Below are 96,477 nucleotides of genomic sequence, written 5' to 3' on the forward strand. Positions count from 1 at the left end.
GGACGCCGATGCCGACGGCAACGCCCGCGAGGATGGGCATGAGCATCGCCGTCGTCGCCGTATTCGAGGTGATCTCCGTCAGGAAGATCGTCATCACGACTACAGCGAACAGGATGGCGATCATCGGCACACCCGAGAGTAGCTCGAGTCGCTCGCCGATCCAGGCCGCGAGCCCGGTGTCGCCGAAGCCGCTGGCGATCGCGAGGCCACCGCCGAACAGGAGGATGACACCCCAGGGAATATCGACGGCGTTCGTCCAGTCGAGCAGGAAGGTGCGGTCGCCCTCTGCCGTCGTCGTCGGCAGCGTAAAGAGGACCATCGCACCGCCGATGGCGACGATCGTGTCGGCGTCCGCGGGCGGTGCGACGCCGACCAGCGGCTCGATCAAACTGCTGCCGATCCAGGCGACGGCCATCCCGGCGAAGACGACGGCGACCCACTTCTCCTGGCTGTCCATCGGCCCGAGCCGCTCGAGTTCGCGATCGATCGTGTCCGCACCGGCCGGCAGTTCGTCGAACTGAGGCGACACGGCGCGCGTGACGTAGCTGTAGACGGCGACGAGGCCGACAATCGAGATGGGAACGCCGTAGAGCATCCACTCGGCGAACGAGACCGACTGCCCGAAGAGCGCGTCGGCCTGCCCTGCAAAGAGGACGTTCGGCGGGGTTCCGATGAGCGTCGCGATGCCGCCGACGGACGCGCCGTAGGCGATACACAGCATCAACGCGATGCCGAACGAAAAGTTCCCCTCGCTCGTGTCAACCTCGAGGCCGGTCTCCTCGACCAGATCCGCGGTCTGGTAGATGACCGCCAGCGCGATGGGGACCATCATCATCACCGTCGCGCTGTTGGAGACCCACATCGAGAGAAACGCCGTCGCGAGCATGAAGCCGAGAATGAGCCGCGAGGGTTCGGTGCCGACGGCCTTGATCGTCCGCAGCGCAATGCGACGGTGCAGTCCCCACCGCTGCATCGCCATCGCGAGGAAGAAGCCGCCCATGAAGAGGAAGATCAGCGGGTGGCCGTAGGACGGGGTCGTGTCCGCGACGGGAAGTGCGCCGGTCAGCGGAAATAGCACGATCGGCAGCAGCGACGTCGCGGGGATCGGGATCGCTTCGGACATCCACCAGACGGCGATCCACGCGGTGGCGGCGGCGACGGCCTTTCCGGCGGCCGACAGGCCGCTCGGCGTCGGCGAGAGGAAAATCAGTGCGAACAGCAGCGGCCCGAGGACGAACCCGATCTGCTGTCGGCGTCGGTACGTCCCGCCGACGTCGAACGGCGAACCGTCGTCGCCGCGGCTGCCGCCGCCGGACCCACCGTTTCCGTCGCCGCCGGTGTCGTTTCCGTCTCCAGTTCGATTCGCCCCACTCGTCTCCGCCCCGTGACCGCCATCAGGGAACAGCCGCCGTGCGAGGCGTCGCTCTTCGGGCTCGAGATCGTCCATGTCCGCCATCATGGCCGGCGCGTCGAGTGTGAGATACGCCTTCGTTCGAGCGTTGGCGATCCATAGATACCGCCACAGTCGTCCCGTTATCGACCGCGCGGGCCGGTCGCGTTCGGCCACCATGTTCGTGCCCTCCCACGAGCAGGCGTATAAATAGTGGTCGCGTACACTGGTCAGGCGTGCCGGTTTGCACAATGCACAAACGGGTACCTGACCAACTCGTGGTATGCCGCTCTTACAGTTCGAGACGACGCTGTCGCTGTCGGACGCGGAGAAGACCGCGCTCGCCGATCGCATAACGGACCTATACACGACCGAGATGGCGACGACGGCAGGCCACGTCGCCGTGGTAATCCGCAAACGCGAGACAGCGGACCTCCACCTCGGACGCGCCGTCGACGGACCGCTGCTCTTTCTCGATGCCGAGATCCGACGCGGCCGCTCGTTCGAGCGAAAACGGGCCTTCGCCCTCGAGACCATGGACTACGTCGGAGAGACGTTCGACGTCCCCGACGAGAACATGAAGATCGTCTTCACCGAACACCCCGGCGAGGCGATGATGGGCGTCGACCGCGTCGGTGGCGAGTGGGGCGAGAACGGCGACAAAGAATAGACTGATCGAGTGTGCCGCCGACACCTCGCTCGAGCCGCCCTGTGTCGCTGTAACCACTATCTGTGACGGGCTCGTAGAAACCTCGTATGTACCGCGTGTTGCTGCCCGTCGACGAGAACGAATCGCAAGCACGGGCGCAGGCGACTGCCGTCCGCGACCTCCCGAACGCGGAAACGGACGTCTCGGTCGACGTCCTTCACGTCAGCCAGGAGTCGACTGGCCCGGCCGCCGAGTGGGCGGCTGGCGGGTTTGCCGAGGAGTACGCCAACGAGATGGCACGCGTAGCCGACGACAAGGCACTCCCCGCGTCGGTCGAGGCGGCGGTCGGCGTCCTCGAGTCGGCCGGTATCGCGTGGACGGTTCGTGCGGCGACGGGCGATCCCGCGGAGACGATCCGCGCTGCGGCCGACGAATATGACAGCGACGCCATCGTCATCGGCGTTCGCGACCGGTCGCCAGTCGGCAAGGCGCTGTTCGGAAGCGTCACCCAGTCGGTGATCCTCGAGAGCGACCGGCCGGTGACCGTCGTATCAGCAGCTGACGAATCGTAGGGCCGTTCGGAAAGCGGTGGCGACGACGATCAGCGGAGGCAGGCGGCGACGACCGCGAGCATGTCCTCGCCCCGGACTTCGTCTGCGAACAGCGGCACACGACGGACGTCGGTCCCGCGGAAGAGATCTTGTGCCTCGGCGAGTGCGGATTGCTGGACGTCCCAGCGTCGCTGACAGAACTCGCAGTCATCGAGGTTCGGCTGGAGGAACTCGCCCTCGACGTCGTCGGTGACGTTCGACAGCGGCTCCATCACGCGATTGACGACGACGGTGCCGACGGGGATCTCGAACTCCTGAAGCTGCTTGCGCAGTCGCTTCGATTCGAAGACGCTCATCTCCTCGGGAATCATGACGATCCGGAAGTCCGTCCGTGCGGGGTCTTGCAGCGCGGCCCGCAGCCGTTCGATGCGTTCGCGCAGCACTTCCAGATCCTCGAGTTCGTTTTCGGCTTCCGGCTGCTGTTGCCCGCCGAACATCCCTTTGACGCCCTCTAACATACCGCCGATGCGCTGGCGGAACTTCATGAGTCGGCCCATCATCGTGTCCATGATCTCGGGCAACTGCAGCAGGCGGAGGGTGTGGCCAGTCGGGGCCGTGTCGACGACGACGCGCTCGAAGCGCTCGTCGTCCATGTACTCGAGTAAGAGTTGCATCGCCGCGGCCTCGTCGGCACCGGGCATCGCGCCGCCGAAGAGGGCATCCATCGGCGACTCGCCGCCGAGCATGTCGCCGAGCCCGCCCAGCGGGCCGCCATCGGCTCCCTCGCCACCGGGGAACGGCGAGGCTCCGCCTGCGCTCTCGTCGCCGGGGAACGGTGATTCCTCGTCCGCTCCTGTGCCCGCACCGCCGAAGGGAGTCTCGCCACGTTCCATTGCAGCCTCGGGATCGATCTCGGCCGCATAGAGTGGGATGTCGTCCCGAATGCGGCCAGGTTCGGCTGGAATGTCGGTATCGAACGTGTCAGAAAGCGAGTGTGCGGGGTCGGTCGAAACCACAAGCGTCGGCGTCCCGGCGCGGGCGCTGTCGAGAGCGGTCGCGGCTGCCATCGTCGTCTTCCCGACGCCGCCTTTCCCGCCGTAGAGGACGTAGTCGGGGCCGTCGATCGGCTCGTCGGACGGCTCGACGTCGATGGTGTCGCGCTCCTCGTCGGCGTCGACGGAGTCCGTCGGCGTGACCTCGATGGTGTTTCCGCCATCGTCACTGTCCATCGTCGTTTCCTCGTCTTCCTCGACCGGTTCGACGTCGATGCCGCTCATACCCTGTCTTTCCCAGTCCCGACACGAGTATTCGTCGGTCCCGAGCGTCCTGCCGCGTCGTTCTCAGTCGAAATACGCCGCCAGCCGCTCGGCTGCTTCCTCGACGCGCGGCGTGACGAGCGCGAATCGAAGCCACTCGCGTCGCGAATCGCCGAATGCCTCGCCGGGCATTCCGGCGACGCCGGCCTCGTCGATCAGCCGCTCGACGTTTGCGAGCGTGCCCGGATAGCCCTCGAAGCGCGCCATCACGTAGAACGACCCGCTCGGTGTGGTATATTCTGCGCCGGCTGCCTCGAGCGCGTCGGTAAACGTTTCAACCCGCTTGCGGAGACGCTTCCGGTTGCGCTCGTAGTAGTCGGGGCCGGTCTCGCGAAGCGCCTGCAAGACGGCGTACTGGCCCGGTCGGGTGGTCGCGACGTTGACCAGCATGTGGCGGCTCCTGGCGTCCGAAACGAGTTCCGGCGGGAAGATCGCATAGCCGACCCGGAACCCGGTGATCGCCATCGACTTCGAGAACGCGTTAGTGACGATCCGGTGAGCCGAGTCGGTCTCGAGTGCGCTCGCGAACTCCCCGGAGAGGTCGTAGTGGTCGTACACCTCGTCGCTGATCAGGATCGCGTCGTGCTCTTCGGCGATGGCGACGAGTTCGCGCATCGTTTCGGCGGGATAGACAGCGCCCGTCGGGTTGTTCGGCGTGTTCACGACGATCGCAGCCGTCTCGTCGCTCGCGGCAGCGCGGACGGCTGTGGGATCCAGTTGTCCCTCATCGTCAGTCGCGACGAATCGCTGGGCCCCGCCGAGCATCGTCGTCTTCCCCGGATAGTACGGATAGACGGGATCGGTCAGCAGGATCTCGTTTCCACGATTGCGCTCGAGCGCTCGCGCCATCGAGAGATAGTTCGCCTCGCCCGCGCCGTTGGTGACGACGACCTGTTCGGCGTCGACGCCACGGCGCGCGGCGATCTCTGCGCGCAACTCGCGCAGTCCCGCGCTGGGTGCGTACTGGAACCGGTCTGGCTCGAGGTCGGCATACTCTCGCAGTCCCTCCCGAAGGGCTTCGGGCGGCTCCCAGTCGGGGTTCCCGCTGACCATGTCGATGACGTCGCGGTCCGCCGCGTCCGCATACTCCATCACGTGGAAGAAAAGCGGCGTCTCGTAGTCCATATCGGATACTCGGAAGCCACGCCCCGTGTTCTTTCCGTTTCGGGGTCGGACGGTGTGTCGTCAGTATCACGAGCGAGGCGGCCACGGTCGCGACCCGCGCTTTCACAACGCTGTCGCCCGTCGACTCGAGCATGACCGACGATATCGACCGCGAACTCCCGAGACAAGTCGGCGACGCGCTTCGCGACCGCGAGGAGACGCTGGCCGTCGCCGAGTCCTGTACCGGCGGGTTGATCGGTGCTGCAATCACTGCCGTCCCGGGTGCCAGCGACTACTTCGATGCCGGGCTGACGACCTACGCCTACGACGCCAAGCGCCGCCATCTCGGCGTGAGCCGCGAAGCACTGGACGAACACGGTGCCGTCTCCGAGCCGGTCGCCCGTGAGATGGCACAGGGAGTCCGCGACGTCACGGACGTCACGTGGGGAATCGCAACGACCGGCATCGCCGGCCCGACCGGTGGAACCGACGACAACCCGGTCGGCACCGTCTACATCGGAATCTCCTATGCAGCCCCGTGGGGCAGCGAAGCGTCGTATACGAGCGTCTCCCGGTACGTCTTCGACGGCGACCGCGCTGCCGTCCGCGCACAGACCGTCGATCAGGCACTCGTGGATCTGCTTGCCGAACTCGAGGCACAGTAATCGGTCCGCGTCGGCGACTCTCTCGAGAGAAAAACTATTCCCCACGTGACTCCCCAGATAGCGGTAGATGAACAAGAAGGGTCACGTGCTAAACGCCGTGCTGTTGAGCATCGGGCTGGGGTATCTGTTCGTGCCGGTGGGGGACGTAGAGACGTTCAAGACGATCATAATGATCGGCGTCCCGATTACGCTGGGAGCACTCTTTCCGGACGTCGACACCGCATTTGGTAAACACCGAAAAACGCTGCACAATCTGCCGGTCTTGCTCGGATTCGTCGCCTTTCCGTACGTCTTCGGTAACCTCGAGTACGTCTGGATCGGCGTGTTGACTCACTACGTGCTCGACGTGGCGGGGAGCAAGCGCGGGATCGCGCTGTTTTATCCGCTCTCGACCCAAGAGTATGGGCTCCCGACTGGTGTCACAGTCAGCAGCAAACGCGCGGACTTCGTGACCGCGGTCGTCACCGTCGGCGAACTGGCGCTGGCCACCATGGTCGTGTTCGAACTCCCACAGTTGGTATTCGAACTTGGACGACAGCTCGTCGGGCTGTAACTCGCTTGTGAATTCGATTTCGTCTCTCTCAGTTTTCGTGACTCGAAAGCGGGCCGTCGATCGGACGGTCAACTCGAGTGAGACACCTGCGACGACCTTCGGTTAGAAAACGCGTCCAGTAGTTGATTACTGCCGGTTCGGCGTCCATTCCTCGCAGGCGTCCATGTCGTCCATGGCCGTCTCGTGGCGGGCACAGTAGGGAACCATCCCCTCGGAGGACCGGACGTATTCGAAGTCCGCACAGTTCCCACAGTAGCGGTCCGTGGGTTCGGCCGGTTGGTCGGGTGTCGATTCGACGATTTCGGCGTCACGGCCGTCGCCGGCATCCATTGGCGACGAAATATCGGAGACAGCGGAGCCACCGTCGCTGGTGGCTGTGCCGACGCTGGGGCGGCGTTGAGATTCGGGATCGGTAGCCGACTGCTGTGACGTCGTCGCACTCGAGCGCTCGTCGTACGACAGCGTCGCGGACGTATCGTCTGCGTTGGTCTGTGTCTCGACGTCTCCGTCGGGCGTGCCGCCGAGGAATCCGATCCCACCGAGGCTGCCCGAGGCGTCCTCGTCGTCGTCGGCCTCGATGACCGTCTTGTTGTGGCGGGTAACGTTCATCTGGAGGGTGCCGCCAGGATCGTTGCGTCGCTTGAACGTCGCGACGGCGCTGAACAGACTCCACACGGACGTCAGGAGGCCGAGCAAGTAGACGACCGACACCTCGAGCGTGAGTTGCTGATTGTGGCCGCGCCAGTGTGTAGGATACGCATACCAGAAGAGTGCAACGCCGAGCAGACAGAGGCTCACACTGATCGCGGCGGCGGCCTGGACGCGACGGTTGGCCGGCAGGACGACGAAGACGCCGACGAGCGCGATCGGGATACTCAGTCCGGCGAGCGCGCCACCGACACGGACGGTCGCGAACTGGGCAGCGATATCGCCAGAGAGTTCGACCGCATACCCGCTGAAGAGGTCGGTCGTCGCCACGAGCACAGCTACGACAGCCAGGATCGCACCGAGTATCACGAGCGCCGTGCCAGCGTACAGCCGGCGGCTCGTCACCCCCGGTGCGGTCCCGTCGTAGACCTCCGTCAGGCTTGTCATACGGGGCCGTTCGGTGCCCCGCCACAAAACGATACGTCAGACACACCTCGGTTGCCGGAGAGGTTCCGACGGTTCTGGACCGCTGGCACGACTCATGGAAGCGAAAGTTTGAATCACCGCGCTCGCAAACCGACGCCCATGAGTGACGATGACGAGGACGCGGAGCCGGCTGTCTCACTCGGGACGCACACGCCCGTCGAGGGTGCGCCGCTCGCCCGCGTGAGTTCGCGACTGACCTGGCCCAAAGAGAAAAGCGAAGTCGACCGACTCGAGGGCGAGACCGTGATCCGGACCCCTGACGGCCCCCGTGAACTGTCCGACGTGCTTGCAGACATCGACGAGACGTACTTCCAGCGCCATCAGGAGTTCGAGGTTCATGTCCGGGACGTGATCGGGACTGGCCCGATTCCGACTGCTGACGAGTAACCTGTGTCGTCCGAGCCGGATCGACGCGGCGTCCGCTGGTTCCGGGACCGGCTCCGACTGTCCTGGGTCCAGAAGACACTCGTCGTCGGTGCCGTGCTCTCGCTGCTGTGGATGTCCCTGGTCCCCAGCGAGTTGAATCGCCGGCTCGTCGTCGACAGCGTACTCCTGATCGGCGGGCCACTCGCGCTCGGCTTGGCACACGGGAACCGAATCGGCTGGCACGTCGACCGCATCGCGGTGCGAAACACCGTCCTGCTCGCGCTGTTCGTCCTCCCGTTTTATGTCGTCGGCTCGACGCTACCGACGATCCGCGCGTACTATCCGATCTGGACGACGTCGACTGCGCCCGCAGCGTTCGGCCTCCACGCGATAAAGCTGCTGCTGCTCGCGCTTGCTGCCGAAACCTATTATCGCGGGCTCCTCTGTGTCGGCGTCAAGAAGATCGGCATCGCCGCAGTGTTCATCAGCCCCGTGGTCTACATGCTTCACCATACGTCGAAGCCACCGATCGAGTTCCTGCTGTCGGGCCCGACCGACATCCTGTTCGGTGCCGTCGACTACGCGTCCGACTCCATTCTCCCGTCGGTCGTCGCCCACGGCGGCGGCCTCGTCTTGCTCGACTGGCTCGTTCTCCACGACCCAATGTTCGATCCGCTGCTCGTGATGCAATTGCTCGAGTGGCTGCCGGTCCCGCTGTAGCCGTTCTGTGTCCGCGTTTGCCCTCCCGCTGGCTGTCGCCCCGTCTTATCGATTACAGAGAGTGTATTTATAGTCAACACTTATGGCGCTCTCGAGAGAGGCAGGCGTATGGACGCTCGGTCCTCGGTGTTTGCCCTCCTGATCTGCGTCCTCGGCGTGCTTGCCACACTGATCGTCCTGCCGCTCGTCGAGTACGTGCTGGCTGCCTGTCTGCTCGCGGTCGCTCTCCGGCCGGCCTACGAGCAACTGGTGCCACGCATCGGCGCACGAACCGCCGGCATCACACTCACCGCCCTCGCCGTCGCTGGCGTCGTCGTCCCACTGGTGGTCGTTTCGCTGGTCATCCTCGAGACCGTCACGTCGGCGCTCGAGTCCGTCGCTGCCGCTCACATCGTCACCGCCGGACGGACGTTCGCACAAACGACACTTGGATTGGACACAGCGTCGATCGCGCTCATCGAGTCGACGCTCTCGAGCGAACTCGCGGCGACGATCGGAACGGCGACTGACGTCTCCATCTCCCAGACCGTCGGTCTCGTGGCCACCGTCGCCGATATCGTCGCCGGAACGCTCGTGTTCGTCTTCGTCCTCTACTCTCTGCTCGTCGACGGCCCTGCGGTCCTCGACTGGGTCCGGCAGGTCGTCCCGCTCGAGCGACGACTCGTCGACGAACTGTTCGCGGAGGTCCATGTCGTCGTCTGGGCGGTGCTCCGCAGTCACCTGCTGGTCGCAGTGTTGCAGGGGATACTCGGCGGACTGGGGCTGGTCATGCTCGGCGTCCCGTTTGCGGCCGTGTTGGCGGTCGCACTGTCACTCGTGTCGGTGCTCCCGACGGTTGGGATCTGGCTCGTCTGGGGCCCAGTGACCGTTGCCCACGCGTTCTCGAGCAGTCTCCTCGAGAGTGTAATCCTGGTGGGGTATGGGACCGCCGTACTCGCCGTCGTCGACACGTATCTCCGGGCGCTTCTCGTCGATCGAGGGTCCGGATTGCATCCAGCAATCGCGCTGGTGGGTGTCGTCGGCGGCGGCGTGCTCTTTGGGATCGTCGGCCTGTTCGTCGGCCCGGTCGTGCTCGCAGCGTTCAAAGCCAGCGTGACGGTTCTCGATCGCCTCGAGCGCTCACCGTCGGCGGACGTGGATGCCGCAGATGCTGATTCTGACTCCGACCTCGAACGAGAGGCGTCGTTCACGGAGCTCGACCAGTAACTCGGTCGGCGTGTCGGCCCACTCGGCCGACTCATTCCAGGTTCGAGAAGGCGTTCAGGTTCGACTGCAATCCGGCCGCGAGTTCGGATTTGCGCTGCAGGCGCGCATCGGAGACTGGAAGTTGCGTCGCGACTTCCGCGACCGCCTCGTGGAACGTCTCTGCTTCACCGTATTCCCCATCGAAGGCGTTGCGAACGCTCTCGCGGACCTGCCAGACGCCGACGGGTGCCCAGTAGTCGTCCGACACTTCGCGCAAGACGAGACACTTCGCCTGCCGGCCGATCGACTCGAGATACTCCAAGACCCCCAGCCGGGCGGCGTAGTAGGCACCGGCAGTCTCCTCGACGTAGCTCGAGCGCCCCTCGTAGCCCTCGCTGGCGCTCTGGAGCCAGACGTCGTCGTTCGGGTTCGGATTCCAGATGCTGCCCGGCGCTTTCATCTCGACGAGTTCGAACTCCCAGCTACCGGGTGCGAGCACGGCCCAGTAGCGGTTGCCCATGTATTCGTTGGCCCAGACCTGGACCTCGTCAACGCTGGGCGCGTTTCGGATGCGTCCACGCAGGTACTTCCCGACGGTGTCGTCGACGGCCGTGATCGACCACCGCGTCGGGACGAGTCGGCGCTGTTCGGTCTGGCCGAGTGCGCCCGCCGAGAGGATCGAGTTGATGTCGTAGACGTCGAAGCCGCGCCGATAGAGATAGGTCATCGCCCCCTCGGCTTGCCAGTCGTCGTCCTCGAGGGTCTTCTTGACCGGTCGGGGCACGGAGGGATTTTCTCGCAACTCGGCGTTGCGCGCGGTGGCACGCGGCCCACGCGGCGTCGCCACGTCCGTACCGGCATCGAGGCCGAGGTCGGGGGTATCGTCTAATCCGATCTCTAAGTCGACCGGCCGGTCGGCGATAGCGATCTCACGCTGGACGCCGACGAAGCCGTCCCACGTGTCATGGACGGAGGGTGTCAGCCGGCTCGCAATGGACGGCGAGTCGACGTTTGCGCGCTTGCTCGAGTTCAACAGGCCAGTTCGGCGCTGGAGCACGTCGTCGATCGCATACCCCTGCTGGTACCAGTTGCCGTCGGTGACGTACTCCGTGGCGGCCCCTTCGTCACCGACCGGCGAGAGCACGCCGACGGGAATGTCGGGGTAGTTCGACCGCCCGACGAAGATCGAGGGTGCGGTCGAGCCGACGAGCGTATCGCCGCTTGTGGCGTCGTCGAACCGGCGTTCGAAGTCCTCTAGGTGATCGGTGATCGCGTAGGACTTCTCCTTGGCGAGTCGGCGACGCTCTGCCTCCTCGTCGGGCTCTAACTCCTCGATGTAGTCGTCGAGGCGCATTCACTCGCCGTAGGACGGCCACGACTTTGAATGTTGATACTGCCGGGCTGTACGTCGATACCCAAGTAAGATGTCAGAGGCAGAGATCCGGTCGGGCGTCGAGCAACCGGATCTCACATCAATATTTCGACTGGGGTATAAAGTAACCGTCACCGTCTTTTCTCCCTCTGAAAATCCGATCGACACTCACTGTTTTCCGAGCGTGACGAGCGTCTCCGTCTCGATCGCTCGAGCAGCCATCGAAAGACAACGGTTAAAAACGGCGGGCGGGAAGGGAAGTGTATGAGTACGACCGACGACCGAGAGACACGTGCCTGTGTCTCTTGCGGGCTCAACATCGCGGGCACGAACGCTGCCGCGTTCAAGTGTCCCGACTGCGGCCAGCAGATTTACCGCTGTGCCAAATGTCGCAAGCAGAGCAACCTCTATGAGTGTCCTGACTGCGGTTTCACCGGCCCGTAACTACCATGGGAAAAGTCGCTGCCAAAATCAAGGTCATGCCGGACAGTCCCGAAATCGACCTCGACGCGCTCCAGGAGCGCCTCGAGAGCACCCTCCCCGAGGGTGCGAAGATCAACGGCGTCGAACGTGAGGAAGTCGCGTTCGGCCTCGTTGCGCTCTACCCGACCGTGATCGTCCCCGACAGCGCGGGCGGCACGGAGACCGTCGAAGAGAACTTCAGCGAAGTCGACGGCGTCGAAAGCGTCGGCGTCGAGAACGTCGGCCGTATCTAACCGGCGACTGCCGTCCGTTTTTAGCCGTTCCGGCCCGGGCCCTCGCGGCCAGCGGCCGACGGTATCACTCCGCCAGTAGTGGTTGCTGTCGCTACTGGATGGTACCGTCACCAGAACGTGAGTCGGGACGACGAACGGACAATGAGCGCTTACTGGCTCTGTTCCTGATCGCCGCGGTTCGCACCGAGGTTGGCCTGCGAGACGATTTCTGCGCCGATCGGCGAGAGGTCGACGGTCACGTCGTCGGTAACGGCCTTGCTGATTTCGTCTAAGTTCCCCGCGAGGACGGTCAAGACGTCGTCGGGGTTGGTGTAGACGAGCATGTTTCCGTCCTGGCCTTCCGCGACGAGTTGCGTGTCGTTTAAGACGATCTGGTCGTTCTGAATCGTCGCCGAGACGACCGGCAGCTCCGCCGGTTTCCCCGGTTCGTCGTCCCTGACCTTGCGGATGTGGACCGCATCGAGGTCGAGGACGTCCTTGTACTCCTTGATCTGTTCGGCACAGTTGACCATGTCGTTGAGAAGCGCCGTGCGACGCTCGTTGCCGTGATCGCCATCGAGACAGTGCTGACAGACGCGGAGTTCGAGTCGCATTATCCCGTTTTGGTCGTCGACACCGATGAGAATTCCGCTTCAGTTCCGCCCTCGTCCGTGGCTGTGGCTCCACGCTGGGGGGGGGCCTGCACCGCGGTTCAACCGCTCACTCGCGTCACTGCTCGCAAATCTCACGGATCCTGTCGCTTCCCTGTGGGACGTAGCCCCCGTGATAGCACAGCGTGTGGTCGATCTCGAGGCCAGCCAACTTCTCGACGGACTCGATCGCACGGTCCATGTCGGGCGTAAACTGCGGTTTCGGGCCGGCAAGGGGTTCAGCTCCGTCCGCGATGAGTGTGTCACCCGCGACGAGCAGGTTCCCGTCGGGGAAGTACAGCGAGATATGTCCCGGCGCGTGGCCGGGTGTCGCGATGACTTCCATGGGGCCGGCGACCGTTGGAATCCGAACCCCGTCGGCCAGTTCGATATCGACGGCGACGGGTGGATAGCGATCGCCATCGCCCTTGATCGGGTCGCGCTCACCGGTGACGTACGGCGCTTCTTTGTGGTGGGTCGCAACGACTGCATCGACGCGGTCTTTCAGTTCTGCCAGTCCACCGGCGTGGTCCCCGTCGTGGTGGGTGAGGGCCACCAGCCAGATATCCTCGAGATCGTAGCCCAGACTTTGCAGGTGGGTCTCGAGGCCGTCGACGGTCCCCTGTGGACCGACGTCACAGAGGACGAGCCCGCGGTCGGTTTCGACGAGTGTGGGCGTGATGGTCAGTTCTCGCTCGCCGTACGTGACCGTGATCGGCAGCGCGTGAACGCCAGCGTCGTCTTCGGCGTGCATACGACGAGCATTCGCTGCCAGCACGATAGATGTAGGTGTCCTGGGTTCCCCAGCGCTCGAGGGGCTGATCCGCGTTTCATTTATCGACTATCGTGAACGAATTGCGACCGTCGCGATACCACCGCTGTCACTGGCTGTGACCGATCAGGCGTTATCGCCGACCTCGAGATCGTACGGACTTCGTGTTACGTAGAGGAACTCGAGTAAAAATAGCGAGACGAAGATGCCGACGATCCAGAGCAGGATCTCGATGTCGGTACGATAGAGGTGATAGAGGACGATCGGGATCGCGACGGTCGTCCCGACGAGGCCGACTGCGGGAACAAGGGGGTTCGATCCGGTCTCGTCAGCGAGTCGGAGGTTCGTGTAGTTCGTGACCGCGAACGACGCCAGGAACGCGACCGAGCCGAATTCGGTGATCTGTTTGAGGGATCCGAGGGCAGCAAACGCCGCCGTCAGCCCGCCCATGATGAGCAGCGCGTAGACGGGGATTCCTTCCCGGTTTCGAAACGAGAAGACGCGTGGGAGCGCCCCCTCGGTCGCGATTTTGTGGACGAGTCGGGACGTACCGAACAGGGTGGCGTTGATCCCCGAGGACGTACTCTTCATCGCAGAGAGAATCACGAGGACGAATCCGGCGCTACCGAGTACGGGGATGTTCGAAACGGCTTCGGCAAGTGCGACTTCCTCGTGAGCGACGAGCTGTGCGGGAGTCAGGTGAAGCGTTACCATAAACGAGACCGAGACATAGATCAGGATCGCGATGGCGATCGAGAGATACATTCCGATCGGTAACACCTGCTCGACGTTCTCGATCTCCTCGTAGTCGTAGACGAGCAATTGAAACCCCTCGTAGGAGACGAAGATGATCGCGAACCCGGTGATCGGACTCACGACACCCCTGTTGAAGAAATCGATCGTCACAGCGCTGCCATCGGCGAAGACGACCCCGAGCGTCGCAAGCGACAGCAGGACCACGATCTTGATGTAGACCGCGATGTCCTCGAAGAGCCCCGTTTCGTGGACGCCGCGCAGGTTGAGCCCGACGAAGGCGGCGACGATCAGGACCGAGATGATCGGCCGCAAGAGCTGTGGAAGGTCGAACCCGGCGATCGCCCGCGCAGCAGTGAGGGTGTACGCACCGAACGCGAACGCGTACATCGCCATCACGCCGACGTAGCCGACGACGAGCACCCAGCCGACGTACGCGGTGAGGTTCGGGCTATCGACGGTGTGCTCGACGAACGAGAAGACCCCACCATGCTCGCCGAAGTGCAGCGTGAGTTTGAGATAGGAGTAGGCGGTCACCAGCGTAATCGCTCCGGCGATGAGATACGACAGCGGGACGGCGTTCCCGGCTTGCCGCATCGCGACACCGAGGACGGCGTAGATCCCGCCCGAGACCATTCCGCCGACACCCATCGCGACGACTTCTGGGAGCCTGAGTTTTCCCTCGCGGCTGCGTGAGAGCAACGAGCGAACCGACGTCATCCTCTCCGTCTTACTTCCCTATCCGACGAAAGCGATTGTAAAGCCAGGCGAGAAGATACGCGCCGACGAACCCATCGACGAACGCCCAGACAGCGCCCATCGTGATTCCACGGGGTGTCGAGTCGTACCCGATATACACGTCAGACAGCATATCACGCCATTTGTCCCCCCATCCCAGCCGCGCCGTCAGCCCGAGGACAACGACGCCACCGGCCCAGAGAACTCCCACTGCACTTCCGAGCGCCGTTTCGTCGATTCGAGCAGTACTCGATCCGCTCATACCTGCACGATTTGGCTCACCGTCACTTAATTCGTTGCCCCCGCTCCCACCGTGTGATCGACCACGCCGCCAAGCGCTGTGATCGACTATCGAACGCGCTGGACCATCCCGTACACTCCACGACGCGAGGGCTACACTCGAGCAACCCGAATACGTGTGTTTTATAACCATCACCGGACAAAGCGGTCGTACGACTATGCCGAAATCTAATGGCCCTCGTCAGGGAACCCGGCGAAAGCTCGCAAACGATCCTCGAGACCGTGGCACGTCACCGCCACAGCGTGCGATTCAGGAGTACGAGGAGGGTGAGAAAGTTCACCTGAAGATCGACCCAAGCGTCTCGGACGGTCGCTTCCACCCGCGCTTCGACGGTCTGACCGGCGAAGTCGTCGGGAAACAGGGAAGCGTCTTCAAAGTCGAGATCAACGACGGCGGCAAGGACAAGACGCTGCTCGTCGCCGCGGCTCACATGCGCGCACAGAACCAGGAAAAGAGCCGGATCTGAACAGGGATGACGATCTTCAAAGAGATCGTCGACGAGGAGTTCCTGACGGTCTCGGAGACGAAGGAGCTGCTCGCCGACATCGAAGCCGAACGCGCGATGGACGAGGATCGCGAGCTGCGCTACGAACTCGCGCGAGCGATCGAACACGCTAATCGGTTCGCCGTTCTCGAGCCCGATGAGGCCCAGGCGCTCGTCGAGGACCTCCAGGACCTCGAGAAGGTCGACGAACCGACGGCCTACAAGATCGCCAACCTCCTGCCACAGGACCGGGACGAACTCCGGTCGGTGTACGCACAGCAGCGCTACTCGCTGTCGGGGGACGAACTCGACGACATTCTCAACGTCGTCGCACAGTACGTCTAGTACGGATCGCTGTCCCGCGTTCTCGGCTTATCGCACAGCTCGTGGTCGGCTGTTGAGTGACTGACAGTGGCTACTGTCTCCGAAGCAGTTCGGTTTCCGACAGGTGGTTGTCGCCTCCGTGCCGCCTCTTGAAAGCGAGCCGACTCTTTAAGTACGCCCTCGCCGTAGCAGACGACAATGAGCGAAGCCGATGGCGACGAGACGGACGTTCGGCGCGCGGTCGTGTTGGATTACCTCGCACACGGGCTGTCTGACGACGGTCGACCGCAGTACGCGAAGTCACCGGCAGGGTACGCTGTCGGCATCGAGGACTTCCAGCTCTATCAGGTCGCGTTCGACGAAGAGGAACGGCTCACGATCGGCAGCGAGGTTGTCGTTGAGCCGCCCGCCGAGCGCGAGGTCGTCACCGAGGCCCACCGCGTCGAGTACGACGACCTCTCCTCGGGAGCCCAGTCGGAACTCGAGTACGTCGTCGCCGATCTCGTCGAGGAACACGAGGAGCGCTTCGTCGACTTCTACAACGACGCCCAGCCGATCACGCTGCGGCTCCACCAGCTGAACCTGCTGCCGGGGATCGGGAAGAAACTCCGCAACAGCATCCTCGATGAGCGAAAGCGCAAGCCCTTCGAGAGCTTCGAGGAACTGTCCGACCGGGTCTCCGGCCTGCACGACCCCGATCAGATCCTCGTCGATCGGATTCTCGAGGAACTGCGCGACGACGACCTCAAGTACCAGACGTTCGTGGGCCGACGGGAACAGGAACAGAACCAGTAACCGACAGGCGTCGGTTTCTCGCGGCCAAGACAGTGCGTTTACACCGATGCCAGCCGAAGCGCTGGCAATGAGAGATCCAGATGGACTGATCGCCCGGGCGGGTATCCGGGGCGATCCGGATCGCGACCAGCACTTTCTCGTCGACGATCGCGTCCTCGACCGACTGCCGACCTACCTTACGGAGATCGACGCCGACACGAGCCACCTCCTCGAGATCGGCGGCGGAACGGGCGTACTGACCGACCGGTTGCTCGCGGTCGGTGACGAGGTAACTGTCGTCGAACGCGACCCCGATCTCGCTGCGTTCCTGCGCGAGGAGTTCGCCGACGAGATCGCAGCCGGCAACTTGACCGTCATCGAGGGCGACGCTCTCGAGATCGACCTGCCCGACTTTACGGCGTCGGTGTCGAACCTGCCCTACGGCGTCTCGAGCGAGATCGCCTTCCGGCTCTTTCCCGAAGGGAAGCCGCTCGTATTGATGTTCCAACAGGAGTTCGCCGAGCGGATGGTCGCCGAGTCAGGCACGAGCGAGTACGGCCGGCTCTCGGTCTCGAGCCAGCATTATGCGGATATCGAACTCGTTGAGTCGATCCCGAAGGAGGCGTTTTCGCCGCCGCCGGCGGTCCAGAGTGCGGTGATTCGCGCCGTCCCGCGTGAGCCCGACTACGAGGTCGACGACGAGGAGTTTTTCCTGCGGTTCGTCAAGGCGCTGTTCACCCAACGCCGGAAGACGATCCGGAACGCGATCCGGAACACGGCACACATCTCCGGGCTCGCAGAACCGGAGGCAGTCGTTGACGCGGCCGACGAGGATGTCCTACAAAAGCGAGCCGGCGCGATGGCCCCGGCCGAGTTCGCCGCGCTGGCCCAGCTCGCATGGGAGGTCGGTGAGCCAGACGACCACTGACCGAGTGAGGGCTCGAGTCGAAGGCCCAACCAACGGATACTCAAAGCTGCGCGGACGACAGGTCGGAGAGACGAACGTATGGCCGGACTACTGACGGGGCTCGACTGGCTGTCGGGGGCGGTGCCGACCACCGAGTTGAAACTCGTGGTGTCGCTTCTGGCGGCCGGACTCGTCCTTGCCGTGTTGCTCTCTTACCGACGACTTCACGAGCGACTTACCGAGCGGACGAAGCCGCTGTACGCCGACATCGTGTCGATGGTCCTGCTCGCTGGCACCTGTCTGCTGAGTCTCGCCGTCGTGGTCGGCGTCTGGGACCAGACCGCGGCCGTCCAGCGACAGTATACAAACCTCGAACTCGGCGAGGACATCCTCGTGAAGGCGGTCTTCTCGTTTATTCTGCTGGTCGGCACGGTCATCCTCACGCGGTTCGTGCGTCGCGTGCTTCGGGAGATCCTGGGATCGGCCGCGGCCGTAACCGACCACCAGCGCGAGATCACCCACCGCATCACGCAGGTCATCATCTGGTCGGTCTCGCTGGTCGTCGTACTGGGGATCTGGGTCGAGGACCTCGGAAGCCTCCTCGTCGGGGCCGGATTTCTCGGGATCGTTATCGGTATGGCTGCCCGCCAGACCCTCGGAACCGTGCTCGCGGGCTTCGTCCTGATGTTCGCCCGGCCGTTCGAGATCGGCGACTGGATCGAAGTCGAAGACAACGAGGGAATCGTCACCGACATCTCGATCGTCAATACCCGCATCCGCTCGTTCGACGGCGAGTACATCATGATCCCCAACGACGTCATCTCGACGAGTATGGTGACCAACCGCTCGAGGCGGGGCCGCCTCCGCATCGAGGTTGAGGTCGGCGTCGACTACGAGGCCGACGTCGAACGGGCTGCTGACCTCGCGGAAGCGGCGATCGACGAGGTCGACGACGTGCTGGCGGCACCGTCCCCGCAAGTCGTCGGTAAGTCCTTCGGCGACTCCGCCGTCGTGCTCGGGGTACGATTCTGGATCGACAAACCGAGTGCCAGACGCTACTGGAACGCCCGGACCGCCGCGATCAACGCGATCAAGGACGCGTTCGAAGCCGAAGGCATCAAGATCCCGTACCCACAGCGTGAACTTACCGGCCGGACCGAAGCTGGTGGCTTTCGGGTTGCCGACGAGCGTGAGACGGTGCCAGCCGAGGAACCCAGTGATCACCGCATGACGACAACACCGGAGGAACGATAGCATGGGACTCGAGGATCGACGTGATCAGGAACCGGACGTCTACCAGCCTGCCGAGGACTCGCAGCTACTTGCTGACACAGCCACGGAACGTCTTACGGGGGACGAACTCGTGCTCGAGGTCGGCACTGGCTCGGGCTACGTCGCGGGTCGGATCGCCGACGAAACGGCGGCACGCGTAATCGCATCGGATCTGAACCCGCATGCGGTCCGTCAGGCTCGGGCTGAGAACGTCGAAACGGTGCGAGCGGATCTGGTCGCCCCGTTTCGGGACGGGGTCTTCGACGCGGTGGCGTTCAACCCGCCGTATCTGCCGACCGATCCCGAAAACGAGTGGGACGACTGGATGGAACACGCGCTGTCGGGCGGCGAAGACGGTCGAGCCGTTATCGACCCGTTCCTCGAGACAGTTGGTCGCGTGCTCGCGCCCGATGGCGTCGTCTATCTACTCGTGAGTAGTCTCACCGGCGTCGACGCGGTTGTCGAGCGCGCCGGCGAAGAAGGATTTAGCGCTGTTGCCGTCGCCGACGAGTCATTTCCCTTCGAGACGCTGACCGTCCTCGAATTGCACCGCTGAGGAGCCGACATGACGAACACGGAGTTTCCATACTGGGGTGTCAGAGAAGGCTTCCTCCGATGTTGATTGCCCCCATATCTAGTGAATCAAGCTGGTGAGTCTCGTCCCAACTGAACCGATTGACACACGACGCAGGGCCGGCGTGCGATCGGGTGTGTAGTAACGTCAGTGGCTACTCTCGGTCTGTGAACTGAACGCCAGACTGTCTACAACCCCACTCTGTGCGAGCGTAGACCACACCACTGTCGGAGAACTGTGGATACATCGAAAGTTTTCGCCCATTGTGGCACACCGGACACTATTACCCAGTATCTCCCCGAATAGTGGTTAAATATCTATGATTGCACTATATTACGTGATGTTGAAACTGTTGCTAATACATTTTGAAAACAAATGCGGAATACTTAACCGTATGGTTGAACTTTGAGTTAGTGTAATGGCAAACGGTACGGTTGATTTCTTCAACGACACAGGCGGCTACGGTTTCATTTCGACGGACGACGCGGACGATGACGTGTTCTTCCACATGGAAGACGTTGGCGGTCCGGACCTCGAAGAAGGCACAGACATTGACTTCGATATCGAACAGGCCCCCAAGGGTCCTCGCGCGACGAACGTCGTCCGCAACTAAGTCTGACTTCATTGTCGCCTCGGCGACCGTGAACGACGATTTCGTTTTCAGACGTGTGCGACTGAGTTAGTCTCCTCTGAGACCTGTCCGTCACCTGTACTGATCGACTGACGGCTCTCTCCCGGGAAATGTGAGAACAGTTCGTACGCCATCAGTTATTGCCACCCTTGCGTGCAGATGGCAAAACCAGCGTCTCTCCGGCTGTGACGAGTGTTCACACTATTCTCGACTCGAGCTATCGATCGCGTCGAAACCTGCAAAAATTACTGTAATGCATTACACTGGATGGAAAATATTAAGCGTCGGTATACCCTAGCCGAGTGTACGATGACTGAGTACGTTTCGACCACGCCGGGGCTGTATCCGCTTCCGGACTGGGCGAAAGACGACCTTTCGCATCTCAAAGGCCATCAGAAACACGACCTCATCAGCGGCGACGAGGGCGAGGAGATCACCGCGGTCTACGAGGAGGCCCGCGACGAAGTGATCGGCGTCCAGCAAGACGCCAGCCTCGACCGCATCGTCGAAGGCCAACTGCGCTGGGACGACATGCTCGCCCACCCGCTTGCGGTCAACGACGCCGTCGAGACGCGCGGGATCGTCCGCTACTACGACAACAACAACTTCTATCGCGAGCCCGTCGTCACCGACGACCTCGCGGCCACCGGTGACGTCGCCTCGGAACTCGAGGCGGCTGCCGATCTGACCGACGGCGACGCCCTTCAGGCCGTCCTCCCCGGCCCGTACTCGCTTGCTGACCTCGCGACCGACGACCACTACGGCGACGAGGCCGACTTCCTCGCTGCGATCGCTGACTTCCTCGCCGACGAGGCCGACGCCTTCCCCGCTGTCGAGACACTGTTCCTGCTCGAGCCCTCGCTGGTCGAGAACGCACCCGACGACGGCCAAGACGAACGCGCGAGCGAGGCGATCGATCAGGTCGCAAGTGCCGTCGACGCCGACGTCGTCGTCCACCCCTACTGGGGCGCACTCGAGGAGAAGGTCTACGCCCACTTGCTCGACGCCGACATCGATGCCGTCGGCTTCGACTTCGTCTCGAATCAGGACGACAACCTCTACAACATCCAGGAGTACGGCGCAACCGACGATATCGCGCTCGGTCTCGCTGACGGCCAGAACACCCTCGTCGAAGACCCCGAAGCGATCCGTGACCGCGTCGAGTGGGTCGAGGGACAGCTTCCGACGGCCGAGTTCGAGACGGTCTATCTAACGACGAACACCGAGACGTTCTATCTGCCCTACGCAAAGTACGTCGAAAAACTCGAGGTCCTTGCGGAAGCCGCGGACCTCGCGGAGGTGACCCCAGCATGAGCGACAACAAAGACCAGTTCCGACCCGAGGATCACGAGAACGACCACTTCCTGCTGACGAGCGTCGTCGGCTCCTACCCCAAACCCAAGTGGCTCAACCGCGCGAAAGAGCTCTACGAGGACGATGAGGCCGACTTCGACGAGGACAACTGGCAGGAAGCGAAAGACGACGCTGCCCGCGTCATCACGAACGAACACGAGCGCGCCGGCCTCGATACCGTCGTCGACGGCGAGATGCGGCGCAACGAGATGGTCGAGTTCTTCGCCCACCGGATCGATGGCTACGAGTTCAACGGTCCCGTCAAAGTGTGGGGACACAACTACTTCGACAAGCCCTCCGTCGTCAGCGAAGTCGAGTACGACGAAAGCTGGCTCGTCGACGAGTATAAGTTCACCGCCAGCGCCACCGACCGCCCCGTGAAGGTCCCGATCACTGGACCATACACGCTCGCGAGTTGGGCGTTCAACGAAGCCTACGAGGACGACGCGGAACTCGCCTACGCCCTCGCCGACCTCGTCAACGAGGAAATCGAGAAGCTCGTCGACGCCGGTGCCCGCTACATCCAGATCGACGAGCCCGCGCTTGCGACCACGCCCGACGACCACGCCATCGTCGGCGAAGCACTCGAGCGCATCGTCGCCGACATTCCCGAGGAGGTCCGCATCGGCCTCCACGTCTGTTACGGCGACTACTCCCGGATCTACCCCGAAATCCTCGAGTTCCCCGTCGACGAGTTCGACTTAGAACTCGCCAACGGCGACTACGAACAGCTCGACGTCTTCAAAGACCCCGAATTCACTGCCGATCTCGCGCTTGGCGTCGTTGACGTTCACGTCGCCGAGGTCGAATCGGTCGAGCAGATCGAGGAGAACATCAAGAAGGGCCTCGAGGTCGTCCCGCCGGAACAGCTGGTCGTCTCGCCAGACTGTGGCCTAAAGCTGCTGCCTCGTGAGGTCGCCTACGGCAAGATGGAGAACATGGTGCAGGCAGCCCGGAACGTCGAGGCAGACCTCGACGCGGGCAATATCGACATCGAGCGCGAGACGCCGACGCCGGCCGACGACTGAGACGGCCTGCTACCGAGTTATCGGTGCAACCGCAGCACGGTCGCGGTTGCACCGGTACTGACGTACAGTAGTCCGTATGACCGCGGTCGATCGACGCGCGACTGTTCCGTTCGTTTTCCGTTCTGTTCTGTGCTAACTTCCGTATCGCAGCCGGGTTCGCAGCATCCGATGTGCCGATCTACTGTGGGTAACTATCACACACAAATTATACCAGCAGACAGTGTCGAATCGAGAGACATGACCACGACACGAGTGTTACCTGGTATCCCGTTTGTCCGATAACGTATACATAGCGCAAGCCCCTAGCAGTGATCGATGGACCAGTCCTCCACGATCCGACGCGAACTGCGCGACGACGTCGCAGAGCACCGCGACCCTGACTACGAGATCGACCCGCTGTTCGTCAACCGGTGGTCGCCACGCGCGATGACCGGCGAACCACTCGACGAAGCCGAGTATCTCCCGCTGTTCGAGGCCGCCCGCTGGGCACCCTCCGCGTTCAACAACCAGCACTGGCGGTTCATCTACGCGAGCCGTGAAGACGACGAGTGGGACACCTTCGTCGACCTCCTCTCCGAAGGGAATCGCGCGTGGGCAAGTGACGCTGCCGTGCTCGCGGTCATCGTCTCGAAGACCACCTTCGATCACAACGGCGAACCGGCCCCGGTCCACTCCTTCGACACCGGTTCAGCCTGGCAGAACCTCGCGCTCGAGGGCGCGCGCCGTGGCCTGGCCATCCACGGGATGGCCGGGTTCGATTACGAGCGCGCAGCCGCGGAACTCGAGGTTCCCGAGGAGTTCGCCGTCGAAGCGATGGTCGCGATCGGTGAACGCGCATCGCCCGAAACGCTCCCCGACGACCTCCAAGCGCGCGAACAGCCGAGCGACCGCAAGCCACTCGAAGAGATCGTCCACCGCGGCGGCTTCGCGACCGACGCGGAGTAACCACCCCGGCTGCCGCACCACAAAGCGCTAATTACCAGGCCGGTGAACGCCCGCCCATGCCTCTCGAGGTCGGCGTGCTCGGCTATGGGTTCATGGGCAAAGCACACGCGAACGCGATGGCACGGCTGCCGATGTTTTTCCCGGACGCACCCGCGATCGATCGTAGCGTCCTGATCGGCCGCCACGAATCGGCGCTGGCCGACGCTGCCGACCGGCTTGGCTTTGATTCGATCGCGACCGACTGGCGTGACGTCGTCGGCGATGTCGACGTCTTCTACAACCTCGGGCCGAATCACGTCCACCGCGAGCCGTCGGTCACCGCCCTTGAAGCAGGAACACCCGTCTTCTGCGAGAAGCCGCTCGCGCCGACGCTCGAAGACGCCGAAGCGATGGCCGACGCAGCGCGCGAGGCCGGCGACGACGTGCCAGCCGGCTGTGCGTTCAACTATCGGTTCGTCCCTGCGATCCAGTATGCAAAGCGATTGCTCGAGGCGGGCGACCTCGGCGAGATCCACCACGTCCGCGGGCGCTATCTGCAAGACTGGCTGGTCGATCCAGAGGCCCCGTGGTCGTGGCGCAACGACGCAGAACTGGCCGGGTCGGGCGCATTGGGGGACCTCGGCGCGCACACGGTCGACCTCCTACGGTTTCTCGTCGGCAGCGAGGACCTCGCGGGCGACATCGAACGCGTGAGTGGCCACTTACAGACGTTCGTCGACGAACGACCGGTGGAGGGGACCGGAACCGACGAGACCAGACCCGTTACCGTCGACGACGCCTACTCGGCGCAACTCGAGTTCGAAAACGGTGCACTGGGGACCATCGAAGCCTCGCGCTTCGCGACGGGACACAAGAACGATCACACGATCGAAATTCATGGTTCCGAGGGGAGTCTGCGGTTTTCCCTCGAGCGGCTGAACGAACTCGAGGTGCTCCGCGACGGTGACCGCGGCTACGAGACGATTCTCGTGACCGACGAAGACGACCCCTATATCGACCACTGGTGGCCGCCGGGCCACGTCATCGGCTGGGAGCATCTCTTCGTCCACGAGAACGACGAGTTCTTGTGTGCTGTCGCCGATGGAAGTGAGTACGAACCCAGCTTCGCGGACGGCCTCGCCGCCCAACGGGTCCTCGACGCGATCGCGGCAAGTGACGACCGCGGCGAGTGGATCACGCTCGAGTGACCGGGCGCGCCGAGGGCAGTCGCCGATTCCCGCCGGGACCGAACGACTCGGTCAACCTAAGTATGGGCCGTTCTAACTCCTGCGTGAACGCCCGTGTCGTACGACAATCATACGCCCGACTCGAGAGTTCGGTCGCTGATCGATCGGTTCAGTTACCCGCACCTGTTGACCGCAACGCTCACGCTGGTTGCGGCGACGATCCTGCTGGGTGTTGCGGCGAAAGCAACGGGCTCCGGCCTGGCCTGTCAGGCGAACTGGCCCCAGTGTGATGCCGGCCCGTACAACCTGTTTCCGGCGAACCTGCCGAGTTTCTACGAGTGGTTCCACCGCTTCGTCGCGATGTTTGCCGGCTTCGCCATCATCGGCTCGGCGCTTGCAGCCTGGCGACTCCCCGACATCGACCGTCGCGTCACCGGGCTGGTCGTCCTCGGGATGGTGTTGACGCCGGTCCAGGTCGCACTCGGCCGCGAAACCGTCACGCAGTACACGATGGACATCCTGTCGCTGCACTTCTGGACGGCTGTCACCATCTTCACGCTGTTCCTCGTCGCGACAGTCCTCGTGTGGGCATCGCGACTGACGGCGACCCACGTCACCGGCGCGCTCGCGCTTGGAATCGTCGCGCTGCCAGCCCACGTGGTCCTCAGTCCCGCCGTCGATGCCGGTATCGAGGTATACTCCCCGACGATGCAACTGGTCCAGTACGCCGTGACGCTGACGCTGCTTGGCGCAGCGATCGTTGCTGCGATGGTCGGCCGACGACGGTTCTCCGGTCGGCCGGTCGTGCCACTCCTCACGGCGCCGCCGCTCGTGGTCTTGGTCCTCTTTTTCGGCCGGCAGGCGCTCAACCCCGCACTCGAGATGCCCTATCTCGTCACCGCAACCGCACTCCTCGTGACGTTCGTCGCCGGGATGGCCGTCACCCGACGACAAGGGTAATCGAGAGGCCGGCGAGGGCGGCTGCGATCCCCAGTCCAAACAATCCGTAGTTGGCGACCGGGTTGTCGGCCGTCGTCATCTCGAGGGAGTATCGGCGACGTGAAACCGGCCAGAACGGTCGAATCCCCATCGGCGTGAGCGCGTCCGCGAGGAGATGGGAACCGATCGAAACCACGCCGACGAGAAACGCGAACGCATCGATGCCGATGTCGACGAGTGTGGAGGATGCGTCGATGGAGACGGCAGCGAGTGTGGCGAGGCCGGCTCCGACGGCCAACGCAAACAAGATCGTGTGGGTCGGCCCACGGTGGTCGATCAGCGGGAGCCGATGATCGTAATCGGGCAGCGTCGACAGCGCCACACAGACGAGACCGCCGACGAGGGCGATCTCGCCGTACCCCATCAGGGCGACGATGGTCCCAAGCGGCGCATACACCGTGAGTGCACCACCGTAATGGCCCGTCTGATACATCTGCGACAGAAAACGAACGAACAAAATATAAACCCACCGCCGTCTGCGTCGCCAGTCACGCTCGTCGGCCACTCTCTGTCGATCGTCGCTCAATACGGGCTGATCCGACCGCTGTCGTTTTGTCTACCCGCCACCTTCATCCGGTGTGCAAAACGTGACCGACAGGACGAGCAACCCGTTCGGACTCGAGCCACCCTTTGACCGCTCCGATCCCGACGATCGACCAGCGGTCTTCGGCTACGGTGACGCCAACGCCGATTTTCACGTGATCGGTGACTATCCCGGCGTCCACGGCGGCGAATCCACTGGCATTCCGTTTACCGAAACCGAGAGCGGACACGCGATTCAGGACGTCCTTCGGGCAGTTGGCTTCGCCAGCGGCCCACGCGACGAACCCGTCCTCGAGAACTGCTTTCTGAGCTACATCCACATGTGTAGCCTGCCCGACGGGGACGTGCCGACCGACGAGGACTACGCGACCCTCGAGCGCTTTTTCGACGCCGAACTGCGCGCGATCAACGCCCACATCCTCCTGCCCGTCGGTGCTCGCGCGACCGATCACGTCCTTCGAGAGTATACGACCCAGCGACGGCGATTCGACCTCGAGATGGACGAACTTCACGCCACCGACATCCGCGGCCGCGGCTTTCTGGTCGTCCCGATCAAAGACCCCGTCGAGTGGTACGACGACGATCGTGAGGCAATCATTTCGCAACTCGAGGCGATTCTCGACAGCGACTACCGCCAGACGAAAGGTGTCGCGACGACCGTCGGCTAAGACTCCGTTTTCGGCGCGAAGACGAGCAGCGCCGCACTTGCCGTGAGCGCGTGCGGCGAGATATCTTGGTCGCCGTCGAAGCGGACGGCATCGCCCTGCTCGAGCTCGTAGCTGTCGTTCCCGAGCGTGAGCTCGAGTGTGCCGTCCAGAACGTAGAGGACAACGTTCGACTCCGGATGGCGGTGTTTCGGCATGCGTTGGTCCGCCTCGAGCTGAAGGCGAACCGTTCGTGGCGCGTCGACGTCGAACACCTCGGCGTGTGGCGTCGACTCGAGTGCGCCTATCGACGTGATCTCTGGCATGGGTGTACTGTGACGACTCGCCCACTTATATGTCGGGCCGAACAGGTTCGATGCGGCGGATATCGACGGCCGTGTCCCTCGATACGCCGCCGTAGACGATGGGACTCTCGGACCGCATCAGCCGATACCGCGACCTGTCGGCGAGTGTCGAACGAACTGGCTCGGGGCTGCCGGCGAGAACGCGGGAAACACTGATCGGCGTCGACAGATACACGTTCCATGATGGACGTTATCAATCCTGCAACTGGCGAGCGAGCGGATACGATCGAAGCGCATACCGAATCCGATGTCGAGGCGGCCCTCGAGCGGGCGTCGGCGGCGTTCGAGACGTGGCAAGATGAGCCGATCCGCAAACGGGAGGAACTGCTCGCAGCAGCCGGGGATGTCCTCCGTGAGAACAAACGCGAGTACGCGGAGACGATGACTCGCGAGATGGGCAAACCGATCTCGCAGGCGATCGCCGAGGTCGAGAAGTGTGCGTGGGTCTGTGATCACTACGCGGAACACGGAAGCGCCTATCTCGAGGCCGATTCCCATGCGAGCCCGCCGGGGTCGGATGTCAAGACCGTCTACGATCCGCTCGGCCCGATTCTGGCGGTGATGCCGTGGAACTTCCCGTTCTGGCAGGTGTTTCGATTCGCAGCACCGCATCTCACGTCGGGTAACGTCGGACTGCTCAAGCACGCCTCGAACGTCCCCGGCTGTGCACAGGCCATCGAGGAGGTGTTTCGGCAGGCTGGCTATCCCGACGGCGTCTTCCAGTCGTTGCTGATCCCTTCCGATCTGGTCGACGATATCATCGAGGACGAGCGCGTCAAAGCCGCGACGGTCACTGGAAGCGGTCCGGCAGGCCGGGCAGTCGCTTCGACGGCTGGCGACCAACTCAAGAAATCGGTCCTCGAACTCGGAGGCAGCGATCCTTTCATCATCCTCGACGACGCCGACATCGACGACGCGGCCGAAACCGGCGCGTGGGCGCGCAACCAGAACGGCGGCCAGTCCTGTATCGCCGGCAAGCGATTCCTCGTCCACACCGACGTCTACGACGAATTCCTCGAGCGGTTCGTCGACGAGATCGAGTCACTCACCGTCGGCGATCCGACCGACGAGGCGACCGACATCGGCCCACAGGCCAGAGCGGATCTCATGGACGACCTCCACGAACAGGTCGAAGCGAGCGTCGAGGCTGGTGCTGACGTGCTCACGGGCGGCGAGCCGATGGACCGCAAGGGTGCATACTATCCGCCGACCGTGCTGACCGACATCCCCGAGGGCTGTCCGGCCGACAGCGAGGAGACGTTCGGCCCCGTCGCCGCCGTCTACGAGCTTGACGACGAGGCAGCGATCGTCGCGAAGGCAACCGACACGGAATTCGGACTCGGCGCGAGCATCTGGACGACCGACCGCGAGCGCGGCCGGCGGCTCGCACGCGAAATCGACGCTGGCTGTGTCTACGTCAACCAACTCGTCAAATCCGATCCGCGAGTACCGTTCGGTGGCGTCAAGGCATCGGGCTACGGCCGCGAACTCGCGCGAGAAGGGATGCTCGAGTTCGTCAACCGAAAGACCGTCTGGGTCGAGTAAGCGAGATACCAACCACGAAACCAACCGTCGATCAACCGGGACTCAGTCCGCCAGTCCGCTCAGATCGGATCTGCCCGAACCGTTCCGTGTCGGTTCCGCGTCGGTGAGTTGGTGACGATCCGACGCGGCGAGTTCGTACCGGCGGCTGCCGACCGACCGGATGTCGCCCTGATCACAGAGGCGATCGCACGCTTGCTCGACTGTCAGCGGATGCTCGTCGATCATCCCGGCGAGATCGACGGCAGACAGCGGCCCCTCGTTGGCGAGGGCCCTCAGAACCTCTCGCTCGAGTTGTTGTCCAAACATCTATCGATCACGGGCTGTCCCGTTCGGTTCCAGCCGCGGTCGGTCGTCGTTTCGAACCGTGAGCGTGCAGTTACCGGTTTCGTCACGCAGCCTTGCCAGGGTCCGTGGGTTGGTCCTCGCTCGTGGTGTGCCGTCAGTCGGTATCCGGGTCATTGGGGTGCGGTCGCCGGAGTCTTGCTCCGGTCGGATCCTGCTCTCGCTCGAAAAAGAGCGGAGCGACAGTATCAACGACTGGCGGATTCTCATGCCGTGGGAACCGTCGACACCGTTCTTGCCTGTGACTCCATGGCTAGCTTCTCGAGGCAAACACGTTTATTCGCGCCGAGATGACCCACTGATAGATGGATCGCGACGAGGAGCATCCCGTGGATGGACGGACCGGAGACGCTGCGGTGACCGACGACCGCGTCGAACTCGGCCTGGCGTTGCTCGCACGACTCGAGCACGAATCGCTCTCGCTCGCTGCAGTCATCGATCGAATCGAGACGATCACGAGCGATCCGACGGTCACGCGAACGATCCTCGATCAGGCCGAACTCCGCGGGCTAATCGAGCGCGAGGATGGGATCGTCCGCCCGAAGAGCAGCCAGTACGTCAGTTTCGACCAGGACGTCATCACGAAAGAGGGTGAGTTTACCTGCAAACGCTGTGGCTCCGGGCTGTCGACCGGCTATTTCATCAACCTCGAGGCCGGCGAACTCGGTCCCTTCGGCTCCTCGTGTATTCGCAAAGTGACCGGCCGAGAGTGAGTTATCCCGTTTCCTGTCACTGATTCCCAGTGTGCCCACACAGGGCGGCCGCGGCCGGCCGGCACTGACTGCCAGCAGACCGTATCAAGACTGCACCGGTCGCTGCCGCCATGTGTTACCGGCCTTGCCGAAGTTCTGCGATCAACTGCTCGATCGTCTCCCCTTGCTGTTCGATGATCTCGTTTTGCCGCTCGACTGCTGCCTCGAGTGCCTCGAGGCGCTCTATGAGTTCGGGATCGGGCTCGGTCGTGACTGGCTCGGCTCGTCGCGCAGGGTCGTCGGTGCCGTCCACCGTGTCCGCCTCGCCGGTCTCCTCGAAGAACGAGTCGGCGGTTGCAGCCGTTGCCGCGCTGTCGCTGTCGTCGCGGGTTGCCGTCTCCGCTCCCGACTGTGCCCACTGAGCCTGCACGCCATCGTTCGTGTTCGACTGTCGTCCAGCGCTGGCAGTTGCAGTCCCGTCGGACTCGCTGTCGGCGAGTGGATCAGTCGACTGGGCATCAGCGCGATTGCGTGCCGGTGTGTCGCGGTCGCCGTCGTCCGGGTCTGGCGGGTCGGCATCGAGCGGGTCGACGCCACCGCCGAAATCGACCGACGCCTCGCGACTGGCATCGTCGTCGTCCTCGCCGACCGTCTCGTTGAGCTCCTCGAGCGAGCTGACGTCGTGATACTCGAACAGCGCGCGTTTGAGCCGCTCTCGGAGATCGTTTGCCTCCTCGTTGGGGGCTTTGATCCGCTCGGGGCGGCCGTCGACGGTGAGGACGATTTGGGTCGCGACGCTCCCGTCTTCGAAGTCGAGGTTCGTCACGTCCTCGAACCGATACTCCTCGTAGTCTTCGTCCCAGACCGCGCCCCCGATGTGTTTGACGAGTCGCTCGCTCGTGATGATCAGAGTCAGCTCGCTAAAGCGGTAGGTCTTGACGACCGTCTCGCCCGGGTCGGTGATCCCGTTGCCGCTTAACACACCGGCGAGGACGGGATGGAGGACCTCGTCGGTCACGCTCGAGGGAACTGTAAACGCGTGTTCTCCCTCGAGAGCGTACTCGAGAGTGAACTTCGTCTTGCGCCGGCCTTCCGAGAGGGTCAGCCGGTCGGCGTCATGTGGGTAGTCGTCGGCCGATTCGTCGCTCAGGAGGCCATCAGAACGATAGACGATGGTCCGCGTCGGCGTAATGAAAAGCTCGTCGTCGCCGCCGAGGGAGACGCGTGCCGCGATCTCCTCGCCGTCGAGAGTAGCGGTGACGATACCAGGAACGCTCATGCTCCGGAGTTAGTAACACCATGTGATAAATCCGTGGGTCCACGTTGCACGGCGGATCAGAATGAGAAGCTTAAAGAAATAGACCCCACTACTCCTAATCGAGCCCGGGTGGCTTAGCTGGACATAGCGCCGCACTCATAGGGTTCAGAGATTCGGTGCGGTTTCGCCTTGGAAGCCTCCGTGTCCCTCGAGGACTGCCGAGCCTCGAACCTGGGACATGCGGAGATCGAGGGTTCGGAGCCCTCCCCGGGCATTTTCAACGACGCCACGAGTCAAAGACGAGTAGCAATGCCGAGAAAGCGGAGACCCCGTCGGTATGAAGTTCTCCAGTAGTCCCGAGACACTTCGACCCGAACTGAAGCTGCGCGCCACCAATCAGAAGCCGGTCGCGACTTCGTGGCTGTCCCCACAGGTGACGGCCGCACGCATGCGACCGGCGTCACGTCGTTCTGTCCGGCAGTATCAGTAGCTCGATTCCGATTGTGAGAGAACGACCACCGAGGATCAAGTGAGTGACTAACGAAGTCTTCGTATGAACATTGGGATCATCTTGGAGACGAACGACCCTGAGCGCATCTGGAACGCGTTCCGGTTCGCGAATACAGCGCTCGAGGCGGACCATCTGGTCGAGGTCTTTCTCCTCGGTGATGGTGTCGAGGCACCGGACCTCGAGCATGAGAAATTCAATCCGCATGGTGTGATGCGCAAGTACACCCAGAACGGCGGAGACCTCTTCGCCTGTGGGACGTGTCTCGATTCCCGTGATCTCGAGGCGGACGACCTCAGACCGCGGGCCACGATGGACGAGTATCTTCGAATCGTCGAGGACGCCGAAAAAGTGCTCACGATCGGGTAACTGAAGCTACGTTCGGAGTGACGGCGCCCGGTCAGTCGGCCGCCTGCTCAGTCTGCCGGGTTCGTTCGACCTCTAATGGGTCTGCTGTTGAGGTCGCGGTGACCAGTCGCAGGAACTGACCCGCGTTCGTGAGAAGTTTGTTCTCGGCTTTCCGAAGGTGTTCTTCGTACGTCGAGCGTGCGACGGCGGTCTGCTCGGCTAGTTCACGAAGTGACGTCTTCCGGGGCTGTTCGTAGTAGCCGCGTTCCAGTGCCAGTCGAAGTGCGGCTAGCTGTCGCTCAGTGACGTCGTCGAACAGTTGATCGACCGGGGCGAGCATGCTGTGAGGGATCTGCTGTTCCGTGATCGCCGTTTTCGAAAGCACTTCGATATCGCGATCGTCTTCCAAATCCTGTAGCAATGCGCGGACGTCGCTCTCATCGAACGCGATTACGGTGTAGTGTTCCCAGCCTTGTCGATGAACTGTCGGCGGCTGGTACAGACAATTGTACTGCTCAAACCGATCGATAATCGAGTCCTCTAACGAACAGAGACAAGACTGCGTAACGACGTGGAGACCAGAGTCGTCAACTGACTTGTGGAGAAGTGTTCCTATTTGATCGATCTCCTCGAGGAGTTCATCGGCTGGCGATTCTGGCGAGGTGAGCTCGATCACTTGGCAGTCGCTCAGGTACCACTCGCGGATCGTGAGATCCGGATAGTGTTCCGAAATTTCTCGATACGGACACTCGTGTTTGACCCGGAACGAAGCCTCGTACAGACCCATAGCGGTTATTTGGCCTGGTACGGATTAACAGTGCCGGTCATGTCCGGCAGCACCTATATTCTAATACTTCTCATATGGGTGCATACTGATGTCTGAGCGTTGTCCCGGCGAACTCGGCTATGGGGAATTCGTCCAGGAACTCGCGTCAGCTATCCCGGACCATCCGCTGAACTCGAGTGTGTCAAGCGAGCGAACGTGGTGCAAGAATCCGTCCCCGACGACGAACTGGCTGAACTGGAACTGGGCCCGAACAACTGCACAGCGGAGTGATCTATGAGTACGGAAACTGAACTCAAACAGGGCATCCGCGAGCATCTTGGACAGTTCTCGCTCCACGTCCTCCTGGTATTTGCCACCGGGCTGACCATCGGATCCGAACGCGCCGTTGTGCCCGTCCTCGGCCGTGACGTACTCGGCGTCGAGTCGCTGTTCGTCATCGGCTCGTTCGTCGTCTCGTTCGGCTTCGTCAAAGGACTCCTGAACCTCTACGCCGGCAAGTGGGGCGGTGAATACGGCCGCAAGCCCGTGCTCGTCCTCGGGTGGCTGACTGCACTGCCGATCCCGGTCATCCTCATCTTTGCGCCGAGCTGGGGCTGGATCACCGTCGGGAACATCCTGTTAGGCGTCAACCAGGCGTTGACCTGGAGTATGGCGATCAACGCCAAGATTGACCTTGCAGGCCCCGAGCAACGAGGGTTAGCCGTGGGTATCGACGAGGCGTTCGGATACAGCGGCGTCGCCGTCGGTGCCTGGGTCACGGGTATCATCGCTGCCCGAACGAGTCTCCGGCCTGAGCCGTTCTACTTCCTCGCTGCCGTCGTCGTGCTGGCGTTCCTGATCTCGATCTTCCTCATCAAGGAGACAGTCCAGTTCGCGGAGGTAGAAGTTGATGATGACGACCACCACGATGCGAACCTCCCGTTCGGCGAGGTGCTAAAGCGGGCAACCTACGGCGACAAGACGCTGTTTGCCGCGGCACAGGCGGGTCACATCGAGAAATTCGTCGATACGCTGTTCTGGCTTGCCGTCCCACTATATCTCACGAGCCAAGGCCTCGGAATCGCAGCGGCCGGGTTCATCGTCGGCATCCACAGCGCGATGTACTTCCTCCAGATCGCGACCGGTGGACTCGCGGACCGGATCGGTCGCCGTCCGCCCGTCGTCGTCGGAATGTTCCTCACCGGCGCGGGCGTCCTCGGGATGGTACTCGTCGACGGGTATCTCCCGTGGGCCGTCCTCTCCGGTGTGTCCGGCCTCGGAATGGCGTTGCTGTACCCGAACCTGATGACCGTTCCCGGCGACGCTGCCCACCCGACGTGGCGTGCAACCGGGATGGGCGTCTACCGGATGTGGCGTGACTCGGGCTACGGCGTCGGCGCAATCCTGATCGGACTCTCGATGGAGTTCGTGAACGCCGAAGCCGCCTTCTATCTGACTGCCGCTCTGATGTTCGTCTCCGGGGCGATCGTCTACATCTGGATGGAAGAAACCCATCCCGACTTCGGGACGCACGAGCCGCCTGCACCTGCTCCTGAGCACTCAGGTCAGACGCTTCCTCAAGACTAACTTCGGTTGCTCCGGACGGGTTCCCGACCCATCTACACTAGTTAGTGAGGGAGAGTGCCCCGCCCCACCGCGCGCGGGGTACTTCACGCTGTGTACGATCTGTTCAAGCTGTGTGTATCGAACGCACTCTCTCAGCACGCTCTCGACATCTGACCGCTATTCAACAACGCAGACTCGAGTCGGTCGCTGAGAACACCGCCGCGCAGTAACGCGGCAGCACGGACAGAAGGGTATGCAGGAGCTCCACTCTGTCCAACTGAACCCTCAGCAGGCGATGCGGATAACACCACCGACACGGACTCGAGCAGGCTCTGCAGCCCCAACACGAGCGACCCCCGAAACGAACGTCTCGTCGATTGCTCTCGGTGGTATCGACGTGTCAGCTAAAACCCGTTTGTCAGCTGCAGGTGCCGTCTCACAACCGGATATGCGACCGTCGGGACGAAACAATCGACACCGCATGACAGAACTATCGATCAACACTCGGGCTCAGCTTCGCTCCTCGTCGGAGAGATGCCACGGACTCTCGACGTCGGTGGGGCTCTCGTCCGTTGCGAGCGGGACGGTCTCGTACAGCTGCTCGAGATGATCCATGGTGTAGTCGACCGCATAGCGTTCGACGGCCGCTCTGGTATCGCGGTCGGTCGCTAGACAGGTCTCGATGGCCTCGACCATCGACTCACGGTCGCCGTAGGTGAACCGTTCGCCGTTGTCGGCTCCGATAGTCCGATCGAACGGCGCGACGTCGGCGGCAGCGACGGGCGTCCCGCAGGCGTTGGCCTCGAGCGTCGAGAGGCCGAGCGTGTCGGCGGTCGAAGCCGTGACGAACGTATCGATCGAGGAGTAGAAGACGGGCAACTCCTCGCGGGGGAGAAAGTCACGGATCTCGACGTTGTCCGGGGCCGCACGCTCGAGGGAGTCGCGGTACGGGCCGTCGCCGACGATGACGAAGTCGTACTCCGGCAGTGCCTCGGCGGCCCGAAGGATCTCGCTGACGTTTTTCTCCATGCTGAGCCGGCCACTGTAGCCGACGACCGTTCGGTCGGGGTACCAGTCTTCCGCGGTCGGCTGGAAGAAGTCCATGTCGATCCCGACTGGCAACTGGACGTGTTCGACATCGCGGTCGATCCGCTCGGTCGAGGCGGTGACGATATCGAAACTCCCGAGGAAGCTGTTTTCGACCGGCACATAGAGGTTCGAGAGTAGCCCCGCGACCGACTCGAGTTTGATGCTCTGATGGAAGTATTCCTCGAGTGGCGTGTGGTGGGTGTAGATCGCCGGGAGGTCGTGTTTCCAGGCGTAGTAGCGGCCGAGAATTCCGATCGGTGCGGGTCCGTGACAGTGGACGACGTCGAGGTCGGGCAGCGTCGACGGCCGTCGGGTCAGCGGGATTCGATAGCCGGCATAGAAGGGGTTCGGCATCGAGGTCACCGGAATCTCGCGGTCGCCGGGTTCGTAGTCGCCGTCCGGGTAGACGACGTACACCTCGTGGCCTTTCCGTTCCAATTGTTCGCGCCAGAGTTTGATCGTATACGTTACGCCATCGATCTCGGGAAAGTAACTGTCCGTAAAGAACCCGATCTTCATTCAGACCACCTCCTCGTACAACGACTGATACTGGTTCGCAACCGCCTCGAGCGAAAATTCCTCGCTGCGGTCGGCCGCGTTCGATCCGAGTCGCTCCCGGAGCTCCGGATCGCGGAGCCGCTCGAGGGCTGCCTCGAAGCCGTCGACGCCCGATCCCGAAACTTTCAGGCTGTCCTCGCCGTCCTCGAGCCACGAGAACGTCTCGATGTCGCGGACGAGCACCGGTTTGCCGGCAGCCATCGCCTCGAGCAACGCGATCCCTTCGTTTTCCTCGTGGGTGGGGAAACAGAAGATGTCGCCCGCTGCGTACGCGCCGCGAATGTCGTCGACGTAGCCGGTGAACGTACAGTTGTCCGGCGCGTTCTCGATCAGCGCCGTCGTCTCTCGGCCCTTCAAGGAGAGATCCAGCGGGCCGAACCAGGCAAAATCCAGGTCGGGCAGCCGGCGGGCCAGTTCGACGAACGTTTTGAGCCCCTTGCGCTTGATGACGTGGCCGACGAGGAAAACGGTCGGCGACTCGAGGTCGTACCGATCACGATACTCGTCCTCGAGCGATTGGAACCCCGCGAGTTTCGACCGATCGACGCCGTTCGAGACGACTGTCGTCGGCACATCGGTGTACGTCTCGATCAGGTCCTGGTTGTACTCGGACGGACAGACGAGCGCGTCGGCCAGCCCGTAGGCCCACTCGAGATACGGCTTGAGCGGCTTCGCGAGGGCGTTCGTGAACCGAAAACTGTCGCCGAAGTCCTCGGCGGTCACGTGCGTATTCGCGATGACGGGCACGCCGTTCGATTGCGCCTGCCGTGCATACCAGACCGACCGCGGTCCCATGAGATTACAGTGGAAGACGTCGGCCTCGAGCGTCGGGTCGGTCGTGTAGGTCAGGTCCAGTCGATCCAGCATTTTCCGCTGGTGGACGACCGACTCGTGGATGCCGCCGGTGACGTGGGATTCGAGTTCGAAGTAGTGACTGATTTTCATACCTGACTCTCCTGTACCGGGCGCTGGTTACCGTTGGCGATGCGAGACCGCCGCGGTGAGTCGACGGCCGGTGTCTTCGCCCCTGTTCGATCGCGGTGTCACTCGACTTCGAGCCACGGCACTTCCATGAGTGCCGGGATGTGCGTCTCGATGTGGTGTTCCCAGACGCCCTCCTCGCCGAAGGCTTCGCCGTGGTCTGCGGTCACGATGACGGTACCGTCGAGGTCGTCGACGATGTCGGCGACGGATTCGAGGGCGATCCGCAGGTTCTCCTCGTAGAGGGCCATCGCTGCCTCGCGCGTGCCGTTCGTGACGACCTCGGTGGGATCGAGCTCAAGCCACAGGCCCGCCTTCTGTGCGAGTTCGCTGCCCTCGAGTTTGTCCTCGACTTTCGGGCGGATCGTATCGCCGAGCGAGGCGAGCGCACCGCCACCGCCGTCGTCGCTTTCTTCGGCTTCCTCCTGTTTCCGGATTCCTTTCTGGATCTGTTTGAGCTTCTGGCCCTTGCCGCGAGCGAGGTAGGGTGCGTGGGGCTGCATGTAGTGTAGCACCGTCCGATCGGCCGCTTCGACGGCGTCCTGATTGTCGTAGAACGCCTCTGCGAGACTGTCCGGTGGAACTGTGCCGAGGTCGTCGTCCCACCCCGACTTCCACACGTCGAAGACGTTGCTGATGTGATTTGAGGCCGACCACTCGTAGTCACAACTGGCTCCCCACTTGAGTTCGTTCAACGGGATTCCGAGGTCGTTGATAAACGGATTCCCAGAGAAGTACGCGATGTCGTGTTCCTCGGTGAAGGTCCGATAGGCCCATTCCGGTGTCGACGAGCCGACACTCCAGCGCTTTTCCAGCGTCCCGTCGAGATATTCGTCGTAGACCTCGCTGAACACGTCGTACCGACACGCATCCAGCACGAGACAGTAGTCCCACTCCGACTCGAGGAAGTGCTGGTCGTCCATTAGTTGCGACTATCTTTCGAACCAACCTATGTATTCTTGTTGGTTCCGGGAAAGTCACTAAAACAGCACTTTCCGGACCTGTAAGCCGCGATACCGTCGGACAACGTCACGCCGGATCGACGTCTCACTCGAGGTAGCCGAGCTCCCGGAGCCGGTCGCGGGTTTCCTCGTCGGCCTCCTCGAGGGCATCGACGTCGTCGGTGTCGGTCTCGGACGGATCGTCCCACGCGCCGCCGACGTTTGCCTCGAAGCGGGCGAGTGCCTGCTCGGTCGCAGCGACGACGTCGTCGTCGGCCGGCTCGACCGGCGACTTCTCGTCGGGATCCTCGTCGAGACGGTAGCCCTCATCGGGGATTCGATCCGCGCGAACGTACTTTGCGTCGGTGCTTCGGGCGGCACGGAGCCGTGAGTACGCGCGGTGGTCGTCGGGCAGGTCGATCCCGGCCTCGCTGGCTTTCTCCTCTAGGTGGTGCAGTTCGATGACCGGCTGGGCGTACTCGACGAACGCGTAGTCGTTCGCGTCGTCGCCCTCGAGGATCGCCTGCTGCCCAGCATCGGGATCGGCAGCCCCGTCGAAGGCGCGGTACTCGTCGGCGAGCAGCGAGCGGGTCGGGTCGCGAGCGACGGCACCAGCGGTATCGCCGCCCATACCGACCGTCTCGGGATCGACATCCAGTGTGTCCAGCACGGTGTGATAGCAGTCGAGCAACTCGACGAGGTCGTCACGACGGTCGGCCTCGAGGTCGGGGTGTTTGACCAGCAGCGGGACGTTGATGAGCTGATCGTAGAGGGCGAATTCGTGGCCGTAAAGGTCGTGTTCGCCGTGGAGTTCGCCGTGGTCGGCTGCAACGATGACGGTGGTGTCTTCCCACTGCCCGGTTTCGCGCAGCCAGTCGAACAACCGGCCGAGTTCGGCGTCCATGTGGGCGATTTCTGCGTCGTAAAGCCCGCGGATCGCCTCCCACTCATCGTCGTCGATGGCTCGCGCACCGGAGTTGAATTCCTTGGAGTTCTGGCAGACATCGTCGGGGTCGACGCCGGGAGCGAACTCCTCGCGGTATTCCTCGGGCGGGTAATACGGGAGGTGGGCGTCCATTAGGTTGACGAACGCGAACCAGCCCTCGTCGCTGTCGCTGTCGTCGATAAACGACTTCGTGCGGTCGATGACCGACGGTGTCTTCGAGTCGGCACTCTCGCCGCTGGCGAGTTTGGAGTGCGCCATCGCGCCGAGGTGGACGAGCTTCGATGCCAGATCGCGGAGGTAGTCGTTGTCATTGATCGCCTGCCACGCGCTCGCGAGCGGCCCCGAGAGGACGTCGCCGGGCAGCACCTCGAAAAAGGAGTCCTGTGCGTCGAAGCCGTCGGTAAGGCCGGTGTAGGGGGTAATCCAGGCGTTCGAGGAGTAACAGGCCGTGTCGTACCCGGCCGCCGACAGGACGGACGCGAGGGTCGTATCGCCGTCGAGATACGGACTGCCCTGATCGGCCCCGTGCTGGCTCGGATACTGGCCGGTAAACAGCGAGGCGTGAACCGGCAGCGTCCACGGCGCAGGTGCGATCGCCGATTCGAAGACAGTCGCTTCCTCGGCGAACCGCGAGAGTTCTGGCGTCGTCGCTCGCTCGTATCCATACGGCTCGAGACGATCCTTCCGGACCGTATCCAGAACGACGAAGAGGACGTTCGACTGGCGAGTCCTGTTCATTACTGGCCACACTTCGCTCCACGCAAATAAATCGATTGAAGGGGTTGACGCGACATGTTTCGACTGGGCCGGTGCCGATCAGATGTTTCAAGTTTACTGACGAGTCATATCCGGCATGGACGATCGAAATCGGCGAGCATTTCTCATCGGCATCGCCGGAGCGATCGCGGCCTTCGCGGTTTTGTTTTTCCTCGTTGGTGCCCGTGACGTCCTCGACTCGTTGCTGTCGGCTTCACCCTCTTGGGTCGTCGCAACGTTCGCACTCGCGCTCGGCTGGCTGGCCGCCTGGAGCCTGATGCTTCGGACCGTGCTGGCCGCGCTCGGTATCGAGATCCCGATCGGGAAGTCGTTTCTCGTCTATGCTGGAGCCGTCTTCGCGAACAACGTCACCCCGTTCGGGCAGGCCGGCGGTGAACCGATCGCTGCCTTGCTGATCTCGAAGACCTCCGACGCCCGTTACGAAACCAGCCTCGTCGGGATCGCGACTGTCGACGTCATCAACGTCGTCCCATCGATCTCACTGATCCTCGTGGGTGTCGGCTACTACGCGACCACCGCGGCGATCGGCCAGCGCCTCGAGACGGCCGTCGGCTCGGCGGTTGTGTTGATCGGGGGCATCGTCCTGGTAATGGCGCTCGTCTGGCGGTACCACCGGATGATCGTCGAGCGACTTCCCGGGATCATTGCTCCCCGACTCGGCCGGCTCGGACTCGAGCGCTTCGACTCCGAGACGCTCGAGGAAGACATCGCCGACCGACTGGGGCGATTTTTCGAGAACATCGAACGCGTCGCGACGGATCGGTGGCGACTTGCCGCCGTCATCGGCCTGTCGCTGTGTGGGTGGCTCTTTCAGACGGCCGCGCTTACGGTCGCGTTCGACTCGATCGGGTACGACGTCTCGGCGTACGTCCTGCTGTTTGTCATCCCGCTTGCGAACCTCGCGGGCGCTGCGCCGCTACCAGGTGGGCTCGGCAGTATCGAAGCCGCGTTCGTCACGCTGCTCGTGCCAACGACCGGTGTTCCGGCGTCGGCCATCACCGCGGCCGTCCTCATCTTCCGGGGCGCGATTTACTGGATGCCGGTCCTGATCGGCGGGCTGTCGGTGTCGGCGTTCGGTGTCCGAGCGGTTCGGTAATCGACTGCTGGCCGACAGTGTCATTTCCGCCCGACACTGATAGTCGGTCAACTGCTCATGTACCGGGAGGGCCACGCCGGCCTCAACGCCGTGCTCTATGCACCGATTCTCCCCGTCGTGAGCCACGTCTGGTCGCTCGAGCTGGCGCTTGTCGGCGCGCTCGTGGCCGTCGGCGTCGCCAATATCCCCGATCTCGATCAGCCGTTGCCGCGCATACGCCATCGCGGGCCGACCCATACCGTCTGGTTTGCCCTCCTCGTCGGACTGGTCGCGGGTATCGGGACCGACCTCCTCGTCCCCGCAACGCCGGTAGCGTTCCGGTTCGGCTTCCTCGTCGGCACCGGCGGTATCCTCGCGCATCTCGCCGGTGACGTCGTGACGCCGATGGGGATCAGCCCGTTCGCGCCCGTCTGGCGATACCACGTCACGCTCGAGTGGTTCAAATCCAAAAACAGCCGGATCAACCGGGCGTTGTTGCTCGTCGGCTCGAGTGCGCTGTTTTCGTCGCTGCTTCTGACGGTGGGGCTGTCGGCGGCGGTCGCTCCGGCGAGTTGATCGGTGCCAGCTGTTCGGAGTCGCTCGGTTCTGGGTCGAATCGAGGCTTAGATCGAACGCTACTCGTTTGCGTCCCAGACGAGGAGCGCAAGCGACGCGGTCCAGAGTACGACTGTCGCGGTCGGACTGTGGACCGGCAAGCCAGGGCTCCAACTCGTCCGTAGCGGGAACAGCCAGTCGATTCCCTTCGGCGACAGTGAGTCGATCGCGAGATGGGAGCCAAGCGCAAGTCCGGCGGCGAGCGCGACACGTCGACCGATCGGTGTGGGGCGCTGACGCCCAACGGCGTATCCGCCAGCGACGACTGTCAGCGCGAACAGGGGCGTGTGGGTGATCCCGCGGTGAACGAACGGCCAGGCCCAGTCCGCGGGAAAGAGAAAGTCGGTGTCCGGGAGCAGTCCGAAGACGAGCCCGATCCGCGGGTCAGCGTCGGTGAGCCCGGCAGCGAGGGCGTAGCCGACGACTGCATGGGTCGCGAACGCACCTGCCAGAAACAACACCCGTCCAATCTCCATCGGCGATTTATTCGGCCGGTATCACCACATAGCTTATGTTCTTCGAAAGTGGGAGCGACGGATACCCACCGTTGGACGACAGCCACTGTCGCCACTGATCAGCGGAGCTGAATCAACAATGCTTACATTCGGGACGGAGTACGCACGGGTTATGTATCCGTTGCAACTCGAGGGGACGCCGCCCTGGCTCGAGTCGATGCTGACGTCAGAACTCGCGCTTGCGGTGTTTTTCGGTCTCTGTGTCCTCGAGGGTGCGATGTTGCTGCGATTTATGCCGAGCGAACTCGTCGTCCCGGCCGCACTGGCGTTGATCGGGTCGTCGATGCCGAAAGTGGTGACGATCGTCGCGATTGCGGTCGCCGGCACGACGATCGGTCAGTTCGGCCTGTTCTGTCTCGTCCGCCGGGCTGGCCGTGAGTACGTCATCCGAAAGAGTTGGTTTCCGGTCACCGAGTCGCGACTCGAGCGGTTCGACGGCTGGTTCGATCGCTGGGGCGCGGTGGCCGTCGCCGTAAGCAACACGATGTTGTTCGTCCGCGGGCTATTGACCGTCCCTGCGGGACTCTCGGAGATGGACGGCCGCGCGTTCGTCGCGCTGTCGGCGATCGGCTCGCTGTCGTTCCAGTCGATTCTCGCGGCGCTGTATCTCCTCGGCGGTCACCTGTTGGCGTGATCGATCGATAAAAACGGAGCGGACCTCGAGTTCGGTTAGTTGCCGCCCTGTCGGTAGACCGGCAGCCGGAACCGGACGCCAGCATCGCGGAGTTGCCACCTGATCTCGAGGCCGGCCCACGAGAGGCCGGTCAGCAACGCAACGCCGATCGCGGCGAACTCTGAGGACCCCATCCAGACCGGACTCACGAACAGGAGGGCGTTGTAGATCCGGTGTGGGAGGATCGACTCGATGAGATCACCGAGGAACTCGAGGGGGCTGAACTCGAGGCTGCTACCACCACCGCCACCGCCGCTGCTGCTGGTCTCGGCTGCGGTTCGGTTCTCGAGGCCGAGCGCCTGGGCGCTCTGGCCGCCCGCGCTTTCGTCACCGGTCTCGAGGCGCTCGGCTTCGTACGGCAGCGACGAGCCGACCTCCCAGACGATGTCGCCGGACTCGTTGACCTCGATGACGCGGTTGCCGTGGGTGTCACTGATCAGCGTGTTGCCGTTTGGAAGCCGGTCGGCGTCCCGTGGCCACTGGATCTGATCGTCTTCCCACAGCCAGGTCTGGGTCCACTCGCCGTCTTCACGCTGGAACTCCTTGATCTGGGCATTTTCAGAGTCGGCAACGAGGACTGCCGGCCCGCCTTGGCTCTCAGGGATGTAGTCGGGGTTGTGCTGTTCGTGGAGGATGTCGTATTCGTTTTCCGACCCGAGCGTCCAGTCCTCGAGTAGTCCGTCTTCCCGATCGAGGAAGACGACCTGGTCCTGATTGCGCAGACTGGCCATGATTCGGCCCTCCATCTGGCCCTCCTCGATGTACTCGACGTCGTTGATGTGTGCCCAGTCACGGGGCCAGGAGTGACCGCCCTCGAGCGGGAAATCGCTCTGGGCGTCCCAGAGCCACTCGACGACTTCCGTCTCGGTGTTGACGACAAAGACCTGATCGGCGACCATGTCGGCGACGACGAAGTGGGTCTCGTTGATGCGGTCGACGTCGTGCCACTCCCCAGCGTACTCCTTGTAGTCGTAACGCTCGTAGAGCACCTCGACCTCACCGGTCTCGAGGTCGGCGCGCTCGATGACGTTGCGGGTACACGGTGGAGCGCCACAGTTGGCACCTTCGGTGTGAATCGTATCCGTCGCGGCGTACTCGACGGTTAACGGATCACCCTCGACGGGATCGGCGTCGAAGTACTTCGTCCGCGAGTTGTTGTAGTAGAGGACCTCGCCGTTGGGCTGATAGGCGGTGATCGTTCCAGCACGACCCGACTCGGTGACGACCGTGTGGTTCTCCGTCGGCGGCGCGTTCGGGACGCCTTCTCTCGAGGCCGTCGAGACGCCTTCTCCCGCCGCGCTGGCGACGACGGCGGCAGACAAAAGAACGAGGACGACGAACGCAGCCCGGAGCCGGGTTCTCGTTATTTCCGACCGGACCCGCTCGAGCGACGGAAGCGATTGTTCGGTCACGGTATTCTCACCATCTCGTTTCGGTATGCCGTTTGGGGACCCATTGCCCTTTGTTTCCTGATCAAGATATTAGTACGTTGTTGAACGTTCTATTTTCCGTGGGAGGGAAACCACATCGTGCCCGTCCCAACAGCGACTGGGTCGGCGACTCGAGCGCTCATTCTGGCGGGTAACGTGGTCGTGATAGTATTATGCCTGCTCGTCCGCCCGCGTGGTCAGGACGGGCACCGGCGACGTGCGGATTACCCGCTCGGTGAAGCTCCCGAGCAGGTGTCGGTCGAGACCGGTGTGGCCGTGTGTCCCCATCACGACGAGATCGATTCCCTCCTCGTCGGCATATCTCGTGACCTCTTGTGGCATGGTGCCGGTTACAATGGTCGTCGTGACGTCGTCGACGCCCGCCTGCGTGGCGGTCGCCGCTGCCTCGTCGAGAACCGTCTGGACGTTCTCCTCGAGTTGCTCGGAGAGCTGTGCCGATTCTGCGTCGCCGACCTCTGGGAGTTCGTCGACGATAGACAGCAAGTGAAGTGTCGCACCGGTACGTTCGGCGGCCGCCGCTGCCAGTTTCAGTGCCGCCGTTGCATGGTTGCTCCCATCGGTCGGAACGAGCACGTCGGTGTAGGGATACGTCGGCGTCACGCCGTCGGCTGCTCGAACCGTCATCACTGGCACCGGGCTTCGGTTTACGACGTGATCCGTGACGCTCCCGAGAACGTATTCTCCCAGTCCGCGCCGACCGTGGGCACCCATCGCGATGAACTCGAACGCGTCGGCGCTGACGTAGTCGACGATCGTCGGCCGGGGATCTCCCTGGACGACGTCCGTGACAACGGACACGCCGCGTTCCTCGGCGAGCGCGGCAGCCTCCGAGACGATCGTTTCGCCTTCTTCCTCGAGGACGTCGACGACGTCAGTGCCGAGTCGGGTGAGGCTCGGTTGGTTCGTGTCCGCGACGTGCAGCAGGTGGACGGTCGCGTCCCGTTCGCGGGCGATATCGAGTGTGTGCTCGAGCGCTGCGGTTGCGGGGTCGCTCCCATCGGTCGGGACGAGAAAGCGAGGTGGCATACTCGAGCGTTCGAGACGAACCTGCTTATATACTGTTGGCCAACTGTCCGTGAACACCCAGTCGCTCTCGTTTCTCGGTACGGGGTGTCGAACGCAAAGCAGAGGATACCACTCTGCCCGCAGGCGGCGTCGAGTCGCTAAACGGTCTCGACGCGAATCTCGCCGTCTGCTGTGACGGTCACCAGACACCCGCTGTACTCGAAGGACACTGAGCCGTTGGGGCGGCGGCCGTTCGCACGCGGTTCGAACAGTCGCTCGAGCGCATCGGTGTTGATCGAATACTGCAGTGGCTCGAGTTCAGTGATGTCTTCGTCTAAGAATGTTGCGACGGCGTCCGCAACGGCGACGCTAAGCGGTTCGTCGCCGAGTCGATCGTAGTGCATGGAATAGTGATCCCCAATCTCGGTCGCCGGTGTTGGTGAACTCATCTTGCTCATAGCGTATACGTACCCCCAGTACGGCGGTGGGAAGTCGTTTCGTGGTTCACGAGTTGTTGTAAAGAACCTACTTGTTAACTGTGTAAGGGCCGCCACAGCAGGTGGTTAATCAATTAACCTCGGACGCAGTCGCTCCCTCGAACAGGACGGCAAAGAGCTTCCGTTCGACGGCCCGAACGTGCTTGTGGAAGGCGGGCGAGGAAATCTCGAGGGAGTCCGCGATCTCTTCACCGTTTGCGTGCCGGGGCCACTCGAAGAACCCACTGTGGTATGCCGTCTGGATGACCTCTCGCTGGCGATCGGTGACCGTCTCGAGCACGGCACTGCGCGCGTGGTTGGCCGCCATCGAACAACTATCCGTCGCCACAGCACGGCGAGCGACCATCGACACGTCGGGACCGTTTTGGCTGAGCCCGGCAATGAGGTCGCGAACGTCGACCGCGTCCGGGATGTCGATGCGTGCGCGTCCACCCGTGGTGTCGGCCACGAACTCGCGTAACTGCGCTCCGTGGGCGTCGGTAATCGCTCCCAGCGAGGGCTCAGTCAACCGGAGTTGCAGCACCGTCTCGTCTTCGTGTTCGGCGACCGTGACGACCTGGCTGATTCCGTCGACTGGGGCGTGGGCTTCGGTCTCGAGCGGCCCGTCGACGGCCGCAAACACGACCTGTGTCTCGTCGTCTCGAGTCGTCACGCCCGCATAGCGCACGCGCTCGTCGAGGAACGCAGCCAGCCGACACAGCGTCGCATCCGCCGCAACCTCGAGTTCCACTTCAGTCCGACCGACATCGGACAGCGCGTGCGTCCGGGTGACGGCATCGATCGCGTACGCGATCGTCTCGCTGAGGTCGGCAAGCATCGACCGAAACGGCTCGTCGAACGCGTCCCGCTGGTCTCCGTAGATCGACAGAACGCCGTAGAGAAACCCATCATAGACGAGTGGCACCGCATACACACACAGGACGTTGCGTGAGAGTGCTTCACCGCGCCACGCGCCGTCGTGGACCGATGCTGCGACGTTCTCGACGTAGACCGGCGCTTTCGCTCGCGCCGCCCGTCCCGCCGGTTCGGCGGTCGATTCGTCGACCGTCGGTACCGGTACCGCGTCGAGATACCCACGGTCGTGCCCGGCGTGAGCGCGCGGCTCGAGACTGTTCCCGTTCGCGTCGGGCTCGCCGAACCAGGCCAGCGAACACGCGTCGCACTTGGTGAGACGTGCGAGGACGCCGCGTTCGAGCTCCGTCCGAGAATCAGCCGTCAGGAGAGACTGTTCGATGTCTCGGCGCGTCTCGAGTGCGGCGTCGAGGCGCTCGAGCCGGCGAGTTTGCCGTTCGAGGTCGCGTTCACAGTCGTGACGTCGCTGGCGTTGTCCGATCCGATCGAGCGTGGTTTCCGTTGCCGCGACGAACGGCTTGACGAGTTCGATGGCCCCGCTGACGTCGGCGTCGGGAGCGCTCGAGACCGCAACGAACACGCCGTGTTCGCCCAGCGAAACGGCGAGGCCGCTCTGGGCAGCAGTCGCGTCGGGGGCCGCTGGCGACGTTGCGATATCGTCAGCGGTTGACGGGTCGCCGGTGACGAACGTCTCCCAGATGCTACTGCCGTTGGGTTCGACCGCTGCGGGGGAGCCAACCGTCGATTCGTAGGCTGCTGAGTGTGCCACCGGACGGAGTTCGGTGGCCCGATCGTCGAACCGATAGACGACGCCGTCGATCTCGAGTACGTCGGCGACGATGTCGATGAGGGACTCGCAAGCGGCCGTTTCCGAGTCGACAGCGAGTATGTGACTGGTCGCATCGGAGAGTGCATCGAGCGCCGCTCGATATCTGTGCTGGTCGGTCAGTGCTCGCTCGCGCTCGCAGTCGGCAGCTGCGAGCGTTCGCTGGAGCCGATGGGCGAGGAGCCGTGGCTTCTGAACCGACCGCTTGACGACGATTTCGGTCGCGCCCTCGGCTCGGAGGTCGTCGATCGCCTCGTCGGCAGTCGAATCGATCGCGTAGACGGTCGGACATGCCCCGTCGACGGCTGCGAGGGCGGCACGCTCGTCCGTCAGGACACACGTTGCAGTCTCGAGTCGATCGTCCGTGAGGTCGGACGCAGCCGAGACGACGCCAGCGACTGTCACCGCCTCGGCTGCAAGTTCCGCCGTTGCCGTCCGAATCCACTCGGACGTGCCGACGAGAACGCACCCGGGCGTCGTCTCGGCATCCTCGAGACTGTGAACCATACCCTTGGTGGGTGCGGCGATTATAAAAAGGTCGTGTCGGTTCCGACGAGCGACCCTGGTTACTCGGGCGTGAGTGTGCCGTGCTCGACTCGATAGCCGTCGTCGCAGGCCTCGATCGCCCGCACGTCCCGCAGTCTGAGCCCCTGTTCCATCTTGGTCACGACCGGCGTATCGTAGTGGTCGGCCTCGTACTCGAACCCGTTCCCCTCCTGTTGGCGGCGCTCGACGAACGCTCGATGGCGCTCGAGGCGTGCGCGTCCAACCGACCGTGACAGTGCCGGCACCTCGTCGATCCGATCGTCGAACACCTCGAGAAACGCGTCCTCGAGTTCGACCCCGATCGAGTTGCGACCGGCACACATCGCCGCAAGCGTGGTCGTCCCGGTGCCCCAGAAGGGATCGAGGACGGTGTCGCCGTAGGTCGAGTACATACAGATCAGCCGGTAGGGAATCTCGAAGGGATAGGCCGCCGACCGCTCCCGGAGGTCGTCGTCGACCGCCTCGAGCGTCTGTAACTCGCCGGTCACGTCGGTCCAGACGTCCGAGAACCAGCGGTTGCGTTCCTCCCAGAAGTAGGCGGCCTCGTAGCGCCGGTCAGCACCCGGCTCGAACTCGCGGCGTGTTCCTCCCTTCCGAAAGATCAGGACGTACTCGTGCTCGAGGGTGACGTAGGCGTTCGGCGGGATCATCCCGCTCCCCATGAACTTGGCCGCGCTGTTTGCCGGCTTTCGCCAGAGCACGTCCGGCAGCGGCTCGAATCCCCGCTCTTCGAACGCCGCGAGCACGCGGGCGTGGTTGGGGTAGACTCGAAAACTACCGTCGACCGACCGGGTCGCGTCGCCGACGTTAATACAGGCGATTCCGCCGTCGACCAGCACCCGCTCGAGTTCGTCCCAGACGGCCGCGAGTTGTGCATGCATCGCCTCGAAGGCGGCCTGGCCGTCACCGGCCTCGAGTGCGTCGCCGATCGCAGGATCGAGGTCCGTAAAGAGGTCGTCCCACATCTCGATCATCGGATACGGCGGCGACGTCACGACGAGTTCGACCGACTCGTCGGCGACGTCCGAGAGCGCACGGGAGTCACCGACGACCACGCGGTGAGTGGTCTTCATTGGCTTGACACTGTCGGCGTCTCTCCCTTAGCTTCTTCGCCAGGCGACGCACAGACCAGAACAGTGAACCGCCTCGGGGTCAAGCCCCGAGGCACTCGGCCTGCTCCGCCTGTAGACAGTCGATCGCCCCCTCCCCCAGCCGAGCGGGCCGGTCGTTACTCCTCGCTTTCCTCGTCCGGTTCCTCTGCCTCTGTAGCCGTTTCAGGTTCGCTCTCGATATCGGTTGCCGGCTCGAACTCCTCGATCGGCTCCCACTCTTCGTCCTCGTCCGAGGTGAGCCGTCGCCGAAGGACCGCAGCCCCCGCAAGCAGCCCCACCGCAAGCAGGAGTCGCGACAGCCGCGACGGTGAGTCAGATTCGTCCGTCACCTCGACTGTCGTTTCCTCGGTTTCCTCAGCCGTTTCGCGGACGCTCTCGATGATTTCCGGCTGTTCGACGTCCTCGAGCGGCGTCTCTTCGAGCATCGATGACCGCCGACCCAGGAGAAAGCCGATGGCCGCACCGAGGCCAAATAACGCTCCTGCAAGCGGAAACTGCCTGCCTGAGCGAGCCCCCTCGGATTCCTCGACGGCCTCGAGAATCGGCTCGCGCATCGGAGACTCCATCCCTCGATTGACCGCTTCTTTAACGATGAGCTCGGATAGTGTGGCGTCCTGTTGTTCCGTCTCGGGCATAATCCGCTCCGACCACATCGCTGTACATAATTCTATCCCCCGTTTCCATCGCTCGGACGAGCTCGTCGGCTCGTATGCATGAACTACTCGAGAAACCGGGCGATATAACAGCCGGTTTCCCGGCGACGAGCGATCGTGCGTAAGCGGTCGGGGCTGGTCGGCGTCACCCGGCGGCGCGATCATCGGTCAAGAATCGACTCGAGAGCCGATCAGCGATTCGCATTTCCGGCCGTATTCGGTTGTTGACAGCACTCGAGGGAGTCATACGCGCGTGTACGAACAAAAATATATAAAGGAGCCAACGCTCGTGAGTCAGCGGAACGCAGCCATCGCTCGCTGGACCGTGTCAGTGATCGGTAAACCCGGCTCTTCCCACCCTATAAGACTACCTCGGCACGTCGATCATGCGGCAGTGCTGTGGAATGCCTTCCATAACGAAGGGGATCCCCGAGAGGGTTCACACATGAGTGTCCTCCGCCAGCCCGAGGTCCTCGGCCGAACGACACGCCGTCGTGTCGTCGGCGTCACTGCCGCACTCTCTGCGGCGGCCGTCGAAACGGTCGCGGTCGGGTGCTGGTTCGGCCTCGTCGTCGGCTCGCGGACGACAACGACCGCGCTCGCAGGGCTTGGCGTGCTCTTCTGTGGTTCATTGCTCAGAACGACAATCTTTGGAGTGACGGTCAGCGATCTCGGAGCACGCCTGCAGCCACAACAACTCGGCGTGACAGTTTCGCTCACGGCTGGCTGGATCGTCTGGCTGCTCGTGGCCGAACTGATCGGCGAGTCGCTCGGTGTCGCTGTCGCAGCCGTCGTATTCGCTGGCATGCTCACCGGTCAGTTCGTCCTCGAGCGACACACCTTCAGACAGCCGACCGATCGCTGGTCGTTCGCACTGGCCGTTCCGGGGCTGTTGCTCGCCGCTGGCGCATCGATACTGCTCGCGACCGTCTGGTTTACCGACTGGGTGATCTCTTCGTCGCCGTACTCGCTTGGCTCGACGACGATCGTCCTTCGGATCGGAGCCATCCACCTCGGCGTATTCGCCTTTGGCCTCTTCGCGTTCCTCGCTCATCAGCGCCGGTTTCAGCGCCTTCTCGATCCCTGACGTGCGGTCACGATCTATCACGTGAGAGGTATCACTTCCCCTGTGCGCCCACGTTCTGGTCGCTTTCGAATGAGTCCGGATCCGGCTCGATCGCCGCGTACTGGACTGCCCGCCTGCCAAGCGTCGTCACCCGCGTCTCGAGTTTTGGATCGACGAACGTCCCGTTATCGATGGCGTCACTGGCGTTCGGGATCGCCGCCTCGTGTGGGATGACCCATGCGTTCAGTGCACGACAGACCGACCGCATATGCTCTACGGCCGTCACGGGAAAGGCTCCCCCAGAGACGGCAAGCAAGCCGACAGTCTTGTCCTCGAACTCGTCGAACCCACAGTAGTCGAGTGCGGTCTTCAGCGGCGAGGAAAACGAGCCATGATACATCGGCGAGCCGAGCAGGATCGTATCGGCCGCGCGAACGCGAGCCGCAAGTGCATCTGCGTCGCCCGCATCCACACGATCGCGGTCCGCATCGAAAATCGGCAACTCGTACTCACGGAGATCGATCAGTTCGGTCGTCCCACCAGCCTGTTCGGCGGCCGAGAGCGCCTGCTCGAGTGCGATCCGAGTATAGCTGCCATCGCGGAGACTGCCACAGAGTGCAGCTACGTGAACGTCACTGTCGCTCATAGCTGTCCTGTCGACAGGCGACAAGAAAAGCGATCTGAAGGGAGACTGATATATGGGGTTCAGCGCCCGGCAGTCGGCAGCGATCGCTCGATTCGGAGGCCCTTTCTCTACTGAATTCGAACCGAGTGCTGTGCAGTCGCTGCTCACCGTCTTGCTCGAGGAGGCGCTTCCGCGCGTGCTGACGATTACGCTCCTGATCGGAGTGGGTGTCGGCCTGGCCAACCTCGCGGTGGAGTACGGGCTCGTCAAACTCGTCGCCCGCGTCGGCCACTATCTCACGGAGCCGGCGAACCTCCCCCCGGAAGTCGGCACCGCAGTTCTTACGAACGCGGTCTCGGTGACCGCCGGCTACGGGATGCTCGCGGAGTTTCGCGAGGACGGCCTGCTCGACGACCGGGCCACGCTGATCGCCGTCATCATCAACACCTTCTTCGGATTCATCCAGCACATCTTCACCTACTACGGGCCCGTTCTGATCCCGATCCTCGGACTACAGGTCGGCCTCATGTACGTCGGCGCACGGGCCGGCATCTCGCTTGGCATCACGCTCGTCGGCTTGCTCGCCGGTGCCGTCTTGCTCCGGGATGACGACTACGACGGCAATTCCATCGACCCCGACACGCCCGACGAAGACTCGCAGACGAACCGCGAGAAACTGCGGACAGCTGCCGAAAACACCGCTGATCGCCTGCGCTCGATCGTCCCCCGGCTTGCGATCGTCTATTCGCTCGTTTTTGTCGCACTCGAGTACTCGGATCGGATCCTCGAGTACGTGGACCCGGTTCTCGCCGTGTTCGCGTCCGTCGGCCTCGACGAACCGGGTGTAGTGCTCGAGTCGGTCGCCGGCCTGTTGGGGCTACCAGGCGCGGCGATACCGGTGATCCTCGTTTCACTGGTCGATCCGACGACCGGCGCGATCACTGTCGCGCCACTGATCGGGGACGTGTTGACACCCGAGGAGACGGTGATCACGCTGCTGGTCGGCAGCCTGATCTCGCTGACGATCGGGACGGTCAAGCGCTCGATCCCGTTTCAGTACGGCATCTGGGGAGCGTCGTTCGGGACGAAAGTGATCGTCGTCAACGTCTGTCTGAAAGCGGCGTTCATCCTCGTTGCGATCGGCGTTTTCTTCGTCGTCTGACGCTGGGATCGCTGTCGGATGGCACGCTGTGGGATGGCTGTGTCCTGTATCTCGAACGGGGTGCCGGAAAATCGATCCTATGCGCTGGCCGATGCGGTCGTCGATAACTGGCGGCTGCCGTACGCCCCGACGAGGGACAGAATCACGATCAGCACACCGGCGACACCGTTGACCCCGACCACCAGCGCACGGTCAGCGCCGAGAACGAACGGTGCCGCGACGATCCAGATTCCCAGCACGGCGACGACGGCCGCGATGACGATACTCGGTGATCGGCGCTCGTTGGTTCGGTAGGCCTGAAACGCCGCGAGAAACGCCACCGCCGCGCCGACGGGGACGTTCTGAATCCCCATGAAATCGGTAATCGTGAAGATGACCGTCGACACCATGACGAACGCGCCGAGCACCGCCGTCAACCCGGCCGTTCGCTGGACCAGTACTGACGAATCGTCCGCGGATCGGGTTCGGCTCATACGCGCGTCTACCACGTGCTTCGTAATGAAGGGGGGTTTCGCACACCATGTCTTTACTACGTAATTATGTGTTACCACGGAGCTCATACTGCCGGACAGAACGACGTGACGATCGGGCGCTCTGCTGCGGCCGTCACCGGTGGAGACGGCCGCGAATCCGCGACCGACTTCGTATTGACTGCTGTCCGACAGTACAGCTTGCAGCAACGCGGCTCGGACGACGTAGACTCGAGTCCACATACATGGACACCAAGCGGACGGACTCATGGCGTTCCGGATGGGCAACGAGCGAGCAGCCGGGGAGCCAGTAGCGGGNGTAGACTCGAGTCCACATACATGGACACCAAGCGGACGGACTCATGGCGTTCCGGATGGGCAACGAGCGAGCAGCCGGGGAGCCAGTAGCGGGTGCTGGAGAAGGACAACAATCTTGGTTCTAATTCGGCAGCGGTGCTCTCCTATACACCATATTTTCAGACAGGCAATAGACTACTATATACCAGCTATAAGACTCAGATGGCGAGGCACGGTCGATCTAGCCACATATCCTCGCTGTACCTGAGATCGTTCCACGATCATCCATCTGCGCGACGATCTCAGCACAGATACCAGCAAAAACACCATTTGGGCAATGAGTGTGCTGGCGTCGGCCCTTTGCCGGCGTTTCTACGGTAACGTACGATTCGTAGTTAAAACTGCGGCTATCGTCGCCACTGCAGGTGCACGCATCGCGCTCGAGGACCTGACAGCGACCTGGACGAACCTCGACCCATTGTCGCAGGCACTCACCACTGCGTTCGTCGTGTTACAGTCGGCAAAGCCAGTGGCCCGTCGATCGTGCCCCGTCGGGACGCGTACTCGCCGTCGGTCCTGAGTTGCATGCTTGGACACACGACTCTCGAATTCCGCGTTGGTTCGCCGTACTGAATGGCCCACACCCGGTGACACAGGTCGATCAGCCAGCCACGACCGGGTGTTTAGCTGATGGCTTGGCTCGAGGTGTGCACACGACGAGTCGCGGCTCGTGTGCAGATTCGGGGATTGGATTCTGTTGGCGTGCAATCCTAGATGAGTGGGCAGTGATTAAATGAGAGAAAAAATAGATGGTATTTGAAAAAGAACTAATGGCGCAAAGATAAAATAGGCACAAGATTATCAGCAACCATGACTGTCACACTCGAACAGACTAAAGCAACAGATATCGCGTCAAAGGCTGACTTTGAGAATTTAGAAAACTATGGCGATAATCTAGAACACTATATTGAGAACTCGTATACATATATACCAATTCCAGATTCAGAGAGGTACTACGACCGAGAAGAAGGAGTTCTGAAAGATTTTGATCCCGGTCAATATATTGATGCGGATGAGGATATTGTATCCGTACTTGAAAAACTAGCTAACTTTCCATTTTTGTGGATTGAAAATCACGTTGGGACCTATTTTTCAATAGATGGTTCGGGTGATGATTTCAGTGGTTTTAGTCGGGTATCAATGTCCGGACCTGGATCAGATGACTTCCATCCATCTGAATCAGATACATGGGATGATGAACAAGAATGGCTAACTGCGAGAGAGTTAGAAGAAGAGCATCCATTGGTAGCCGAAGAAGAATTGGATAAACCAGCTTATCAAATAATAACCTTAGCTGACTTAAATAGAAGAAGATCAAAAGAGCAGCTCTACCCAGTGATTGCAGAACTAGCAGACACACTATCTAAGAAGATCGAAAATGAGCATCAATCTGAAAAAGATCTATATCCACAACTGCGTGCTTCTACAATTGGAAACTGGCAAAAGAGTAAACAACGTGGATTAGACATTCATATAGCAGAGTACATGACTTTAACAGAAATGAGTCAAGTAATACAAGCTTCCGATGATAGCTTTGTATCTGAATGTGGATTCAGTTCAAAAACACAGTGTCAGAAGAAGTTGGGAAGTATAAATGAACTTAGAAATAAGATTATGCATGCTAACAGAACATTGGTCCACGATAGAGATGATATTGAAACTGTCCTCGATCGTATAAACCAGACAAGAGATATACTAAATAACATAAATTAGTATTCTATACTTCATGAAAAGGGGCAGACAATTCCATTCTAACATTAACGACCTCTGTTTCGTGTGCTTCAACTGGAGATTTTCGTGCGAAGGTAGAGGGTAGGGCGCTGTAATTTTTGGCGCTGTCGCCGTGGCGATACCCGCCACGGGCGTTCGAGCACAGTGCAAACCGGCCCCGCAGGCGTTGCGGTGCGATCGCGGTGGCGACCCCGCGCCCTCGAGCGGCGGGCTACAACCAAAGCTGGACAGTCACCGATAGAATACAACCTCATGCGATCGACACCGTACTGAACGGACTATTGCTGTTCTGTTTGAACCCGAACGGAGCACACTCCGCCTTGGTTCAACCCTGCTTTCCAATACTCACGGCTCGTGAATGTATTTGACTCGAGAAACTGGGTCGGAGCGATTTGAACAACGCCTGAGAACCTGCTCCCGTTGGTCGCAGGCCCTTCAGTCTCGTTCAAATCTGCCGAATCACATACCTGCCGCTCGCGGATTTGCTCGCGGCAGAAGTATGGGGTCGGAGGGATTTGAACCCCCGATCGACTGATATCTCCGGTGCGCCTCGGAACTCCAGAGGGTCATCACACGGACACTGATCAGGTGTCCGATCAGTATATCAGTCTGGAGTGTCGTCCCGGGCGCGGTGCCTCTGGAGTCAGTCGCCATGCCTGGCTTGGCCACGACCCCTCGTCATCCTGTTGGGGGATCGCCCCTAAAGTGGTTTCGATTCGGACCGAAACCGCACTACAGCCACGGGGCCCGACCCGGGGTGTCCGTCGTCTCGTCGTCCGGATCGTCTTCGACTTCCACGACCGACGGCTCGAGTTCGCTCGAGGCCGTGTCGTCCCCACCGTCGGGCAACGCACTGAGCTTGGCGGCTGCGTTCGGTTCCGCCTCCGAGTCGGCTCCGCCCAGCGGCAGGTCGACGGCGAAGACGGCGGCGACGAGCAACGCGGCGAGCGGGGCCTGTCCGAAGGCCATCCCGAGCAGGGACAGCGGGAGCAGGCCCAGCGCGACGGCGCTGCCGAAGCGGAACCGATCGATGTCCATGTACCGCCGGAGGTAGGGACCGGTGAGCGCGATCGTCAGCGCGAAGGCGACGCCGATGGCCGCGGCCAGCGTCGCGTTGGCGACGAGGACGGGATCGGTCATCACCTGCACCGTCAGGCCGGTCGGATCGATGCTGGCGACCAGTCCCAGCCCGATGACGACGACGGGGTTGGGGAGGTAGTCGCCGATGGTCGCGCTGGCGGTTTTGGCCGCGATGGCGGCGATCACAAGCGCCGCGAACCGTTCGAAGATGGCGATGTCGATGAGGCTCTCGAAGGTCGGCGCGAGCGCGGCCTGGACGGCTGCCAGCAGGATCAGCGGGACCCCAACGAGCATGACGACGGCAGCCTGCTCGCGGGGAGTGCCGTCCATCTCCGCGAGGATGACGGCGACGGTGGCACTCCCACCGAAGATCAACAGGCCGACCTGAATCGCGCCCAGCGGATCGTCGAGTGCACCGGCTAAGATCAACGCGGGGAAGACACCGTCGACTAACGGGAGCATCATCACTAGCGCGAGCAGTCTCGCGTCACCGCCGACGATGCGCTCCATCTGGAGCGCGACCGGGTGCTGTGACGTACTCATCGGTCAGGGCCGATGGCCATGACCCGAGGCCAGTGGGCGATATGAATGCCGATCCCAGACCGATCGATCCGCACATCGCTCGATCGATTTGGGTTTCTGGCCATTCGCTGTGAGTTTCGGTGTAAAATTCCCGAACGCAACGGTGGCGACGGAGTCGAAGCTCGTCCGGCCAGCAGTTCGGGCAGTGGATGCACTCACAGCGTACATACCTCAATTGAGGACGGGATCGTCAATAAACGTTGTGTGTGATACAGTTCCACGACTCGGTAGTGTGATGGGGATATCGGACAGGTTCGTACAAAAACCACCTGCTGTGGTACGAATGTGTGCACCTGGTGGCGTGGTCGCCGGAAGGATGACCGTTGCATTCGAACGAATATCACGAGCCATATCAACGAATACCATAGATGAGCGAATCGCCCACTGAGGGGGCCGACAACCGTTCACACCCGAGTTTTATCTCGCAACGCTTTTCCCTCGAGACGCCGGACAGTTTACATGGCGAACGACGTTCCCGAGCACGAGCCCTATTCTTCGAAGCTACAGGTACCGGAAGCGCTAACGTTCGATGACGTCCTTCTTCGGCCGAAGGAGAGTCGTGTCGAACCCGATGACGCCGACCTCACCTCGCGAGTCTCGAAAACCGTCGAGGTCTCGGTTCCGATTCTCTCGGCGGCGATGGACACCGTCACCGAAAGCGGCATGGCGATCGCGATGGCCCGCCACGGCGGCCTTGGCGTCCTCCATCGCAACATGAACGTCGACGAGATGGTCGAGGAGATCGAGCGCGTCAAAAGCGCTGACGAGCTCATCATCCCCCTCGAGGATGTCGTCACTGCCGACCCCGAGATGAGCGTCCGCGAGGTCGACAACCTGATGGCCCGGCAGGGCGTCGGCGGCGCACCCGTCGTCAACACCAATGGCGAGGTGCTGGGGATCATCTCGAGTACGGACATCCGGCCCCACCTCGAGGTCAACGAGGACGACCCGGTGACGGAAGCGATGACCGATGAAGTCATCACGGCCCACGAGGACATCGACGCTCGCGACGCGTTCGATCTGATGTACGAGCACAAGATTGAGCGCGTACCGGTCGTCGACGACGAGAACCTGCTGGTGGGCCTCGTGACGATGCAGGGTATCCTCCAGCGCCGCGAGTACCAGGAGGCAGTCCGCGACGAGGACGGCCGACTCCGCTGTGGCGTCGCAGTCAGTCCCTTCGAGCAAGACCGCGCTGAGGCCGCCGACGAGGCCGGCGCGGACGTTCTCTTTATTGACACCGCACACGCGCACAACCTGAACGTTATCGACGGCGCACGCGAGATCAAGGAGTCCGTCGACGCGGATGTCGTTGTCGGCAACGTCGGCACCCGTGAAGCGGCCGCGGATCTCGTTGATTTCGCCGACGGGATCAAAGTCGGCATCGGGCCGGGCTCGATCTGTACCACGCGCGTCGTCTCGGGAGCCGGCATGCCCCAGATCACGGCCGTCGCACAGGTCGCCGACGTCGCCGCCGAACACGATGTCCCTGTGATTGCCGACGGTGGCATTCGATACTCCGGCGATGCGATCAAGGCGATCGCCGCCGGCGCGGACGCGGTCATGCTCGGCTCCTATTTCGCCGGCACCGACGAGGCACCCGGCCGCGTCGTCACGATGAACGGCAAGAAGTACAAGCAGTACCGCGGCATGGGCTCGGTCGGCGCGATGAAATCCGGCGACAGCGATCGCTACCTCAAGGACGAACCCGAGGAAGACGACGAGTACGTCCCCGAGGGCGTCGAGGCCGCAACGCCGTACAAGGGCACGCTCCAGTCCGAGCTCCACCAGCTCGCCGGCGGCATGCAGTCGGGTATGGGCTATGTCGGCGCGGCGACGATCCCCGAGTTCAAGGAACGCTCGGAGTTCGTCCGTATCTCGTCGGCTGGCCAGGCTGAGAGCCACGCCCACGACGTCGTCATCACCGACGAAGCGCCGAACTACTCGCCCGACAGCGAGTAACGGACGCCAGCCGACGCCAACGCGGGTCATACTAATTCCGTTCGACGAATCTTTCCGGTCGTCGTCGTCGGCAGTTCGTCGACGAACTCGATCGCACGCGGATACTCGTATTCTGCCAACCGCTCTCGAACGAGCGTCCGGATTTCAGTCCGTAACCCGTCCGAGCCGGTCTCTCCGGCGGCCGGTTGGACGACCGCCTTGATGATCTCGCCGCGGGTCTCGTCGGGCACGCCGACGACGCCGACCTGTTCGACGGCGTCGTGCTCGAGGATCGCTTCCTCGACTTCCCGCGGCGCGACGCGATAGCCGCTCGTGATGATGAGATCGTCGTCGCGCGAGACGAACCAGAGGGAGCCGTCCTCGTCGCGTTTTGCGAGGTCGCCGGTCCGGTGCCACTCCCCGAGTGTCACCGCGGCCGTCTTCTCGGGTGCGTTCCAGTACTCCTCGAAGATCACGGGATCGTCGCCACGTCGAACCGCGATCTCGCCGACCTCGCCGGTGTCGACGGGGTCGCCGCTGTCCGGATCGATGACCGCGACGTCGTGGCCGGGAACCGGTTTCCCCATGCTCCCTGGCTTCGCGGGGAACCAGTCGCGGCAGTTCGTGACCAGCAGGTTCGCCTCCGTCTGGCCGTACAGTTCGTTGATGACAGTCCCCTCGAGTTCCGCGTCCGCCCACTCCAAGATCTCGCGTGTCAGCGGTTCGCCGCCCGAACAGATCGCCTCGAGCGACAGGTCGTACTGCTCGGTGGGGTCGTCGACCTCCATGAGCATCCGGATCGCCGTCGGCGGAACGAAGGCGTTGGTCACGTCGAACTCCGCGGCGAGCTCGAGGGCGGTTTCGGGGTCGAACGACCCCATCGGGTAGCCGACGACCGGCCGGCCGTAGTGCCACGCGGGGAAGACGAGGTCGCCCAGCGCGCCGATCCACGCCCAGTCGGCCGGCGTCCAGTAGACCGAGTCGCCGCGGACGTCCCGCTCGAAGTACATCGAAAACGCCGGACAGTGGCCGACCCAGAGGTCGTGGGTGTGGAGAACGCCCTTCGGTTCGCCGGTGCTGCCGCTCGTATACATGACGATCGCCGGCGTGTCGGCATCCGTCGCGACGGTCTCGTACTCGCTCGAGCGTCCCTCGACTGCTGCCTCGAAGGTCTGGACGGTCGTTTCACCGATCCGTGTCGGTTCCGGGTCGCCGTCGACCACGAGCACGTGTTCTAAGGCAGGACAGTCGGGTGCGACGGCGTTGATCGTCTCCCACTGGGCGGCGTCGACGACGGCGACCCGCGCCTCGCTATCCTGCAACCGGTAGCGTAGCGCGTCGTCACCGAACAGCACCGACAACGGGAGCGATACTGCCCCCCGTTTCCAGCACGCGAGATGAGTGAGGACGTTCGCCGGCTTCTGTGGAACGGCGATCGCGACTCGGTCTCCGCGGTCGACACCCATCGACTCGAGGGCGTTGGCGACGGCGTTCGATCGCCGATCGAGGTCGTCGAAGGTGTACGCCTCGCGGCGACCGTCCGGATACGCCTGGAAGAGCGCCGGCCGATCGCCGTCGGGATGTTTCCCTACCAGATCGGTTGCCGCGTTAAAGTCAGTTGGAAGGTCCCACTCGAACGACTCGCGAGCCTTGTCGTACGAATCTTCATCGAATGTGACATGCCACGCCATACCGCGCCATACTACGAAGTCCCAAATAAACGGTTGGGCCGGGTCCAGTGACTTGACTGGCCTGGACTAGAGACCGGGGAAACGTGGCGTTTCGACGGTTACGTCGACGTCTTCGAGTCGCGGATCCGACGCCAGGTCGGCCACGAGTTCCCGCTGTGGGTCCGCGGTCCGCGACTGGTACAGCGTCCACTCGTTGGACTCGATGTCGTCGTCTCCTGCTCGCCAGCCGACGACGAGCCGCGCCCGGCGCAGTCGCGTCCCAGTGACGAGACGGAGTTTCTCTACGGCCTCGAGCGGCACGACGATGTTCCGCTCGTCGAACGTTTCGATATCGTCGGGCGGCAGGTCTGCGATCGCAGCCCGATCGCGTTCGCCCATATCGGCCCGCAAGAGCAGCGATCGATAGGATTCGCCGACGAAACAGAGGAGGAGCCGTTCGTCGGTCAGGATCAGTTCCCAGAACTCGAGTGAGTTCGGTCGCTGGCGAAACCAGTGGGTGAGCCGCGCGATGATGGTCTCGGTCGTCATTGGGTCATCACCGGCGTGTTCGACCGCCGGCTGGGGGACTGTGTGGTCGGGCATTTGTGGTTAGTGCTCGAGCAGCGGGTGGAGATCGGTCGGCAGTTCCTCCCACTCCTGGGTCGCAAGCGAGACGCCGATAAATAACACGACGGCGACGAGGAGTGCGACGGTGCCGACCGGGAACGCGTCGGGGAACGGATAGAACGCCATGATGCCGCTTGCGAGCCCGCCGTAGCCCGCGACGTCTGCGGCCATCGGGATGGCGCTGTAGAGGACGTTGACGGTGAGGCCACCGACGATCGAGGCGATCGCGCCCCACTTCGTCGCGCCCTTCCAGTTCATGCCGAAGACGGCGATCGGGACGAACGCCGCAGCGAAGAAGCCCCAGCCGATCGTCCCGAGGATGCCAACCAGCGCCTCGGAGTAGTAGACGACGCCCGTCGAGAGGATCGTCAGCCCGGCCAACGCCACCTGCGTGACCCGAAGCTCCGTCTTGTCGTCCTCGATCGGGCGGCCCAGCGCCCGCGGAATGTCCCTCGAGACGGCCGCCGCGCCGATGTTGAGAAACGAGTCGCTCGTCGACATGATCGCCGCGAGCAGCGCCGCGAGGATGAGCCCGGCGACGACGCTTGGCGTGTACTCGAGGACGAAGACGGGGCCGACCTCGCTTGCGCTAAACGTCTCTGCGATCTCGCCGGCTTCGACCATCGAGCGCATCGACAGTCCCGCCGAGAAGGCGATCAGGCTCGAGACGGCATACGAGAGGGCGGCGATCGGCGCGCCCCACTTCAGAATTTCGAGGTTTCGGCTCATATAGAACTTCGTGATCAGGTGGGGCTGGCCGGCGGCACCGACCGAGAAGAGAATCCACCACGCGATGCCGACGAGGACGGCCGTCGTCGCCTCGCCCATCGCACCGAACGGCGAGACGAGCGCAGGGTCGGCGCTCGCGAGGTTTCTCGAGATCGTTCCCATACCGCCGCCGAACGACATCGCGTACGCGAAGACGAATACTGCGCCGGTGATCATCGTCAGCGCCTGCAGGAAGTCGGTCCAGACGCCCGCGATCATGCCGCCGAGCATGCTGTAGAGCAGCAAAATGAGGGCACCGCCGAGCAGTCCCCAGATGACGGGAATCCCGAAAATAGCACGCATGACGAACTGCAATGCTGCGAGGTTCGTCGCCAGATAGGCGATCACGCCGACGATGACGGCCAGCCCGGTGAGTCCGCGGACCCAGTCGCTTTCGTAGCGGACGTACATCCCATCTGCCAGCGTGAGGACCTTCCGGATGTCCGCGAGCAGGCGCAGCCGTTTGGCGAGGACGACCCAGGTCAGCAGGAATCCGAACGGTGCGGTAAAGAAGATCCACAGCGACGTCGTCCCGAACGCGTAGACGAGTTCGGGGCCGCCGACGAAGCCGAACCCGGACTGGATGACCGAGAAGGCGGTCATCGCGAGGACCCAGGTCCCGATGCTCTTGCCGGTGATGAGGAAGTCGCCGGTCGTCTGCGTTCGCATGTAGCCCCACGCCCCGATCAGGACGACGATCAGCAAGTATGCCGCTCCGAAGGCGAGGATGATCGGATCGTCGGCGACCGGAATGCCACCCGACTGCAGCAGGGTCGACGAGAGCGACGCGCGTTCAATCATCGGTCCCCTCCACGTCGGCCGTCCGATCGAGCCCGTCCGTGCTCGTCGATCGCTCGATTCGCCGCGGCTCGAGCGGGACCTTCGTCCGTTGCTGTCGGTCCCGTGCCTCGCTGATGATCTCGTCGACGACCGCATCGCTGCCGATCCGGTCGAAAATCGTCACCGAGTAGTAGATCGCCGCGAACGCGGGGGCGAGCCATAGGAGCGCGAAGTAGACGAGCGTCGGCCTCGGCACACCGAGTGCGTAGGTGTAGCTCGCTACGTCCGGGCTCCACAGCAGCCAGATCCCCGTGAGTCCACCGAGGAACAGCACGGCAAGCCCGGCGACGAGGCCGGTATAGGGCTCGAGCGCCGAGCCGTCGTGTTCGATCGACGCGGAGGCAACGACGGCGAGGATGAACACCGCCGCGACGTACGAGAACACGCGATAGGCCCCGAGACTCGCGGCGACGAGCGCCCCAGCCGCGAGGAGGGCGATCCCTGTCATCAACGTATTTCGTGCCATACACACCTCCGTCCGCCGCGTACTATGTGATTCGTGGCCACGTGCCACGCCGGTCCCTGCCTGCTCGAGCGAGACGGCCCGTCGACGAAGCCGTCGTGATCTGTGGCTCGTCTAGAATTGGTAGTGACTACCATGTTCCTACACCTCACATGCGAATACAAACACCTATTTTAATCATTCGCCGGTCAGTGGGGGTCTCGTCCATCAGACGGTCTGCTGTCTCGAGCTTCGATGCACTTCGCAGGGCGGTTACGTTGCGCTGGAACCCACTCTCATACGGTCTACTGTCAGTCATTGCCGGTGTAACCGCGACCGCCCTGCGGTTGCACCGGGAAATCGGTACAGCAAACCGTATCAGGAGTCCGTCTCACTACCGGAGCCACGATTCGTCTCCGTCTCATCTACGCCGCTCGAGGCAGTACAGTGCATTGCTGCTCTCGACGCCGACGAAGTGTGGCTGTCAGGAGAAACCGCGGACGACCGAGTTTACACGTCTATCGACGGGGTTCGAAACGCTCCCTCATCGAGTTCGGGATCGTACTCTTCGATCGCGGCTCGAACCAGCGTGAACACACCCTGTTTGCTCCAGCGGGCGGTGTTGATCTCGAGGTCGTAGAACGATCGGTCGGCGATGTCGATCTCGTAGTACGACTGGTAGCGTCCGGCTTCGCTGACCTCGCGGACGCGCATCTCCGCTTCGGTTTCGGTGCGATCCTCGATACGGTCGAGCCGGACTTCCTTGGGTGCGTCGAGCCAGATCCGCATGTCTGCACGGTCACCGGCCAGCCAGCCCGCCAGCCGCGACTCGAGGATGAAGGGTTTGTTTGCCGTGCCCCATTTCTCGGCGATCTGCTGGAGGCGCTGGTCTAACGCGCGGTCGATCTCGTCGTCCTCGTCGGCTTTCGCGGTGAGTTGGTTGAGACTCATGTCGCGATCTTCGGCGAGTTCGCGGAAGATGTCGCCACCGGAGACGTAGGGACAGCCCATCGCGTCGGCGAGGCGCTCACACAGCGTGGTCGCCCCACACCCTGGTGGGCCAGAGACGGTGAGAAAGAGTGTCGTGTCGATTCGGTCGGTCGAACTGTCTGCTGTGGCCATACGTTGAGTCACTGCATCCCCCGTGAAAAGGTTCCGCCCCACCCGATCACTGGGGATGGTCTATACTACCAACTGAAACTGGGTACACACTGATCGCACAGCCCTCGTTCGAGCAGGTGTGTACTGATACTGCCGGACAGCAGTCAATACGAAGTCGGTCGTGAATTCGCGGCCGTCTCCACCGGTGACGGCCGCAGCAGCGCGACCGATCGTCANAATACGAAGTCGGTCGTGAATTCGCGGCCGTCTCCACCGGTGACGGCCGCAGCAGCGCGACCGATCGTCACGTCGTTCTGTCCGGCAGTATGACTTGCAGTGGCGACTATCGGTCGGTTCGAAGAGTAACGCCTACAGTCGTCCGCCCCTCAACGCCGGACGTGAACCGTCGGACGGTACTTCGAACCGCAGGAGTGGTCGCCACTGTCGGGCTCTCGGGCTGTGTCGAGGCACTACAGGAACACTACGAGGGGAGCTTCCGAGGGGTGGTTCCGGTCGAAATCTATAGCGAGGCCAACCAGCCCTACGACGTCACACTCGAGGCCTTCAAGCCGGAGACGGACCGCCAGACCTACGACGAGAGCTTCACGATCACGGCCGGCCAGCGGGCAACGGCACCGCATCTCGAGGCGACCGAGCAACGCTTTCGTGTAACCAAGATCGACCGGGAGGACCGCACTCGACAGCTCACTAAAGAGGAGCGAATCACGCCGAGGACGAACAATGTGACCGTTCGGATTACTGACGACGATCTGATACTGGAACTCGAGCGTGATGACGAGGAGTCTGGAGCGGTTGCCGAACCCGACTCAGTCGACTCGAATTCGAGCGACACTGGAACGAGCACCAACGAGTCCGTCGCCGACCGATAACGGGTTCCTCGCCGCTATTGTATCGATCGCCGTCCGACAGCTGCAGTGACCGATCAGGGATACGGATGAAACGCCCGCTCGAGGCGCGATTCGAAGCCCAGCTCGTCGGGCACCGTCCGCGCGCGCTCGCCGAAAAACGGCGCGTCGGTAAACAGCGGTTGCGCACCCGGAACGACGACCCGGACAGCCTCGAAACCGAGTGCCTCGACGTCTCGAGTCGTCAAGCGTGCGGCGGCTGGCGTCAGGTCGGCGTCACGCACCCGTGAGCAGAGCTCCTCGAGCCGATCGGCACCGGTCGGGACCGGATCAGGCCCGACACTTGCCGCGGGCACGGCCCGGTCGACATCGACGAACTCCCGTGCACGAGCGGGAAACGCGGCGTACTCGCCGATCGCGCCACCGGCGTCAGAAGCCTCGTCGGGGCCGAGACTACGCAGTTCCATCCAGTTTTGGATGGCTTCCTCGAGTGCCGATGTCGCGGCCGCTTCGGCGTCGAGGCCGGCCGCCGAGCCGACGGCGAACGCCGGCCACGCGTCGTCACCCGGCGAGATCCCGTCGTTACCGTCGAGCGCGTCCGGCTCGCGATGGACGGCCACAGCGACGACGGGCACGTCGATATCCTGCGTGACGAGCAGCGGCGTCACCGACAGCCCCTCGCTTTTGGCGCGGCGCTCGAGCGTGTCGAACGCGTCAGTCTCGACCGACAGGCCGAGTGGCTCGAACGTCGAGTACCACGCGAGCATGGTCGCGTCGCGCTCGATCACTTCCGTCAGCCCGGAGACGAGCGCGTCGACAGTCGAGGAGCCAAGTCCCAGCCCAGTCGTGATCGCCGGGACCAGCGCCTCGCCGGGCTGGGGGAACTGGACCGCCGCGGCGGGTAGGTGGGTCTCCTCGCCCGTTGCGAGGTTCTCGCCGGGGACCCAGCGATGGACGTCGCTCGGGTCGTAGGCCGGCGCGTCCTCGGGTCGGACGAGGTCCGTCGGCGCGATTGTACTCTCAAGGTCGTCCTCGCTCGCGTGGACGAAGTCCGCCTCGAGGTAGACGCCGGCGCAGTACCGTTCGAGCCCCTCGCCGACGGCTTTCATCAGTGCGGCGTTCCAGTTGTCGGCGACGCCAGCGGCCTGCCGGGGTGCGCTCGCGTCGCTGTAGGCGGTCGTGTCCGCGACCGTCGACAGGTAGTACGGTGCCGGGAAAGACTCGACTTCGGCGATGCTCGAGATGGGACCAACGCGATCGTCGATTGCTCCCTCGACATGTTCGACCGCAGCCTCGAGCGGGAGCGTTTCGGCGTCGCGCTCGAGCGTGCGATCCCGCTCGCCCTTGGCGCACGTACAGCCCGGAATGGGCAGTACCTGCCGGCGGGCGTGGGGTATTTCGCGTACCTGCCCGATGATCGACTCCTCGTCGCCGGAGAGGACGCGCACACACTCCCGGCCGGCGATCGCGCCGGCGAGTCGTGCTGCGGCGCGGTCGGCCTGTGGCTTTGCGGCGCGATCCTCGACGTTCGATGCGACGCGTGCGCGCAGACAATCGAAACAGGCAGTGGCGGGCGCAAAGCCCGAGATAGCCGCGTCCACGTCCGGGAGTGGATGGTTGCCGACCCCGCCGATCTCGACGGCGATCCAGGGCGTGCCACCCTCGAGTGCGGCCTCGTTGGCCCGGTCGAACGTCGTCGAGCCAGCGACGTCGCTGACGACTGCAAAGCGGGCGTCGGCGAGGTCGCCGGGACTGGCATCGCGGACACCGACGTCGACGTCATCGAGTGCGGTGACGACGGCTTCGCGGACCGGGTCGTCACCCACGACTGAGACTTGCATACCCCTATCTGCTGGGGCGGGCGGCAAAAACGCCCCGCTCGAGCGTCGCGACGTGAGCGTCTGGATCAATCCTCGACCGTCGTCATCGAATCGACGTAGACGAGTTCGTCCGCGTTCTCGAGCAGGCGAACCCCCCAGGTGACGGTGACAGGAACGAGCGCAGTCGTGAAGACGGCGATGAAGACGAGGATCGAGAACAGCGACTGGTCGATGACGCCGGCGCGAAAGGCGACTTCGGCGATGATGATCTCGACGGTGCCGCGACCGTTCATGCCGAAGCCGACGACCAGCCCTTCGCGGGAAGTCAGCGACGTCGGCAGCGCAAACAGCCAGGAACCGATGATCTTGCCGAGGAAGGCGATGGTGACGAGTCCCGCAAGCACGCCGATGCTGTCTGAAAAGACATCGAACGTGATCTGGAAGCCGACCGTGACGAAGAAGACGGGTGCGAACAGCCCCATCGCGAGGTCGTAGATGACCACGCGGATGTGCTCGTAGAGTCCGGGCTCGACGTCGGACTGGCGGAGGAACATCCCAGCCATGAACCCGCCGATGATCATGTGCAACTCCGCGAGCGTCGCGAGCTGGGCGAACAGCAGGGAAACGAGCAGGGCGAACGTAAAGGCGGTCGTCCGATCGACGAAGCCGTAGCGTTCGCGCTGGCGCTCGATGTACCGCCACGCGAGCGGCAAGAAGCGATAGCCCAAGAGGAGCGTGACCGCAAAAAAGCCGATCGCCTGCAGGATGATCGTGCCGAGTTCGGTCGGATCGAGCGTCCCCGCCGTCACGTAGCTGTCGATGCCGGCGAACACGATGAGCACCCCCACGTCGGAGGCGAGCGCGCCGCCGAGTAACACGTTCGCGATCCGCGTCTCGAGCAAGTCGAGGTCCGCGAGAATGCGCGATTTCGTGGCCAGCGACGTGGCGGCCATCGCGAGCCCGAGAAACAGCGCCGCGCCAGCGGAGACGCCAAGCCAAACGCCGGCAGCGTAGCCCATGCCGAACGGGATGACGAAGGCCCCGAAGGCGATCAACAGCGCCTGCGGGCCGAGTCCGAACAGTTCACGGAGATCGACCTCCATCCCGACGTAGACCATCAGGAGGAACACGCCGAGTTCGGACAGCACTGAGAGCAGCTCCGAGGGGTGTAACACGCCGAGTAGCGCCGGGCCGAACGCAATGCCGGCGAACAGTTCGCCCATCATCGTCGGGTAGCCGACTCGCTCGGCGAGTGCGCCAAACACCCACGCGACGGTGAGAACGAGCAACAGGCTCAGCAGGTCGATGCTGACCGTCTCGACCATCCGCTACACCTCCGTGGTGGCTGTGGCTGGTGGGTGTTCCATCGACGCTCGACTCGGTCGAGCCAAACGACACACAGGTACTTTACTGGACCGGGCGGAAACTGGACTCCTGAAACTCGAGACAACAGCCCGCTTCAGACGGACTCCTGTCAGTCAGTTCCGGCGTCTCCGCGAGCCGTCCTGCGGATACGCCGACACATCGGTACAGCAGCCCGTCTCAGTCGTTGGTACTGGTCTCGAGTTCGGTGCCGGTCTCGAGGTCGTCGCCCAGCGTCGGTCCCGCAGGGCTCTCAGTCACGTCGACGTTACGCCAGGTACCTCTGCGATACCAGCCGTAGGTGAGCACGGCACCGACGACGTTCGAGATCGCGAAGGCGATCCAGATCCCGCGGTAGTCGATCGTCTGTGAAAGGCCGTAGGCGATCGGCAGTCGGATCAGCGCGTACGTCACGAGGACGATCGCCGCCGCGGTCAGCGTCTTGCCGGTCCCACGGAAGCTGCCGTTGTACGCACGCATTACGCCGATGAACCCGAACGATGGAGCGACATACCGGAGGAACGTCACGCCGACATCGATGACCTGCTGGTCGTCGGTAAAGGCGGCCGTGATCGGTTCCGCGGCGAGCCACGCCACGACGCCGAGTACACCGAGGATGACGAACATGGTGCGGGCGGCGAAGTTCGCGGCAGCTTCTGCGCGATCCGGTTTGTTCGCTCCGACGTTCTGGCCGGTCATCGTCTCGACGCCGCGGGCGACCGCGATCGCTGGCAGAAAGATGACCGAGAACACGCGCGTCCCGATCCCATAGGCGGCGACGACCGTATCCGGGAAGAAGGCGACGATCACCAGCAGCAGGTTGATCGAGAGCGCACGGCCCATTCCTTCGATTGACGCCGGGAACCCGATACTGACGAGTTTCTTCGCGAAGGAGAGGTCTGGCCGCATCTGTTCGAGCCGGATCCGAACACCTCTCGCACCCTGAAACATGATCGCGAGCCCGACGACGAGCGCGAGGGAACGGGAGAAGACCGTCGCGATCGCTGCCCCCTCGATTCCGAGTCTGGGGAACGGCCCCCAGCCGAAGATCAGGAAGGGGTCGAGGATGACGTTGAGCAGCACCGAGCCGAACATGACCAGCATCGGCGTGATCGTGTCCCCGTAGCCCCGCATCAGTGCAATGAAGACGAAGAAGCCGAACATAAACGGCAGCCCGAGCGAGATAACCTGCATGTAGGCGGTCGCAAGCGGCAATACGTCGTCCGATGCGCCCAGCAGACCGAGCAGTTCTTCGACGAAGCCGTAGCCGACGAGCCCGAGGATCATCGCACCAAGCAGTGACACCGCTACCGTCTGGGAGGCGGCGTACTCCGCTTTCGACCCCTCATCCGCACCGGTGTACTGTGCGACGAGGACGCTCCCGGCGACCGACAGCCCCATTCCAACCGAGATCAGCAAGAAGACCATCGGGAACGCGAAGCTAATCGCTGCGAGCGCCTCGGTGCTGTACTGGCCAAGCCAGAACGTGTCGATGAGGTTGTACGCCGTCTGCAGCAGATTCGTCACGATGATGGGCAACGACAGATAGAACAGCGGCCCCGCGATGTCGCCGGAGGTCAGATCGAACTCGTCGCGGCCCTTGAACAGCCCCGAGAGACGATCCAGGAGACTCATCCGTTTGCCTCCCCGTCTCCGGTCCCGTCGGTCGTTGGTGGAGCGTCACCTTCACTCGCTGCCGCCGGCCGCAGGGTTTCGTCGATATACTCGTGGACGTACTGACGCGTTCGTTCGGGCGGCCGGTCGACCGCAGTCGCACGCGTCTGTGCACCGTGAAACAGCGTGACGAGGAAGTCGGCCGTCGCCTCCGGCTCGACATCGTCACGGAACTCACCCGCCTCGAGCCCGTCGGCGACGAGCGTCGCGATGCGCTCTCGGAGCGCGCGGTCGAACTCGCGCAGTCGCTCCCGGTAGGCCTCGTTGTACGGCGACTGCGCTTTGATCTCGAGGATTGCCGTCCGGAACTCCTCGGCGGAGTCGTCCGACGGCGTCAGCAGTTCGTCGGTGAACTCGTGGAGCCGTTCGGCCGGTGTCTCGCCGGGCACGGTCTCGGTTCGCTCCTCGAATCGGTCGAGCAGAAACTCGAGAAACGACTCGAGGAGGTCCTGTTTACTGTCGAAGTGGTAGTGGAGGGTCCCTTTGCTCTTTGTCGACTCGGCGGCGATATCTTGCATTGTCAGCTCCGCATACCCGTGTTTACAGAGGGCACAATGTGTCGCCTCCATGAGGTCGTCGATCGTCTCGTCGGTCATTCAGAACGGATCTATCTAACTTACTGACTGGCCAGTCAAAAGCCCTTCGTCCATCGTCGGCAGTGGCTGAGAGGCACACGCAACCGGTCTGTGTGCCATTGTCAGTACCGAACGGCGATCCGTTCCGAAGAACGAACACTGACCGCTATCGACGTCACGCGTCATACGGACTCCTGTCAGTCAGTTCCGGTGCACCCGCGACCGTCTTGCGGGTACACCGGGACATCGTGACAGCAGCCCGTCTCAGAAGCAGTTACTATCGGCAACCAGTAACGAACCGATCAGTGCTCGTCGCGCAGTCGCTCGAGGACTTCTTCGGCGTTTTCGACCGCCTTCTCTTTCTTGGCGGGATAGGCCTCGACTTTCCCGCGGAAGGTGATGCCGTCGCCCAGCCGGACATCTCCCTCGAAGGCGGCCTGTTTGTCGAGTCGAAGGAACAGTTCGGTGTTCTCGGTGACCCGCTCGTCGAGTTCGTCGATCAGGTCGTCGAACGACTCGAGATCGGCCAGCCGCGAGAGGACGTACCGGACGTCGTCGGCGTTCTCGACGCGGGCCGAAAGGACGAGGATGCGGTCGCCGTAGTGGCCCTCGCTTTCGACGCGTTCGATCTCGAACGGTTCGTCGTCGCGGTCGGGGAGGAAGGTTCGCAGGGCTTCCTCGACGCGTTTTTCGTCCTCGGTGGCGTAGCAGAACGTCCGTAAATCGACGTAGTGAAGCGGGATCTGTGGCATCTGCAGGTCGAATTCCAATGTGGTCAGGGAACGGGGCTCGAGCGAGCGGGGTCGCAATCGGTCTTAGCCGTCGTCTTCGTCGGCGTCAGCGTCGGCTGCCTCGAGATCGTCCTCGGGGACGCCGGTTTCCTGCCCGTCCTCGAAGCTGACGGTGTAGGTGACGTCGCCGAACATCGACTCCATCGTCTGGGTCACGGTACCGGTCTCGCCGTCGAACTCGCTGTGCTCGTCGTTGAGAACTACCTGGTCGTCTTTCTCGAAGCTCATAGCCGATTCTTCCCCGTCGGCGTGTAAAAAGGGACTGATTCGCTACAACGGTCTCTCGTGGGACGCTACGCGCGATCGGTGTGCGGGTACGCCGGACAACAGTTACTGCCGGACAGAACGATGTGAAGATCGGTCGCGCTGATACGGCCGTCACCGGTGGAGACGGCCGCGAATCCGCGACCGAGTTCGTATTAACGTCTGTCCGACAGTAAGTGATCGCAGCCCGTCTCAGTGGCCAGTCCAACACTGACAACGCACAGCGAATACCCCGGAAAACGGGTGTCGGGTGCGATCCGATCAGGCCTCGAGTTCGACGTCCAGTTCCTCGAGCAAAGTTTTGGCGGCCGCATGCGAGGAGCCGGGGCCGCGGCCGGTGATGAGATCGCCGTCGACGGTGACGCTGGTGTCGGAATCGAGCTCGGCATCCCAGTTGCCGCCGGCGGTTTTTACCTCGTCTTCGACCCAGTAGGGCAGTTTGCGGCCGTCGGGCATCCGATCGCCCTCGTCGACGATTCCCTCCTCCCACTCGTTGGGGAAGCCAGTCACGTCGCGGCCGTTGACGATGAACGCGCCGTGGCTGTCGCGGGTGAACGCGAGGATACCGACGGCGTGGCAGACGACCAGTGCTTTGCCGTCTCCCTCGATGATATCCCGGAGGAGCTCCCGGGCGTGCGTGTCCTGATTGATATCCCACTCGGTGCCGTGCCCGCCGGGGAAGACGACGGCGTCGTACCCCTCCGCGTTGGCCTGCGTGACCGAAATCGGATCGTTCAGTCGCTCGTCGGTCTCGTGGACCTCCCGGACGTGTTCGGCGGTCTCTTCGCCGACCTGATCGGGATCGATCGACCGCTCGTCGATCACTGGCGGGCTGCCAGAGGGTGTCGCGACCGTGATCTCGACGCCCGCCTCCGAGAGCGTCTCGAGTGGCTCAACGCATTCTTCGCCCCAATACCCTTCTTCGCTGACAACGAACAGTGCATCCGTCATAGGCACTGCTACATCGGGCAGCCTGAAAACGACCAGCCCACCCGTCGGTTCTGCCGCAAGTTGGTGGGATAACATATCGAAACGGACGATCATCTTCGCTGGTGAGGGTGGCTTTTTTCGCTCTTGGGGCCCTATCTATGGCAGGTGAGACCATGGCAGATCGACCCCGGCCGTTCGACGGTATCGAAGAACTGCTCGACCGACTGAATCGCCAACTCGAGACCGCTGCCCAGTCGTGGGAGAGCCAACTGGACAACCGGAGCCGCCTCGACCTCTCGCCGACCGGGTCGGAGATGCGACTCGACCTCGCGGACGAAGGCGACGAGTTCGTCGTTACCGTCGACGTCCCCGGCTACGAGAGCGACGACCTCGAGTTACGGCTCTCCGGGGAGACGCTGGCGATCTCGGGCACCCGCGAGCGAACCGAAGAAGTCGGCGGTGAAGACGAGACCTATCTCAGACGCGAGCGCGAGACGAAATCGTTCAGCCGGCAGGTTCGGTTGCCCGAACCGGTCGACGAGGACGCGGTGCAAGCTAGCGTCAACAACGGCATTCTGACGGTCAGACTCCCCAAGCGCGAGCCGAGCGAGGAGGCACACTCGATCGATATCGAGTAGCGGTTCGGATGTCACTCGTCGAGATGTAACGCATCGAAAAATCGGCGGGTGAGTCGGTCATCGATGAGCGTAAGGAGGTCACCGATGTCGTCACCCGCATCGGCGAACAACCCGAGTTCGATCCGGCCGCCGGCCATGTCGTGATGGCCGCCGACCGACCCCAGTTTGCCGAAGCCGTCCTGGAGCGTCTTCCCCAGGTTAACGCGTGGATCGATCGAGCGCCCGCTCAGGCGGATCGCATCGTCGATGATGCCGTAGACGAGCACCGTGTCCACACCCTCGAGGTTGAGCAGGTAATCGGCCGCTTGCGGCAGTGCGTCGGTTTCGCCGGTCGCACCCACGCTCGCGACGAGCGCAGAGCCCCGTCGTTCGCGGCTGGTGATGGCGCGTCCGATCGCGTCGAGCGTTCCCGGCGAGAAGGTGCTGCCATACAGTTGTTCGAGAATCTCGAGGTCCGCATTCGGGTAGACCGCCAGTGCGGCTTCGTACTCGCGTCGCGTCGGGCCCCGGACGAAGTCGAGTCGCTCGCGGTGGAGCGCAAAGAGCAGCGCCGAGGCGAGACGCTCGGTGAATTCGACCTCGAGCTCGCAGAGATACTCGACGAAGATCGTCGCAGTCGCGCCGTACTCGGTTCGAACGTCGACGAACGTTGCCGAAGCCGGCTCACCGGGATGATGATCGACGACGACGTCCGGGACGACGCTCGTCGGGACTTCGGTGTTCGACCCCGGCGTGCTGTGATCGACGAAGCTCAGACAATCGTACACCTCGAGCGCTGTCTTCGCGAGCGGTTGGAGGCTGATATCGAGGAGGTTGACGAATGCGCGGTTTTGCTGGTGGGAGATCTCCCCACCGTAGGCGATCGTCACGTCTGCGACGTCGTGGTCGTCGGCGATCGCCTCGAGTGCGAGCGCGCTGGCAAGGCAGTCGGGATCGGGGTTGTCGTGACAGATGATCGCCAGCGAATCGGTCGCCTCGAGTACGGACACGAGTTCGGCCGCACGAGACATAGCCGCTATACGTAGACGAGACGCTTGAAACCCGCGGCGGTTTCGGTACTGCGACCACGGTGGTCGTCTTCGGACGTGTCCGGCGGACTCAGACGGGCTGTTGTGACGATGTCCCGGTGGGACCGCAGGGCGGTCGCGGCCAGCCGGCACTGACTGACAGGAGTCCGTATCACAGCACCGTCCGTCCAGAAGACATGGGCGAAGAGCGCGCTGCCGGTACTGACGCGAATCCGTACGAACGGATTCGTCCTATTATATTGCCGAACAAAACGGTTCATCCCTCGATCGCACCTACGACGCTGTCGCCGACGGCGACAGCCGGCGAGACGCGATCGAGTAGTCACTGACTGTTGTCCGGTAGTCTCAGTGACTACTATCGGCTTCGACGAGTCGAACGTTGTCGAAGAGCCGGCGAACGCCAGTCTCCCAGACGACGCTCATGCCGACGGCGAGCGTGACGGATCCGGTGAGATCGTCCACCGGATACGAGTAGGTTTTCCAGCCGGCGTGATCTTCGATGTCATTCTCGCGGTTGAAATCGCTCTCCGAAAGTCCGTCCTGTGGTTTCTTTCCGGCGAAGAAGGCGACCTCTGACAGCCGGTTGAACGACTGCTGCTCGCTGTAGACGTCGACGGTTACTGTGCGCGCTCGAGTGATGTTCACTGGTTGTTCGACCCAAATTGTCCCATCATCGGCGGACCCCTCGATATACAGCGCCATCGAGTGCGTGCCATCCGATGCCCGTTCGGAGGTGATCGAGACGGAGTGCGCGACTGGGTCGGTCGAGTCTCCGGGCTTTGTGGGGAGATCAGTTCCGACGGACCATCCGGTACGGGATTCCTCGAACGAGGGGTCCTGAAGGGCCTGGGGGGACGGGTTCGCCGGCTGGTCCGACTCTGCGGACTCGGAGGGTATATTCGAGTCGTGTTGTGACTCCGTCTCGCAGGTCGCGTTACTACTACGCGCTATCCCTGGAACGAGTCCAGCGGTGAGGGTACCGCCGCAACCGGTTACACCGGCGAGGTATGATCGTCGTCGCATCGAGTAGCCCTAATTTGGGAGGGCGCAATAAACGTCACTCAAGCTAAAATAATCCTTTGACATATCGCCGGTCAGTCTGCTGACGACGGTTCCCGTTGGTGAACTTACGAACTGTCCGACAGCCTGAACTCTCAGGGGCAGAGAACCAGTCGACGGAGCACCAGTAGCGGCGTCGAACACGCCCTCGAAACCCTAGTCCCCCATCAACGCCTCGCTCGCCGGTGCGAACTCGATTTCGGTCCCGCGACCGGCCTCGAGTGCGCGGTCGTAGAGCAACGACGCCACGGCGACCGTCTCGATGCCCGTGCCACCGCTGTCGAAGACCGTAATCTCGTCGTCGCTCGTCCGCCCAGGTTCGTTCCCGGCCACGATCTCTCCCAGTTCCGCGTGGACGTGGTCGTCCGTGATCGCACCCGCCTCGAGCGCGTGGATGAACGAGCCGGCATCAAGGGTCGCGCGCTCGCGGAGGTCGGGGACGTACGTCGCCTGCTCGATGGTCGTCGTATCGAGTTCGCGCTTGGCCGGCGAGTACTGGCCCATCGCAGTGACGTGTGTGCCCGGCTCCAGCTCGTCGCCGTCGAACACGGGCTCGCTGGCCGTCGTTGCCGTGATCACCACATCCGCGCCGGCCACGGCGGCCGTGCTCGAGTCGACTGCGCGGACCGACGCCGTGAGCGATTCGTCGACCGCGACGGCACCGGCCGCGCCGGTTTTGAACGGGTTCATGCTCGTACCGTCGAGCAGGGCAAGCGGCGCGCCGCTGTCGGCGTCGAACAGCGGCGTCATAAACCAGGCATCACCGGCTCCGAACCCTGCGCTGTACATGTAGCCGCCCATCACACCCGTCTCGGGGAGGACGGCGATAGCTGGTGAGCATGCCGTCGGGATCATGCCGGTGGAGTTTCGACCGTGGCTGTGCCGGTGCGCCTGCACCGCGCTGGCGGTATCCCTCGCGGACAGCATCGACGTACTCGGCCGGCGTCGCGAGGTCGGCAACGTCGGCGCTAGTCAGAAATAAAGCGTCTGTCATACGCAATCAGAGGAGACGAATCGAGGAAAAACAACCGGCCGCAAAGAGAAGAGCGAAGATCGAAGAGCGAAAACGTGACTGGAGTTAGTCCGCGTTGAGCGGCGGACGCGCGGAGTTGGCCTCGTCGGAAGCGTCTGCTGGTGTGTTGATGAACATCGCGTGTCCGATGATCGACATTGCGACGATCGCGCCGATCGGAACCGCCGCCGTCAGCGCGACGCCGACGACGGTCAGAGCGGCGGTGATTCCAAGCAGTGCGACTGGGATGAGGCCAAGAACGATGTCGTAGTATCCAGTCATAATCTATTCTATAATNCTATAATACGCGGAATAGCCATATAAGTATTTCCCATAATCGGCCCATAGTTGATCTAGTTGTAACTGGCATCCATTAAAAATCATTCTCATAACTTATGGAGCGGTTTTTGATGGTTGTTGTCCTGTCATGTCGTCGAGTATCGAATTTTCATAAGATAGCAAAAATATCGTCAATAGCTGTATTCGGCGGTTAAACCCGAAAAAATACGCCATCTGCTGATCCACGTCGGATAGTAGAGAATTCGATGAGCGACCGTAAAATGGCGGTTGCTCGAGGCCTGTACGACTTACCGCGTTCGTGATACGAACAGGGCGTAGCCGAGTCGCCAGCCGAGCAAGGCGACGAGAACGGTCCCCGTGATGACGATCGGGAACGGCCAGGTCGTCCCACCCTCGAACAGCGGCGAACCACGGATCATGAGCCCGACGTTCGCTGCCGCGATCCATGCGACGGCCGTCAGCCGGGTGTCGTCGATCCCGCCGGGACGCGTGTAAACGCCTGCGAGGGCTGCAACAGCGAGCCACCCGATCACGAACGGGACGGCCGTCGTGAGCGATGCAAGCGGTTCGGCGATCGGATTCCCACCGTGTTCGATGTTTCCGAGGAGGACCAGCCCAACGATCACGACGAGGTCGACGACGCCGATGACGACCCGCTTCCGGTCGAACTCGTTCTCTCGAGACCCGGTCTGAACTGCCGTATCCATACGAAAACGTCCGCACTGCGGCCCTATTGGTGTCCCGGTTCGGAGCGACGGAAAACGACCTGACAGGAACGGTGGACCTCGGCGAGCATCGGCCGCCGAGTGCCGCCCACCGGACAGCGCGTCTTCGTGCGAGGTCACCCTCGCACGGATGGACAGTCGACGGGGGACTACTTTGTTAGCAGCGCCGTTCAGCTGTGGCCGTCGCGCTGTCCGATGCGGCCACGCAGTAATCACGTATTAGGATCGCCGAGAACACGGCCGAAGCCCGACCGACTGCCGCCACAACGTGACCGCTTTCGAGACTTTCTGCAGAAGAACTAATATTGGCTGCCACCGAATCGCCGTCGTGATGGCTGTAGTCGGCGATGAACGAGTCGACTGTGACGGCTGTGGCCGAACAGTTTCGCTCGAGGACCTCACGACAGTGACGATGCCGGACGACCAACAGGTCGTCTGCTGTCCTGACTGTGCGCCCCACGCCAGAGCAGCCGCACGGAAGGGCCGCTCACTCGATCAGCGTCGAGACGCGTGCAACGGCTGTACTGGGACCTTCCCCGTGGCCGAACTCGAGGACGTGGTTCTCGACGATGGAACCGTCCTGACCTGTTGTCCGTCATGTGCGGCCGAAGCACCGACGACAACCGATGACGACACGGCATCACCCGATGCTGGCTGTCTAGCTGATGCCGAGACGGTGACCGATTCTACGCCAGCCGACGACCCCCAGTACCGCTGTACGCAGTGTCACGAACAGGTCTCCGAGGAGCCGTTTTGTGTGACGACGATCGACGATCGCACCGAGCGGCTGTGTCCCGATTGCAAGGCCAACGCCGAAGATCGGGGCATCGTCGCGGCCGTCGAGATGCGAAAGACCAGAGCACGCGAGATACTCGGCGTCGCGCCGGACGTGACCGACGACGAACTCCGAGACGTGTATCACGAACAGGTCAAACGTGCCCATCCCGATCGCAAAAGCGGTAGTAAATCGGCATTTCAGCTCGTTACGGAAGCCTATGAGCGGCTCCGTGACGACGAGTGACTATTCTTTGCGCCCTCTGAAACCGATCGTCGCTGGATCGAAGCAGTACGTCGAACCGCAGGCTTCACACGACGCTGTCAGATGCCTGCCGTGTGTGTAGCGTTTCCAGAGTTTGGCCTGTCCCTCCTCGAGTGCGAGCGTGACTGGATGACCACAGTCCGGGACCGTACACGGGAACCGAATGTACCAGTTCGGGACCGACAGCGAACCAAGCGGTGCGAGTTCGCTTCGCAGCCGGGAGAGCAGGTTAAAGATCGTCACCGTGAGGTTCGACCGATCGAGCGTCACGCCCTCTACGTCACTGGCGTAACCACGATGGCTCACTCCCTCCTCGCGCAGCGGTACCACGGGAATCCCTTTGGCGACCGCGTATCCGATCTCCTGATCGATCCACGTGGTCTCGGCCATGTCCTCGGTCAGCACCGCAACGACGACGTCGCTGTTGGCGACGCGACCCTCGAGTCGCGTCCGATCGCGGACGGATTCGAGTTCCTCGAGCGCGATGTGGACGCCGACAGGGAAGTTCTTGACCGTCGAGAACAGGTCCTGGACGAGCGAGAGATCACCTGACGCGTGAGAGACGTACACCTGTTCGCCGGTCATGGAACGGTCTACCATACACAGGCGCCCGCACCATTATTAACCTATGTCAGACTTGCATTTAACTACTGTCGTGTTCCGGTCGGTAATTTTTGATCGTCGAGAGGACACGTTGGGAAAACTCGAGTTGGGAAAGGTCCGACCCCAGTTGCTCGAACCACTCGCGTTCGACGTACCACCAGCCGCGGATGTCTCCCTCGGTCGTCAGCGACGTCACCTCAAGCCGGCCCGGCGTCCACGAGCGTTCGTCGCCGATCGTCAGCAGCGTCCGCAACACCGCGCCGACTTCGTTGCGCGTGATCCCTGACGCCTCGGTGACCACCTCGTAGGCGAGTTCGATGCCGGCACCGTCTTCGGCAGGCGGCTCACTCTCGTCTTTCCACGCGAACGACGTCAGGTAGATGCCGTGGCCCATCAGGCGATTCTCGAGCGTCACGGCGATTGGACGTTCCCCGGTTGCCGAATCGCGCTCGGTAGTGGCCCTGTCGTCGGTCATACGTGTCGTTCGACGGGCACAGAGAAAAGTCGGTCGGCGGCGCGTGTGTCGGCTCTCGCTCGTGAAGCGACTTACAACGGCGCGACGAGGTCTTCGAGCGCCGCTTTCGGGTCGTCGGCTTTTGCGACGCCGCTTGCGAGCAGGACGCCCTCCGAGCCGAGGTCGCCTGCGGCGACGACGTCGTCGCCCGTACTGATACCGGCCCCACAGAGGACTGAGACGTCTGCATCGACGCTCGTCGCAGCGTCGACGGCGTCCTCGACGACGTCGGGATCGGCCTGACTGACCGGTGTGCCGGTGCCGATGAGTTCCGGGGGCTCGACGGCGACGGCGTCGGGCCCAAGCGCCGCGGCTGCGCCGATCTGGGCTGGATTGTTCGCACAGACGACCGTCTCGAGGTCGGCCCGTTCGGCTGCTTGGACGGCACCGTCGATGTCGGCCAGTTTCAGCCGTTGCTCGGAGTGGTTGATCAGGGTGCCGACCGCCCCCGCGTCGGCGACGTGTTCGGCGAGGGTGTGGCCGGTGTTGCTTCCGTGCTCGATCGGATCGACATGCTGGGCCCACGTCTCCGCGCCCGTCTCGGCGACACGCTCGATGTGGGCTGCCGGCGGTGCAACGGCGACTCTGGCGTCGGTGGTTTCGTTGACATCACGGACGGCTTCCGCGACTGCGACTGGATCACACGGATAGGTCTTCAGGTTGACTAAGACGAACATATCGGCAACCGCACTCGCACGGAAGAAATAGCTTGCGAGTCGGCGACGCGGACTCTGCAGACACGCCCCGCGTCACACGTCAGTCTTTGCGCTTGACGACGTCGCCGAGGGTGTAACTACCCGTCGACGAGCCACCGGACCACTCCGAATCCTCGCCGGAACTCCCCTGTGCGCTCAGGTCGATCTCGAGGAAGTTCTCGAGTTTGGACTGGACGCGGTCGCTCGGGAGGGTGTCACCGCGTTCGATCTTGCGGATGAGGCTTGCTTTCTCGTTGAGTTCGTTTGCCAACTCGGACTGGCTCAGCCCCTTGCTCTCGCGAGCGTTGCGGACACGATCGTCGTAATCGGTCGCGAGTTCGTCCATGTCGTCGAACATGTCCGAGCGCCGCTGGCTCGAGCCACCGGAACTCGAGGTCGTCGACGTCGATGTCGACTGGCTCCCACTGCTCGACGAAGACGAACTCGAGCCGGTCGAGTACTTGGTCGACGTGCTCGAACTCGAGGTCTGTTTGACTTCAGTGCCGAAGTCCGTGCAGTTCGAACACACGTCTAGCTTCGCACCCTCGACTTTGATCGTCTTCGGGGACGACGTCTCGGCCCCACACATCTCGCACTGAACCATACACAATTCTATATCGCGCCGAGGGATAAAGGACACGGCGTCGTTTCAGACGACGGAAGACCCGGGCAACGGCCGAAAACGCACGCTCACTCGAGGGCGGCCCAGGAGTAGTAAAAGCGCTGGAGTGCAGTCAGGTGGCCGACGACTGCGAGGAAGACCAACAGCAGGCCGATGAGGGTAAAGTCACCGACGACCGGTCCCGAGAGCGGGTAGGCCAGCAAGCCGACCAGTCCGATGATCGCCAGCCGGTCTGCACGGCCGACGAGGCCGCCATAAACCCGATCGAGGCCGACGGCCTGGGCCTGCGTGCCGAGATAGGAGGTCATGACCACGCCGGTTACGGCGGCAAAGCCGAGCAGGTAGTTCTCGAGGCCTGCAGCCAGCCCGGCGATGACGACGATGTCCGCATACCGGTCGAGGACGTGATCCAGCAGGTCGCCGCCGGCCGAGGCGACCTCCTGTTCGCGCGCGAGCGCGCCGTCGACGATGTCGAGCCAGCCGTTCAGGAAGACGAGCCCCGCCGCGACGGCGTACCAGACGGGATCCTCGAGGCCGCCGAGTGCGAACGCCACCGCGGCCAGCACCGCCATCCCGAACGCGAGCACGCTCACGCCGTTAGGCGTCATCCCGACACGGTCGAATCCCTTCACGAACGGATCGAGGGCACCCGAGACGTACGGTCGAAACTTGTCGAGCGTCATGTTAGGTAGTCCATGAAGTCGACGTCGCCTGCGCTTGGCTCGCGCTCGCCCGCCGCGACCGCCGCGAGTTCGTCCGCGACGGCCGCGGGATCGCGGTCGGTCGTATCGATCTCGTAGACCGACTCCAGACCGTGTTCTTCGACGGCCTCCGAGAGGATTACGTCAAGCGCCTCGCTCTCGGCGTTTTCGATCGCCTTTGCGTCGGTCTCGCCGCGTTCACGCAACCGCTCCTCGAGCGTCTCGGGGTGACAGCGCAAGACGGCGACCCGATCGGCGTCGAAGTGATGTGCGAGATGGGATTCGATCACGACGTCGTCGCGGCCCTCGAGCCAGTCGCTCAGTGCCTCGAGGTCAGCGATCTTGCTCTCACGATCCGCGTCGACTTCGGTGTAGAGTGCCTCGTCCTCCAGCACCTGGTTGAGATGGATCACGTCGAGGTCGGGCGTTGGCTCGTTCTCGCTTTCGGCGTCCGAATCGGCCAGTCGGGCCTCGAGTAGCTCCGTCGCCGTCGTCTTGCCAGTTCCGGGGGTGCCGGTGACGGCGACTCTCACGGATCGGCCACCTCCGCGTCCGGGTCGTCGGCCGCGTCCACGTCGAGGTCCGCAAGCACGTCGTTGAGCGTGTCGACCGCGCGCTCGGTCTCGTCTTCGGTGCCACAGGTAATCCGAATACAGCCGGGGAGGCCGAAACTCGAGCAATCTCGAACGATGACGCCGCGTTCTTGCATCTCGGTGGCGACCGCGGAGGCGTCGCCGACGTCGACGAGGACGAAGTTGCCCTCGCTTTCCCAGACGTGGGCGTCGATGGTATCCTGCATGTATGCGCGAGACTCACGGGTCGTCTCGACGGTGCGGACGACGTGTTCCTCGTCCTCGATTGCGGCGAGGCCGGCCCGGCAGGCGAGTTCGCTCGCCGCGAAGGGCGTGTTCACACGGGTATAGGCATCCGCCCACTCGTCGGGCACGACGGCGTAACCGAGTCGGACGCCGGCCAGCCCGTACGCTTTCGAGAACGTCCGCAGGACCGCCACGTCGTCGCGTGCGTCGAATTCGTCCCAGCCTTCGATCAGTGCGATCGCGCTCTCTCGATCGGCGAACTCGCCGTAGGCCTCGTCGACGACGACCAGCGTCTCATCGTCGGTTTCGTCGGCGAGGCGTTCGATTTCCGAAAGCGGCATCGTCGAGCCGGTCGGGTTGTGCGGGCTCGTCAGCCAGATCACGCGCTCGTCGTCGTAGGCATCGAGGACGACGTCGGCGTCCTGTCGGAAGTCGTCGGCCCGCGAGAGTTCGTACTCGCGGACGTCGCCGTGGTGAAACCGGGAGCTCATCCCGTAATAAGCGAAGCCGGGTCTGGGGACGAGGATATCGTCGCTAGGCTCGAGGGTCGCTCGGTGGAGATAATCGATCGCGCCGTCGCCGCCGTTGGCCAGCCAGACCTGTTCGTCGGCGACGTTCCAGCGGCTTGCGATAGCGGTCGTCAGATCGGCGTGGGCGGCTTTGGGGTAGGAACTCACGTCCGAAGCCGTCTCCCGGATGGCCACGGTGGCCGCCGGCGAGGGTCCGTGTGGGTTCTCGTTCGAGGCGAGTTTGATGAACTCCGAGGGGTCGCGCCCGAGTTCGCGGGCGACCTCCTCGATGCCTCGACCCGCCTCGTATGCGACGTGATCGGACAGGTCGCGCGGTTGCATACGAGGATCCAGTTTGTGACGGGTCTTAAGAGTGCTCACATATGGTCAACGTGGCCATCGTCGCCTGTCCGCGCTGCTGTGGTGTGTGCTGGTCGTGACGAACGACAACTGTGTACTGACCGCTCAACGGGGACAGCAGTTGATTCCGTTACGGTGAAAAATATGGTGGCGCGGTCGGTAGTTCACTCACTGATGAGTTGGGTTTCGAGGGGCACGTCAGTGGTGATGACATCCATCAGGGGTGACGTCGCCTCGACGCGTTCGCGCAGTTCCTCGAGTTGTTCCTCGGGAGCATCGGTGGAGACGTACGTCGTACACCGGATCGTTTCGTAGCCGGGACGAACGTCCTCGGAAATTCCGAGGAAGCCACGGAGGTCGACGTCTCCCTCCATCTCGAAGCGGAGGTCGTCGAGTTCGATATCCATGGCTGCGGCGTTCGCTGCGTAGCCGACACTGAGACATGATCCGAGTGCGCCGAGCAGGAGTTCGACGGCATTCGGTGCCGTTCGCTCCCCCAGAATCTGTTCGGGTTCGTCGCCCTGAAGCGTGAACTCACGGGTGTGGATCGTCTCGCCCGCCTGCTCGAACGCGTCGATCGTCGTTGTCGCCTTGAGGGCGTCCTCCCACTCGGTCTCAGCCCGGAATTGGAACCTGCCGACATCAGTGTCGTCGCTAATCGCTTCGGCTGCCCCCTCGAGGGCGGACACGTCAACACCGTTGATTTCGGTCTTTTCAGTCGTTGCCATTACTGAATCACCATTGCACTCTACAACGAGCAAGAGCATAACCTAGCTAGATACACTCACGCAAGCAGTCAGCTCCGTCCGTCGACTCTGTCTCACAAGGTGTCACACCGATCGTAGCCGCTCTACGCGCTCGAGGCTATCGGCATCAGCCGGATCCTTGTCGTGGCGTACCCCCTGGAATCGCGGGAAACGAAGCGCATACCCCGAGGAGTACGTCGGCGACGACTGGATCTCTTCGTAGCCGACCTCGAAGACGACCGCGGGCTCGATATCGACGTCCTGCCCGTCTTCGGTCGCGATATGGGGCTCGAGCAGCTCCGTCAGCTCCGCGAGTTTGTCGTCGGTGATGCCGGTCGCGACCTTGCCGACCGTCTCGAGGTCGTCGCCAGCCTGCACGGACAGTTCGAAGGTCCCGAGGAAGGTCGCACGCCGACCCTCTCCCCACTCTGCACCAGTGACGACGCAATCGAGCGTCTCCACATCCGGCTTGCGCTTGCGCCAGTGTTTCCCGCGGCGGCCCGGCGAGTACGTTGAGTCGGGGTCTTTGAGCATGATGCCTTCGTGGCCACCCTCGAGCGCGTCGGCGTCGATCGACTCGATCTCGTCGGGATCGTCGGTCAGCCAGAGCAGGGAGAGTCCCTCCACGTCTTCGTCGTCGACGGCGTCGGTGTCACCTCCGGAACCGGCCAGCACCGACCGGAGCCGGTCGTGGCGGGTCGTCAGCGGCTCTGCGAGCAAATCCTCGCCGTCAGCGTGCAGGCAATCGAAGAAGACCGGCCGCACCGTGACGTCCTCTCGGGCCTTCGCAACGTCGTGTTTGCGTCGGAACCGCTTGAGCACCTCCTGAAACGGCAGTGGTGAGCCGTCCTCGTCGATTGCGACGACCTCGCCGTCGAGGATCGCGGGCCCCTCGAGCGTGCCGTCGGCGAACTCGACGACTTCCGGCAGGGCGTCGGTGACCTCTTCCATGTTTCGTGAGAAGACGCGCGTCTCCGCTGACTCGGAGCCGCCGGGTTCGTAGTGCAATTGAATCCGCGCGCCGTCGTATTTCCACTCGACAGCGGCTTCCTCCCACTCCTCGAGCGCATCAGTCACCGTTCCGGCCTGTGCGAGCATCGCCTGGACGGGCCGACCGACCTCGAGGTCCATCGCGTCCAGCCCTTCGCGTCCCTCGTCGCGGGCGATCCGGGCGACCCGGCCGTAGTCGTTCGAGACCTGCAGCGCGCGTTCGACGCGGTCTTCGGGTACGTCGAACGCCGCGGCGATGGCGTCGCGGACAGTCCCCTCGCCGACGCCGATGCGCATCTCCGAGAGAACGATACGGGCGAGATAGCGAGCCTCCTCGCTCGAGCAGCGATTGAATAGCCCAAAGAGCAGGTCGACCTTGCGGTCCTGGCTCCCCGACCCCTCAGCGTGGGCGAGGTCCTCGAGTGTCTCGTAGACCTCACGGACGGTGAGGTCGTCGTCACCGCCAACTCCACCACCAGTGAACGCACTGAGCCCCTGCTGGCCACCGAAGTCGTAGCTCGCGGCTACGTCGCCGATCTCGCCGACCTCGGCGAGTCGGTCCTCGACGTCGTCGGCGCTGATGTTCGTTCCCGCCGCGCGGGCGATCGCCTCGTAACACGCACTCGGCCCGATATCCAGCGTCGTCGAGTCCCAGGCCGGAAACACCCGGCCCTGGGCGAAGCGCGCGACGAGCTCGAGTGTCTGTGGCTCGGCCCCCTCGTCAGTGTCGTCGCCGGCGTCGGCGAGCAGGTCCCGAACGTGGGTGACGATCTCGAGGTCGGCGGCTTCGTCGTCGATCGTCCCGGCGCGGTCGGCGAACGTGGCGAACTCCATCGGCGGTGTCTCTTACCGGGAGCAGTAAAACGGTTCTGAGACGGGGTCGTAATGCAGTGGCGATAGAACGGCGCGGTCTGCAGTGGACGGGCCGAAGCGAGTGTGAATTCAGTCGAGATCGGACGCAGACGACGGATTCGAGACGGTGACCTCTCCTGTGGCAGTCACGGTCACGTCGTAGCCGTCATGGGTGAACGTTACCGACCCGGTTCGTGTGTCACCGCTGTAGGTCGGACTGAACAGGGCATTGAGCGCGTCGGGATCGATCGTCTCGAAAAGCGGCGTGAGAACGCCGACGGTTTCCATGGTCGCACTCGAATCCGACTCGGATGTCACACCCTCGGCCTCCCGTAATGCCGCGATGACAGCGTCGCTCAGAGACTCGTCGTCGGCCGCGGTGTAGGTGAGCGGTTCCCGACGGACATCGGCGTCTGCGTGCGTGGATCGATTTTGTCTCGTGGCCATCAGTATACCAGTATGAACTGCTATTGACTGGTGACTACCCGGGTTTAGTGATCAATGGTTTAACTATCCCTGTCGTTTGCGATCGTGCTCCGGACGAGCGCCTTCTGGCCGCGCCGAATGAGCGCCGAGAGCGCTTGACTCGAGATTTCGAACTCCTCGGCTAACTCTTCTGCCGAGGTCTCACGCGGCACCTCGAAGTAGCCTTGTTCCAGCGCGCAATATAACACGTCACGCTGGCGAGCGGTGAGACCGTATTTGGCCGACGCTTCCGCATCGTTTTGATAGAGGCGACGGAGCGTAAACGAGAGGTCAGCCTCGTCACATCGATCACGATAGCTCGAGAGCGCCTCGCGGCTCGGGATCTGCGCGCGATACTCCATCGTCGTCCCCATCGCTTTGATCTCGAGAAACGTGATCCCGAGTTCGATCGCATCGAGATACGTCAGGCCACGTTCGCCTGCCGACGATAAGGTGATACGAAAGAGCCGTCGGCCGGAGAGTTCCGCGAGCGTCTCGAAGCTCGTAATAGTCGGATCGTCTGGAACCTTTCGGAAGAATCGATCGAGGTCGCTTTCTTGTCCCCGTGCCCAGAGGGTTAGCCGCGAGTCGTCTTCCAGCGCCGGCTGCTCGTCTTCGACTTCGACGGTGATCTCGGGGACCGCTTCCCTGGTCTCATACAGGATCGGATTCGAGAGCGTATACTCCGCAATGAAACTCATTCGGATCGCCCATCGGGAGTTCCAACGATTCGTTCAGTAGCCTCGGCTGGACACGGTGGCGGGCCATCGGCCGTTATCAGTCTCGCCTCGGCGGTGTGATCTCGAGTACACATTCCGTCCGGCGTGTAGGATCGCAGAGAAAACATACCTTTTTGTTACGCTGACGACAGCTATCTGGTCGCTTTGATCCCGACGAACGAGCCGTCGCCGTACCCCTCCTCGATCGGTTCAGGGCTGTCGATCTCGTCGAGCCAGTGGTAGATCGTCTGGACGAACTCGAAGTCGGTAAAGCCAGCTGCCTCGAGTGCGTCGACGAGTTCATCCGTCGAAACGAACGTCGCGTCGCGATAGAACGGGTTCTGTGCTTTTTTCTCCTGATATTGCTGGCCGACGGGACTGTCTTTGTCGATGTAGCCGATCACGAGACTGCCCGACGGCCTGAGGATGCGATCGGCTTCGGCGAGCGTTTGCGGGATGTCGTCGACGAAACAGATTGTCGTCACGATCAACGCGGTATCGAAGCTCTCGTCTCGGAAGGGGAGCGATTCGGCGACTCCCCTGACCACGTCGATCCCCCGTGCTTGAGCGCGCTTGAGCATCGCCCCGGCAGGATCGATGCCGATGTCGAGCCCGAGGGGTTCGGCAAAGCGTGCGCTGCCGACGCCGATTTCGATCCCGCGGCCGGATTTCGGGATGAGTCGTCGCAGTGCATTCAGCTCGGATCTGTAGGCGTCGTCGTGGGCGTCGAACCAGTCTTCGTACCGGTCGGTGTGTTCCTCGAACGGGGCTGTTTTGGGCATGCCTGCACGTAGGCTGCGTGGTACTACCAATATTGGGGACGACAGTGCTGTTATGAACCCATGAAAGGTTTGTGGTGATATGGCTCGTAGGTCTCGACATGACTGACTCGTCAACGGCAGAGAAGGGTAGCGCCGAGGCCGACGGCGTCAGACTGCTGCTCTGTGAGAACCCACTGCCACCGATCGATGAAGCGATCGCTGCTGCCACGAACGAGGTCCCACACAGTAATCACTATACAGAGCCCTATTCCAACCCGCTGCGCGAGGTCCTCGCCGACCGGCTCGGCGTTCGACCCGCACAGATCCACGTCAACGCAGGCTCCGAACTGATCCTCCGTCAGTTGTTCGATCGCTTCGGCCAACACGTCCACCTCCTGACGCCGACCTACCCGCTGTTTACGGAAATCGCCGAGCAGTATACCGAAACGCGGCTGCAACCGGAGACCGACTTTCAGTTCGATCTCCGACAGCTAGACATCCCCGACGAAACGACGCTCGCAGTCATCGTCAATCCGAACAACCCGAACGGGGGTGGCTTCGACATGCGTCCGCTTCCGGACCTCCTCGAGACCAATCCGGAGACGCGGTTCTTGATCGACGAGGCGTTCGTCGATTTCGTCGACGAGTCGGTTGCCCATCTCGTCCCCGAGTACGACAACCTCTTCGTGACCCAGACGTTGTCGAAAGCACACAGCCTCGCGGGCTTTCGCATCGGCTATGCGATCCTCCCCGAACCCATCGCCGACGAGCTGAACGCGAACAACGACGCCTATCCGCTCACGCGCCCGAGTCAAGCCGCCGCGATCGCGACCATAGAGCACGAATCGAAGATCCGCGAACGGATCGACCGACTCCAGTCGTGGGCGACACAGTTGGCCGACGACCTCGAGTCGCTGGGAGTGACGACGTTCCCGAGCGAGACGTACTTCTTCCTCGCGGATTTCAGCCCACACGACGCACGCGACGTCGCAGCACAGTTACGAGAGCGAAACATCGTCGTCAAACCACTCGAGAACGATCGGCTCGGCCCCGGCTATATGCGGGTCACGACGTCTCGACCCGAAGACAACGAGCGGGTCGTCAACGCGCTCGCAGAGATCTTATAATGGTCTTGAAACCGTCGGAACTGCCGTCGCTGTCGTTTCGCTGGCGATCAACTACCAATACTCCTGATGGTTCAGGTACCGTCGACAACGTATAGGTTGTTACAGCGGTTCTCTCTTTGTCTATGGACGTCTCCGCGGTTTCCGTTTACCACCTCGAGCACGATCCCGTCACGTCACGAGCGACGGAGTTCGTCGAACGGAAGGGACTGGGCCATCCGGATTCGATCTGTGATGGGATCGCCGAGGCGGTTTCGCGACGCCTCTCACAGTACTATCTCGAGGAGTTCGGACACATCCTTCATCACAACACCGACAGCGTGCAACTCGTCGCCGGGACGACGGAGCCAGCGTTCGGCGGCGGCGAGATCGTCGACCCGATCTACGTGCTCATCAGCGGCCGGGCGACCACGACCGTCGATGGGCAGGACGTTCCGGTCGACAACCTCGCAGTCGACGCCGCTCGAGACTACGTCGACGCGACCTTCGACGACCTCCCTGCCGACGCGGTCGAGTTCGACCCGCGGATCGGTGAGACGTCCGCCGATTTGAAAGCGCTGTTCGACGAGCAGGGGGCCACGCGAGCGAACGATACCAGCATCGGCGTCGGCTACGCGCCGCTGTCCGACACGGAGCGCATCGTTCGAGAGCTCGAGCCAGCGATCCGCGAGGAGATTCCGGCGGTCGGTGAGGACGTCAAGGTACTGGGCTGGCGCACGGACGACGAACTCCGGCTGACCGTCGCCGCGGCCGTCGTCTCTCGGCACGTCGCGACTCTCGAGGAGTACGTCGACGTCGTCGCGCAAGTCGAGAACCTGGCCAGCCGCTACGCGAGCGACCGCACTGAACGCGACGTCCATGTCGACGTCAACGCCGCAGATGACGTCGATACCGAGACGGTCTATCTCACCGAAACTGGCCTCTCCGCCGAGATGGGAGATGACGGGAACGTCGGGCGTGGCAACCGCGTCAACGGCCTCATTACGCCCCACCGATCGATGAGCCTCGAGGCGACGGCCGGCAAGAACCCGGTCAGCCACGTCGGCAAACTCTACAACATCGTCGCGACGAAGGCTGCAGAGCGGGTCAATCAGGAACTCGACGCCGAGTACACCGGGGTAAAACTCCTCTCGCAGATCGGCGCGCCGGTGGCGGAACCCCAGGCTATCGACGTGGAGACGACGGCACGCGACGACGACGAACTCCGGCGGCTCGTGGCCGCCGAACTCGAGGGGATCGACTCGCTTTCCCGTGACATCGTGGCCGGCGACGTGCAACTGTTTTAGCACTGGTCGACGTCGGGTCCGTGAGGAGTTACAGTGACAGCACGGCGACTGCGAAGCAGTCGATCGCGGGCCAAGGAGCCGCTGACCGACGGCGGTTCCGAGACAGCCGGGACGCTCGTCGGAGTCGCGACGCGAGCCGGCGTTCTTCTCGCGGCCGATACGCGCACGAGCCAGGGTACTGTCGTCCGCAGCGAGCGCGTTCAGAAGCTCGCGCAGGTCCACCCGACTGCCGCGATGGGATCGCCCGACCACCTCGGCGTCATGCAGTCGTTCGTCCAAACGATCCGACTCGAGGCCGACCGCTACGAGACCGAACGTGGCGATCCGATGACGCTGCCGGAACTGAGTACAGTTGCAGCCGAGAAGCTCCGGGCGAAGTCCGAAGCGGGGACGTTCGTCCTCGGCGGCGTCGATGACGACGGGCCACACGTCTTCTGCTTGTGTCCGGACGGCGGCGTTCTCGAGGACGAGTCCGTCGTCGTCGGAAGCGGACGGGAAGTTGCCGCTGGTGTCCTCGAAGCCGACGCGACGGCAGCGCTCACGATGGCCGAGGCACGACGGGTCGCCGGCCGTGCCCTCGCGAGCAGTGCCGAGCGCGACGCGCTGACCGGTGTCGGCGTTCGTGTCGCCGAAATCACGGCCGCTGGCGTCGAGACGACCGACTACGAGTCGATCGACGAACTCCTGTAAGGGCGATCAGTCGCGTCGCCTGGCGTCCCGTCCCAGCTGTCGTTCGACGGCGTCGACCTTGTCGCTGGCACGTTGCTCGACCGTTCGTTTGTCGTCGACTTTCAACGTCGTGATCACTCGCGCTTCGTCGACGGCCGCGTGTGCTGCCGCTGCGGCGTCGAACAACTCGCTCGCGTCGTCGGCTTCGATGATCGTCCCCATCGGATTGGTCTCGTGGCTCGACTGTCCTCGAGCGCGTCGATCGCCTTCGCGATTTCTTCGGACAGACTGCCCTCTCGAACGGGAGTGACGTTGAGTTCACCGATCGCGGTCATGTCTGACGGTACAGTGTCGGCGGATATAATGGCGCAACCTGCTCGAACGAGGGCTGTTTGCAGGCCTGCCTTCGACACCCCGCTATCCCTATGTATCCGCCCGGTGTCGACATTCCTACCCACGATGAACGATCAGGGTATGGGAGGCCGGCCATGGTAGCGGTTTCGGCGGAGTTCTACTGGATCGCGGGGTTCGCCATCGTCGCGGCGCTCGTAAACAGTGCGGGGATCGTCGCCATCTTCCGCTATCGAGAATGGGCGGAACGATACCTCACTTATTTCATGTGTTTTGCCGCGGGAGTCCTTCTTTCGACGCCGCTGTTGCTCGCGCTTCCGAATGCGATCGCGAACAACTCGAACGCGGGATTCAGTGCTCTCGGCGGGTTTCTGTTCATGTTTTTCTCCAACAAACTGATCACGTATCGCACCCAACAGGAGAGTCTCGCGTTCGGGGTGACGGCGGCGGAGGGCATCGGGATCCACTCGCTGGTCGACGGCGTCGTGTACACCGTCACGTTCAGCGTGTCCCTCCTGACTGGGATCCTGGCAGGCACCGGGTTAGTCGTCCACGAGTTCGCTGAAGGAGTCATCACGTACCTCGTCTTGCTGAAAGGGAACGTGACGGAACGAACCGCGGCGGTGTACGCGTTCTTCATCGCCGCGCTGACGACGCCGCTCGGCGCGTTCGTCGCCTATCCGCTGGTTACCAGACTGGGCCAGCGCCACCTGGGACTGCTGCTCGGTTTCGTCTCGGGCGTGTTGCTCTATGTCTCCGCATCTCACCTGCTCCCCGAGGCGAGCGCACACGAGCAGAAACACTCGACCGTCGCCCTCATGGCCGGCGTCGGGCTGGCACTGTTCATCGTGTTCTCGCGGACGGTATAAGAGGGATCGAAACCCATGTCGGTCCCGAATCGGTCGTCATCTCGAGAAACGTGCTTTGAAGTCAGTCGGGCGCACACTCGGAGCTATGCCAGAGGAGGAACTCGCCGCACGGGTCGCGGACGTGCTGGCAGTCGACGCTGCTGACTTCCGCCAGCGGGCCGAGGCGGACACCGAGGTGATCAAAGACGCCGTCGAGGAGGGTGTCTTCGACAACCCGCAGGCGATCGTCGGTCTCGAGTACGAATTCTATGCGATCAAGGCTGATGACTGCACGTTGCGACGGGTTCCACGCCGGCTGCTCGAGCTGATCGGCTTCGAGAAGGAACTCGGCTTGCACAACGCGGAGATGACGACCAGCCCACAGCCACTGAACGCGCCGGGGCTGGCGGCCCAGGAGTCGGAAGTCAAAGCACGCCTGCGGACGGCACTCAACGTGACTCAGTCCGAGCGGATGCGGCTGGTCAGCGACGGGCTCTGGACGATTCCGCCCGAAGGCGAGTCGGCGGGCACCTACCTCACCGACAGCGTCGAGCGCACGGCAGCCACGCCGGAGGGAGACGATCGCTCGATCCGCATCGCGACGAACATGAGCGACTCCGCCCGGTATCACGCGATGGCCAACACTGACCAGGCCGACTCCGCGGGGATGCGAATCGAGGCACCGCACGTCTCGTTGCAGGCCGAGACCGTCATGCCCGAGAGTCTCATCACGTCGATTCAGCCCCACTATCAGGTTCCGCACGCGCCCGACCTCCCCGAATACTTCAACTACGCGCTCCGGGTGGCGGGTCCGCTGCTTGCACTCGGCGTTAACTCCCCGTTTTTCCCTGCCGATCTGTACGACGAGGACGCGACTGCCGACGAGATCCTCCGGGACGGCTGGATGGAACACCGTATCAGCGTCTTCGAAACCGTGCTCAACGATCCCACGACGGGCGAAGGAAAGGTCCGGTTCCCACACGACCTCGAGAGCGTCGACGAGGCCATCGACCGGATCGTCGACGACGATACGATCGTGCCGATGCCGGTCGAACCCGGCGAGCGCTTCGACGACCAGTTCCCCCACTTCCGGCGCAAACACGGCACCTACTGGCGGTGGGTCCGTCCCGTCTTCGGCGGCCCGACGCGCTCGGCGGCCAACGCCCGTATCGAGTTCCGGCCGATCCCCGCCCAGCCGACGGTCCGCGACTCGGTCTCGTTCCTCGCCGCCTTCGCCGGCCTGATGGAAAGTCTCACTCGACTCGAGCATCCCGTTCACGAACTCGACTGGCAGCTCGCTCGCGAGAACTTCTATGGGGCGATGACCGACGGTCTCGAGGCCGAGCTGACGTGGATCACGAACGACGGCCGGGAGGTCACCGACGGCCTCGAACTCTACGAGGACCTGCTGGCCCACGCCGAGGACGGACTGATCAACCGCGGGCTGAGCGAGGAAGACGCCGCCAAGTACCTCTACCCGCTCCGGCGACGCGTTCGGCAGAAGGTAACCCCCGCGAGCTGGAAGCGCGAACAGGTGCGGGCGGCCCTCGAGGACGGTTCGGACCTCGCTGGTGCGCTCGAGCGGATGCAACAGCGCTACGTTAGCCGGCAGTCGGAGACGTTGCTCGAGGGGAGTTTCGCCGACTGGATCGGTGACTAACGGTTCGCGAGCGGTGTGATCGCCAAAAAAGTTATCGGGCCGGTTTGACGTTCTGGTTCATCCGGAACAGGTTCTCCGGATCGTACGCGGCCTTGACCTCGGCCAGCCGTTGCTGGTTCGTCCCGTAGGCGAGGGCTTCCTCGCCCTCGTCCTCGCTGATGAAGTTCATGTAGACGCCGCCGGTCGCATACGGGGCCATGGCATCGAAGAACTTTCGTGACCAGTCGATACATCGATCATCGTCTGCCGGGTCCTCCCAGCGCGTGTGGACGTTCATGCCGTATTCCGCGTCGCGGTGGGGAAACGCCGTCGCGTCCGCCGGGACCCGCCCCATTGCGCCGCCGAGCTGTCCGAAGAAGATTTCGGACAGCGGGGAGGGGAGGTCTCGTGCGTATTCGACCACTGTATCAATGGCGTCGTCCGAGACCGTACTGAAGTTGTGTGACTTCCAGTAGTTCCGGGCACCCTCCTCGAGCAGTGGATCGAACGCTTGCTGGAACTCGGCGTACTGGTGTGGACCGACGACATCGACGATCGGATCGCCGTACTCACGAATCGGAGCGAGCACGCCCTCACCCGCTGCCATGTCACCGGCGTAGAACGGAACGACGACGAGAACGTCCTCGCCGTGCACGTCCTCCGGGAGGAACGGGAGCGGTGGTGCCTTGCGCAGGACCATCCAGACGGTCGACTCGTCCGGTGCCGTTTCGTTGAAGTCCCGCACGTGTCGGAGGACATTTGGTGCGTCCGCACCGTGGTAGACGACCATCCCGGTGAGTACCTTCGGTCCGACCTCGTGGAGGTCGAACTCGAACGACGTGACGACGCCGAAGTTGCCACCGCCGCCGCGGATCCCCCAGAAGAGATCTGGATTTTCGTCGTCGCTCGCGTGCCGCAGTTCGCCGTCTGCGGTGACGATATCGACCAACCGCAGGTTATCCACCGTCAGTCCGTACCTGCGAGTCAGCCACCCGAACCCACCGCCGAGCGTCAGTCCCGCGACGCCGGTCGTCGAGTTGATTCCCAGCGGCGTCGCCAGCCCGAACGCCTGTGCTTCGTGGTCGAAGTCGGCGAGGGTCGCCCCCGGTTCGACTCGAGCCGTCTGCCCTTCCGGATCGACCTGCACTGACCGCATCGTCGAAAGGTCGAGCATCAGGCCGTCGTCACAGACCGCGTTCCCCGCGATGTTGTGTCCGGCACCGCGAATCGCGAGCAGCATGTCGTGCTCGCGGGCGAAGTTCACCGCCGCGATCACGTCCGAAACACCCATCGCTCGAGCGATGAGTGCCGGCCGCCGGTCGATCATGCCGTTCCAGATCGCTCGCGTCTCGTCGTAGTTCGGATCTCCGGGGCGGAGCAACTCGCCGTGAAGCCCCTCGCCGAATCCGTCTATTGCACCGTCGTCTACGGGTGTGGTAGTAACTGCCATTGTCACTCGGTATTCGTACGCTTCGCACGGGGATATAGCCACACATGATTAATGGTTAAGATATGTTCGCCGACAGGAGTGACCCGAGAGCTGGCGTATCGACGGGCGATCGAGGATCGAATGCTAGTCCTCCGCACAGTTAGCCGCCCGATTTGTATCCGCACGCAGAAATTCAATTCCAGCTTATCGGACATATCTATCCGATTGATGATCGTATTAGATATACTACTGTTTTATCGCTGCTGAACGCATATCGTGACATATGGGAACACTGAACAAATCAGCAGGTAGCGAGGCGATCGCCGAGCTCCCAGACGACGCCGTTCGGTCCTTCATCGAGGGATTTCACGGCGACGTCCTGCGTCCGTCAGACGACGAGTACGACGACGCTCGCGAGATCTGGAACGGGATGATCGACAGGTATCCGGCACTCGTCGCGCGCTGTGTGGACGTCGACGACGTCGCCACAGCCGTCGACTTCGCCCGGGAACACGACCTGCCTCTCGCGGTCCGGGGTGGCGGGCACAACGCGGCCGGGACGGCTGTCTGCGATGGCGGGCTCGTCGTCGATCTCACGGAAATGAACGGCGTCCGGGTCGATCCCGAGGCGAAAACGGTTCGCGTCGACGGCGGGGCGACGCTGGGTGATGTCGACCTCGAGACGCAACGTTTCGGCCTCGCGACGGCACTCGGTGTGGTGTCAGAGACCGGCGTCGCCGGATTGACGCTCAACGGCGGCTACGGTCATCTGAGCCGCGAGTACGGGCTGGCACTTGACAACCTGCTCAGCGTCGACATCGTGACGGCCGATGGTGAACTGCGGCATGCCAGCGCCGACGAGAACGAGGCCCTGTTCTGGGCGATCCGCGGCGGCGGTAGTAACTTCGGCGTCGTCACCGCTCTCGAGTATGCGCTCCACGAGGTCGGCCCCGACGTGTACGCACTCTTCGTCTGGTTCCATGGCGACGACGCTGCCGTCGCTATGGATGCCTTCCGCGAGTGGACCGAGACCGCACCGCGAGACGCAAGCGCCCTCGCATTTACCGCCCACGTCCCCGACATCGCAGAGTTCCCCGAGGAGTCGTGGGGCGAGCCGGCGATCGCGTTCCTCGGCTCGTACCGGGGCGACCCCGACGACGCCGAGGATATCTTCGGTTCGTTCCGGGAGCGTGCGACGCCGATCACCGACCTGAGCGGGCCGATGGCCTACGCCGACCTGCAGTCGATGCTCGACGAGGACTATCCCGATGGGCTGCGCTACTACTGGAAGTCGATCTTCCTCGAGGAACTCACCGACGACGTGATCGACCTCATGACGCGATACAACGAATCGGCACCGTCGGCACTCTCGACGATCGACATCTGGCACCTCGGTGATGCGGTCGCCGACGTTCCCCAGGACGCGACCGCGTTCTGGCACCGCGACAAGCCGTACATGCTCAACTTCGAGGCGAACTGGGAGGACGCCGCCGACGATGACGCAAACGTGGAATGGGTCCGTGAGGCCTTTGCCGAGGCACAGGCGCTTTCGATCGCCTCGGGTCGCTACGGCAACTTCCCGGGGCTGAACGAAGACCCCGCAAAACTGCTCTACGGCGAGAACTACGACCGGTTGGTCGACGTCAAGACGAAATACGATCCGGACAACCTGTTTCGGTCGAACACGAACGTCCCACCGCGTCCGACCGGTGCCTGACGGGGCAGCGCGGACGGCCGGCAACCCACCAGCACTGGCTGTGCTACAGAGCCGAAAGCGATTAAGTAACGTCGCTCGAGAGGTGTGCGTATGGTAACTTTCCTCTCCGGAGGCACCGGAACGCCGAAGCTGTTAGACGGTGCCGCTGTCGCGTTCTCACCGGAGGAGACGACGGTCATCGCCAACACGGGCGACGACATCGAACTCGGTGGACTGTTCGTCTCGCCGGACGTCGACACGCTGTTGTTCCAGGGTGGCGGCGTCCTCGACCGCGAGACGTGGTGGGGGATCGAGGACGATACGCACCGAACTAACGCGGCGCTGGCCGACATTGCGTCGGCTGCAGGACTGCCCGAGGGGCCACAGTATCTTCCCGAGGAGAAACAGACTGCGGGCCGGCGACTCGCCAACTGGCGGCGCTTCTCTGGCATCGCGGAGTTCATGACGATCGGCG

99 protein-coding genes, 2 tRNA genes and 4 pseudogenes (1 of these 105 cut by a window edge) are annotated in these 96,477 nt (G+C 62.9%); 45 read left to right on the plus strand and 60 right to left on the minus strand.

Annotated features, from left to right (window positions below):
* Window positions 1-1,570 (minus strand): annotated as a pseudogene (locus C476_RS08950) (SLC13 family permease) (it extends 163 nt beyond the left edge of the window).
* Between the two features lie 103 nt (window positions 1,571-1,673).
* Between C476_RS08950 and C476_RS08955 the strand changes: the two are divergent.
* A complete protein-coding gene (locus tag C476_RS08955) occupies window positions 1,674-2,060 on the plus strand; it encodes a hypothetical protein (protein WP_008012085.1) in 387 nt (128 codons plus the stop codon).
* Window positions 2,061-2,146: 86 nt separating this feature from the next.
* Complete coding sequence (locus C476_RS08960) at window positions 2,147-2,611, plus strand: universal stress protein (RefSeq protein WP_008012086.1); 465 nt, start codon at window positions 2,147-2,149, stop codon at window positions 2,609-2,611.
* A gap of 29 nt (window positions 2,612-2,640) precedes the next feature.
* Here C476_RS08960 and C476_RS08965 read toward each other — a convergent pair whose 3' ends face one another.
* Together C476_RS08965 and C476_RS08970 are read right to left on the minus strand one after the other, a co-directional pair.
* Window positions 2,641-3,867 carry an ArsA family ATPase gene (locus C476_RS08965; protein WP_008012087.1) on the minus strand — a complete coding sequence of 409 codons (1,227 nt, stop codon included), beginning with the start codon at window positions 3,865-3,867 and terminating at the stop codon, window positions 2,641-2,643.
* 63 nt (window positions 3,868-3,930) lie between these two features.
* The gene (locus C476_RS08970; protein ID WP_008012088.1) at window positions 3,931-5,031 is read right to left on the minus strand and encodes a pyridoxal phosphate-dependent aminotransferase; all 1,101 of its coding nucleotides are present in this window, start codon (window positions 5,029-5,031) and stop codon (window positions 3,931-3,933) included.
* A 131-nt stretch (window positions 5,032-5,162) separates the two neighbouring features.
* Here C476_RS08970 and C476_RS08975 point away from each other — a divergent pair, with 131 nt between their 5' ends.
* Window positions 5,163-5,675, plus strand: coding sequence for a CinA family protein (locus tag C476_RS08975; RefSeq protein ID WP_008012089.1), 513 nt, complete (start codon window positions 5,163-5,165; stop codon window positions 5,673-5,675).
* 67 nt (window positions 5,676-5,742) lie between these two features.
* Complete coding sequence (locus C476_RS08980) at window positions 5,743-6,228, plus strand: metal-dependent hydrolase (protein WP_008012090.1); 486 nt, start codon at window positions 5,743-5,745, stop codon at window positions 6,226-6,228.
* Window positions 6,229-6,354: 126 nt separating this feature from the next.
* Here C476_RS08980 and C476_RS08985 read toward each other — a convergent pair whose 3' ends face one another.
* Window positions 6,355-7,323: a DUF7139 domain-containing protein gene (locus tag C476_RS08985; RefSeq protein ID WP_008012091.1), complete on the minus strand. Its 969-nt coding sequence runs from the start codon at window positions 7,321-7,323 to the stop codon at window positions 6,355-6,357.
* A 138-nt stretch (window positions 7,324-7,461) separates the two neighbouring features.
* On the opposite strand from C476_RS08985, the gene C476_RS08990 reads away from it, so the two are divergent.
* The 3 genes from C476_RS08990 (at window position 7,462) to C476_RS09000 (ending at window position 9,654) form a co-directional block, all read left to right on the plus strand.
* Window positions 7,462-7,749, plus strand: coding sequence for a DUF5789 family protein (locus C476_RS08990; RefSeq protein ID WP_008012093.1), 288 nt, complete (start codon window positions 7,462-7,464; stop codon window positions 7,747-7,749).
* Between the two features lie 3 nt (window positions 7,750-7,752).
* Window positions 7,753-8,448: a CPBP family glutamic-type intramembrane protease gene (locus tag C476_RS08995; RefSeq protein ID WP_008012095.1), complete on the plus strand. Its 696-nt coding sequence runs from the start codon at window positions 7,753-7,755 to the stop codon at window positions 8,446-8,448.
* A 108-nt stretch (window positions 8,449-8,556) separates the two neighbouring features.
* The gene (locus tag C476_RS09000; protein WP_008012098.1) at window positions 8,557-9,654 is read left to right on the plus strand and encodes an AI-2E family transporter; all 1,098 of its coding nucleotides are present in this window, start codon (window positions 8,557-8,559) and stop codon (window positions 9,652-9,654) included.
* A gap of 31 nt (window positions 9,655-9,685) precedes the next feature.
* Here C476_RS09000 and nreA read toward each other — a convergent pair whose 3' ends face one another.
* On the minus strand, window positions 9,686-10,987 hold the full coding sequence (nreA, locus tag C476_RS09005) for a DNA repair protein NreA (RefSeq protein ID WP_008012101.1): 1,302 nt from the start codon (window positions 10,985-10,987) through the stop codon (window positions 9,686-9,688).
* Window positions 10,988-11,269: 282 nt separating this feature from the next.
* Between nreA and C476_RS17800 the strand changes: the two genes are divergently transcribed.
* Both C476_RS17800 and C476_RS09010 read left to right on the plus strand, forming a co-directional pair.
* Window positions 11,270-11,449: an HVO_2753 family zinc finger protein gene (locus tag C476_RS17800; protein WP_008012102.1), complete on the plus strand. Its 180-nt coding sequence runs from the start codon at window positions 11,270-11,272 to the stop codon at window positions 11,447-11,449.
* Between the two features lie 5 nt (window positions 11,450-11,454).
* Window positions 11,455-11,721, plus strand: coding sequence for an elongation factor 1-beta (locus C476_RS09010; RefSeq protein WP_008012104.1), 267 nt, complete (start codon window positions 11,455-11,457; stop codon window positions 11,719-11,721).
* Window positions 11,722-11,870: 149 nt separating this feature from the next.
* On the opposite strand, the gene C476_RS09015 is transcribed toward C476_RS09010, so the two are convergent.
* From C476_RS09015 to C476_RS09030, 4 genes are all read right to left on the minus strand, one after another.
* The gene (locus C476_RS09015; protein ID WP_008012106.1) at window positions 11,871-12,314 is read right to left on the minus strand and encodes a hypothetical protein; all 444 of its coding nucleotides are present in this window, start codon (window positions 12,312-12,314) and stop codon (window positions 11,871-11,873) included.
* A gap of 115 nt (window positions 12,315-12,429) precedes the next feature.
* Entirely contained in the window at window positions 12,430-13,104 is a 675-nt protein-coding gene (locus C476_RS09020; protein ID WP_008012108.1) for an MBL fold metallo-hydrolase, read from the minus strand.
* 144 nt (window positions 13,105-13,248) lie between these two features.
* Entirely contained in the window at window positions 13,249-14,595 is a 1,347-nt protein-coding gene (locus tag C476_RS17805; RefSeq protein WP_008012110.1) for an APC family permease, read from the minus strand.
* A gap of 10 nt (window positions 14,596-14,605) precedes the next feature.
* Window positions 14,606-14,875 carry a bacteriophage holin gene (locus tag C476_RS09030; protein ID WP_008012113.1) on the minus strand — a complete coding sequence of 90 codons (270 nt, stop codon included), beginning with the start codon at window positions 14,873-14,875 and terminating at the stop codon, window positions 14,606-14,608.
* Between the two features lie 196 nt (window positions 14,876-15,071).
* On the opposite strand from C476_RS09030, the gene C476_RS09035 reads away from it, so the two are divergent.
* The 12 genes from C476_RS09035 to C476_RS09090 all read left to right on the plus strand — a co-directional run bounded on the left by C476_RS09035 (window position 15,072) and on the right by C476_RS09090 (window position 25,332).
* Window positions 15,072-15,380: a 50S ribosomal protein L21e gene (locus tag C476_RS09035; protein ID WP_008012116.1), complete on the plus strand. Its 309-nt coding sequence runs from the start codon at window positions 15,072-15,074 to the stop codon at window positions 15,378-15,380.
* A gap of 6 nt (window positions 15,381-15,386) precedes the next feature.
* Complete coding sequence (locus C476_RS09040) at window positions 15,387-15,743, plus strand: RNA polymerase Rpb4 family protein (RefSeq protein WP_008012118.1); 357 nt, start codon at window positions 15,387-15,389, stop codon at window positions 15,741-15,743.
* A 177-nt stretch (window positions 15,744-15,920) separates the two neighbouring features.
* Window positions 15,921-16,517, plus strand: a complete 597-nt coding sequence (locus tag C476_RS09045) for a DUF655 domain-containing protein (RefSeq protein WP_008012121.1) — start codon at window positions 15,921-15,923, stop codon at window positions 16,515-16,517.
* Window positions 16,518-16,584: 67 nt separating this feature from the next.
* The gene (locus C476_RS09050; RefSeq protein WP_008012123.1) at window positions 16,585-17,424 is read left to right on the plus strand and encodes a 16S ribosomal RNA methyltransferase A; all 840 of its coding nucleotides are present in this window, start codon (window positions 16,585-16,587) and stop codon (window positions 17,422-17,424) included.
* Window positions 17,425-17,502: 78 nt separating this feature from the next.
* Entirely contained in the window at window positions 17,503-18,657 is a 1,155-nt protein-coding gene (locus tag C476_RS09055; RefSeq protein WP_008012125.1) for a mechanosensitive ion channel family protein, read from the plus strand.
* A gap of 1 nt (window position 18,658) precedes the next feature.
* Window positions 18,659-19,231: a HemK2/MTQ2 family protein methyltransferase gene (locus C476_RS09060; RefSeq protein WP_008012127.1), complete on the plus strand. Its 573-nt coding sequence runs from the start codon at window positions 18,659-18,661 to the stop codon at window positions 19,229-19,231.
* 436 nt (window positions 19,232-19,667) lie between these two features.
* Window positions 19,668-19,862 (plus strand): cold-shock protein, encoded by a 195-nt coding sequence (locus C476_RS09065; protein WP_008012129.1) that lies wholly within the window; start codon window positions 19,668-19,670, stop codon window positions 19,860-19,862.
* A gap of 327 nt (window positions 19,863-20,189) precedes the next feature.
* Window positions 20,190-21,194 carry a hypothetical protein gene (locus C476_RS09070; RefSeq protein WP_008012131.1) on the plus strand — a complete coding sequence of 335 codons (1,005 nt, stop codon included), beginning with the start codon at window positions 20,190-20,192 and terminating at the stop codon, window positions 21,192-21,194.
* Entirely contained in the window at window positions 21,191-22,261 is a 1,071-nt protein-coding gene (locus C476_RS09075; RefSeq protein ID WP_008012133.1) for a methionine synthase, read from the plus strand. The genes C476_RS09070 and C476_RS09075 overlap by 4 nt, the downstream gene beginning before the upstream one ends.
* A gap of 315 nt (window positions 22,262-22,576) precedes the next feature.
* A complete protein-coding gene (locus C476_RS09080) occupies window positions 22,577-23,206 on the plus strand; it encodes a nitroreductase family protein (protein ID WP_008012134.1) in 630 nt (209 codons plus the stop codon).
* A gap of 56 nt (window positions 23,207-23,262) precedes the next feature.
* Window positions 23,263-24,393: a Gfo/Idh/MocA family protein gene (locus C476_RS09085; protein ID WP_008012136.1), complete on the plus strand. Its 1,131-nt coding sequence runs from the start codon at window positions 23,263-23,265 to the stop codon at window positions 24,391-24,393.
* A 93-nt stretch (window positions 24,394-24,486) separates the two neighbouring features.
* On the plus strand, window positions 24,487-25,332 hold the full coding sequence (locus C476_RS09090) for a COX15/CtaA family protein (RefSeq protein WP_008012138.1): 846 nt from the start codon (window positions 24,487-24,489) through the stop codon (window positions 25,330-25,332).
* On the opposite strand, the gene C476_RS09095 is transcribed toward C476_RS09090, so the two are convergent.
* Window positions 25,313-25,804 carry a metal-dependent hydrolase gene (locus tag C476_RS09095; RefSeq protein WP_008012139.1) on the minus strand — a complete coding sequence of 164 codons (492 nt, stop codon included), beginning with the start codon at window positions 25,802-25,804 and terminating at the stop codon, window positions 25,313-25,315. The two genes, C476_RS09090 and C476_RS09095, sit on opposite strands and share 20 nt — an antisense overlap.
* Before the next feature lie 145 nt (window positions 25,805-25,949).
* Between C476_RS09095 and C476_RS09100 the strand changes: the two genes are divergently transcribed.
* Entirely contained in the window at window positions 25,950-26,582 is a 633-nt protein-coding gene (locus C476_RS09100) for a uracil-DNA glycosylase family protein (protein ID WP_008012141.1), read from the plus strand.
* On the opposite strand, the gene C476_RS09105 is transcribed toward C476_RS09100, so the two are convergent.
* The gene (locus C476_RS09105) at window positions 26,579-26,884 is read right to left on the minus strand and encodes a cupin domain-containing protein (RefSeq protein WP_008012143.1); all 306 of its coding nucleotides are present in this window, start codon (window positions 26,882-26,884) and stop codon (window positions 26,579-26,581) included. The genes C476_RS09100 and C476_RS09105 overlap by 4 nt on opposite strands.
* Before the next feature lie 222 nt (window positions 26,885-27,106).
* On the opposite strand from C476_RS09105, the gene C476_RS09115 reads away from it, so the two are divergent.
* Window positions 27,107-28,468, plus strand: a complete 1,362-nt coding sequence (locus C476_RS09115) for an NAD-dependent succinate-semialdehyde dehydrogenase (RefSeq protein ID WP_008012148.1) — start codon at window positions 27,107-27,109, stop codon at window positions 28,466-28,468.
* Between the two features lie 42 nt (window positions 28,469-28,510).
* Here the strand turns inward: C476_RS09115 and C476_RS09120 are convergent, their stop codons facing one another.
* Entirely contained in the window at window positions 28,511-28,774 is a 264-nt protein-coding gene (locus tag C476_RS09120) for a helix-turn-helix domain-containing protein (RefSeq protein ID WP_008012150.1), read from the minus strand.
* A gap of 341 nt (window positions 28,775-29,115) precedes the next feature.
* Here C476_RS09120 and C476_RS09125 point away from each other — a divergent pair, with 341 nt between their 5' ends.
* A complete protein-coding gene (locus C476_RS09125; RefSeq protein ID WP_008012151.1) occupies window positions 29,116-29,523 on the plus strand; it encodes a DUF5830 family protein in 408 nt (135 codons plus the stop codon).
* A 115-nt stretch (window positions 29,524-29,638) separates the two neighbouring features.
* Here C476_RS09125 and C476_RS09130 read toward each other — a convergent pair whose 3' ends face one another.
* A complete protein-coding gene (locus C476_RS09130) occupies window positions 29,639-30,781 on the minus strand; it encodes a DUF7115 domain-containing protein (RefSeq protein WP_008012153.1) in 1,143 nt (380 codons plus the stop codon).
* A gap of 102 nt (window positions 30,782-30,883) precedes the next feature.
* Between C476_RS09130 and C476_RS09135 the strand changes: the two genes are divergently transcribed.
* Both C476_RS09135 and C476_RS09140 read left to right on the plus strand, forming a co-directional pair.
* Window positions 30,884-31,034: transfer RNA gene (locus tag C476_RS09135), tRNA-Met, on the plus strand.
* 279 nt (window positions 31,035-31,313) lie between these two features.
* A complete protein-coding gene (locus C476_RS09140; protein ID WP_008012156.1) occupies window positions 31,314-31,637 on the plus strand; it encodes a DsrE family protein in 324 nt (107 codons plus the stop codon).
* A gap of 31 nt (window positions 31,638-31,668) precedes the next feature.
* Here the strand turns inward: C476_RS09140 and C476_RS09145 are convergent, their stop codons facing one another.
* Window positions 31,669-32,403, minus strand: a complete 735-nt coding sequence (locus tag C476_RS09145; RefSeq protein WP_008012158.1) for a helix-turn-helix domain-containing protein — start codon at window positions 32,401-32,403, stop codon at window positions 31,669-31,671.
* A 127-nt stretch (window positions 32,404-32,530) separates the two neighbouring features.
* On the opposite strand from C476_RS09145, the pseudogene C476_RS19805 reads away from it, so the two are divergent.
* Window positions 32,531-32,673 (plus strand): annotated as a pseudogene (locus tag C476_RS19805) (MBL fold metallo-hydrolase); the annotation flags it as partial.
* Window positions 32,674-32,676: 3 nt separating this feature from the next.
* Window positions 32,677-33,969 carry an MFS transporter gene (locus C476_RS09150; RefSeq protein WP_008012160.1) on the plus strand — a complete coding sequence of 431 codons (1,293 nt, stop codon included), beginning with the start codon at window positions 32,677-32,679 and terminating at the stop codon, window positions 33,967-33,969.
* A 489-nt stretch (window positions 33,970-34,458) separates the two neighbouring features.
* Here C476_RS09150 and C476_RS09155 read toward each other — a convergent pair whose 3' ends face one another.
* From C476_RS09155 to C476_RS09170, 4 genes are all read right to left on the minus strand, one after another.
* Window positions 34,459-35,556: a glycosyltransferase gene (locus tag C476_RS09155; RefSeq protein WP_008012162.1), complete on the minus strand. Its 1,098-nt coding sequence runs from the start codon at window positions 35,554-35,556 to the stop codon at window positions 34,459-34,461.
* Window positions 35,557-36,540 (minus strand): glycosyltransferase family 4 protein, encoded by a 984-nt coding sequence (locus C476_RS09160; RefSeq protein ID WP_008012163.1) that lies wholly within the window; start codon window positions 36,538-36,540, stop codon window positions 35,557-35,559.
* 98 nt (window positions 36,541-36,638) lie between these two features.
* Window positions 36,639-37,499: a hypothetical protein gene (locus C476_RS09165; protein WP_008012165.1), complete on the minus strand. Its 861-nt coding sequence runs from the start codon at window positions 37,497-37,499 to the stop codon at window positions 36,639-36,641.
* A gap of 124 nt (window positions 37,500-37,623) precedes the next feature.
* A complete protein-coding gene (locus C476_RS09170) occupies window positions 37,624-39,201 on the minus strand; it encodes a sulfatase (RefSeq protein ID WP_008012167.1) in 1,578 nt (525 codons plus the stop codon).
* 115 nt (window positions 39,202-39,316) lie between these two features.
* Here C476_RS09170 and C476_RS09175 point away from each other — a divergent pair, with 115 nt between their 5' ends.
* Together C476_RS09175 and C476_RS09180 are read left to right on the plus strand one after the other, a co-directional pair.
* The gene (locus C476_RS09175; protein ID WP_008012170.1) at window positions 39,317-40,336 is read left to right on the plus strand and encodes a lysylphosphatidylglycerol synthase transmembrane domain-containing protein; all 1,020 of its coding nucleotides are present in this window, start codon (window positions 39,317-39,319) and stop codon (window positions 40,334-40,336) included.
* A 57-nt stretch (window positions 40,337-40,393) separates the two neighbouring features.
* Complete coding sequence (locus tag C476_RS09180; protein ID WP_008012172.1) at window positions 40,394-40,891, plus strand: metal-dependent hydrolase; 498 nt, start codon at window positions 40,394-40,396, stop codon at window positions 40,889-40,891.
* Between the two features lie 59 nt (window positions 40,892-40,950).
* Here the strand turns inward: C476_RS09180 and C476_RS09185 are convergent, their stop codons facing one another.
* Window positions 40,951-41,406, minus strand: a complete 456-nt coding sequence (locus C476_RS09185) for a metal-dependent hydrolase (protein WP_008012174.1) — start codon at window positions 41,404-41,406, stop codon at window positions 40,951-40,953.
* Between the two features lie 151 nt (window positions 41,407-41,557).
* Here C476_RS09185 and C476_RS09190 point away from each other — a divergent pair, with 151 nt between their 5' ends.
* Complete coding sequence (locus C476_RS09190; RefSeq protein WP_049911685.1) at window positions 41,558-42,079, plus strand: DedA family protein; 522 nt, start codon at window positions 41,558-41,560, stop codon at window positions 42,077-42,079.
* A gap of 35 nt (window positions 42,080-42,114) precedes the next feature.
* Here C476_RS09190 and C476_RS09195 read toward each other — a convergent pair whose 3' ends face one another.
* From C476_RS09195 to C476_RS09220, 6 genes are all read right to left on the minus strand, one after another.
* Window positions 42,115-43,530: an aryl-sulfate sulfotransferase gene (locus tag C476_RS09195; RefSeq protein ID WP_008012179.1), complete on the minus strand. Its 1,416-nt coding sequence runs from the start codon at window positions 43,528-43,530 to the stop codon at window positions 42,115-42,117.
* Between the two features lie 189 nt (window positions 43,531-43,719).
* Entirely contained in the window at window positions 43,720-44,595 is an 876-nt protein-coding gene (locus C476_RS09200; protein ID WP_008012181.1) for a universal stress protein, read from the minus strand.
* Between the two features lie 137 nt (window positions 44,596-44,732).
* The gene (locus C476_RS09205; RefSeq protein ID WP_083857049.1) at window positions 44,733-45,023 is read right to left on the minus strand and encodes a HalOD1 output domain-containing protein; all 291 of its coding nucleotides are present in this window, start codon (window positions 45,021-45,023) and stop codon (window positions 44,733-44,735) included.
* A gap of 118 nt (window positions 45,024-45,141) precedes the next feature.
* Window positions 45,142-47,256: a bacterio-opsin activator domain-containing protein gene (locus C476_RS09210; protein WP_008012188.1), complete on the minus strand. Its 2,115-nt coding sequence runs from the start codon at window positions 47,254-47,256 to the stop codon at window positions 45,142-45,144.
* 59 nt (window positions 47,257-47,315) lie between these two features.
* Window positions 47,316-48,368 carry a DNA-methyltransferase gene (locus C476_RS09215; protein ID WP_008012190.1) on the minus strand — a complete coding sequence of 351 codons (1,053 nt, stop codon included), beginning with the start codon at window positions 48,366-48,368 and terminating at the stop codon, window positions 47,316-47,318.
* 155 nt (window positions 48,369-48,523) lie between these two features.
* On the minus strand, window positions 48,524-49,042 hold the full coding sequence (locus C476_RS09220) for a hypothetical protein (RefSeq protein ID WP_049911698.1): 519 nt from the start codon (window positions 49,040-49,042) through the stop codon (window positions 48,524-48,526).
* Window positions 49,043-49,505: 463 nt separating this feature from the next.
* Here C476_RS09220 and C476_RS09225 point away from each other — a divergent pair, with 463 nt between their 5' ends.
* Window positions 49,506-50,147: a hypothetical protein gene (locus C476_RS09225; protein ID WP_008012194.1), complete on the plus strand. Its 642-nt coding sequence runs from the start codon at window positions 49,506-49,508 to the stop codon at window positions 50,145-50,147.
* Window positions 50,148-50,178: 31 nt separating this feature from the next.
* On the opposite strand, the gene C476_RS09230 is transcribed toward C476_RS09225, so the two are convergent.
* Window positions 50,179-50,772, minus strand: a complete 594-nt coding sequence (locus tag C476_RS09230; protein WP_008012196.1) for an NADPH-dependent FMN reductase — start codon at window positions 50,770-50,772, stop codon at window positions 50,179-50,181.
* Between the two features lie 130 nt (window positions 50,773-50,902).
* Here C476_RS09230 and C476_RS09235 point away from each other — a divergent pair, with 130 nt between their 5' ends.
* Window positions 50,903-51,913, plus strand: coding sequence for a hypothetical protein (locus tag C476_RS09235; protein WP_008012198.1), 1,011 nt, complete (start codon window positions 50,903-50,905; stop codon window positions 51,911-51,913).
* A 77-nt stretch (window positions 51,914-51,990) separates the two neighbouring features.
* On the opposite strand, the gene C476_RS09240 is transcribed toward C476_RS09235, so the two are convergent.
* Window positions 51,991-52,386, minus strand: a complete 396-nt coding sequence (locus tag C476_RS09240; protein ID WP_008012199.1) for an SPW repeat domain-containing protein — start codon at window positions 52,384-52,386, stop codon at window positions 51,991-51,993.
* Between the two features lie 1,164 nt (window positions 52,387-53,550).
* On the opposite strand from C476_RS09240, the gene C476_RS18360 reads away from it, so the two are divergent.
* Window positions 53,551-54,453, plus strand: coding sequence for a hypothetical protein (locus C476_RS18360; protein ID WP_152418192.1), 903 nt, complete (start codon window positions 53,551-53,553; stop codon window positions 54,451-54,453).
* Between the two features lie 518 nt (window positions 54,454-54,971).
* Here C476_RS18360 and C476_RS09245 read toward each other — a convergent pair.
* Window positions 54,972-55,146, minus strand: a tRNA-Trp gene (locus tag C476_RS09245).
* A 57-nt stretch (window positions 55,147-55,203) separates the two neighbouring features.
* On the minus strand, window positions 55,204-56,094 hold the full coding sequence (locus C476_RS09250) for a DUF5794 domain-containing protein (RefSeq protein ID WP_008012201.1): 891 nt from the start codon (window positions 56,092-56,094) through the stop codon (window positions 55,204-55,206).
* A 498-nt stretch (window positions 56,095-56,592) separates the two neighbouring features.
* Between C476_RS09250 and guaB the strand changes: the two genes are divergently transcribed.
* Complete coding sequence (gene guaB, locus C476_RS09255; RefSeq protein ID WP_008012204.1) at window positions 56,593-58,095, plus strand: IMP dehydrogenase; 1,503 nt, start codon at window positions 56,593-56,595, stop codon at window positions 58,093-58,095.
* A 26-nt stretch (window positions 58,096-58,121) separates the two neighbouring features.
* Here the strand turns inward: guaB and C476_RS09260 are convergent, their stop codons facing one another.
* From C476_RS09260 to cmk, 5 genes are all read right to left on the minus strand, one after another.
* Window positions 58,122-59,765, minus strand: coding sequence for an acyl-CoA synthetase (locus C476_RS09260; RefSeq protein WP_008012206.1), 1,644 nt, complete (start codon window positions 59,763-59,765; stop codon window positions 58,122-58,124).
* A gap of 66 nt (window positions 59,766-59,831) precedes the next feature.
* Complete coding sequence (locus tag C476_RS09265) at window positions 59,832-60,347, minus strand: hypothetical protein (RefSeq protein ID WP_008012208.1); 516 nt, start codon at window positions 60,345-60,347, stop codon at window positions 59,832-59,834.
* Window positions 60,348-60,353: 6 nt separating this feature from the next.
* On the minus strand, window positions 60,354-61,940 hold the full coding sequence (locus C476_RS09270; RefSeq protein ID WP_008012210.1) for a sodium/proline symporter: 1,587 nt from the start codon (window positions 61,938-61,940) through the stop codon (window positions 60,354-60,356).
* Entirely contained in the window at window positions 61,933-62,445 is a 513-nt protein-coding gene (locus C476_RS09275; protein ID WP_008012211.1) for a hypothetical protein, read from the minus strand. The genes C476_RS09270 and C476_RS09275 overlap by 8 nt, the downstream gene beginning before the upstream one ends.
* Before the next feature lie 486 nt (window positions 62,446-62,931).
* Complete coding sequence (gene cmk / locus C476_RS09280) at window positions 62,932-63,543, minus strand: (d)CMP kinase (protein ID WP_008012212.1); 612 nt, start codon at window positions 63,541-63,543, stop codon at window positions 62,932-62,934.
* Between the two features lie 377 nt (window positions 63,544-63,920).
* Here cmk and C476_RS09285 point away from each other — a divergent pair, with 377 nt between their 5' ends.
* Window positions 63,921-64,412 carry a hypothetical protein gene (locus C476_RS09285; RefSeq protein ID WP_152418193.1) on the plus strand — a complete coding sequence of 164 codons (492 nt, stop codon included), beginning with the start codon at window positions 63,921-63,923 and terminating at the stop codon, window positions 64,410-64,412.
* A 53-nt stretch (window positions 64,413-64,465) separates the two neighbouring features.
* Here C476_RS09285 and C476_RS09290 read toward each other — a convergent pair whose 3' ends face one another.
* From C476_RS09290 to C476_RS09320, 7 genes are all read right to left on the minus strand, one after another.
* On the minus strand, window positions 64,466-66,229 hold the full coding sequence (locus C476_RS09290) for a YcaO-like family protein (RefSeq protein ID WP_008012214.1): 1,764 nt from the start codon (window positions 66,227-66,229) through the stop codon (window positions 64,466-64,468).
* A gap of 65 nt (window positions 66,230-66,294) precedes the next feature.
* Window positions 66,295-67,533 carry a cation:proton antiporter gene (locus C476_RS09295; RefSeq protein ID WP_008012215.1) on the minus strand — a complete coding sequence of 413 codons (1,239 nt, stop codon included), beginning with the start codon at window positions 67,531-67,533 and terminating at the stop codon, window positions 66,295-66,297.
* A 217-nt stretch (window positions 67,534-67,750) separates the two neighbouring features.
* Window positions 67,751-69,205, minus strand: coding sequence for an MATE family efflux transporter (locus tag C476_RS09300; protein WP_008012216.1), 1,455 nt, complete (start codon window positions 69,203-69,205; stop codon window positions 67,751-67,753).
* The gene (locus C476_RS09305) at window positions 69,202-69,840 is read right to left on the minus strand and encodes a TetR/AcrR family transcriptional regulator (protein ID WP_008012217.1); all 639 of its coding nucleotides are present in this window, start codon (window positions 69,838-69,840) and stop codon (window positions 69,202-69,204) included. The genes C476_RS09300 and C476_RS09305 overlap by 4 nt, the downstream gene beginning before the upstream one ends.
* 281 nt (window positions 69,841-70,121) lie before the next feature.
* Window positions 70,122-70,571, minus strand: coding sequence for an RNA-binding protein (locus tag C476_RS09310; protein WP_008012218.1), 450 nt, complete (start codon window positions 70,569-70,571; stop codon window positions 70,122-70,124).
* A 63-nt stretch (window positions 70,572-70,634) separates the two neighbouring features.
* A complete protein-coding gene (locus C476_RS09315; protein WP_008012220.1) occupies window positions 70,635-70,838 on the minus strand; it encodes a hypothetical protein in 204 nt (67 codons plus the stop codon).
* Window positions 70,839-71,135: 297 nt separating this feature from the next.
* On the minus strand, window positions 71,136-71,825 hold the full coding sequence (locus C476_RS09320) for a type 1 glutamine amidotransferase domain-containing protein (RefSeq protein WP_008012221.1): 690 nt from the start codon (window positions 71,823-71,825) through the stop codon (window positions 71,136-71,138).
* Window positions 71,826-71,977: 152 nt separating this feature from the next.
* Here C476_RS09320 and C476_RS09325 point away from each other — a divergent pair, with 152 nt between their 5' ends.
* Complete coding sequence (locus tag C476_RS09325) at window positions 71,978-72,442, plus strand: Hsp20/alpha crystallin family protein (RefSeq protein WP_008012223.1); 465 nt, start codon at window positions 71,978-71,980, stop codon at window positions 72,440-72,442.
* Window positions 72,443-72,453: 11 nt separating this feature from the next.
* Here C476_RS09325 and C476_RS09330 read toward each other — a convergent pair whose 3' ends face one another.
* The 5 genes and pseudogenes from C476_RS09330 to C476_RS09350 all read right to left on the minus strand — a co-directional run bounded on the left by C476_RS09330 (window position 72,454) and on the right by C476_RS09350 (window position 76,548).
* Window positions 72,454-73,452: a DHH family phosphoesterase gene (locus C476_RS09330; protein ID WP_008012226.1), complete on the minus strand. Its 999-nt coding sequence runs from the start codon at window positions 73,450-73,452 to the stop codon at window positions 72,454-72,456.
* Between the two features lie 363 nt (window positions 73,453-73,815).
* Entirely contained in the window at window positions 73,816-74,172 is a 357-nt protein-coding gene (locus tag C476_RS09335; RefSeq protein ID WP_008012230.1) for a hypothetical protein, read from the minus strand.
* A gap of 513 nt (window positions 74,173-74,685) precedes the next feature.
* Window positions 74,686-75,523, minus strand: a pseudogene (locus tag C476_RS09340) (ornithine cyclodeaminase family protein).
* Window positions 75,524-75,607: 84 nt separating this feature from the next.
* Window positions 75,608-75,823, minus strand: coding sequence for a hypothetical protein (locus C476_RS09345; protein WP_008012234.1), 216 nt, complete (start codon window positions 75,821-75,823; stop codon window positions 75,608-75,610).
* Window positions 75,824-76,128: 305 nt separating this feature from the next.
* Window positions 76,129-76,548 carry a DUF3054 domain-containing protein gene (locus C476_RS09350; RefSeq protein WP_008012237.1) on the minus strand — a complete coding sequence of 140 codons (420 nt, stop codon included), beginning with the start codon at window positions 76,546-76,548 and terminating at the stop codon, window positions 76,129-76,131.
* Window positions 76,549-76,897: 349 nt separating this feature from the next.
* On the opposite strand from C476_RS09350, the gene C476_RS09355 reads away from it, so the two are divergent.
* Window positions 76,898-77,587: a J domain-containing protein gene (locus C476_RS09355; RefSeq protein WP_008012239.1), complete on the plus strand. Its 690-nt coding sequence runs from the start codon at window positions 76,898-76,900 to the stop codon at window positions 77,585-77,587.
* Here the strand turns inward: C476_RS09355 and C476_RS09360 are convergent, their stop codons facing one another.
* The 12 genes from C476_RS09360 to C476_RS09420 form a co-directional block, all read right to left on the minus strand.
* Window positions 77,588-78,190, minus strand: coding sequence for a toll/interleukin-1 receptor domain-containing protein (locus tag C476_RS09360; protein WP_008012240.1), 603 nt, complete (start codon window positions 78,188-78,190; stop codon window positions 77,588-77,590).
* A gap of 58 nt (window positions 78,191-78,248) precedes the next feature.
* Window positions 78,249-78,683: a hypothetical protein gene (locus C476_RS09365; protein ID WP_008012242.1), complete on the minus strand. Its 435-nt coding sequence runs from the start codon at window positions 78,681-78,683 to the stop codon at window positions 78,249-78,251.
* A 71-nt stretch (window positions 78,684-78,754) separates the two neighbouring features.
* Window positions 78,755-79,399, minus strand: coding sequence for a triose-phosphate isomerase (gene tpiA / locus C476_RS09370; RefSeq protein ID WP_008012244.1), 645 nt, complete (start codon window positions 79,397-79,399; stop codon window positions 78,755-78,757).
* 79 nt (window positions 79,400-79,478) lie between these two features.
* Window positions 79,479-80,021, minus strand: coding sequence for a multiprotein bridging factor aMBF1 (locus C476_RS17815; protein ID WP_083857047.1), 543 nt, complete (start codon window positions 80,019-80,021; stop codon window positions 79,479-79,481).
* Window positions 80,022-80,107: 86 nt separating this feature from the next.
* Window positions 80,108-80,722, minus strand: coding sequence for a CDP-alcohol phosphatidyltransferase family protein (locus C476_RS09385; protein WP_008012247.1), 615 nt, complete (start codon window positions 80,720-80,722; stop codon window positions 80,108-80,110).
* A complete protein-coding gene (locus C476_RS09390; RefSeq protein ID WP_008012248.1) occupies window positions 80,719-81,273 on the minus strand; it encodes an adenylate kinase family protein in 555 nt (184 codons plus the stop codon). Before C476_RS09390 ends, C476_RS09385 begins: the two co-directional genes overlap by 4 nt.
* Window positions 81,270-82,409, minus strand: coding sequence for a histidinol-phosphate transaminase (gene hisC / locus C476_RS09395; protein WP_008012249.1), 1,140 nt, complete (start codon window positions 82,407-82,409; stop codon window positions 81,270-81,272). The genes C476_RS09390 and hisC overlap by 4 nt, the downstream gene beginning before the upstream one ends.
* A gap of 182 nt (window positions 82,410-82,591) precedes the next feature.
* Window positions 82,592-83,155, minus strand: a complete 564-nt coding sequence (locus tag C476_RS09400) for an OsmC family protein (protein ID WP_008012250.1) — start codon at window positions 83,153-83,155, stop codon at window positions 82,592-82,594.
* Between the two features lie 102 nt (window positions 83,156-83,257).
* The gene (gene ligA / locus C476_RS09405) at window positions 83,258-84,997 is read right to left on the minus strand and encodes an ATP-dependent DNA ligase LigA (RefSeq protein ID WP_008012251.1); all 1,740 of its coding nucleotides are present in this window, start codon (window positions 84,995-84,997) and stop codon (window positions 83,258-83,260) included.
* Window positions 84,998-85,105: 108 nt separating this feature from the next.
* Window positions 85,106-85,462 carry a HalOD1 output domain-containing protein gene (locus C476_RS09410; protein ID WP_008012252.1) on the minus strand — a complete coding sequence of 119 codons (357 nt, stop codon included), beginning with the start codon at window positions 85,460-85,462 and terminating at the stop codon, window positions 85,106-85,108.
* A gap of 59 nt (window positions 85,463-85,521) precedes the next feature.
* On the minus strand, window positions 85,522-86,181 hold the full coding sequence (locus C476_RS09415; protein ID WP_008012255.1) for a helix-turn-helix domain-containing protein: 660 nt from the start codon (window positions 86,179-86,181) through the stop codon (window positions 85,522-85,524).
* A gap of 170 nt (window positions 86,182-86,351) precedes the next feature.
* Window positions 86,352-86,981 carry a class I SAM-dependent methyltransferase gene (locus tag C476_RS09420; RefSeq protein WP_008012256.1) on the minus strand — a complete coding sequence of 210 codons (630 nt, stop codon included), beginning with the start codon at window positions 86,979-86,981 and terminating at the stop codon, window positions 86,352-86,354.
* 98 nt (window positions 86,982-87,079) lie between these two features.
* Here C476_RS09420 and C476_RS09425 point away from each other — a divergent pair, with 98 nt between their 5' ends.
* From C476_RS09425 to C476_RS09435, 3 genes are all read left to right on the plus strand, one after another.
* Window positions 87,080-88,087, plus strand: coding sequence for a pyridoxal phosphate-dependent aminotransferase (locus C476_RS09425; RefSeq protein ID WP_008012258.1), 1,008 nt, complete (start codon window positions 87,080-87,082; stop codon window positions 88,085-88,087).
* A gap of 122 nt (window positions 88,088-88,209) precedes the next feature.
* Window positions 88,210-89,370, plus strand: a complete 1,161-nt coding sequence (locus tag C476_RS09430) for a methionine adenosyltransferase (RefSeq protein WP_008012260.1) — start codon at window positions 88,210-88,212, stop codon at window positions 89,368-89,370.
* Window positions 89,371-89,403: 33 nt separating this feature from the next.
* Window positions 89,404-90,060, plus strand: a complete 657-nt coding sequence (locus C476_RS09435) for an Ntn hydrolase family protein (protein WP_008012261.1) — start codon at window positions 89,404-89,406, stop codon at window positions 90,058-90,060.
* Between the two features lie 6 nt (window positions 90,061-90,066).
* On the opposite strand, the pseudogene C476_RS09440 reads toward C476_RS09435, so the two are convergent.
* Window positions 90,067-90,374, minus strand: a pseudogene (locus C476_RS09440) (thiamine-binding protein).
* Between the two features lie 153 nt (window positions 90,375-90,527).
* Here C476_RS09440 and C476_RS09445 point away from each other — a divergent pair.
* Both C476_RS09445 and C476_RS09450 read left to right on the plus strand, forming a co-directional pair.
* On the plus strand, window positions 90,528-91,259 hold the full coding sequence (locus C476_RS09445; RefSeq protein ID WP_008012265.1) for a ZIP family metal transporter: 732 nt from the start codon (window positions 90,528-90,530) through the stop codon (window positions 91,257-91,259).
* 85 nt (window positions 91,260-91,344) lie between these two features.
* Entirely contained in the window at window positions 91,345-92,898 is a 1,554-nt protein-coding gene (locus tag C476_RS09450) for a hypothetical protein (protein ID WP_008012266.1), read from the plus strand.
* A gap of 31 nt (window positions 92,899-92,929) precedes the next feature.
* Here the strand turns inward: C476_RS09450 and C476_RS09455 are convergent, their stop codons facing one another.
* Complete coding sequence (locus C476_RS09455) at window positions 92,930-94,327, minus strand: FAD-binding oxidoreductase (protein WP_008012269.1); 1,398 nt, start codon at window positions 94,325-94,327, stop codon at window positions 92,930-92,932.
* Between the two features lie 262 nt (window positions 94,328-94,589).
* On the opposite strand from C476_RS09455, the gene C476_RS09460 reads away from it, so the two are divergent.
* Window positions 94,590-96,023, plus strand: a complete 1,434-nt coding sequence (locus C476_RS09460; protein ID WP_008012272.1) for an FAD-binding oxidoreductase — start codon at window positions 94,590-94,592, stop codon at window positions 96,021-96,023.
* A 90-nt stretch (window positions 96,024-96,113) separates the two neighbouring features.
* Window positions 96,114-96,477: 2-phospho-L-lactate transferase CofD family protein (locus C476_RS09465; RefSeq protein WP_008012273.1), on the plus strand; the 364-nt coding region annotated here is incomplete at its 3' end.

The organism is Natrinema limicola JCM 13563 (assembly GCF_000337475.1).
Lineage (GTDB): Archaea > Halobacteriota > Halobacteria > Halobacteriales > Natrialbaceae > Natrinema > Natrinema limicola.

Bases quoted from the DNA above. Each gene is read 5' to 3' on its own strand.
- C476_RS09345 (WP_008012234.1), bottom strand. From the start codon at position 75,823: ATGACTGGATACTACGACATCGTTCTTGGCCTCATCCCAGTCGCACTG.
- tpiA (WP_008012244.1), bottom strand. From the start codon at position 79,399: ATGTTCGTCTTAGTCAACCTGAAGACCTATCCGTGTGATCCAGTCGCA.
- C476_RS09185 (WP_008012174.1), bottom strand. From the start codon at position 41,406: ATGGAGATTGGACGGGTGTTGTTTCTGGCAGGTGCGTTCGCGACCCAT.
- C476_RS09015 (WP_008012106.1), bottom strand. From the start codon at position 12,314: ATGCGACTCGAACTCCGCGTCTGTCAGCACTGTCTCGATGGCGATCAC.
- C476_RS09060 (WP_008012127.1), top strand. From the start codon at position 18,659: ATGGGACTCGAGGATCGACGTGATCAGGAACCGGACGTCTACCAGCCT.
- C476_RS09455 (WP_008012269.1), bottom strand. From the start codon at position 94,327: ATGGCAGTTACTACCACACCCGTAGACGACGGTGCAATAGACGGATTC.
- C476_RS09450 (WP_008012266.1), top strand. From the start codon at position 91,345: ATGCCAGAGGAGGAACTCGCCGCACGGGTCGCGGACGTGCTGGCAGTC.
- C476_RS09170 (WP_008012167.1), bottom strand. From the start codon at position 39,201: ATGAACAGGACTCGCCAGTCGAACGTCCTCTTCGTCGTTCTGGATACG.
- C476_RS09320 (WP_008012221.1), bottom strand. From the start codon at position 71,825: ATGACGGATGCACTGTTCGTTGTCAGCGAAGAAGGGTATTGGGGCGAA.
- C476_RS08985 (WP_008012091.1), bottom strand. From the start codon at position 7,323: ATGACAAGCCTGACGGAGGTCTACGACGGGACCGCACCGGGGGTGACG.
- C476_RS09095 (WP_008012139.1), bottom strand. From the start codon at position 25,804: ATGTATCAGACGGGCCATTACGGTGGTGCACTCACGGTGTATGCGCCG.
- C476_RS09040 (WP_008012118.1), top strand. From the start codon at position 15,387: ATGACGATCTTCAAAGAGATCGTCGACGAGGAGTTCCTGACGGTCTCG.
- C476_RS09150 (WP_008012160.1), top strand. From the start codon at position 32,677: ATGAGTACGGAAACTGAACTCAAACAGGGCATCCGCGAGCATCTTGGA.
- C476_RS09085 (WP_008012136.1), top strand. From the start codon at position 23,263: ATGCCTCTCGAGGTCGGCGTGCTCGGCTATGGGTTCATGGGCAAAGCA.
- C476_RS17805 (WP_008012110.1), bottom strand. From the start codon at position 14,595: ATGACGTCGGTTCGCTCGTTGCTCTCACGCAGCCGCGAGGGAAAACTC.
- C476_RS09445 (WP_008012265.1), top strand. From the start codon at position 90,528: ATGGTAGCGGTTTCGGCGGAGTTCTACTGGATCGCGGGGTTCGCCATC.
- nreA (WP_008012101.1), bottom strand. From the start codon at position 10,987: ATGCGCCTCGACGACTACATCGAGGAGTTAGAGCCCGACGAGGAGGCA.
- C476_RS08970 (WP_008012088.1), bottom strand. From the start codon at position 5,031: ATGGACTACGAGACGCCGCTTTTCTTCCACGTGATGGAGTATGCGGAC.
- guaB (WP_008012204.1), top strand. From the start codon at position 56,593: ATGGCGAACGACGTTCCCGAGCACGAGCCCTATTCTTCGAAGCTACAG.
- ligA (WP_008012251.1), bottom strand. From the start codon at position 84,997: ATGGAGTTCGCCACGTTCGCCGACCGCGCCGGGACGATCGACGACGAA.
- C476_RS09295 (WP_008012215.1), bottom strand. From the start codon at position 67,533: ATGGTCGAGACGGTCAGCATCGACCTGCTGAGCCTGTTGCTCGTTCTC.
- C476_RS08980 (WP_008012090.1), top strand. From the start codon at position 5,743: ATGAACAAGAAGGGTCACGTGCTAAACGCCGTGCTGTTGAGCATCGGG.
- C476_RS09020 (WP_008012108.1), bottom strand. From the start codon at position 13,104: ATGCACGCCGAAGACGACGCTGGCGTTCACGCGCTGCCGATCACGGTC.
- C476_RS09430 (WP_008012260.1), top strand. From the start codon at position 88,210: ATGGACGTCTCCGCGGTTTCCGTTTACCACCTCGAGCACGATCCCGTC.
- C476_RS18360 (WP_152418192.1), top strand. From the start codon at position 53,551: ATGACTGTCACACTCGAACAGACTAAAGCAACAGATATCGCGTCAAAG.
- C476_RS09315 (WP_008012220.1), bottom strand. From the start codon at position 70,838: ATGAGCTTCGAGAAAGACGACCAGGTAGTTCTCAACGACGAGCACAGC.
- hisC (WP_008012249.1), bottom strand. From the start codon at position 82,409: ATGCAACCGCGCGACCTGTCCGATCACGTCGCATACGAGGCGGGTCGA.
- C476_RS09425 (WP_008012258.1), top strand. From the start codon at position 87,080: ATGACTGACTCGTCAACGGCAGAGAAGGGTAGCGCCGAGGCCGACGGC.
- C476_RS09325 (WP_008012223.1), top strand. From the start codon at position 71,978: ATGGCAGATCGACCCCGGCCGTTCGACGGTATCGAAGAACTGCTCGAC.
- C476_RS09030 (WP_008012113.1), bottom strand. From the start codon at position 14,875: ATGAGCGGATCGAGTACTGCTCGAATCGACGAAACGGCGCTCGGAAGT.
- C476_RS09010 (WP_008012104.1), top strand. From the start codon at position 11,455: ATGGGAAAAGTCGCTGCCAAAATCAAGGTCATGCCGGACAGTCCCGAA.
- C476_RS09335 (WP_008012230.1), bottom strand. From the start codon at position 74,172: ATGGCGCTGTATATCGAGGGGTCCGCCGATGATGGGACAATTTGGGTC.
- C476_RS09210 (WP_008012188.1), bottom strand. From the start codon at position 47,256: ATGGTTCACAGTCTCGAGGATGCCGAGACGACGCCCGGGTGCGTTCTC.
- C476_RS09180 (WP_008012172.1), top strand. From the start codon at position 40,394: ATGTACCGGGAGGGCCACGCCGGCCTCAACGCCGTGCTCTATGCACCG.
- C476_RS08955 (WP_008012085.1), top strand. From the start codon at position 1,674: ATGCCGCTCTTACAGTTCGAGACGACGCTGTCGCTGTCGGACGCGGAG.
- C476_RS09265 (WP_008012208.1), bottom strand. From the start codon at position 60,347: ATGCCCGACCACACAGTCCCCCAGCCGGCGGTCGAACACGCCGGTGAT.
- C476_RS09220 (WP_049911698.1), bottom strand. From the start codon at position 49,042: ATGCCCGAGACGGAACAACAGGACGCCACACTATCCGAGCTCATCGTT.
- C476_RS08965 (WP_008012087.1), bottom strand. From the start codon at position 3,867: ATGAGCGGCATCGACGTCGAACCGGTCGAGGAAGACGAGGAAACGACG.
- C476_RS09000 (WP_008012098.1), top strand. From the start codon at position 8,557: ATGGACGCTCGGTCCTCGGTGTTTGCCCTCCTGATCTGCGTCCTCGGC.
- C476_RS09175 (WP_008012170.1), top strand. From the start codon at position 39,317: ATGGACGATCGAAATCGGCGAGCATTTCTCATCGGCATCGCCGGAGCG.
- C476_RS09260 (WP_008012206.1), bottom strand. From the start codon at position 59,765: ATGGCGTGGCATGTCACATTCGATGAAGATTCGTACGACAAGGCTCGC.
- C476_RS09305 (WP_008012217.1), bottom strand. From the start codon at position 69,840: ATGACCGACGAGACGATCGACGACCTCATGGAGGCGACACATTGTGCC.
- C476_RS09105 (WP_008012143.1), bottom strand. From the start codon at position 26,884: ATGCCAGAGATCACGTCGATAGGCGCACTCGAGTCGACGCCACACGCC.
- C476_RS09050 (WP_008012123.1), top strand. From the start codon at position 16,585: ATGAGAGATCCAGATGGACTGATCGCCCGGGCGGGTATCCGGGGCGAT.
- C476_RS09205 (WP_083857049.1), bottom strand. From the start codon at position 45,023: ATGAGTTCACCAACACCGGCGACCGAGATTGGGGATCACTATTCCATG.
- C476_RS09075 (WP_008012133.1), top strand. From the start codon at position 21,191: ATGAGCGACAACAAAGACCAGTTCCGACCCGAGGATCACGAGAACGAC.
- C476_RS09240 (WP_008012199.1), bottom strand. From the start codon at position 52,386: ATGAGCCGAACCCGATCCGCGGACGATTCGTCAGTACTGGTCCAGCGA.
- C476_RS09330 (WP_008012226.1), bottom strand. From the start codon at position 73,452: ATGTCTCGTGCGGCCGAACTCGTGTCCGTACTCGAGGCGACCGATTCG.
- C476_RS09035 (WP_008012116.1), top strand. From the start codon at position 15,072: ATGCCGAAATCTAATGGCCCTCGTCAGGGAACCCGGCGAAAGCTCGCA.
- C476_RS09250 (WP_008012201.1), bottom strand. From the start codon at position 56,094: ATGAGTACGTCACAGCACCCGGTCGCGCTCCAGATGGAGCGCATCGTC.
- C476_RS09140 (WP_008012156.1), top strand. From the start codon at position 31,314: ATGAACATTGGGATCATCTTGGAGACGAACGACCCTGAGCGCATCTGG.
- C476_RS09420 (WP_008012256.1), bottom strand. From the start codon at position 86,981: ATGCCCAAAACAGCCCCGTTCGAGGAACACACCGACCGGTACGAAGAC.
- C476_RS09065 (WP_008012129.1), top strand. From the start codon at position 19,668: ATGGCAAACGGTACGGTTGATTTCTTCAACGACACAGGCGGCTACGGT.
- C476_RS09120 (WP_008012150.1), bottom strand. From the start codon at position 28,774: ATGTTTGGACAACAACTCGAGCGAGAGGTTCTGAGGGCCCTCGCCAAC.
- C476_RS09310 (WP_008012218.1), bottom strand. From the start codon at position 70,571: ATGCCACAGATCCCGCTTCACTACGTCGATTTACGGACGTTCTGCTAC.
- C476_RS08975 (WP_008012089.1), top strand. From the start codon at position 5,163: ATGACCGACGATATCGACCGCGAACTCCCGAGACAAGTCGGCGACGCG.
- C476_RS09115 (WP_008012148.1), top strand. From the start codon at position 27,107: ATGGACGTTATCAATCCTGCAACTGGCGAGCGAGCGGATACGATCGAA.
- C476_RS09415 (WP_008012255.1), bottom strand. From the start codon at position 86,181: ATGAGTTTCATTGCGGAGTATACGCTCTCGAATCCGATCCTGTATGAG.
- C476_RS09165 (WP_008012165.1), bottom strand. From the start codon at position 37,499: ATGGACGACCAGCACTTCCTCGAGTCGGAGTGGGACTACTGTCTCGTG.
- C476_RS09155 (WP_008012162.1), bottom strand. From the start codon at position 35,556: ATGAAGATCGGGTTCTTTACGGACAGTTACTTTCCCGAGATCGATGGC.
- C476_RS09230 (WP_008012196.1), bottom strand. From the start codon at position 50,772: ATGAGCGACAGTGACGTTCACGTAGCTGCACTCTGTGGCAGTCTCCGC.
- C476_RS09145 (WP_008012158.1), bottom strand. From the start codon at position 32,403: ATGGGTCTGTACGAGGCTTCGTTCCGGGTCAAACACGAGTGTCCGTAT.
- C476_RS09360 (WP_008012240.1), bottom strand. From the start codon at position 78,190: ATGACCGGCGAACAGGTGTACGTCTCTCACGCGTCAGGTGATCTCTCG.
- C476_RS09400 (WP_008012250.1), bottom strand. From the start codon at position 83,155: ATGGCAACGACTGAAAAGACCGAAATCAACGGTGTTGACGTGTCCGCC.
- C476_RS09080 (WP_008012134.1), top strand. From the start codon at position 22,577: ATGGACCAGTCCTCCACGATCCGACGCGAACTGCGCGACGACGTCGCA.
- C476_RS09300 (WP_008012216.1), bottom strand. From the start codon at position 69,205: ATGAGTCTCCTGGATCGTCTCTCGGGGCTGTTCAAGGGCCGCGACGAG.
- C476_RS17800 (WP_008012102.1), top strand. From the start codon at position 11,270: ATGAGTACGACCGACGACCGAGAGACACGTGCCTGTGTCTCTTGCGGG.
- C476_RS09200 (WP_008012181.1), bottom strand. From the start codon at position 44,595: ATGCCACCTCGCTTTCTCGTCCCGACCGATGGGAGCGACCCCGCAACC.
- C476_RS17815 (WP_083857047.1), bottom strand. From the start codon at position 80,021: ATGGTTCAGTGCGAGATGTGTGGGGCCGAGACGTCGTCCCCGAAGACG.
- C476_RS09275 (WP_008012211.1), bottom strand. From the start codon at position 62,445: ATGGCACGAAATACGTTGATGACAGGGATCGCCCTCCTCGCGGCTGGG.
- C476_RS09365 (WP_008012242.1), bottom strand. From the start codon at position 78,683: ATGACCGACGACAGGGCCACTACCGAGCGCGATTCGGCAACCGGGGAA.
- C476_RS09270 (WP_008012210.1), bottom strand. From the start codon at position 61,940: ATGATTGAACGCGCGTCGCTCTCGTCGACCCTGCTGCAGTCGGGTGGC.
- C476_RS09225 (WP_008012194.1), top strand. From the start codon at position 49,506: ATGAGTGTCCTCCGCCAGCCCGAGGTCCTCGGCCGAACGACACGCCGT.
- C476_RS09410 (WP_008012252.1), bottom strand. From the start codon at position 85,462: ATGGCCACGAGACAAAATCGATCCACGCACGCAGACGCCGATGTCCGT.
- C476_RS09070 (WP_008012131.1), top strand. From the start codon at position 20,190: ATGACTGAGTACGTTTCGACCACGCCGGGGCTGTATCCGCTTCCGGAC.
- C476_RS09130 (WP_008012153.1), bottom strand. From the start codon at position 30,781: ATGAGCGTTCCTGGTATCGTCACCGCTACTCTCGACGGCGAGGAGATC.
- C476_RS09385 (WP_008012247.1), bottom strand. From the start codon at position 80,722: ATGACGCTCGACAAGTTTCGACCGTACGTCTCGGGTGCCCTCGATCCG.
- C476_RS09055 (WP_008012125.1), top strand. From the start codon at position 17,503: ATGGCCGGACTACTGACGGGGCTCGACTGGCTGTCGGGGGCGGTGCCG.
- cmk (WP_008012212.1), bottom strand. From the start codon at position 63,543: ATGGCCACAGCAGACAGTTCGACCGACCGAATCGACACGACACTCTTT.
- C476_RS09190 (WP_049911685.1), top strand. From the start codon at position 41,558: ATGTATCCGTTGCAACTCGAGGGGACGCCGCCCTGGCTCGAGTCGATG.
- C476_RS09460 (WP_008012272.1), top strand. From the start codon at position 94,590: ATGGGAACACTGAACAAATCAGCAGGTAGCGAGGCGATCGCCGAGCTC.
- C476_RS08960 (WP_008012086.1), top strand. From the start codon at position 2,147: ATGTACCGCGTGTTGCTGCCCGTCGACGAGAACGAATCGCAAGCACGG.
- C476_RS09290 (WP_008012214.1), bottom strand. From the start codon at position 66,229: ATGCAAGTCTCAGTCGTGGGTGACGACCCGGTCCGCGAAGCCGTCGTC.
- C476_RS08990 (WP_008012093.1), top strand. From the start codon at position 7,462: ATGAGTGACGATGACGAGGACGCGGAGCCGGCTGTCTCACTCGGGACG.
- C476_RS09215 (WP_008012190.1), bottom strand. From the start codon at position 48,368: ATGAAGACCACTCACCGCGTGGTCGTCGGTGACTCCCGTGCGCTCTCG.
- C476_RS09045 (WP_008012121.1), top strand. From the start codon at position 15,921: ATGAGCGAAGCCGATGGCGACGAGACGGACGTTCGGCGCGCGGTCGTG.
- C476_RS09355 (WP_008012239.1), top strand. From the start codon at position 76,898: ATGGCTGTAGTCGGCGATGAACGAGTCGACTGTGACGGCTGTGGCCGA.
- C476_RS09350 (WP_008012237.1), bottom strand. From the start codon at position 76,548: ATGGATACGGCAGTTCAGACCGGGTCTCGAGAGAACGAGTTCGACCGG.
- C476_RS09125 (WP_008012151.1), top strand. From the start codon at position 29,116: ATGGATCGCGACGAGGAGCATCCCGTGGATGGACGGACCGGAGACGCT.
- C476_RS09160 (WP_008012163.1), bottom strand. From the start codon at position 36,540: ATGAAAATCAGTCACTACTTCGAACTCGAATCCCACGTCACCGGCGGC.